Source organism: Paenibacillus sp. sgz302115, from assembly GCF_056120445.1.
In genome coordinates this window covers 115,343-206,707 of record NZ_JBVYOK010000011.1, presented here as the reverse complement: position 1 = coordinate 206,707, position 91,365 = coordinate 115,343, and the positions used below count along the sequence as shown (strand labels likewise).

Sequence of the window (91,365 nt, the reverse complement as noted above, 5' to 3'; positions counted from 1 at the left end):
GTCTCGTTTCGGGTAGACTTCATAGTAAGCGCCTCCTGATGGGTTTTTAGGACTCCGATCCCTTACACCCCCATCATACGAGGCGCCCTTGTTTTTGTCTAAGTCGAAAACTTAGCGAATACAGGAATGTTAAGGAACAGGAGGATGGATACGACGAATCCTTCTCTCCCGAACCACAAAATCACCGTCCTAAGCCACAGATTTAGAATTGATGCTGTATTATTTGTCCCCTTTTCTTAGCAATATGGCATTGTGGTGTTGACTTATCGTAACGATTACTATTATAATTCCAATAGTAAAATTTACGATTTAAGGAGTCGATTCATAAGATGTTAACCAAGAGCCTGCACAGGGGCGTGCTGCTTACGCTGACTTTGCTGGTATTTTTGCTGCTTGCGGCATGTGGCCCGAAGAGCAGCGGGAGTATCGTAGAGGGTAAGGTAAACGTAGTTACTACTTTTTATCCAATATATGAATTTGCCAGTGAGATTGGCGGGGAGGATATCAATGCCATCAATCTGCTGCCGGTCGGTGTGGAGCCGCATGATTGGACGCCGCGCAGCCAGGATATTATCAGCACCTCCAAAGCGCAGTTGTTCCTGTACAACGGGGCGGGCCTTGAAGGCTGGGTGCCGAATTTTCTGAAAAGCCTGGACAGTGACAGTAAAGTCAAATCCGTTGAGGTCAGCAAGGGTGTGGATTTAATTATGACGAATGAAGAAGATGGGCATGATCATGGTGGAGAAGCAAATACAGAACACGCAGATGAACACACGGACAGCCTGCATACTGACCCCCATACTTGGGTAAGCCCGAAGTCGGCGCTAATTATGGCAAAAAATATAAAAGATAGTCTACAGTCTGTAGACCCTGCCCATAAAGACGGTTACGAGGAGCGTTATAACAAGCTTGCCGAGCGTTTAGAGGCGCTGGATAGCAAATTTACGGCAGAGCTTTCCAAGCTGCCAAACCATGAAATTGTTGTTTCTCATCAGGCTTTTGCTTATCTGGCCCGGGACTACGGGCTGAAGCAGCATGCGATTATGGGATTATCGGCCGATGCGGAGCCGCGCAGCCAGGACCTGCTGGAGCTTGCCGATCTGGTGAAGAAGGAGGGCATCCGGTATATCTTTTTCGAGGAGCTGGTGTCCGACAAGCTGGCAAAGACGCTGGCAGGTGAAGCCGGGGTATCGACGATGGTGCTGAATCCGGTAGAAGGGCTTACTGAGGCGCAGGAGAAGAACGGGGACAACTACTTCACGCTGATGGAGAAAAATTTGCAAAATCTGATTCTGGCTTTACAATAAAAAGGAAAGATTAAGTGAAAGGCGGTACTTTACATGCAACCGGTATCCCTGGACTGCCATCAGCATATGATCGAAATACAGGACCTTTCCTTCTCATACGGTGAGCAGAAAGTGATTACGGACCTTAACTATACCGTGAAGGAACGGGATTTCCTTGGGATTATTGGCTCCAACGGCGCAGGAAAAACAACGCTGCTCAAAATGATTGTCGGCCTGCTCCCCGCAACCAGCGGCGAAATTAAGCTATTCGGACAGTCCGTCAAGAGGTTCAAGGATTGGGAGCGGATCGGCTACGTGCCGCAGAAAAATGCGTTCAACCCCCTGTTTCCCGCTACCGTGCGCGAGGTCGTTATGTCGGGTCTGTATAACAATAAGAATCTGATCCGCAGAGTGTCCAAAGCGCAGCAGCAGAAGTGCGAGGATGCGCTAGAGGTTATGCGGATTCAGGATATCGCGGAGAAAAGAGTCGGCCAGCTGTCCGGCGGCCAGCAGCAGCGTGTGTTCCTGGCCCGGGCCCTGATCAATCATCCCGATCTGCTGATTCTGGACGAACCTACCGTCGGCATTGACACCGAAACGCAGGCCGGATTCTTCGAGCTGATTATGCATATGCATGCCCACCATCACATGACATTTCTGATGGTCTCGCATGATATCGACATGATCAAGAACTATCTGGGCGAGGAGCCGGTGCAAAAGAACGGCAAGATCAACTTCTACTGCCGTCATTCCCACGACGCCCAGGATTGCGTAGAAGATAATTTGCAGCATACGCTGTCGTAAGCTGATTGGGTGGAATTGTTCGGAGGCGCCGCAAAAGGAAGCTTAGCTGTACTTTGTGCAATTAAAAACTAACTTTTATGCGCTGCAGCTGGTATAATTGCACTTTGTACACTTATTTTCGCGGAAATAGGCTAACTTGCTGTTTTTCACTTATTTTAATTGTACGGAATACATTTAAAACCGAAATGCAGCCGGAACAGTGGAAAATAGCTGTATGGAATACAGTTACGCAAGGGTGTTGCGAGGTCGTCCATAGAACGACCTGCCCTTGCCTCAAAGGTTTAAGGGTTTTGGTCGTCCATGGTACAACATAGGACGGCCTGCCGTTGTCTTTGCCTTTAGGTTTTGGTTGTCCATAGTACAACATAGAACGACCTGCCGTTGTCTTTGCCTTTAGGTTTTGGTTGTCCATGGTACAACATGGGATGACCTTGCCTTTGTCTTTAAGTTTTAAGGTTTTTGGTCGTCCATAGTACAACATAGGACGACCCTGCCTTTACTTTACGCTTTTACGTCTCATGAAATAGCGTATTTACGCTATTTTTGCGTTACTTCTTTACGTCTTTCATCATTCTTAATTCGTACCTAGATCCCGTAATCGTCAAGCGTGTCCCGCTAGGGACGAAAAGCGCTCTCTACTCATAGCGTGATTAAACACCATCAAACCTCACTCCCACGCTAATTGCCCTTAGCGGGTGTCCAGAGGGCAGAGCCCTTGGGGCCCTCCCTTGGAAGGGAGGGTTTGGGAGGGATCGAAAAATAGAGGAGATAGTAATCTTGGATATTCTATTCAGTGATTTTTTTCAGCGGGCGCTTGCGGGCGGGCTGATGATTGGTATTACCGCGCCGCTGATCGGCGTTTTTCTTGTATTGCGCCGCTTGTCCATGATCGGCGATACGCTGGCGCATGTTACGATTGCCGGGGTGGCGCTCGGTTTCTTAACTGGCTTTTATCCGCTCGGGGTGGGGCTGGTCTTTGCAGTGGTTGCCTCCTTCGCGATTGAGAAGCTGCGCAAGGCCTACAAAAGCTATGCCGAGTTGTCCATCGCGATCATTATGTCGGGCGGGGTGGCGCTGGCTTCACTTTTTTTCACCCTGGGCAAGGGCTATAATGCAGATGTGATGAGCTACTTGTTCGGGAGCATTTATACGCTCGATAATACCGATCTTGTAGTAGTTGGCATAGTGACGCTTGCTGTGGTGATCGTGATTACGCTGTTTTTCAAAGAATTTTTCCTGCTTAGCTTTGAGGAGGATGCTGCGAGCGTAAGCGGTTTGCCGGTGAAAATGCTCAATATGCTGATTACTGTGCTTACGGCGCTTGTGATTAGCACGGCTATCAAAATCGTCGGCTCACTGCTGGTGTCAGCGCTGCTGACCATTCCGGTAGCCATCAGCCTGCTGCTGTCGCGCAGCTTCAAATCTTCGGTGATGCTGTCTGTAATCATTGCTGAAATCGCAGTTGTTGGCGGCCTGGTGATCGCTGGGGTTTGGAATCTGGCCCCAGGTGCGACGATTGTTCTGCTGCTGATCGCTCTGCTGGCTCTGACCTTGATCGGCAAAAAAGGGCTGCCAGCTTAAGTTCCTCAGGCCGATGTGTTCCGTTTTGCGAAGTGACCCCGAACCGGGAAGGAGAGAAGCCACTTTGTCCAATCTGAATGCAGGAATTGCTTTTGCCGCCGGAGTGGCGTCTTTTATTTCGCCTTGCTGTCTGCCGCTGTATCCTTCTTATTTATCGTATATCACCGGCTTGTCCGTCCAGGAGCTGAAGAGCGGCAGGGGCAGGAAAGAGGTCCGGTTCCGCACGCTCACGCATACGTTGGCTTTTATCCTGGGTTTCTCTGCGGTTTTCTATACGCTTGGCTTTGGAGCCGGTCTGTTTGGGCAATTCTTTAACGGGCAGCGTGACCTGATCCGTCAGCTATCGGCGATTCTGATCATTGCGATGGGGCTGTTTCTGCTCGGGATTTTTCAGCCGCAGTTTCTGCTGCGCGAGCGCAAGCTTGACCTCAAATGGAGGCCTGCGGGCTATGTCGGCTCATTTGTATTTGGGATTGGCTTTTCCGCAGGGTGGTCCCCTTGCATCGGGCCGATTTTGACCGCCATTATTGCTCTTTCCGCAAGTGATCCGGGCACCTGGTTTGCGATGATTACGGCTTACAGCGCGGGTTTTGCTATACCGTTCTTCGCTTTGGCTTTTTTCCTTGGCGGAGCCAGACGTATTCTGAAATATTCCAATCTGCTGATGAAGCTGGGCGGCGGACTGATGGTCTTCATGGGCCTGCTGCTGTTCACGGATCAGATGTTCCGCATTACGATATGGCTGCAGGGGATTACGCCGGAGTGGCTGAAGTTTTGACAAATGGCATTGAATTTCGGGCCGCAAATGCCCGAAGCTCCGCTCTGTGATGAACTCCCGCAGGGCATTTTGCTGTTCAAATATAAGGATTTATATGTTTCACGCCATCAATCATCCTTATATTTCTCGCTGAAACGAATGCCGCCTCTTTCAGAGGACGGCAAAGCCATTTCTACATGTCTGGAATAAATTATTTGTAATACTGCTGTTACCGAAAGACTTGCCAAGGAGCGGCAGAAACATGTATCATTGTTAGAGCAAGGCTCGGCCCCCGCGCCACGCTCATTATAGAAAAGAGGTAAAGTTGAATGCCAACACCCAGCATGGAGGATTATTTGGAGCGCATATACAAGCTCATTGACGAGAAAGGTTATGCGCGGGTCTCGGATATTGCCGAGGGACTGGAAGTACACCCCTCCTCTGTGACCAAGATGATCCAAAAACTGGATAAGGACGAATATCTCATCTATGAGAAATATCGTGGGCTTGTCCTAACAAGCAAAGGGAAAAAAGTAGGAAAACGTCTCGTTGACCGCCACCAGTTGCTTGAGGAATTCCTCGGCCTGATCGGAGTGCAGCAGGAGCATATTTATAAGGATGTCGAAGGAATTGAACATCATTTGAGCTGGGACTCCATTACGCGTATTGAGACGCTGGTGGAGTATTTTCGGCGTGACGAAGCCCGGCTACAGACCTTATACGATATTCATCTTGAACTGCTCAGCGACTCATAAATGAAATTGTTTTTGTATGCTTTACCGCAACCTTTCCAGTTTTTTTACGTCAAAACGGATAGCGTTCTTTTTATGTTCAGGACTCCGTTTGAGAAGAGAAACGGCCGTCTCCCTTTAATAAGGACGAGAGGGCTGTTTTTTTTGTAAAAAAATCATGTCTGGGGAGGAACTATGAATTACCGAAAATGGATGTTAGGATTGCTAGTGTTTCTGTTATGCCTGTCAGTAGTATCACCCAGCGTGCGGGCGGCGGCCGCACAAATTACGATTGAGCTGGATGGCGAAAGTCTGAGCAGCGATGTGCCGCCGTACATAACATCTTCAGGTGTAACCATGGTGCCGGTAGGGGTGGTCAGCAAGGGGCTGGGTGCCAAGGTCGAATGGAGTCAGAGCAGTAAGACAGCGACGATCAGCAAAGATGACAACGTGCTTAAGCTGACCAGCGGACGGAACACAGCGCTTGTCAACGAGAATTCAGTGGGGCTGGATACCTCCGTGCAGATCACCCAGGGGCGGGTGATGGTGCCGATTCGCTTTGTGAGCGAGCAGCTTGGGCTGCAGGTGGTGTGGAATCAGGCTACCCGGCATATTGCACTATATTCTAATACGGAGATTACTGGACCCGCAAGTCCGGCGACCCCGTCAGTGCCTACCGTGCCGACAGTACCTGTACCCACACCTAGTGTGCCAAAACCCACCGTACCGGCACCAACTGTGCCATCCGTTCCGGGAGTGAAGGCGTCCAAGGAAATGAGGGGTGCCTGGATCTCCACTGTGTTCAATTTGGATTGGCCATCGACTTCTACATCCGGCAATGCGGATAAACAGAAAAAGGAGTTCGACAACCTGCTGGACAAGCTGCAGGCCACTGGCTTCAATGCTGTATTCGTGCAGGTCAGACCTTCAGGGGACAGCCTGTATCCTTCCACGCTTGTTCCCTGGTCCAAGGTGCTGACCGGAACGCAGGGCAAGAACCCAGGGTATGATCCTTTGGAATATATGGTCAGCGCGGCCCATGCGCGCGGCATGCAGTTCCACGCCTGGTTCAACCCGTTCCGCGCGACTACGGATGCCAGCACGACGAACCTTGCGAGCAATCATGTGGCGAAAGCCCACCCGGAATGGATCGTCAAAGCAGACAATAAGCTATACATCAATCCAGGCATTCCCGAGGCGCGCCAGCATATTATTGATGTAGTCATGGAAGTGGTGAAGGGCTACAATATTGACGGTGTGCATCTGGATGACTACTTTTATCCATCCGGTGTATCTTTTGCCGATGATGAAGCATTTAAAACCTACAACCCCAAGGGGATCAGTTCTATAGGGGATTGGCGACGGGATAACATCAATGATTTTATCAGCAAGCTGGGTCAGACCATTCATGGAGTGAAGTCTAATGTTTCTTTTGGCGTAAGCCCGTTTGGCGTGTGGCGCAATAAGAAGGCCGACAGCACCGGTTCGGATACAACAGCAGGTGTCTCTGCTTATGATGATATGTATGCCGATACGCGGACCTGGATACGCAGCGGCTGGATCGACTATATCGCACCGCAGATTTACTGGAGCCTCTCATTTAATACAGCCCGTTACGACAAGCTGGTTGACTGGTGGGTGAACGAGGTTGCGGGTACCGGCGTGAAGCTATACATCGGGCAAGCAACGTATAAGGTTGGAACTGACAAAAGCGCAGAGTGGCAGAGCGGCGATCAGATTATCAACCAGCTGAAATATAATGAAAAATACGACGCAGTGGCCGGCAGCATCATGTTCAGAGCGAATGATATTGTAAACCGTGACCCGTTCGGGCTCAACAGCTTATTGACCTTTTATTTCAAGTCATGAAAAATCCCCCGTGCTCATAGATAAGCTATAGGATCTATGGAACGGGGGATGGCTGTCTATGGAGATCAATGCCGTATTTGAAGGCGGGGGTGTGAAGGGGATATCGCTTGCTGGAGCGGTGGATGCTACGGAGCAGGCGGGAGTGACGTTTAAAAAAGTTGCCGGAACCTCCTCAGGTTCCATTATCGCCTCGCTGCTGGCAGCGGGGTATGGCGGTGAAGCAATGAGCCGGATCATTAAGACGACTTCTTTTACCTCTTTTCTGAAACGGGGTGCCATTTATAATACTGCCTATATCGGACCAGCTCTGCGTGTATTGATCAAAAAAGGGCTGTACTCGGGAGAGGCGCTGGAGTCGTGGATACGCGGGGTTTTGCGGGAAAAAGGGATTGTCACATTCAGTGATCTGCCGCAAGGCAAGCTGTCGATTATCGCTTCCGATATTACGAACGGGCGGATTGTTGTGCTGCCGGATGGACTGGAACAGTACGGCATCTCCCCGGGAGCGTTTGAAGTTGCCAAGGCGGTGCGGATGAGCTGCAGCATTCCGTATTTTTTTGATCCGGTGATGCTGCGGCTGAACGGCCGGGCTGCCAAAGGAAAGTCATTTTCCGAGCAATTTGTCTATATGGTGGACGGAGGCATGCTCAGCAATTTCCCGCTGTGGCTGTTCGATGAGCAGGAGGGGGGCTTCAAAAGTCCGGGGCTCAGCACCCCTACGGTGGGCTATCAGCTAATCGGCAAAATGGAGCCGCAGCCGAACCGGATTACCGGACCGTTCAGCATGCTGCAGGCGATGGTGAGCACGATGCTGAACGCCCATGACGAGCGTTACATTGAGAAGGAGAAGTTCGTGCGCACCGTCAAGATTCCCACCCTCGGGATCTCGATGACTGAGTTTCATATTTCGCCGGAGCAGAGTGATAAGCTGTATGCAGCGGGATATCAGGCGGGGAAGGAATTCTTTGAGAATTGGCGGCCGCTCCGGAAGCCTAAGATTGTCTGAGTCTGTTCACGTTAAAAAAGGCATCCCCGCGTCAAACTATGCGGAGATGCCTTTTGCTTTGCAGCGTTTGCCGGATGGCAAGCACCGCTAATGATATTTCGGCAGGTGTTCGTCATTTTTGCCCTTGCTGCCTTCGATCACCTGGAACGGATAGGTTTTGCGTTTGCCGGGTGAGGCCTCAGGCTTGCGCAGGGCGGCGACTTTGGACATGGTTTTTTGGGAAGGCTTCACTTTCACCCGCGATCTGCCGGCTCCCCGTGCAGAGCCCAAGGAATTTGCCCTATATGCGTAGAACACAATCCCAAGGAGCAGCAGCGGAATAATTAACGGCGTCAGCGCGCGGAAGCCGATCATCATAAAGTTCGTAACCAAACCCAGTACAGCCAGCGATACGGTTATCCAAAAAATCAAAGCATGCTTGATCATAGATCACTCATCCTTTCGCAGGGTCCAATATTCCGCCTGACACATTTGCTTCAGTATATGTTCCTGCTTCAATTGCGGCATCCAGCTCCCGCATCCGGTTGAAAGAGGCGATGGAGACCTCCACCATTTCGTCTTTCGGTTCCTTGGTTGTGAGCAGCTGCAGCCACAGCCCCGGATAGCCCAGGTATTTGAGCCCGGGAATATCTCTTACGGCATTGGTTCCTTTCAGAACCTCAAACGAGATTCCGATCACGACCGGCAGCAGAACAATCCGCTGCACTACGCGTTCCACCAGGTTATCCCAAGGGAACACCGAATAAATAATGACACCGAGGATAATCGTCAGCATCATAAAGCTGCTTCCGCAGCGGTAATGCAGACGGCTATACTTCTGTACGTTCGCTACAGTAAGCTCTTCTCCGGCTTCAAAGGCGCTGATGACCTTGTGCTCGGCTCCATGATACTGGAACAGCCGCTTGATCACCGGGGTCTGCGAGATTGCCCACAAATAGACGAGCAATAGAACCAGCTTGATGCCGCCCTCTACGAGGTTGTGCAGAATGTAGTTATTGAATGCATTCTTGAACAGAAAATCTTCAACAAAGACAGGGACAAGAGTAAAGATCAGCTTACCGACGAGGAAGGATAAAATACCCATGACTGCTACGCCCAAAATCATCCCCAGGCTCCAGCCCTCTTCTTTCTTCTTGGCTTTCTCCTGCTTCTCAGCCGATTCTTCCGGCCCCGTCTCATCCTCGGCATACGATTCCGCCGAATAATTCAGGTGCTTGGAGCCTTTGGCGCTGGAATCTATAATACTGACAAGGCCGCGAAGAAGCGGAATCTTGCGCAGTTTGACGACCCAGGTCTTATCGCTTCTCGGCACCTCCAAAAATGTGATTTCCTGATTCTTCCTTCTTACGGCTGTTACATTGATATGCTTGCCGCCGAACATAACGCCTTCAATGACGGCTTGGCCGCCGTAACTGGGAGTTTCCTGGGACAACCAATTCACCTTCCCGTGTATTAATGTGATTTATATACTACATTGTAACTAATTTATGACGACATTGCTAGTTGGATTGCCTTTTGCTGTACATACTAGGAACAGGGGAGCAGGGAGGCGGCTTGACAGTCTATTTATTGAAAGCGAGGCAGCAAAATGAGCAATTCCAATAAGCAAAAATCGGAGCATACAAACCCTTGGTTCTTCGCTATGGAGCTGGGCTTTTTCGCCGGACTGATCTGGGGAGGGATACGCTGGCTGATGTATGTGCTGCATTTTACCAAAGTTATACCGGGCTTTTTGGCCGAGCCTTTTTTCAAGCATGAATTTCTGGTGACTGCGGCCGGACAGCTCCTGGGATATTTATTTTTCATCGCCTTCTCGGTGATTGCGTCACTGCTCTATGTGCTGATCTTCCGCAAGCTGAAAGGGCCTTGGCCCGGCATGGTCTACGGAGTCTTATGTTGGTCGGCGGTGTTTCTTGCAGGCTCTTGGTTATTCCTGCAGCAGCGCCCCTTCAGGCTTCCGTGGAATTCGGTAACCAGTGAGTTTTGCCTCTTTTTACTCTGGGGATTGTTCATCGGATATACGGCGGCAAATGAGTACACGGATGAACGAAAACGCGAGCAGCAGACAAACCTTGCCTGAGCGGTCCGAAAAAACTTCTCAAGGGCATGGCCCTATGTTAAAATACAATGTGGCTATTTCGAGAGGAGAATGAAAATGGGCAACAAACGTGTCTCCAAGCTGCGCAAGGTTTTGCAGGAACAGGGATTGGATGCGATGTTAATAACCAGCGGCATTAACCGCCGCTATTTGAGCGGTTTTACCGGGTCTTCCGGCTATGTTCTTATCACCGGCGATGACAGCTATTTGCTGACTGACTTCAGGTATATGACGCAGGCGGCGGAACAGGTAACAGGCATGAAGGTTATTCAGCATGGTCCGAAGTTCATTGATACTGTTCGCGAGCTGCTGAATGGCGCAAATGTCCGCATTGGCTTCGAGCAGGATGATGTGACCTTCAGCGCCTATACGGCTTATGCGGCTGCGCTGCAGCCGGCGGTGCTGGTTCCGGTCTCCAAGGCTGTGGAGAATCTGCGGATGTTCAAGGATGAAGATGAACTGGCAGTAATGCAGCGTGCTGCCGATCTGGCGGATGCCACCTTCAATCACATCGTGAAAGTGATCAAGCCCGGCATGACCGAACGTGATGTAGATCTGGAAATGGAATTCTACATGCGCACCCACGGCGCAACCTCATCTTCGTTCGATACGATCGTCGCTTCCGGCGAACGGTCGGCGATGCCGCATGGTGTGGCAAGCAGCAAGGTCATTCAGAACAATGAATTCGTAACCTTCGATTTCGGCGCACTGCTGGACGGCTACTGCTCGGACGTAACGCGTACGATTGCTCTGGGTACTCCGGACCCTAAGCTGAAGGAAATTTACGATGTTGTGCTTGAAGCGCAGCTACATACGCTGGCGAATATCAAGCCGGGCATGACCGGACGGGAATGTGATGCATTGGCCCGTGATATCATCACCCGTTACGGCTACGGTGAATATTTCGGCCACAGCACAGGACATGGGCTAGGTATGGAGGTTCATGAAAACCCGCGTTTGTCCAAGCTGGCGGATGAAATTATGGAGCCGGGCATGGTCGTGACTGTAGAGCCGGGCATTTACTTGTCAGGTCTTGGCGGTGTGCGGATCGAAGATGATATCGTGATTACCGAAAGCGGTATTATGCTGCTGACTCATTCTTCGAAGGATTATTTGGTACTGTAAGGCTGCTTTAATCAGGTAAATTATTGATTCCAGGAGGGATTTTTAGTGATTTCAGTTAACGATTTCAAAACAGGCTTGACAGTAGAAGTAGAGGGGGATATTTTTACCGTCCTCGATTTCCAGCACGTTAAGCCGGGTAAAGGTGCCGCATTCGTGCGCTCCAAGCTTAAGAACCTGCGCAACGGCAACACCGTTGAGCGTACTTTCCGTGCCGGTGAAACAATTGGCCGTGCAATCATCGAAAACCGCGGTGTACAATACCTGTATGCAAGCGGTTCGGATCATGTATTCATGGACAACGAAACTTATGACCAGTTCGAGCTGTCCGCCAAGCAATTGGAGTGGGAGCTTAACTTCCTGAAAGAAAACATGACAGTGAACATCGTCAGCTACCAAGGTGAAATCCTCGGGATTAACCTGCCTACCAGCGTTGAGCTGAAGGTTACGGAAACTGAGCCAGGCGTAAAAGGCAACACGGCTCAAGGCGCAACCAAAGCGGCTACCGTTGAGACAGGTCTGACGGTTCAGGTTCCGCTGTTCATCAACGAGGGCGACGTTCTGCTGATCGACACCCGCGAAGGCAAATACATCTCCCGCGCGTAGGGAGTGTTTAGTTTTTAAATTTATACCGGCCTCCCCGCATTTTGCGGTGGAGGTTTTTTGTCGTTTGATAATTTTGTAATGAATTCAATATATACATGGATTAATTAAGTTTCCGCCCGGCTGTAAAAAGCGCTATAGAATTTACATCTTCTATAGGACTGATTTTTACAGAGGGGGGAACCAGCTTGCAGACTCAGGCAACCATTACAAAAGAACGATTTTTCGATTGGTCTGGACATGATTTTTGTATTTCAGCAAAGAACTATTTAATTGTCACGGAAAAAGCGTTTGAAATTATGTCAAAGCATACTTTGAGTAATTGTGATGTAACAGAATTATCTGGCATTTAGCTGAAAGGTGTTACCGAGGAGATACTACACTACACTTGGGATGAGAGGCTTACAGAACTTCAATGTATCACCCGGTATCATGTTTTGATGCAGATGCATCAGAATAAAGAGCCGCTGTGCAAAAAAACTATTGAAAAACTCAAAGAAGAATTCCAAGATTATACTATTAATGCTGGGCACAAGAAACTTAAAAGGTGATCAATCACCAAAAAAATAAAAAATAGTGGAGGTATGGATGATTACACCACAAGAGTTTTTAGACAATTGGGATAAGGAAACTTATGGTCTAGTTGAATATGATGATTTAGTCATAGACACATTTTCCTTATCTCAAGAATCAAAGCATTTCTTGATTAAGGCGGGTTTACCGGAATCGGCACCCCCTTTTCTAACTTTTGAATCCTCGGCTAAAGGAGGTGGGGGCAGATTAACTGAGAAATATAATGACGCTGAGCCTCTATATTCGAAATATATATATATTGGATTCACTGGTAGTGGTCACCCCATATGTATCAATGAGGAGAATGATGAGTTCATATATATTGACTATGACAAGGATAATGAAGAAGTAATTATAAATTCTTCAATAGCACAGTTTGCGGAATCCGTATTAGTCTATGTAGATTTTATTAAAAAAATAAAAGCTGAAAATGGTAGAAGAGCATTTATTGAAAGAAAAGCAACTAGAGATTTGCTGCAATGGATCACGAACAGACTTGAGGAGATAGATCCTGATTCCCTTACTCAAGGGAGTTTATGGGAAGAGGAGCTAAATAATTTTCAATACTAAGATTTCGGACTATCATAACGCTTTTCCGTTACATTGAACAGGTCGATTATGGTCAGAAACCCCCATGATTGACTTGTTTTTTGTTATTATCGTTTTAGCCCGCGTTGATCCTAAGGTGCCAAAAGGGTGATCGGGGAAACATAAAGAATCTTTGATGGACTTGGAGGCTTTAAATGTTAAATCTACAATCTTTGTCCGGCTTCAATTTTTATCCTGCAGTTGATGAGGATGAAATCAACAAGGTGGAGATAGAAATGAGTTTGAAATTCCCTAACGTATTTAGGGAACTTTTAAAATTGGCTAACGGCTTTGAAACAGAAGAAGGCGTCTTAATTTTTGGTACTGATATTATTGTTGAAAGAAATCAAACATACGAGGTCTCAGAGTACGCTAAAGGTTATTTAGCTGTAGGGAGTAACGGCGGAGGCAAGTTCTACTTGATGTCAGCAAATGAGGACTCCACTGAAATATTGCAAGTAGATGCAGGAGTTATGAATCCAGAATTTGCTTCCCTAGTCAGTAAGGATTTCATAAATTGGATAAATAATGGGGCAATAAACATTGATTTGTTAGAAGAAGGGGATATTTAATTTAAGCGCAACTAAGTGCGACAGATACAACAAAGCTCCAGCGATACCGCAAAACCGGGTACTGCAGCGATTTCCTGCGGTGAAGTATTCTTTTTTGCTGCCGGAAGACGGGCTGTTTGGAAAATCGGCGGATTTTTTTGTGAAACCATTAACGCATGAGAGGTTTTTCGTATTATACTGATTTAAAGCACGAAACTAAATTAGAGCAACTACATAGACCGAAATAGGGAGTGAATGAGACTTTGTCACTTTATGTCATGAAATTCGGAGGCAGCTCCGTCGGCGACATTGAACGAATGAAACGTGTCGCCAAACGCATCGCAGATAAGCAGGATGAGGGGCACCGCTGCGTTGTGGTTGTATCCGCTATGGGAGATACCACGGATGACTTGATTGATCAGGCCAAGGAGCTGAACGAGCAGCCGCCAGCGCGTGAAATGGATATGCTGATGACTACAGGAGAGCAAATCTCCGTCGCACTTCTCTCCATTGCCCTGCACGGGATTGGGCGTAACGCTGTGTCCTATACTGGCTGGCAGGCCGGGTTCCGGACGGATGAGACGCATGGCCGGGCACGGATTAATGAAATCCTCCCCCAACGTGTTCTGGATTCGCTGGAGCGCGGGCAGATTGTCATTGTTGCCGGTTTTCAAGGGATGACCGTGGATGGCGAGATCACGACTCTGGGCCGTGGCGGCTCGGATACTACAGCGGTAGCACTGGCCGCAGCGATCAATGCGGATGTCTGCGAAATCTATACCGACGTGGACGGCATTTATTCCACAGATCCGCGTATTGTGAAGACCGCGCGCAAGCTGAAGGAAATCTCTTATGATGAGATGCTGGAGCTGGCCAATCTCGGCGCGGCTGTGCTTCATCCGCGTGCCGTAGAATATGCCAAACGATATCAAGTGAAGCTGGTCGTCAGATCAAGCTTTAATCATAATGAAGGTACTGTTGTGAAGGAGGAAGCAAGCATGGAGCAGGGTGTAGTAGTTAGCGGAATTGCTTATGACAAGAATGTGGCACGGATCAGTATTCTGGGAGTACCCGATGAGCCGGGTGTGCTCGCTCAGGTATTCGGCAAGCTGGCCGAAGAAGGTGTGGACGTCGATATTATCGTGCAGAGCGGCGTACAGAACGATAAGGCAGACTTCTCCTTCACAGTGGCGCTGAGCGAGCTGGCTCATGCCAAGGAGGTTATCGAAGGGCTGCACAGCGTGCTGCCTTACCGTGAAGTGACCTCTGAGGATAACCTGGTCAAGGTATCCATTGTCGGAGCGGGCATGGTAAGCCATCCCGGCGTAGCCGCGCAAATGTTCGAGGTGATTTCCAAAGAGGGCGTGAGCATCAAGATGGTTAGCACCTCGGAAATCAAGGTATCCTGTGTGATTGATTCCGGAAACCTGCAGCAGATCATCCAGTCGCTTCACACCGCGTACAATCTGGATACGGAAGAGCAGGCTTTTGTCGGAGGTCCTAAGGACCGCCGCTAGGTACAATAAAAACAGTAAAGTCCCATTCTCCACGCATGTGTGGAAAATGGGACTTTTTCTTTTGGAAAGTGAACTCTAGCCCAGCCGCTTGAACCGCCCCAGAATCTCTACCGTTTCCAGCACGTTGACGAATGATTTCGGATCGGTTTCCAGAATTGTTTTTCTAAGCTCGGCCAGCTCGTAGCGGGTGGTTACCGTCATAAGCATGGTGTTGCCTTCATGGCTGTATCCGCCCTCGGCGTTGACAACGGTGACCCCGTGCGGCAGGCAGTTCAGACGGCTAAGCATCTTGTCCCGCTCCTTCGTCACGATGAAGCAGGTCAGCTTGATGTGGCGGATATGGATCATATCGACCACACGGCTTTTGACGAAGATACAGAGCATGGCGTACAGGGCGGAGTCCCAGCTTTTGAAGAAGCCCAGGCTCAGGATGACCAGGCCATCCAGTACGAACAGCACTGTCCCCATCGGAATATCCCGCTTGCGGGTAATGATGGAGCCCAGAATGTCAAATCCCCCGGAAGACCCTCCCGCGCGAAGCGAGAAGCCGACGCCCCCGGCGATGATGACGCCCCCGAAGATGCTTGCCAGAATCGGGTCCTTGGTCAGCTTGACCAAAGGAATGATGTTCAGAAACCAGGTGGTGGACACGACGGATAGCAGACTATAGAAGATGTATTTTTTCCCTACGGCAACAAAGCCCCAAATCAGGATCGGCAGGTTGATGCCGAAATAATACAGCGAAATGTACTTTGGATTTGTTAAGTAACCAATGACCGATGCTGTTCCCGCCACCCCGCCGCTGAGAAGCTGATGCGGAATGAGGAACAGGCGAAGCCCGCTCGCAAGCAGAAAAGCCGAGATAATAATGATGGCGACTTCCTTAACCTGCTTGGCTACCGTCCCTGAAACGAGCGGCACTACGAAATTACGAACCTGCATGACAAAAATCCCCTCTTCTTCCGATGTCTTTATCTACGTTTTGGATGCTGCTTGAAAATATCAGGTGCGCTTAGTTTGTCCAACAGACGGCCCTTATATTTTCCAGATCCACTTTCATAATAAGTGCAAAATTTATTTTATCATACCGATGATATTTTTTTATAGAGGGAATCACTATGATTTCTTTCACAACTTGGTATAATCGCCCATTTCTTCTTGTCTAAAGTGGTCCTGTCCTGCATATTCATGGATTACAGCCGATAGATTTGTGAAAAAGGAGTGAAGCGGATTGGACAAGTATGTGAGCTGGATGGCGGGGCTGCGGCTGCTCTCGGGCAGTGTGGAAATCATAGCGGCGCTGCTCATGCTGAAGCTGAACCAGGTGGATAAGGCGCTGGCGGTCAATTCCGGGCTGGCTCTGGTTGGACCTACTATTCTGATTCTGACTACAGCGGTAGGGCTGACGGGGATGACGCAGGAGCTGTCGTGGGGCAAGCTGGGCTGGATTGGCTGCGGGGTAGCTTTTCTCTTAATCGGAATTCTAAAAAAATGATAGATGATAGTCATAAAGATCACGTACAAGCATAAGTATGGAATAAAGCTTTTTAAGATGAGGACAACTTGGGGGGACTCTGTATGGCAAATGACTGGCTGCTGTTGTTTCCCGAAAAAGTAAGAGCACTGCTGAGCGGCCTCCCGGCTTCGCTGCTGGACAAGGTGGAGGAAATCCGCGTCCGCGAAGGGCGCCCCCTGGAGATTAATTATTCCGGCGGAAAATACCATTTTCTCAGCACGGACAAAGGCCTGACTCTAAGACCCGAAGAAGCGTACAAGCCGGACCGGGAGGATACACACCGGCTCCTTGACCTGATCAGCAATCATTCGCTCTATACGATGGAAGAAGAGCTGCGCAAAGGGTTCATCACGATCCCCGGCGGACACCGGATCGGCCTCTCCGGCCGAACCGTGCTCAGCGGCGGAGGCGTGGAGCATCTGCGTGACATCACCGGCTTCAATGTCCGGATTGCCCGCGAAATGCCCGGTATTGCCGACGGTGTGCTGCCCTACCTGTTCGACAGGGGGCGGCAGCGGATGCTGCATACGCTGGTCCTCTCGCCGCCGCAGCACGGCAAAACGACGCTGCTGCGCGATCTCGCCCGGCAGATCTCGGCAGGAGGAAGCGGGCGCGAGGGCGTCCGGCCGGGACTTAAGGTCGGCATCGTCGATGAGCGCTCGGAAATTGCGGGCAGCCGCCGCGGAATACCCGCCTTTGATGTCGGCCCGCGGACGGACATTCTCGACGGCTGTCCCAAAGCCGAAGGCATGATGATGATGATCCGCTCGCTCTCACCCGATGTGCTCATCGCGGATGAAATCGGCCGCCCTGAGGATGCCGAAGCTGTGACCGAAGCGCTGCATGCCGGTATCTCGGTTGTCGCTTCGGCCCACGGCAAGGAAGTGTCCGAGCTGGCCCGGCGCCCCGCCCTGGGGGGACTGCTGGAGCACCGGATGTTCGAGCGTTATGTCATTCTCCACCGCACGGAGAAGGGGCTGTCCTTCCGCATTCTGGACGGGCAGAAGCGCGGGCTGCTGCTGGTCTCGCCCGAGGAACGGCTGGGCGGTGACCGCCATGCTTAAGCTGTTCGGAGCCGTGTTAATTGTGCTGGCCGCCACGCTGGCAGGGTTCAAAAGGGCTGCGCAATACGCAGACAGGCCCAGGCACATCAGAGGCCTGATCGCTGCCCTGCAGCGGCTGGAGACCGAAATCCAGTACGGCTTCACCCCGCTGCCGGAGGCACTCCGCCGGATCGGGCAGCAGTCGAAGGAGCCGCTGCAGGCCTTTTTCCTCACAGCGGCCGCTGAGATGAGTCCGCCGCTGGACCGCAGCGCCGAAGAAGCGATTCGCAAGGCGATGGATGCCCATTGGAAGGCGGCCTCCCTGAAAGGAACGGAGAAGGAAATTCTCCGGCAGCTTAGCTGTACGCTGGGCACCAGCGACAGGTCGAATCAGAGCACTCATATTAAGCTGGCTTTGCAGCAGTTGAAGCAGGAGGAGACAGTAGCCAGAGAAGATCAGGGCAAATATGAAAAAATGAGCAAAAGCCTGGGTCTGCTGCTTGGAGCATTGATCGTCATATTGATCTTTTAGCGAGGTGCCAGGAATGAATATTGAAGTCAACGCGATCTTTCAGATTGCCGGCATCGGCATCATCATTGCCATGATTCACACGGTGCTTAAGCAGATGGGAAAAGAGGAAATCGCCCACTGGGTAACGATTGTCGGCTTTATCATCGTGCTTTTTATGGTCATCCGCATGCTGGACGGCCTGCTGCATGAAATCAAATCCATTTTTCTTTTTCAATAGGCCAAGGCTATGGAAATTATTCAAGTGGTGGGAATTGGGCTCTTGTCGACCGTCCTGATCCTTGTGCTGAAGGAACAAAAGCCGATGTTCGCCTTCCTGCTGACCACCGCCGCCGGCATTCTGATCTTCCTCTTCCTGATCGGCAAAATCGGAACGGTTCTGGGGACGCTGGAGCGGGTGGCGGAGTCTTCCGGGATGGAAATGATTTATATCAAAACCGTGTTCAAAATCATCGGGATTTCCTATATCGCAGAGTTCGGGGCGCAGATTGTGCGCGATGCCGGGCAGGAGTCAATTGCCTCCAAGATTGAGCTGGCAGGCAAAGTGCTGATCATGGTGCTGGCCGTACCGATCATCAGCATTATTATCGAAACGGTGATGAAGCTTCTGCCCGCTTGACCCGTGAGACATAAGAAGATAATCAAATTCGGAGGCGGGAGGAAAAGGTATGCAGGCGCGTTTGGTTTTTCGGCCTCCAAAACTTAAAACGATCCTGCTGCTTCTGCCTTTTCTGCTGCTGCTGTGGTGCTCAGGAACTGCGTTTGCTGCCGGAGCAGCCCCGTCTCCGACTCCGCAGCCTTCAAGCCAGGGAGGCACCTCTCCGGTTGACCAGTGGGTAAAAGGCCAGGTGCAGAACCTGCCTACAGGTGAGGTGGAGTCGTACTGGGATCAACTGATGAAGGACTACGGGGGATTTTTTCCGGATGGCAAAACGCCTTCGCTCATGGATATGCTGCTGCCGGGCGAAGACGGCCTGAGCTTCAAAAGTATCCTGTCCGGGCTCACCTCCTTCATGTGGCATGAGGTGCTCTACAACGGCAAGCTGCTGGTCACGATTGTAATGATCAGTGTGCTCAGTATGATTCTGGAGACGCTGCAGACCGCTTTTGAACGTAAATCCGTCAGCAAAATCGCCTACATGCTCTGCTACATGGTGGTGCTGGTCATTGCCGTCAACAGCTTCAATATCGCTATCGGCTATGCCAAGGATGCCATCGACCGGATGATCGACTTTATGATGGCGATGATTCCGCTGCTGTTCGCCTTGCTGGCTTCCATGGGAAATATCGTCACAGTATCCGTCACCCATCCGCTGATTGTCTTCATGATCCACACCGTAGGCTCGCTCATTCATACCATAGTTTTTCCGTTGCTGTTCTTCTCGGCGGTGCTGCATCTGGTGAGTGCGATGTCGGACAAATACAAGCTGACCCAGCTCGCCAATCTGCTGCGCAATGTCGGAGCCGGACTGCTGGGGGTGCTGCTGACCGTGTTCCTCGGCGTGATCTCCGTTAGAGGGATTACCAGCTCGGTGACGGACGGAGTAACCATCCGCGCCGCCAAATATATATCAGGAAATTTCGTGCCGGTCATCGGCAAAATGTTCGCGGACGCTACCGATACCGTCATTTCGGCGTCGCTCCTGGTGAAGAATGCCATCGGGCTGTCCGGCGTCATTATCATTTTGTTCCTGTGCGCTTTTCCGGCCATTAAAATACTGGTGCTCGCCTTGATCTACAACGTGGCGGCCGCCGTGATGCAGCCCTTGGGAGAGACGCCGATTGTGTCCTGCCTTCAGACCATCGGCAAAAGCATGATCTACGTCTTTGCGGCGCTGGCCGCCGTATCGCTGATGTTCTTTCTGGCCGTCACGATAATGCTGACTGCGGGCAATGTCACCGTCATGATGAGGTGAGGAGGATTTTCAAAGCTGAGTCGAGGGCGTATCGCTCAAAACACTTGAAGGAGGTATACGATGACCTGGTTGGGCGGATGGCTGCGGGAGCTTATTCTGGTGGTGCTGATGGCCGCTTTCGTGGAAATGCTGCTGCCGAGCAAATCCATGGAGCGTTACGCCAGGCTGGTGCTCAGCCTGCTGGTGCTGCTGACCATACTGAGCCCAATCGTGTCCATGCTGAAGGGGGACGCCACAGGCGAGCTGAGTCTGGCCATGAAGCAGCAGGAGAAGGATGGCGGATTGCTGTCAGGAGCGGGAAAAGATGCTGGCTCCCTGGAGAAAATTCTGGCGGACGGCAGGCTGCTGGCAGCGGGTGCGCAAGAGCAAAGCCTGAAGCTTGCTGCCGAAGAGGTGGCAGGACAGATGCGGGATCAGATCGCTTCCAGCACCGGCGTGCAGGGAGCCAAGGTTACGGTGACGCTGGGCATGGGGAAATCCCAAAACGGCCTCAGCGGAGAAATGGTTCCCGTGATTGCCTCGGTGACAGTTGCCCTGCCGGCAGCGGTTCCGGCTGCCGGAGCAGGCAGCGGCAACGGGGGAGCTTCGGGCACTGCTACCGGATCAGCGGCTTCAGAGCCGATTGTAATTGCGCCAGTGGCACCGGTACAGGTTAACGTTGGCGCTGACAAGGAAGCGGATGATGCATCCCGGGAAGCTTCCGCAGGTTCGCCGGATAACGGCAGCAGCACTGCGGGGGCCGGTACGGACACAGGCCAAACCGAGTCGATCATCAAGCTGCTGGAGCAGAATTGGAATCTGGACCGGGGAGTGATTGAGGTGAAGAGCAGCCGAACCGGTGCAGCGAAATTATAAGAATTACCTACAGCGTTACCGCAGGAGGGATAAGAGATGGGCAAATGGCTGAAAAAATTGGAGCAATGGGCAGGAGGCGGCGCTTCCGGCAGTTCGAAGCGGAGTAATACATTCCGTTGGCTAATCATTCTCGGGCTGCTCGGTGTAGCGATCATGCTGTTCAACTCCTTCGTGAATGTGAAGAAGCTGGACAGCGAGAATACGGGGCGTGAGCCGCCGCCGGTTGAAAGCTCGCAGTCGGCCCTGCAGCAGGGCGGCGGCACAGCCTCAGATTCCTTTGACAGCATAGAACAGGCGATGGAGGACCGCACAAAGGAAATCCTCGAGAAAATCGTCGGTGTCGGCACAGTGGACATCATGGTCACAGTGGATTCCACAGAGGAGGTCGTTGTGCAGCGGAACATGAACGACTCGCAGCAGCAGAGCGAAGAGACCGATGCCAGCGGCGGCAAGCGGCATACCACCCAGTATACAAGGGATGGTGAAATCGTCACTTACAGCCAGTCAGGCAACGAAACCCCGATCGTTACCAAACGGATCAAACCCCAGGTGCGCGGCGTGCTGGTTGTCGCCAAGGGGGCGGAGAACAAAGTCGTCCGTGGACTCATAGAACAGGCAATCGAAAAAGGCCTGAACGTGCCGGGCTACCGCATTTCCGTAGTTCCGCGCAAGCAGGAGTAGCAAGCCCGCATAAACAGGCAGCAGATAAGCAGGTGCAGTTCGAAACACAAGCGTATGCTTCCGAAGCTAGTTTTGCGAAGTAGGTTCACAGAAGCAGATGCTAACAAAACTTAAGCATATGCTTCCGAAGCCAGTTTTGCGAAGCGGATTCACGAAGTGTATGCTAACAAAACTTTAGGAGGAATAAAAAATGAAGGGCAAAAGACAAACAATTTGGTTGGTTTCTATGCTCAGCTTGATGGTGGTGCTCTCCGCCTACTACTTATTCACGGAAGACACAGGAGCCTCCATTCCAAAAGAAACAGCGGGCAGCGTTCAAGTTGACACGTTGAAGGGCGAGGATGGGGCGCAGTCCCCCGCTCTTGACAGCGGATTGGTTGTTAACGAAGTGACTACACAAGGGGTCAGTGATGATGCAGGCAGTACCGGGGCCGGTACAGATGACAGTAAGCAGACGGCTTCCGCTGATGACAAGGCTGCTGCGGCTGATAAAGACAGCTCCACTGCAGATGCCGGAAAAACCGCTGCTAATACCGTTACAGAGGATGCAGGCAAAACGGCGGATGCCGCTAACACATCCAAAGATGATAAAAAAACCGCCGAAGATAGCTCAAAAGAAGCTAAAGATACCGCCGCAGCCAATACTGAGAAGACCCAAGCAAAGGACGATGCTGCAATTTTGGACGAAGTGGCCTCCCAAAGCGTTTCGGCCAGCAGCATGTTCAACAACTATCTCTATGAACGCGAGCAAAAGAATCAGAAGGACTACAATGATTTGCTTGCCGTGATTAACGACATGGATAAGACCCCGGCTGAAAATGCGGTTGCCAAGGAACAGCTCAGCAAGCTGGAGGAAAAAGAATCCAAAATCACTGGGATCGAAGAGAAGCTGCAGCAAAAATACGGTGAAGCGATTGTTAAGGAGGAATCAGGCAATACGTATACCGTTGTGGTCCAAAGCAATAAGCTTGATGTGAAGCAGGCGGTCGGAATCGTTGATCTTGTAATGAAGGAGCTTAGCATCACTCAGGATAAGATCAGGGTCCAATATGTATCCGAGAAATAATAATGCGATGTACTGCTGGAGAAAATAGAAGAATTTGCCGAAAGGGCTCGGGTTATCCCGGGCTCTTTCCATTTCTAGCGTTTGTGATATAATACATAAAGTTATCTGGGAATGTAAGAAGAATAAGTGTTGTAAGAAGCGGATATCTGAAAGCGATTCAAGTGAAATCGCAAGCTTCGAGAGAAAGCTGAAGGAGTGAACTATTAAATGTTCAAGTTAAGCGAGATTAAGGAATTGATTAAATTACTGGACCAGACCTCCTCCGTACACGAACTGGAGATCGAAAGCGAAGGAATGAAGCTGGCTATCCGCAAACCGGATCGCCCTGAAGCTGATGGAACGGCAATTCAGGCGATTCCTTATGCCCAGCCCTTTACGCCAGCCCCGCAGCCGCAAAGTCCGTTGCATGCAGCACCTCCGGTTGTCACCGAGATTCCGGCAGTACAGCAAGCCCCGGCTTCTTCCGCTGAAGGCGCATTACATAAAATCGTCTCTCCAATGGTGGGGACCTTCTACAGTGCGGCTTCCCCGGAAGCTTCGAACTTCGTGAGCGTAGGCGACCGGGTCAGCGAGAAATCAACGGTCTGCATTATTGAAGCTATGAAGCTGATGAATGAGCTGGAAGCAGAAGTAAGAGGCGAAATCGTGTCTGTACTTGCGGAGAACGGCCAGCTTGTGGAATACGGCCAGCCGCTGTTCCTGGTGAGACCGGAATAACTGCCGAGAGAATCAAGAGGAGCTTGCAAGCTTCGTTAAACTTTGGGAGGAAACGAATGAACATTCAAAAAGTGTTGATTGCCAATCGCGGAGAAATCGCGGTCCGCATTATCCGGGCCTGCCGTGAACTGGGCATTTCCACCGTCGCTGTCTATTCGGAGCCTGACCGGGATTCGCTGCATGTCCGGCTGGCAGATGAAGCGTACTGTATCGGTCCGATGCCGTCCAAGGACAGCTATCTGAACTTTACCAATATTATGAGCGTGGCCACGCTGACGGAATGCGATGCCGTTCATCCGGGTTACGGATTTTTGGCCGAAAATGCGGATTTCGCAGAGATTTGTGAATCCTGCAACATTACCTTTATCGGTCCTTCGCCAGATGCTATTACCCGTATGGGGGACAAGGCGGTCGCCAAGGAAACCATGAAGCTGGCCGGAGTCCCTATTATTCCGGGCTCTGACGGTCTTGTAGGCGATGTTGAAGAGGCCGTAATGCTGGGCCGGGATATCGGCTATCCAATCATCGTAAAGGCAACCGCAGGCGGCGGAGGCAAGGGTATCCGCATTGCCGAGGATGAGGAATCGCTGGTGAAGCAGATTACCGCTGCCCAGCAGGAAGCCCAGAAGGCCTTCGGCAATGCCGGAGTGTACCTGGAGAAATTCCTCACAGGCATGAAGCATGTGGAGATTCAGATTATTGCCGATAAACATGGCAATGTCGTTCATCTGGGAGAGCGCGACTGCTCCGTGCAGCGCCGCCGCCAGAAGCTCATTGAAGAAGCTCCATGCTCCGTTCTGACTCCGGAAATCCGCGAAGCCATGGGCCAGGCGGCTGTGCGCGCCGCACAGGCCGTAAATTACTCGGGCGCGGGCACGCTGGAGTTCCTGCTTGGACCGGACGGGCAGTTCTATTTCATGGAAATGAACACCCGGATTCAAGTGGAGCATCCGGTGACCGAGATGGTCACGGGCGTTGACCTGATCAAAGAAATGATTTCCGTGGCGGAAGGCAATCCTTTGTCATTTACCCAGGAAGATATCGTTATCAATGGCTGGTCCATTGAATGCCGCATCAATGCGGAAGATCCGGAGAAGAATTTCATGCCGTCACCAGGCAAGATCAATTTTTACCTGCCGCCTGGGGGCTTAGGTGTACGGGTGGACAGCGCTGCATATCCTGGATATACGATCTCTCCTTTTTATGACTCGATGATCGCCAAGCTGATTGTCTGGGCTCCGACCCGCGAGGAAGCTGTCGCGAAGATGAAGCGGGCACTTTCGGAATTTGCTGTGGATGGCATACACACCACAATCTCATTCCACCAGAAATTGCTTGAGCATCCGGTGTTTCTGTCAGGGAATTTTGATATTAAATTCCTGGAGGAATATGAAATTTAGGACGGCTTAGGATTGTTTGTCATAAAGTTCGTCAAATGATATAGTATGTTTAATAAGAGACGTGCTTTGCGCTTGAAATATTGAACAACTTTTTCTTCGAAAGGTGTGAAGTCCATAATGAGTACATTGCCGACAGAATTTGAACGTACGGAAATTGGCGAGATCCAGATTGCTCCTGAGGTAATCGAGGTTATCGCAGGTTTGGCAACCGTAGAGGTTAAAGGCGTGGCAGGCATGAGCGGCGGTTTTGCCGGAGGCATCGTAGAGCTTCTCGGCCGCAAGAACATGTCCAAGGGCGTAAAGGTTGAGGTTGGACAGCGTGAGGCTGCCGTGGATGTGTCCGTTATCATTGAGTACGGCAACCGTCTGCCGGAAGTAGCTGGAGAAATTCAGCGCAATGTGAAGCGCTCCATCGAGACCATGACAGGTCTGACCGTTGTTGAAGTGAATGTGCATATCCATGACGTGCAGTTCAAGACCAGCAACGCTTCTGACAAGAACGAAGAAACGGAAGCGGTTCTCCGCGTGAAATAAGACCAGCGTCTTCCATAAACCCCCGACAGCACCGTCGAGGGTTTACTCTAATTTAAGGAGGTTATGAGACTCGTGGCAAAAATTTTGGACAGGCTTCTGCTGTTCCTCTACAGCTTAAGCATCGGAATATTATCTGTAATTGCCATCCTCCTCTTAAGCGGTGCCATTCCTGACTCCCTTGAGATACAGGATGGGCCTGCCGCCTATATTACCGCCATCGCCATTGCAGTCATTCTGTTCCTGCTCAGCCTCCGTTTCTTCTACATTTCCTTGCGCCGTGACCGTGCTTCCCTGCCTTCGGTTGACCAGCGTACAGAATACGGGGATATTCAAATCTCCATGGAAACGATTGAGAATCTGAGCCTGAAGGCAGCCGGCAAAGTCAAAGGAATCAGAGATCTGAAGTCGCGCATCCGCGTCTCCCAGGCCGGTCTTGAGATCATGATCCGCGCGGTGGTGGACGGAGAGAACTCTCTGCCGCTGCTGACTACAGAGGTACAGCGTCAGGTGCATGATTTTGTGCAGGAAACGACCGGGATTCCAGTGGCTGATGTCTCGGTGTACATTGCTAACCTCACGCAGTCTCCAAGCTTCAAAAGTCGAGTGGAATAGAGGTGAGTTTCCCTTATGTTTTGGAAAGCACTATGGGAAAGTCACGGGGGTAGGATTGCCGGGGTCACCTTCGGCGTCGTTCTCGGATTGATTTATTTGATTAGCGGTTTTTGGGATATGCTGTTCTTTGCACTGGTAGTGTTCATCGGATATACGCTTGGCAAAAGAAAGGATACCGCGCAGCCTCCTCTGTTTCAGTGGCAGGAGCTGGTGGAGCGGCTGTCCGGACGCTGGCGTCCCTTCAAGTGAACCGCGATAGCTTTTTCTCCCGGAGCCTGGAACCCGTTCGTCTGAGTTGCCTGATCTTCCGGAAGAAGGGCTGCGCGGTTTTTTTAGTTAGGATTTGCTAGGAAAATGGTGTTCTGTGAATGCCGCTTACTGAGGGAGAAGGGTTTTTCTGGGAGTTTTTGAAGACGAGATAGTACCTCTGAGTTGTAGTTGCAGTTTGTGCAATTAAAACTCCGTAATTATGCCTCATTTCTGTTTTAGCTGTATTTCGTACAATTAAATTCGGCCATTAGCGTAAGAAATGGATTTTTTCTGATTTTTAATTGTACGAAATGCAATTAGGGATAGAATCTGCTCCATTAAGCCGAAAATAGTTGCAGGAAATACAATTATAGATGCTGAGCATACGAATTAGGCAGCCTGAACGTGTGAAATTGATTTTTATAAATATAAGTTTGCGAAAGAAGATTGTAGGAGGATCAGATGAAGAGACGTTTAGCGAGAGAAATTATTATCCAAAGCCTGTATCAGATGGAAATGAATGATGTGGAAAGTGCGGATGCGGTAGAAATGCTGATTGCGGAAGCTTCGGAGGAGAATGAGACCGAGCGTGTCATTACAGATGAAATCGAACTAAAGGCTTATGTGGTGGAGCATGTGAATGGCGTGTGGGAGCATAAGATGGCCATTGACGACATGCTGGAGCATTACCTGAAGGGCTGGCAGATGAGCCGTCTCTCACGGGTGGACCGCCAGATTTTGCGTTTGGCTACTTTTGAAATGGTTTTTGCAAGTGATGTTCCGGCTAAGGTTGCCGTCAATGAGGCGATTGATTTGGCCAAACATTTCGGCACCGAGGATTCCGGAAAATTCGTGAACGGCGTGCTGGGCAAGATGATTCAGGAGCTTGATACACTGAAGACAGAACTGTAGGTTTTGATCGTTCGCCTGCTCACAGGGCGGACTTACGATAGAATATTATAAGCAATATAAGTTGAACTAAAGAAAATATGAAAGGGCAGAAGTGACGGAGGGGAAGTTTGGAACTGGAGGAGCGGTAGCGACCGCCTGAGAGCTTTCCGTAGGAAAGCTGGCATCGTAAGCATAGGCTGTATGCGGATTTCCACCGCGAAGAGCGGTACAAATCCGCAGACAACAGCGGCCGGAAGTCCAAACATTCCCCGCAGTTACGACCAGACCCCAATATGAAAGCTATAGTTCAGCTTGTATAGGCGAAATCTCAAAAGCAGATCAAAGGGGAGAAAATTACATGACAGCAGCAATCATCAGCGGTAAACAGGTATCTGAAGAAATTCGTATTGACATTGCCCGGGAAGTTGCCTTCCTTGCTCAGCGGGGCGTAAAGCCCGGTCTTGCTGTCGTGCTGGTCGGTGAAGATCCGGCTTCTCAGGTCTATGTTCGTAATAAAGAGAAATCGAGCACAGGGCTGGGCTTCCATTCCGAAGTGCACAGACTGGATGCTTCCACTAGCCAGGAAGAGCTGCTGGCACTCGTCGAAGAGTTGAACAGCCGTGATGAAATTGACGGAATCCTGGTTCAGCTTCCGCTTCCTAAGCATATTGACGAGAAGGCAGTAATTAATGCTATCGCGGTAGAAAAGGATGTTGACGGCTTCCATCCGATCAACGTGGGCAATCTGGTCATCGGGGACGACAGCCTGCTTCCTTGCACCCCTGCCGGCGTGATTGAGCTGATTAAGCGGACCGGCACCGGAATGTCCGGCAAGCATGCGGTCGTTATCGGCCGCAGCAACATCGTTGGCAAACCGGTCTCCCTGCTGCTGCAGCGCGAGAATGCTACGGTAACGATGTGCCACTCGCGTACCGCGAACATCGCCGAGCTTAGCCGCCAAGCGGATATTTTGGTCGTGGCTATCGGCCGCGCGAACTTCATCGACGGTTCTTTTGTGAAGCCTGGAGCGATTGTCATTGATGTCGGGATGAACCGTCTGGACAATGGCAAGCTGGCCGGAGATGTCGATTATGAGAGCGCCAAGGAAGTTGCGGGATACATTACACCTGTGCCGGGCGGAGTTGGACCGATGACGATTACGATGCTAATGAACAACACGCTGATTGCAGCGAAACGCCGCCGCGGCCTGGATAAGGAATAGGTCCGGGTTTATGGCGGCAGAGCGGCAGGTCTATTCAATAAAAGAGCTTAACCGTTATATCCGCATGAAGCTGGATTCGGATGTGGTTCTCTCCGATGTGTGGGTTCGCGGAGAAATCTCCAATTTCACGCACCACGGCAGCGGGCATATGTATTTCACGCTTAAGGATGAGAGCAGCCGGATCAAGTCCATTATGTTCGCATCCCATAACCAGCGGCTGCCGTTTGTGCCAAAGGAAGGCGCCAAGGTCATTGCCCGAGGCAATGTGACTGTATATGAGCGGGACGGGCAGTACCAGTTTTATGCAACGCATATGCAGCCCGACGGAATCGGCAGCCTGTACCTGGCCTATGAGCAGCTTAAGAACAAGCTGGAGCTGGAAGGACTGTTCGCAGCGGCGCGCAAGCGGCCGCTGCCGCGGTTTCCGCGCTGTATCGGGGTAGTAACCTCCCCAACGGGCGCGGCTGTGCGGGATATCATCATCACCCTGCAGCGGCGGTTTCCGCAGGTGGCAATTGTGCTTTACCCAGTACTGGTGCAAGGCAAAGGTGCGGGGCCTTCCATTGTGAAGGCTATTCAGAACCTGAACGCCATGGGCGAGGCCGATGTGCTCATCGTCGGCCGCGGCGGCGGCTCCCTGGAGGAGCTGTGGGCCTTCAACGAGGAGGCCGTGGCCCGGGCGATTGCGGCCTCCGGCATTCCGGTCATCTCGGCCGTCGGCCATGAGACCGACTTCACAATCGCCGACTTCGCCGCCGATCTTCGGGCTGCGACCCCTACGGCGGCGGCCGAGCTGGCTGTGCCGCACGCCGCCGAGCTGGCGGCGCAGCTTCGCACAGCGCAGCAGCGCCTGCGGCAAGGGCTGCTGCGCCGCTCGCAGCGCGGCGGCGAGCGCCTGGCCTCGCTGCAGCGCTCGCTGGCGCTGGTCGGCCCGCGCCGCCAGCTGGCCCAGCACGCGCAGCGGCTGGACATGCTGCGCGCGGCCTTGCGCCGCGCAGCAGAGACCCGGCACGGCCGCGCGCGGGAGCGCCAGGCCGTGCTGCATCACAGCCTGCAGCGGTTCCACCCGCTGGGCAGTGTCAATGCGGCCCGGCAGCGCACGGAGAGCATCACCCGCGAGCTTGCGGGTGCGATGCAGGCGCGCCTGCAGGAGAAGCGCTCGCGCTTCGCCGCCGAGCTGCGCCAGCTTGATGCGCTCAGCCCGCTTAAGGTGATGTCGCGGGGCTACAGCCTCGTCTACGACGAGAAGGAAGAGCATTTAATCAAATCGCTGAAGGAAGTAGAGCTTGGCGATGTGGTCAACATAAAGCTGAACGACGGACAGCTAAGCTGTCAGGTATGGGGAATGAAGGAGGATGGCATAACGAATGGCGAATGAAGCTGAACTGGATTTTGAGGGCGCGATGGAACGGCTGGAAGAAATCGTGCGTGAGCTTGAGCATGGCGACGTTCCCCTGGAGAAGGCAATTGATTTGTTCCAGCAGGGCATGAAGCTGTCGCAGCTTTGCGGGAGCAAGCTGGAGCAGGTGGAGCGGAAGATCGAAATGATCACCGAGATGGACGGGGAGCTGCGCAAGAAACCGTTCGGTGCCCGGCTGGAAGGTGACAGCGATGAGCCGCTTTGAGCAGATGCCGGGAGCGGAGAGTGCTGAAAAGCGTCAGCCGCTCGGGGAATATATCTCCGAGATCAGCGCGCTGGTCATGAATGAGCTGGATAGCACCTTCCCTTTGCAGTGGCAGGTTCCAGGCAAGCTGAAGGATGCGATGAATTACTCCCTGCAGGCAGGCGGCAAACGCCTGCGCCCGCTGCTTGTCATTGCCGCCTGCGAAGCGCTCGGAGGCCGCCGCGAGGCGGCGTTGCCGGTAGCTGCGGCAATTGAAATGGTACATACCTACTCGCTGATCCATGATGATCTGCCGGCTATGGATAATGACGATTACCGGCGCGGGAAGCTGACCAACCATAAAGTATTCGGAGAGGCCACCGCTATTCTGGCTGGGGATGCGCTGCTTACCCATGCTTTTTATAGCGTGGTCCAAGCTTCCCGGAGACATGGCGCTTCTGCAGACAGTGTGCTTTCCATCGTTGAGGACCTGGCTGAAATGTCCGGGCCGCGCGGCATGGTCGGAGGCCAGATCGCCGATATGGAAGGCGAGCAGGGGCTTACCGATCTGCAGCAGCTGCAGTATATCCACCGTCACAAGACGGGGGATCTGATCATTTTCTCCCTGATGGCCGGCGGGCGGATCGCAGGTGCGGACAGCAGACAGCTCGAGGCACTGCGTGACTTTGGGACCCACATTGGACTGGCCTTTCAGATTCAGGATGATATTCTTGATCTCGTTGGCGACGAAGGTAAGCTCGGCAAAAAAACAGGCAGCGACATCAAGCAGCACAAGGTCACTTACCCTTATTTCATCGGGCTGGAAGCCTCCCGCGAAGAGGTGAAGCGGCTGACGGAAGCCGCACGAAATGCAGTGCTGGAAGGCGGTTTTCATGACAATACGCGTCTGCTGGATATTGCGGAATACCTTATGGCGCGCGATCATTAATATCAAATTTTGGAGCGGCTGTGTTTCGACGGCCGTTTCATTTGTGTTATAATGGGTTTTATATAATTTACAACATCTAGGAAAGCGGGGAATACTCGTGCTGCTTCCACAAATAAATGATCCGCAGCAACTTAAATCTTTGTCAGTCGAGGAGCTGGCTACCCTTGCGGAGGAGATCCGCCGGTTTCTGATCGAGAAGCTTACGGTAACTGGCGGACACCTCGGATCGAATCTCGGGGTAGTGGAGCTCACGCTGGCCCTGCATTACTGTTATAACAGCCCTCGGGACAAAATGATCTATGACGTTGGCCATCAGGCTTATGTGCATAAGATTCTGACCGGACGCCAGGACCGTTTTGACACGCTGCGCAAAAAGGACGGATTATGCGGCTTCGTGAAACGCTCAGAGAGCGAGCATGATGTATGGGAAGCCGGACACAGCAGCACCTCCCTGTCCGCAGCAATAGGGATGGCGATGGCCCGTGACCTGAAGGGCGAGGACAACAAGGTGATCGCTGTGATCGGGGACGGGGCGCTGACCGGAGGGATGGCGTTTGAAGCGCTGAACCATATCGGCCATGAACAGCGCAAGCTGATGGTTATTCTGAATGACAACGAGATGTCCATTGCTCCGAACGTAGGGGCGATGCACAATTATTTGAGCAAAATCCGTTCGGACCGCCATTATCTGCGGGCCAAGGATGAAGTAGAAGGCTTGCTCAAGAAAATTCCCGCCATCGGCGGAAGGCTTGCCAAGACCGCTCAGAGTGTGAAGGACAGTCTTAAATATATGATGGTTCCAGGCGTACTGTTCGAGGAGCTTGGCTTTACATATCTTGGACCGGTTGACGGCCATGACGTGGAGAAGCTGATTGATGCCTTCCATCAGGCGGATAATGTATCCGGGCCTGTCCTGGTGCATGTTCTGACCACGAAAGGCAAAGGCTACAAACCTGCTGAAACCGATTTCTATAAATCGCATGCGATCTCCCCTTACAAGATTGAATCCGGCCAGTCCCTGAAGGCGGTAGGCACTCCGATGTACACCGAAGTGTTCGGTGAGACGCTGATTGAGCTGGGACGCGAAGACAAGAGGCTCATTGCTGTGACTCCGGCGATGCCGGGCGGCTCCGGTCTGTTCCCGTTCGCCAAGGAGTTTCCGGACCGGATGATTGATGTCGGCATTGCCGAGCAGCATGCGGCTACGCTCTGTGCGGCGCTGGCGATGGAAGGGCTGAAGCCGGTATACGCCGTCTACTCGACCTTTATGCAGCGGGCTTACGATCAGATTGTGCATGATATCTGCCGTCATAACGCTAATGTTATGTTCGCCATTGACCGTGCGGGCTTTGTGGGTGCCGACGGCGAGACGCACCAGGGCGTATACGATATCGCCTTTATGCGCCACATCCCCAACATGGTAATGATGATGCCGAAGGATGAAAATGAGCTGCGTCATATGATGAAGACGGCGCTGGAGTATAACGACGGGCCGATTGCCTACCGTTATCCGCGCATTAACGGAACAGGGGTCGCGCTGGATGCCGAGCTGAAGGTTCTGCCGATTGGCTCCTGGGAGCGCCTGCGACCGGGCGATGATTATGCTGTGCTGGCCTGCGGCCCGATGGTTCAGGTGGCCGAGGAAGCAGCGGAGCAGCTTAAGCGTGAGGGCATTCAGGTGGGCGTTGTCAATGCACGGTTCCTGAAGCCGCTTGACAGCTCCATGCTGCTGGATCTGGCCCAAGCCGGAACCGGAATGATTGTGCTGGAAGAAGCCAGCCAGGCGGGAAGCCTGGGCAGCGCAGTGCTTGAATTTTATGCGGAGCATGAAATTTATGATGCGCGGGTTCATTTGATGGGCGTACCGGATGTTTTTGTCGAACATGGCTCCGTCAAGGAACAGCGCCAGGAGACCGGACTTACCGTTGAAGCCGTGATGGGCCGGATTAAGGCTATGAAGGCATTAAGCGCGTATTCCTACAAGACAACTTCAACCTCCTGAACAGGAACGTCGAAGCGGTAACATGAAGAACAATCAGGAGATGACCATGGAACACCCAAAAGAACGGATAGATGTATTGTTAGTGGAACAAGGCTTTTACGAGAGCCGTGAGAAGGCCAAGGCTGCAATTATGGCTGGTCTTGTGCTTGCGGATGAAGAGCGGATTGAGAAGGCCGGCATGAAGGTGCCGCGCAGCGCTACCTTGAGGGTTAAAGGTGCAGTGCACCCTTATGTCAGCCGGGGCGGACTGAAGCTGGAGAAGGCGCTGCGGCAGTTTGGCATTGATCTGAACGGGCGTACCATGCTGGATATCGGCTCTTCTACAGGCGGCTTCACCGATTGTGCCCTCCAGAATGGAGTGAGCCATGTATACGCTATTGATGTCGGCTATAACCAACTGGACTGGAGCTTGCGCAATGATGAGCGGGTAACTGTGATGGAGCAGACGAATTTCCGTTACATGACACCTCCTGATCTGCAGGGGCCGGTTCCCGACTTTGCCAGTATAGATGTCTCATTCATATCTCTGAAGATTATTCTACCGCCGCTTAAGGCGCTGCTTAATCGTCCGGCAGATATTGCTGCGCTGATCAAGCCGCAATTCGAGGCTGGACGGGAAAAGGTAGGCAAATCCGGCGTAGTCCGTGAACCGGCTGTCCACAAGGAAGTGCTGATGAATGTGCTGGGCATGGCCGCAGAGCTGGGCTACCGTCTGGAAGGCTTAACCTTTTCTCCGATCACCGGCGGGGAAGGGAATATAGAGTTTTTGGCACACTGGAAGCTGCTTCCCGATACTGTGGAGACTGCAGCAGGGGAGCATGATGCAGCCGGGGGCCGTAAGCCGGAGGATTTCGCAGCGCTCGCCGATACAGTGATTGGGGAAGCCACGAACACCTTCAAAGTCAGTAACTCTGGAAACTCATCGAAGAAACGATGAGTTTCTTTTGCTTAATCTTGGCTATATAAGGTGAACTGAAAAAAACATAAAAAAGGTAGGAGTGCGGAGGGGAAGTTTGGATACTTACGGAGCGATAGCTACCGCCTGAGAGCTTTCCGTAGGAAAGCTGGCCGTATGATTAGGCTGTCTGCGGATTTCAACCGCGAACAGCGGTACAATTGAAGAAATCTGCAGACAACAGCGGCCGGAAATCCAAACATTCCCCGCAGTACTACTAGACCCTTGTCCCCCCATCTGCGAATTCTGGGCAAACTAAGCTGTAATAAGCAGGATTTCACCAGCCCTCAAGCGAATTAGTCACCGAGGTGATGAAATTGGCGGGCTCGGATCAGGCCGTGATGGTGTTAATTGGACTGGTGGTCGCAATATTTGTCATTTACCGGATTTACATATGGCTGCAAGGCTCTCCGCGTTCTTTTATGAAGGACCGTGTGCCGCTCAACAAGGATATTCTGCCCTCACCATCCATCGATTTGCTGGAAGCGGCAGGTTATGAGGTGATTGGCGGCAAATTGAAAATCCCCTTGTCCTTCAAGGTGGATGGGGCTTCCATGTACAGCAGGCTGTTCATTGATTACGTGGCCAGCAAGGAAGAAGACAGTTTCTATTTGGTGATACTGTCCCGCCCGCGCAAAGCACTGGAGCTTACCGGCAGCGGACTTCGAGACGCCCTGTTGCCCTATCTGCTGATCTACCCTGAATGCAGCGGAGTGCTGTATGTCAACACCGCCACCTCCGTGATCCATGAGATCAAGCTCGGCAAAGATGATGGAGAATCCAATTAAGGCTCAAACTTTTAAAATATGGGAGGCAACAATGAAGGGACACAGGCACATTAAAATACGTGAAATCATTACGCAACAGGAAATTGAGACACAGGATGATCTGGTTGAGGCGCTGCGCGAGGCCGGCTTCCAGGTAACCCAGGCTACAGTGTCGAGGGATATTAAGGAGCTGCTGCTGATCAAAGTCCCAATGGACGACGGCCGCTACAAATATTCCTTGCCTACAGACCAGCGTTATAACCCGACGCAGAAGCTGAAGCGCGTGCTGGTGGACAATTTTGTGCATATTGATTATTCCGCCAACCTTGTGGTGATGAAATGCCTTCCGGGAACGGCTAACTCTGTTGCAGCGCTGATTGACAATATTGATTGGCCGCAGATTATGGGCACCATTTCCGGCGATGATACCATCCTGATTATTTGCCGCCAGCCGGAGGACAGCAAAAACGTCATTTCACAAATCATGGGATATATATCCTAATCATTCTGCATACATCTTTTCGGAGGTGCTGTATTCGTGTTAGAAACGTTGTCGATCCGCAATCTCGCCGTTGTTGAAGCGGTGGATGTGCATTTTTATCCCGGTTTTCATGTGCTTACAGGGGAGACCGGAGCAGGTAAATCCATAATCATTGATGCGCTGGGGCTCGTGGTCGGTGGCCGGGGCTCTGCGGATTCCATCCGCTACGGGACGGAGAAGGCCGAGATGGAGGCGCTGTTCAGTCTGCCCGTCAGCCATCCCGTATGGGAAACGCTGGAGCGTCTGGGCATCACGGCGCAGCCTGAGGAGCACTTGGTTATCCGCCGTGAGATCACCTCTCTTGGCAAAAGCACCTCGCGCGTCAACGGGCAAATGGTGAATCTCAGCATGCTGCGGGAGATTGGTGAGCAGCTTGTGAATATTCACGGGCAGCATGAGCACCAGAATCTGCTGAAGGCGGAGCGCCATCTGGGTCTGCTGGATACATACGGTGAGGCTGTAATCGGACCGCTTAAAGCGGACTATCAAGAGAAATATACCGCTTTTGCCAAGGTGGAAAAAGAGCTCCGCGAGCTGCAGGAATCAAGCCAAAAGGCTTACCAGATGCTTGATTTATACCGTTTTCAGCTGGAGGAAATTTCTTCCGCCAGACTAAAACCGGGTGAGGATGAATTACTTGCCGAAGAAAGGGTCAAACTATCCCACAGCGAGAAAATGATGGATTCCGTCTCTGGCGCATACGAGCTGCTGTATGACCGGCAGGGTCTGGAGTTGATTGGCAATGTGATTTCCAAGCTGGAGGATGCAGTACGTTATGATGAAAAAGGTCTGCGGGCTGTTTTCGATCAGCTTCAGTCCTCATATTACCAGCTGGAGGATGTCGCTTTTCAGCTTCGCGATTACCGGGAGGATATTGAGTTCAATCCGGCGCGTCTGGAGGATATCGAGAACCGTCTGGATCTGATCTCCGGTCTGCGGCGCAAATATGGGGACAGCGTGGAGCAGATTCTGGCCTATTATGAACAAATTAGCCGGGAGACCGATCTGCTGGAGAACAAGGATGAATATATCGAGAAGCTGACGGTGAAGCGGGATGGACTTCTGAATACGCTAATGGAGGCGGCCGAAGCATTAAGCGGGGCCCGGCGGCAATGCGCAACTGATCTGGCGGCCCAGGTTGAGGGTGAGCTGAAGGATCTGCAGATGGAGCGGACCTCGCTGCAGGTCAAAATGGATACGCTGGAGGACCCGCGGGGCGTTGAATACCAGGACCGCCGTTACCGGCTGACCCGGCAGGGGATCGACAGTGCAGAGTTCATGATCTCCCCGAATCCCGGCGAACCGCTGAGACCTCTGGGCAAGATTGCCTCCGGCGGGGAGCTGTCGCGGATTATGCTGGCGATGAAGAGTATTTTTGCCCGGCATGATGCCATTCCTGTTCTGATTTTTGACGAAGTGGATACCGGGGTCAGCGGACGTGCGGCCCAGTCGATTGCCGATAAGCTGTACAAGCTCTCGTCCACCTGTCAGGTGTTCTCCATTACCCATCTGCCGCAGGTGGCCTGCATGGCCGACCATCAGTATCTGATCCGCAAAAAAGTCGAGGACGGACGCACGATGACCGAAGTCGAGTCGCTATCGGATGAAGGACGTGTGATGGAGCTGGCCCGGATGCTGGGCGGTGTGGAAATTACCGAAAAAACCTTGCATCACGCACAGGAAATGCTCGGTCTGGCCGAGGCCAGCAAAGCGGCTGCAGGGTAAGCGGGACAATGATTGACAGTAATAAAAGCCTGGGGGCAAGGTTATCTTATAGGTACGCAATTGGCGACCACCTTTTTCGTCAAGCGAAAGAAGCAAAAGGGAGCGTGACAGCCATTGAACCCGAACCTCAGGAAGTTAATACCCGGCCTTTTATTAGCCTTCTTTCTCAGCTTATCGGGCATAACGGGACCTCTTCAAAGCTATGCCGCACCGCTGGATATCCCGCCTGACCGAGCCGTTCAGGGGGAGGCCCGGAACCTTAAGGTCATCCCGGGAGGCCAGACCATTGGTGTGAAAGTAAAGTCCGCAGGCGTTTTGGTTGTAGGCCATCATCTGATTGAAGTATCGCATGAATCCAAGCTGTCACCCGGCGAGAACAGCGGTCTGCTGCCCGGAGATCTTATGATCTCCATTGACGGTGTGAAGCTGGACGAGGTATCCAAGGTAGCCAAGCTGGTGGAGCGTGCAGGCAAAGCAAATGAACCGCTCACCATTGTATTCAAGCGTGCCGGGAAAGAGCATACAGCAAAGCTGAAGCCGGCTTATGACCGCAATGACAAAGTGTGGCGGCTCGGTCTGTATATCCGCGATTCTGCAGCAGGTGTCGGCACCTTAACCTTTTATGCTCCAGAACAGGGAGTGTATGGCGCGCTGGGACATGTCATTACGGACATGAATACCGGAACACCGATTGTTGTCGGCAGCGGACACATTGTTCAATCCAGCGTCACCTCCATTTCCAAAAGCCAGGACGGAGATCCCGGGGAGAAGCGGGCCCAATTTCTGAAGGAGAGCCAGGTTCTAGGAAATGTGGAGAGCAACACTGATTTCGGGATTTTCGGTAAAATGACACGCAACCCGGATCATAGTCTGTACCAGGAGCCTATTCCGGTCGCCATGAGCAATGAGGTCAAAGAAGGGCCGGCACAAATTCTTACGGTTGTAGACGGACAGCAGGTTGAACGCTTCAGCGTGGAAATCATCCATGTCGCCCGTCAAGACACACCTGCCACCAAAGGCATGGTGCTGCGCATTACCGATCCCCGGCTGATTGATAAGACCGGCGGTATAGTTCAAGGCATGAGCGGCAGCCCAATTGTGCAGAATGGCCGTCTGGTTGGTGCAGTGACCCATGTCTTCGTCAATGATCCCAAATCGGGTTATGGCTGCTTCATCGAATGGATGCTTAAGGATTCCGGCGTTGCCCAGCAAGGATATAATCTTCCCTATAATCTTAAGGCGGTTTAGCCTTAAGATTTTTTGTCGAAGGGCAACGAGAAAGATCGAACAATGAAACAAAATATTTAATTATAATCTAATGCCGAAAAAAAATAAAGAAAAATAATTTTCGACAGAAGGATATTCAAATGGCATGTCGAAACAGTAAAGGAGCGAAGATAAATGTTATTTTCGAATAGCAGAGATAATTAAGGAGGAAGCAGCCAGTGCAGAATATTGAAGTGTTGTTGGCAGATGATAACAGGGAGTTTACGAATTTGCTTGCCGAGTACATTACGGAACAAGAAGATATGACTGTAACAGGCATCGCCTATAATGGGGAAGAAGTGCTTCAAATGCTGAGCGAAGCCCGCAAAATCCCCGATGTCCTTATCCTTGATATCATCATGCCGCACCTGGACGGATTAGGTGTTCTGGAGCGCTTGCGCGATATGGATTTGAAGCCGGAGCCGAAGATCATCATGCTGACCGCCTTCGGTCAAGAGAACATCACTCAGCGTGCTGTGCAGCTTGGAGCATCTTATTATATTTTGAAACCGTTCGATATGGAGGTTCTGGCCAACCGCGTGCGTCAGCTTGTCGGCACACAGGGCAGCATGAGCACATCATCCGGCGTGACCAGCTATTCCGGCTCCAGAGCAAGTAATGTAGTGCCGCTCTCCAAGGGAAAAAATCTGGATGCGAACATTACCTCGATCATCCATGAAATCGGCGTTCCTGCGCATATCAAAGGCTACCAATACTTACGCGAAGCCATTACAATGGTGTACAACAATATTGAGATCCTTGGTGCCATCACCAAGACCCTGTACCCGGCCATCGCCGAAAAATTCAAAACCACACCGTCACGCGTCGAGCGTGCCATCCGCCACGCCATCGAAGTCGCCTGGACCCGCGGCAACATCGACAGCATCAGCCATCTGTTCGGCTACACCATTAACATCTCCAAATCCAAGCCAACTAACTCGGAGTTTATTGCCATGGTTGCAGACAAGCTGCGGATCGAGCATAAGGTGTCTTGAAAGGGTAAGGATCAGGATACGTAAGGGGAACTTCTATACCATAATGCCAACTATAACGCTTTCTTACCTGATGTGGGCAGTACTTTTGGTTCTGTTGGATCATTTTGTATATGTACCCTAACAAATACCCCGGCTTTATACGAGCCGGGGTATTTGTTGATTTGGACTAGACGTAATATGGATTTGGTTTGAATAAAAGAATGATGAAGTCGACTAAAGTGCCGATTCCCATTAATCCTCCGGTAAAAAAGTACAGGATACCTGTACCGATTTTCCCTTCATAAAATCTATGTACACCGAATATTCCCAAGAAGAAGCAGAGTAAAACGGCAATCCATTTGTCTTTTTTTCTACCGGGGCCTCCGTTGTTATTAATATTAGTGTTCATATTTGAGTTGTTAATCACGATTTGAGGCTGAGAATTGCCCCCGTTCAACTCTTCAACTTGCAGTCCGCACTTATTACAAATGACCGCCTTGAGGTGTATTCTCTCCCCACAGTGTTTACAAAACTTTGTTTGATCCGAAAGATTCGGTTTTGTTGCTCCTAGATTTGAACCGGACATTTTATTCTCCCCCAGCAAACATAATATAGGTAATTTCACCTAGTAATATATTATCATATATTGTTGAAATGAAGGGAAAATTTTAATTTATTGGCCTTTCATAGAATTTAAAATACTCATTTTTATTTGTTGCTCATTAATAATGTAGTGATTTTCATGTTCTTAGACTTTGCACCTACACCCGGATATCAATCGACGGCGAAGCGGGATCTGCTGGCTCTGTTTTTGTGCTGGAGGCTTGAGCCTTATCAGTACCGTCTTTGTCTTTGCTTTTGGAGGATTTGTTTTTAACGTCTTTGTCGTCCTTATCCTCGGTGGGGTGGGGTGAGGCTGGGCCATTTTTTATTGCGGAGGCTTCGTTGTTGTTGTCCTTCAGGTCGGATACTAACTCTCCGATTTTGTTGTTGATGCCGTTTATGCTTGAGTTGATTTCCTGGATATGCTCCCTTTTGGATTGAAGAACAGTTCGTTCCGCATTCTCCAGCATTAGGGGTCTGCCAATATCATTTGTTGGATTATTGGACAGGCGATCCTCTTCCAGCTTAATTTCACCTTGTATCGGCTTAATCGAGCTTTCCATCTGCTTGCTGAGCCCAACGAGCTTGCCCAGACGGTCATAAGTGGTGTGGCTCTTTAGGATAACATCCATCGACTGGGCAACGGCACTTGTTTCAGGACTTGCTTCAGCGGTTGCTTCCGGCTTTTTGGTTTCCTCTTTTTTAGGCTGGGCTTTTTCGATTTTTTCCTGCATTTCCTCGGCTTTGATCTGGGCGATCTGGGCATCAGTTTCCTGTATGGATGTTTTCAAGGCTTGAATACGTTCCTGCTTCAGCTTTTTATCCATCGTTTCATTGGATCTGACCACTTCAATTTGTTCATTTAGCTGGGATTTTCGCTCGATCAGACTTTGAATTTCCTTGTCTCTTGATTTTGGAATGGCTTGAGAGTTAGTGGAGGGGACAGGGGTAGAGTTTTTGGATATGGATGAGATTGATGTCACAAGGATTTCCTCCCAATTTAAAGAATTTATTACCATGTACAAGCTATATCGGCAACTATTCCAAATTGATTAAGGGAATAACTGTTATTATGAAACATGAATTGTTCTGTTGTGTTATGATTAGAAGTGAAGTGACTGTCAGCTTTTGAAAATGAATAATGTTGCCCTTTCTTGTAGCCATCTATTCATCTTGATCCACGCTCAAACAATAAAAATGGTTAAAAGGGGATATTCATAATGAGAATTAACATGAAATTTACCAGTAAAGGCAAAGCGGCGATAGAGAATTTTAACAACGAAGAGCTGCTGGAGATTTTCGCAAGATACATCAGAACATTAACCAAGAAGTATGACATTGAAGTGGATGTGCCGCTTGAAGTGAACCAGAATATCGTGAGTGACGGAATCATCATTGCGATGGCGCGGAATGTGAATTGCGACGCGGACACCTTTTTCAAGGAATTGAGCCGTGACGTTAAGGTTCCGCTGAAAAAAAGATTGGGCGGTAAGCTGGAAAATGTCTTCAAAACGGAGTTCATCGAGTAGTTCTTCATTGTCTTGTTTCAGGGTACAAAAGGAGAAGTTGCATGCGTAAACTCACGGCTTTTATTATTTTTATCTCTGCTGTGCTCCTTGCTTCCCCGGTCTCGGCTTCAGGTGCCACCGTTCTCAAGCTTTCCCATAAGGTCTTGACTACTGACGGAACCAGTATTGTAGCTGCGGGCGGGGGAAATGTAATACTGAATGGTACTCTACTGAATACTAGAACACAACAAACGCTTAATCTAAGCATAGGCGCTGACGAGCCGATCCTCGATGTGAAAACCTTAAGCCATCCGGATAAATTAATTGTCCTGACCCGTTCGAAGGAACGGAAGATTCTGAAATATAGCTTCTCCACAGACGGAAGACTGCTGCAGAAGAGCTTCATCAACATTCCGCTTGGTGAGCAGGGAAGAGCCCAGTGGACTTCCTCAGCAGCAAATACGCCTGAACAGGTGTGGGTGCAAAGGGATAAGCTGTTCTCCGTCTATAAGGCACCTTGGCGCAAGGCTGAAGCGTCATTTGACTCTACCTACAAGGATACCGCTTATGAATATTCCAATGCGATAGACTGGAGAGCTTCTTCTTCGCCTTATCTTGTACTGGAATATGACGGTGCAGTGATTATGGGCAGCCAGCGGTATCTAACTATTGTGAATATGAAAGATAAGTCGCAGCGTACACTTGAGATTGATCAGAACCCCTTTCTGAATCTCCAGATCACGGGCAGCAAGCTTGAGGTGACTACGAACTGGTGGTATCAAGACCCGTTCCCTGCTAACGTTGAGCACCCCGATTCTGGTAAGGAGCAGCCGCTGCTAAGCTTGATTGATCTGCAGACCGCAGCCTCAACTGTGATGCTGAAAGGTACGTTTGAAGAGAAATCTGATGCAGTTTCCGGCTGGGAGAGTGAACTCTTCGGCTCGCAGATGTATGTCAAAAATTTGCTGACCAACACCTGGTCACTGTATGATCTGACTGGTCGTAGCGTACTGTCAAATCAGCCTGCACCAGCGGTTGCCTCAAACAGTACGGCTCACTTCATAGGGTATGATGCTGCAGCGCAAAAGGCTTTTTTTGCGACATTCTCCTCTTCCAAAACTCAGGTATCCATTACATCCGTTCCTGTAAAATAACAAAAAAACAGCCAGTCTACACAATAAAGTGCAGGCTGGCTGTTTTACGCTTGGAAAGGTGTATATGTGGGAGTGCTGAAATAATAACGATTAAGCATCCAAGTGATCGGTACCGTTCAATTTTCTTCCGGTGAGAACGGTTTGGATAATCTCAATAAAATCAGGTGAAGCGTTAGCCTCCACCGCTAATTCGTAGATGTTCAACAATTGTTCGTCAGACAATAGCTCCAGGGATGAGGGGCGCGGAGAAGGATGAAAGTAATAATCCATTAGATTCCTCCATCGGTTATTTTAGTAGATTGTAAAAATACTGCGACCTATCCTAAATGGTACCATTTGGAAGACAATCCGTCCCCTGGCATTCGCCCTGCGAATATTTCTTTACAATTCATGGATGTTATGGGATAATATTTGGTTTATTTTAACTTTTATATGTATAAAAGTACGTTCCTGGTCAAAACAACAAGTCCGACACCTAAGCGGTATCGGACTTGTTGTTTTAAAGGCATCATTTTGATGATTCGGATGAATCTTTTTTTCGAGAAGCTAAAAATCGTTTGAGCCGTGGTTCATTAGGTTCCGATACTGTAGCAAATTGTTCTCCCTGTTGAAACGTAACAATCTTTCGTTCGGAGTCATAACAGTCAATTTGGTTGAGACTTACGACATTGCTTCGGTCAAGACGTTCAAAGCCATTGCCCTTATAAGCATTCAAAAGATCTGAAAGTGTAGTAGGGAGAACAAACTCGCCTTCTTTCGTATGGACGAATATTGCATTCTTATAGCTGGAGAAATACAATATATCTTCTTCCCGGATATCCCGGGAGGCTCCGTCGTTTAGCAAGACCCGCATGTTCTCCCCATCCTTGTATGATTACTTCCGCAGTTCTTTAGGGGCTTCTGGACTGTGCAATCCAATTTTCATAATAGATGCAAATACACGGGCGGAAGCTTGAAGCGCTAAAGAAGCATGTTTGGCCACTGATGCTTTCATGTCAAAACCTCCTTTTCCAAGAGATTACTGTTAAGGATTGGATTATAAAGGCCAATCCAATTACAGACGAATTAATCAGAAAGTTCAAACTAACAAGCCCTACTGAAATTATCTTTAAGGCTGGAAACCAGCGGATTGGAATTTGGGCGTTTTTATCAGGATTTGGCGCGAAAATAAGCATCACTACTAAACTGAAAGCATTGATTATTAAAAGGGGTTTTCCTGTAACACTCAACAATGGAGTAAGGGAACATAGTAAAGTTGTAACAATATTGCAGGCGGCAGCCGTCTTTAAGTGAATTCCGCCAGAGCAGATACGCAAAATAGAAAAACTTAAAAAGAAAATAAAAGTTTCAAACAAATTGTTAAACAACCAGCCTATAGTAAGGGATGCTAGAAAGGTTAAAAGTGTGTTAAGAATGATATTTAACGCATATTGCATAATTTCAATGGAACATGTTTCTTCGGGGTTTGCTCGCTTAATGGCGACAGATAACTTAATAGCCAGGCTGTTCAAAATTCCTCACCGCGGTTCTTTTTTATTGAATAATTAAGGTATCCAAATAGTAGTAAAACGTAAAACAGAGGCACCAAAACAAAAAATTTTGAATAGATTTCAAAGAAATAGATCATGAGAATTACAAGCAGTATAGAGGGGAAACTTAATGCAAATAATATTTTTTCATGCTTGCCGACAAGAATTTTCTCATCAGGCTTGTCAGGAATAAAGTCAAAACCTTTTCTTTTTTTATTAATATAAAAACCAACAACGAATGCTAACAGGGCAGAAATGACCTGTAAAAAGTACATTCCTACAGAAGCTCCAAACAGTCGAATAGTAAAAATATTAGTAGTATTCATTAATAAATAAAGGGTGGATTGAATAAGCATGTATAAGAGATATGACATACCAGTCATAATTGCCGCATAAAAAATATGTATTCGAAATAATAACCACAAAAAGCAAAAAACAAGTGTATATTGGATTAAGACGTCTAACTCTGGTAATCCGTTAGTTACTCGAATGAAATGCGAAAAGAATCCCATAATCAAACCTGCAAAGATGATTTCCTTCGGGTAAAGGTCGATCTTAAAAATTTTGAATCCGAGATAAAACAAAGCGGAGCTTTCCAATACCGAAAACACCATAAATAGCACAAATTCCAGCATGCGTACACTCCCAAAGATCAGAGTAACTATTATTTAATCTTGCAAATATTATACATAATGAAATAAAATACAACAACAGCATTTCTTGCTTTTTCGGCAGGAATTTCATTTAAAATTTTAATAGAGGGGGTAATTCTATGATTCAGCGTCCAGAACGAAGCGAATACAGTGATTATACGGCCCGTTACGTTTCTTTGGTGCCTTCCGAAGGGGATCTAGCAACCATTCTTAGGGTGCAGTCCAATCTGATTTTTGAGCTTTTGGGTGGACTGACCGAGGAGCAGGGAAGCTACCGGTATGCGCCGGACAAATGGAGCATTAAGCAACTGATCGGCCACCTGACGGACAATGACCGCATTATGTCTTATCGTCTACTTGCTATTGCTAGAGGTGAGCAAGCACCGCTTCCTGGCTATGAGGAAAATAGCTATGCGGCGGCAGGGGAGTTTGACCGGTTCACGCTGCAAGAAATGGTACAGCATTACAAGCTGGTACGGCAGTCCACACTTGCTTTGCTGGAGAGCCTGCCTGAAGAAGCCTGGACCCGGATGGGCACAGCCAGCAACGCTCCTATTTCCGTCAGAGCGATTGCCTGTGTCATCATCGGGCATGAGCTGCATCATATGACTGTGCTTAAGGAGCGTTATTTGCAGTAAAGCCCCGTATACAACCCAAAAAAAGCATTCCAGCCCAAAGAGGGCGCAGGAATGCTTTTTGCGTTGCACTATTTTAGAGCGGCGGGTTCTTGTGGCATTTGCGGCATACCGGGTAATAGGCTTCGTTTCCGCCAATCTGGATTTGCTTGCCGCTGTAGACGGGTTTGCCATTCTCGACGCGCAGCGCCATCGTTGCCTTGCGTTCGCAGAACCAGCAGATCGTCTTCATTTCTTCAATTTTGTCGGCGTAGATCAGCATGTACTTGCTGCCTTCGAACAGATTGTTCTGGAAATCATTTTTCAGCCCAAAGGCCATCACTGGAATGTTCAGCTCATCCACAATCCGTACCAGTTGAAGAATGCAGTCTTTGGTCAAAAATTGACATTCATCTATCAATACACAGTGGGGTTTGGGCAGGTTCCTGCTGACAATATTATAAATATCCGTATTCTCGTCGATAGGGATGGCCTGCTTACGCAGCCCGATGCGGGAGGAGATGTACCCGACTTCGTCCCGGTCGTCAATGGATGGAGTAAAAATGAGCACCGATTTGCCCTGCTCCTCGTAATTATGCGCAACCTTGAGTATCTCAATGGATTTGCCGCTGTTCATTGCCCCATATTTGAAAAACAACTGTGCCACGTCCATCTATCCTTTCGTTAATCAGCCTGATGCATCATCATCCGAAAAATGCGACCTTAATAGAGTATCATACTCGCCCTAAAAGTAGCCAGTGAAAACATTTCGGGGAATGGGCAGAGAGTGCTATAATAAACGCTGGTTATGAATTTGGACAGAGAACGTTCACAGAAAGAGGGCTTACAGTTGACAGAGAACTTGGACAGTTATAAAGAAAGAATAGCGGAGTTGCAGGAAAATGGGGAGCTGACTGCGGATGCGTTAAGCCTTGTGACGGAGATGCTGGATGAGCTGGCGGAAATGAACCGCAGCAACAAGGCGCTGCGCCGGGCCATTTTGAAAGGGCAGTCCACATCCATGTCTACACGACTGCGGGATGCGCTCTACGAATAGACAAATGTGAGAGGAAAGTAGAGCGGGTCAAGCTGTTGCATCCGGTGAAGGGGGCTGCTGGGCTTTTTGCTTCTCCTTGAACCGGGGGCCCACATAGTTGCGCTTGCGGTCACGGGTCAGAATCCAGCCGCCGAGGAAGCTCATTCCGGCCAGGAACAGCAGCAGTCCGCCGCCGAAATGCAGCCAGGCAAACACCGGCGTGGCGCTGTCGTCGCCGTGCATGGAGATGTAATTGAAGATATCATCCTTCATCATCAGGAAGCCCTTCATTGCGAGCAGGCCGGGAACAACCAGAATCAGAATAGCAATAAAGCGTGAAATGAGCAGTTTCATTAGCGTCCCCCTCATCTTTTGATGCCTCTGAATTCACCCATATGATAACGCTTTAATAAATAAAAGTCCATGTATATATGACGTTTGTAAGTTTTGTTATGGATGTAAAAGAGAGTACAATGGTATAGGCTGTTTAGACTTGTGAGTAAGAACTGGAGGATACATATCATGACTATTTCATGTGACGTGGCCATACTTGGCGGAGGGACCGGAGGATATGTGGCGGCAATCCGTGCAGCACAGCTCGGGAAATCCGTCGTGGTCATCGAAATGGACAAACTGGGCGGAACCTGTCTGCACCGCGGCTGCATTCCCAGCAAATCGCTGCTGCGCAGTGCCGAGGTATACGCTGAGATACAAGAAAGTGAGAGCTACGGCATAGAAACAACCGGAGTGCAGTTGGTGTTCCCGAAGGTGCAGCTCCGCAAGGAGGCTGTGGTGGAGCAGCTGCATCAAGGCGTACAGTTTCTAATGCGTAAAAATAAAATCCAGGTGGTTAAGGGCAAGGGGCGCATTATCGGGCCTTCGATTTTCTCTCCGCGCAGCGGCGCGGTGGCTGTGGAGCTGGAGGATGGCGAGATGGAGACGGTGGTCTCAACCAATCTCATTGTCGCTACAGGCTCCCGTCCGCGCGTGCTGCCGGGGCTGAAGCCGGACGGTAAGGTGATTCTGAGCAGTGAAGAAGCGCTGACGCTGGAGGAACTGCCGTCTTCGATTATCATTGTGGGCGGCGGAGTCATTGGTGTGGAGTGGGCCTCGATGCTGGCAGATTTCGGGGTGCAGGTCACGGTGGTGGAAGCCGCCGGGCAGCTTTTGCCGCTTGAAGATGAAGAGGTTGCCCGTGAGCTGCAACGTCTGCTGAAGAAACGCGGCGTCAAGGTGCTGACCGGAACAACGGTGGATGCTGAGACCTGCACAATTACGGAATCCGGGATCACCATTGAGGCCCGCAAAGGGGAGCAGAGCCAGAGCTTGTCTGCGGAGAAGCTGCTGGTGTCTGTCGGCAGAGTCGCGAATGTGGAGAACATCGGACTTGAGAATACGGATATTCATTTTGACAAAGGCGTCATTGAAGTTAACGACAACATGCAGACGGCAGAGCCGCATATCTATGCCATCGGTGATTGCATCGGCGGACTGCAGCTGGCCCATGCGGCCAGCCACGAGGGCATCCGTGCGGTAGAGCATCTGGCGGGCGAGACGCTCCATCCGTATCATCCGCATTTGGTACCACGCTGTGTGTATACACGGCCTGAGGTAGCAAGCGTCGGATACACGGAGAAAGAGGCCAAGGCGCTTGGGGCTGATGTGGTTACGGGCAAGTTCCCGTTCTCGGCCATCGGCAAAGCCATTGTCTACGGCATGAAGGACGGCTTCGTCAAGGTGGTTGCCGACCGTGCCAGTGGCGATATTCTCGGCGTACAGATGATCGGCCCGCATGTCACCGATCTGATCGGCGAGGCAGCGCTGGCGCAGCTGCTGGATGCCACACCTTGGGAGGTTGGCGAGGCGATTCATGCCCATCCGACGCTCTCCGAGGTTATCGGCGAAGCGATGCTGGCCGTGGATGGAAGAGCAATCGGATTCTAGCAAACGATCAAGGCCCAAGAAGCGAATGCCGGAGGGAGCTTAAGGCGCGTTATGCGTCTAAATAGCTCCATACCGGCTTTTCTTGGCTTTTCTTTTTGACTGGAAAGGGATTATAATGTACTGGAGCGAGATTTAGTACCTGGTTTTAAGATCAGGGCATATACTTCGTTGTAGTGTTGCTTGCCAGTCGGTTTTGCACAAAGTACAAAATTTTTAGGAGGTACCTCATATGGAATCCCAAGGTACTGTAGAAACCGTTAACAGACATAAGCAGCTTGGACTCAGTGACGGCCAGGTCATCGATATGTACAGATATATGCAGATGGGGCGGAAATACGATGAGCGCAGTCTGCTGCTGCAGCGCGCCGGAAAGATCAACTTCCATGTCTCGGGCATCGGCCAGGAGGCGGCGCAGGTAGCGGCGGCTTTTGCGCTGGACCGGGAGAACGATTATTTTTTACCTTACTACCGTGATTATGCCTTTGTTCTGTCCGTGGGAATGACCACGCGGGAGCTGATGCTGTCCGTATTTGCCAAGGCAGAGGACCCTAACAGCGGCGGGCGGCAGATGCCGGGCCACTTCGGAAGCAAACGTCTGCGGATTGTGACCGGTTCAAGTCCGGTGACAACCCAGGTGCCGCATGCCGTAGGCTTCGCACTGGCTGCCAAAATGCAGAAGAAGAAGTTTGTTTCCTTCGTCACCTTCGGGGAGGGCTCCAGCAACCAGGGGGATTTCCATGAAGCGTGCAATTTCGCCGGGGTGAATAAGCTGCCGGTAATAATCTTTTGCCAGAACAATCAGTATGCGATCTCTGTTCCGGTTCATAAGCAGCTTGGCGGCAAGGTCAGTGACCGTGCGCTGGGCTATGGCTTCCCTGGCATCCGGGTGGATGGCAATGATCCGCTGGAGGTGTACCGCGTGGTGAAGGAAGCGCGTGAGCGCGCCCTTGCGGGAGAAGGCCCGACGCTGATTGAAGCGATGATGTACCGCCTGTCTCCGCATTCCACTTCGGACAACGATCTGGCTTACCGGACCAAGGAGGAAGTGGATGCCAACTGGAAGAAGGACGGCATCGCTGCCTTACGCAACTATCTGACCGGCCTTGGATTATGGAACGACGAGAAGGAACGCGATCTTGTTGCCGAATTCAATCTGGAGCTGAAAGCAGCTATTGAATACGCTGAAAATGCGCCGTTTCCGAAACCGGAAGATACGCTGCTGCATGTGTACAGCGAATCTGACCTCAAAGGAGGAGCGTAACTCATGGCGATGATGGAATATATTGATGCCATCCGGCTGGCAATGAAGGAAGAGATGGAGCGCGATGAATCGGTATTCGTGCTAGGGGAGGATGTCGGCGTCAAGGGCGGCGTGTTCACCACCACCAAAGGGCTGCAGGAGCAGTTCGGAGCGGAGCGCGTGATGGATACGCCGCTGGCGGAATCCGCGATTGCCGGTGTAGCGATCGGTGCGGCGATGTACGGCATGAAGCCGATTGCCGAAATGCAGTATTCCGATTTCATGCTGCCGGCAACCAATCAGATTATCAGCGAAGCGGCCAAAATCCGTTACCGCTCCAATAACGATTGGAACTGTCCGGTGGTTATTCGTGCGCCTATCGGCGGGGGGATTTTTGGAGGGCTGTATCATTCCCAATGTCCGGAGTCGATCTTCTTCGGCACGCCGGGACTGAAGATTGTAGCCCCTTATTCGGCTTACGATGCCAAAGGGCTGCTCAAGGCCGCTGTGCGTGATCCCGATCCGGTAATCTTCTTCGAGAACAAGAAATGCTACAAGCTGATCAAGGAAGATGTGCCGGAAGGCGACTACACCGTTCCAATTGGCGAAGCGAATCTGCTGCGTGAAGGCAGCGATATTACGGTGATCGGATACAGCCTGCCGCTGCATTTTGCGATGCAGGCGGCGGAGGAGCTGGAGCGCGAGGAAGGCATTACCGCGCACATCCTCGATCTGCGCACCCTGCAGCCGCTGGACCGTGACGCAATCATTGCCGCCGCCCGGCAGACCGGCAAGGTCCTGATTGTCCATGAGGACAACAAGACCGGAGGCATCGGCGGCGAAGTGGCGGCGATTATCGCCGAGCACTGCCTGTTCGAGCTGGACGCGCCGATCTTCCGCCTCTGCGGACCTGACGTGCCGGCGATGCCGATCAGCCCGCCGATGGAGAAGTTCTTCATGCTGAGCAAGGATAAGGTCAAGGCCGAAATGCTGCGTCTGGCGCAGTACTGAGCCATCCTGAAATAATGATGTCCGGACAATCATCTGAAGTGCCGCGAAAGAGCGGCATGGGTGTCCATATAGGCAAATGTTTACCAAATTTTAAGGAGTGACAACATGTCTGACAATAGCAAGCTGACCGATGTGATTATGCCGCAGCTCGCGGAGTCGCTGGTGTCGGCAACGATTGGCAAATGGCTGAAGAAGCCGGGCGATGCTATAGAGCAGTATGAACCGCTGTGTGATCTCATTACGGATAAGGTGAATGCAGAGCTTCCTGCCACTGTGGACGGTACTTTAGTGGAGCTGCTGGCCGAAGAAGGCCAGACGGTCAGCGTGGGCGAGGTTATCGCCCGCATCGCCGTAGCCGGTTCTGCCGCGCCAAGCGCACCGGCAGCACCCGCTGCTGAAGCGCCTGCGGTGAGCGCTGCGCCTCAGGGTGGGGCAGCGTCCCGCCCGGCTGCACCAAGCCCCGCTCCGGCAGCGGGCAGACCCGCTGTGCCTGCCGCCGGTTTTGATGCCAGCGCACCGATGCGCTCGCGTTATTCCCCGGCGGTACAGACCCTTGCCGCAGAGCACGGCATTAACCTTGCGGCTGTGCCGGGAACCGGTCTCGGCGGACGCATCACGCGTAAGGATGTGCTGACGTTCCTGGAGAACGGCGGCGTATCTGCCGCAGGTTCTGCTGCTGCACCGGCAGCTTCTGCCGTACAGCAAGCGCCTACGGCTATACAGCAGCCTATTCAGGGAGATGTGCAGGAGGTGCTTGCGCCAGTCCGCCATTCCGGCCTGCATCTCAGCGAAACGCCGCGGATTCCCACAATCGAAGTGGAAGGCGGGCGGGGCAGCAGCTCGGAGTATCTGATTGATGTAACCCCGATCCGCAACTCCATCGCTACCAAGATGCGCCAGAGTGTCTCGGAGATTCCGCATGCCTGGACGATGATCGAAGTCGATGTGACCAATCTTGTCGTGCTGCGCAACAAGCTGAAGGATGAATTCAAGCGCAAGGAAGGCATCAACCTGACTTATCTTGCTTTTCTGATGAAGGCTGTCGTCAGTGCCCTCAAGGACTACCCGATTATGAATTCGGTCTGGGCCGTTGATAAAATTATCGTCAAACGCGATATCAACATCTCGCTTGCCGTCGGCACGGAGGATTCTGTCATGACGCCGGTCATCAAAAAAGCGGATCAGAAAAATGTCGCCGGGCTTGCCCGCGAAATCGAGGAGCTGGCCTTTAAGACCCGTGAAGGCAAGCTGCGGCTGGAGGATATGCAGGGAGGCACCTTTACCGTCAACAACACCGGATCTTTCGGTTCCATCCTGTCTTACCCGATTATCAACTATCCGCAGGCAGCCATTCTGACCTTTGAATCCATTGTGAAGAAGCCTGTTGTGATCAACGATATGCTTGCCATACGCTCTATGGCCAACATTTGCCTGTCCCTGGACCACCGGATTCTGGACGGAGTCATTTGCGGCCGCTTCCTGCAGCGTGTCAAGGATAATGTGGAAGCCTACACACCGGATAGCCAGTTGTATTAATATAAGGTTTGGCCCAGCAACAGGAGACTGGAATACAAAGGGGATTTGAAAAGCATGAGCAGCCCGGACATACGCCTACTGGAAGTTTCATATCTGCCCCTGATGGAATACGGTGCGGCCTGGGAGCTGCAAAAGGAAGCTGTTCAGGCCATTGATGCCGGAGCGGCCAGCGAGCGGCTGATTCTTTTGCAGCACCCGCCTACCTATACCATCGGTTCACAGCATCATCCTGAACATCTGCTCCTCAGCGCTGAACAGCTTAAGGAACAAGGCATTACGCTGTTTGAGATCGACCGGGGGGGAGATATTACATATCACGGCCCCGGCCAGCTTGTCGGCTATCCGCTGCTGAGGCTTGGCGAGAACGGCAAGGTGGATCTTCACGGCTACCTGCGGCGACTGGAGTCCGTTATTATTGACTTTTTGTCCGCCTATGGAATTGTGGGGAGCCGCAAGCCGGAATACACCGGTGTATGGGTCGGCGATGAGAAGATTTGCGCCATCGGGGTCAAGTTCAACAAAAGCAAGCTCCGCAGAGGTTTTATCACCAGCCACGGCTTTGCGTTCAACATCTCGGCAGGGATCGGAAAGCGGGGATTTCAGGGGATTATCCCTTGCGGCATAGCGGAGTACGGAGTGACGTCGCTTGAGGAATGCGCTGGCCGATCTTTTGACCTTGAGAAGGTTGCGGGAGAGCTGGTCCCTTATTTCCTGAAGCATTTTCCATATAGAGAGCTGCTGCGAACGGAATAGCGGAACACTATACATGTATGACAAGTCAAATAGCGTCCGGAGCTTCCGGACGCTATTATTAACGGGCAGCCCGGTCATTAACCGGCCAGGAAAGGTTCTAGGACAACCAGCACAGTAGAGGCGATCATGGCGATCAGCATAACGTAGATAAAGACACGGAACCATTTTTTATGTTGCATGTGTGACTCCTTTGAAATTAGTTTAAGATAAAGCGTACAGATCAATTCAAACATTATTACTATTGTAACGTATCCGGGAAAGAGAGGAAAGTCCGATGATATCACAAGAACGTTTGATTCAGGAATTCATGGAGCTTGTCCGTATTGATAGTGAGACAGGAAACGAACGGCAAATCGCCGATGTTCTAAAGGAGAAATTCAGCGCCCTCGGCCTTACCGCTGCTGAAGATGATTCACAGGAACGCACGGGTCATGGAGCAGGCAATCTGCTCGTTACCTGGCCTGCGGTGGACGGAGCCGCCGCACCGAAGCTTTTGTTCACCTGCCACATGGATACTGTGGTTCCCGGGCAAAATATTCAGCCTTCCCTTGGGGAAGACGGCTGGATTACCAGCGACGGCAGCACGATTCTTGGCTCGGACGACAAGGCCGGGCTTGCTGCGTTGTTCGAAGCTATCCGCGTCATTCAGGAGCAAAAGCTGCCTCATGGTCAGCTTCAATTTGTGATCACCGCAGGTGAAGAATCGGGACTGCTGGGTGCCCGGTCCATGAACCCGGAGCTGCTTGATGCGGATTTCGGCTTTGCCCTGGACTCCAACGGCGAGGTGGGGGCGATTGCTGTTGCCGCACCGGCCCAGGCGAAAGTGAAGATGCAGATTTTCGGCAAATCGGCTCATGCGGGCGTAAATCCCGAAGATGGCATCAGTGCCATTCAGGTTGCCAGCAAGGCGATCTCAGCGATGAAGCTTGGCCGCATTGACAGTGAAACCACGGCCAATATCGGGAAATTTGCAGGCGGCGGTCCGACTAATGTTGTCTGCGACTATGTGCAGCTTGATGCGGAAGCGCGCAGCATTGTGCAGGAGAAGGTGGAGCTGCAGGTCGCTTCCATGCGTGAAGCGCTGGAGACTACGGCCCGTGAATACGGTGCGCAAAGCGAATTTAGCAGTGAGATTATTTATCCGGCGTTCAACTTCACTGAGCATGATCCTGTCGTACAACTGGCCGACCGAGCGATCACCTCTCTTGGCCTGACTACACGCCTGTTCCATTCCGGCGGCGGCAGCGATGCCAATGTGTTCAACGGCCATAAGGTTCCAACGGTGAATTTGGCCATCGGCTATGAGCATATTCACACCACCAAGGAGCGGATCAAGGCCGAAGATATTGTCAAAGTGGCTGAGCTTGTTGTAGCGATTGTAAAAGAAAGCGTAAAGGGCTAATTCCGGCAGCGTTCGCGGCTCTGGAGAGCATGAAGGAGCTGTCTCCGTGGGTTATCCCCGGGAACAGCTCCTTATGTTTGCACGCCTGCTGAATTTGCTGAGACCTGTACCGCAAGCGGAAGATTATCCGGCCTTGTAAGGGTTGCTCCGGGATTCAGAGTGCAGCAGCAGGATGTAGGCCAGCGGCATATCACGCCCATATTGCTTGATCCACCCGGCCAATTTGGCCTTGATTTCTTCCGGTCTGCCGATCATTGTAACGCCGGAGGAGCTTGTACGGACAAGGAGGTCGTTCATCCTGCATTCCTTCTTTCCTCTTAAGTTTGCTATAATACACCCTATGCAGATCGAAGCCAAAGGAGACCATGAATCTATGAAAAAAGCTGAAATCAACCGCAACCCTTTACTCGATGAGGAAACGCTGTCCACACAGCCGATTTTCGAGGGCAAAATCATTACGCTGCAGGTGGATACGGTCAAGCTGCCTGACGGCAATACCGCAACTCGTGAAGTCGTGAAGCATCCGGGGGCCGTGGCAGTGCTCGCGCTGAACCAGGGGAAAATGCTGGTTGTGGAGCAGTACCGCCAGCCGATGCACCGCACTGAGGTGGAAATTCCCGCAGGCAAGCTGGATAAGGGCGAAGACCCGCTGGTAGCGGCAGGACGCGAGCTTCAGGAGGAGACAGGGTTCCACAGCGGCGACCTGAAGCTGCTGAAATCGTTCTACACCTCACCCGGATTCGCCGATGAGATTATCCATTTGTATGTGACGGATAATGCCCAGCCGGGGGAAATGGCGCTGGATGAGGATGAATTTCTGGAGGTATCCGAGCTTTCGCTTGAAGAAGCGTATCAATATATTGCAGACGGGCGTATTGCCGACGCCAAGACGATGATGGCAGTGTACGCCTGGCATTTGTACACGCTGACAGGCCAATGGCACTAGAAGCTAAGCTGTCCAGCTACTACTGCGACCTGCATGTGCACATTGGACGTACCTCGGAAGGGCAAGCGGTCAAAATCAGCGGCAGCCGCGACCTCACCTTCGCAGGCATTGCCAAAGAAGCGGCGGAGCGCAAGGGGATAGAGCTGATCGGCATTATCGACAGCCACTCTCCGGGTGTGCTGCGGGATATCCGCGCGCTTCTTGATTCCGGTGAGATGACCGAAGCGGAGGGCGGCGGAATTGCTTACCGGGGGACGACGATCCTGCTGGGGGCGGAAATCGAAATCCGTGAGCCTGGGCGAAAAGAATGCCATGTCCTCGCCTTTATGCCGGATCTTGCGGCCATGGAGAATTTCAGCGGCTGGATGGCCAAGCATATGCGGAATGTTAATCTCAGCTCCCAGCGCTTGTATGCTCCTGCCCGGGAATTGCAGGATGAGATTTACGGGCGGGGCGGTATTTTGATTCCGGCTCATATTTTTACGCCGCATAAAGGGCTGTACGGCTGTGCTGCGGAGCGGATGGCGGAGCTGTTTGACCTGGAGCGCATCGCTGCGGTCGAGCTGGGGCTAAGCGCCGATTCCGAAATGGCCGGATATATTTCCGAGCTTGACCGCTATACGTTTCTTACCAATTCCGATGCCCATTCTCTGGGTAAAATCGGCCGTGAATACAACGTTATCGAGATGGCCAAGCCTTCGTTCAGTGAGCTGCGGCTGGCACTGGAGCGCCGGGAAGGACGGCGGGTCAGCGCCAATTTCGGGCTGAATCCCCGGCTTGGCAAATACCACCGCACGTATTGTGCAGGCTGCGGCAGCATTATCGACGAGGCTTATGCCACGTCGGAGCGCTGCCCGTATTGCGGCGGACAGAAGCTGGTGCAGGGCGTATTTGACCGGATTCTGGCTATCGCGGACCGGGATCAGCCGTCGATTCCCGCTCACCGGCCAGCCTACCATTACCAGGTGCCGCTTGAGTTCATTCCGGGTCTTGGGAAACGTAAGCTGGAGGCGCTGCTGCAGGCTTTTGGCACGGAGATGAAGATTCTGCACACGGCTAGCGAAGCCGAGCTTGCCGCCGTTATCGGAGCCGAGCTTGCCGGACAGATCGTCCTGGCCCGTTCCGGCACGCTTGAGCTATCCTCAGGCGGCGGCGGAACCTACGGCAAGGTGCTGAAACCCAAAGAGTAGCTACAAGCTGCAATGAGCAATAAAGGATCGTCCCATCAGCAGGGTTACTGCGGGTGGGGCGATTTTTGGTTTTGGGGGCGGGGGTGGAGGCGAGTGGGAGCAAGAGTAACGGCATAATTGCCGTTACTGCGAGCGTGAAAGTCCCCAGGAGTTCCAACAACGGCATAATTGCCGTTACTGCAAGCGTGAAGGCCCGCGAGCGCTCCAATAAGGGCATAATTGCCGTTACTGCGAGCGTGAAAGTCCCCGGGAGTTCTAACAACGGCATAATTGCCGTTACTGCGAGCATGAAGGCCAGCGAGCGCTCCAATAACGGCATAATTGCCGTTACTGCGAGCATGAAAGCCCCCGGGAGTTCCAACAACGGCATAATTGCCGTTACTGCGAGCGTGAAAGTCCCCGGGAGTTCCAACAACGGCATAATTGCCGTTACTGCAAGCGTGAAGGCCCCCGAGCGCCCCAACAACGGCATTTCTGCCGTTACTACGAGCGTGAAAGCCCCCGAGAGCTCCAACAACGGCATAATTGCCGTTACTACAAGCGTGAAAGCCCGCGAACGCCCCAACAACGGCATTTCTGCCGTTACTGCGAGCATGAAAGCCCGGGCGAGCGCCAGCATCGGCAAGCCCCTTCTTGCCGGGGACAAGTCATAGAGCGGGAGGTTTCTTCATATGGTGTAACATATGACCGGAAAGGAGAACGTCCCGATGCGCAGCTTGCGGCTGATGATGAAGGAGCAGACGCCTCTTTATATTTTTGTTGCGGTATTGTTTTTGGTTGGGGTTGTTTTCGGGGCGCTGATTGTCAGTGCGTTGACTCTGGATCAGCAGCAGGAGCTTGGAGATTACTTAGGCAATTTCTTCGTTACTGTCGATCAGCAGGGACTGCCGGCTGCACCGGATTCCTACTGGGAGATTGCCGTTCTAAATTTGAAGTGGATCGGGCTGATCTGGATTCTCGGATTGTCTGTGATCGGGCTGCCGGGAATACTGATCCTTGATTTTCTTAAAGGAGTGCTGATCGGCTTTACAGTCGGTACTCTCGTCAGCGAGTATTCGTGGCACGGCATGCTGTTCGCGCTGGTCTCAGTTGCGCCGCATAATCTCGTGCTGATTCCGGTGCTGCTCGTATGCAGTGCGGCGGCGATTGGCTTTTCTCTGCAGATGATCCGCAGCCGGGTGCTGGGCCAGCGGCGTTCTCTAGTCACCCGTCCATTTGCGATGTATACGATGTTATCTCTCGGGATGGTGGTGCTTGTGCTGGGGGTCTCCAGTTTTGAGGCCTGGGTTACGCCGTCGATGATGCGCTGGGTTACGCCAATGCTTGTTAATAATGCCTGAAAACGGAATTAGACAAACATAATGAAGCATATTGGTTACATAAACACTATAGAGGTGGATAATGAGACCAAATCTTCATAATCAAGAATTCCAAGTCTACGTTGTAACCAAGGGGGATGTCCTGAGGTTTTTTGTGATTGAGATCATCATTAGTTCAATGGCTTATTCTATAGCTATGAAGCTTTTCCATAACATTATTTTGGCAAGTGCAGGCGGATGGGCAGGTACTGAAGGGGTAAAGCGACTATATGCTGTGAGTAAAATTATCGGAAAATAGCCCGAGTGCAACTTTTTTTACAACAGAAATGTAAGGTTCTAAAAGCGTTTGACTTCTCAAAGCGACTCCCTCTATAATGGAAGAAGTGATTTCATGCCGGTGCGGTAATTTTCCAAGGGGGAGGCAGACAATGGAAGCACGGATAGATAAGATTAAACAACAGCTACAATCCCAAGGATACAAGCTTACGCCCCAACGGGAAGCGACGGTAAGAGTTCTGCTCGAGAATGAAGAAGATCATCTGAGTGCAGAAGACGTATTCATGCTGGTGAAGGAAAAAGCTCCGGAGATCGGTCTTGCCACCGTCTACCGTACCCTGGAACTGCTGAGCGAGCTTCATGTCGTAGAGAAGATTAATTTCGGAGACGGCGTTGCCCGTTATGATCTGCGGACAGATACGGCGAAGCATCATCACCATCATCTCATCTGTGTGCAATGCGGCTCAATGGATGAGATTCGTGAGGATTGGCTGGGCCCGCTGGAAGAGCGGCTGGAGCAGGAATTTAATTTTACGGTTCTTGATCATAGACTTGATTTCCACGGAATTTGCCACCGCTGCAAGGATAAGAATAATACGGACGGCAATACTTCCGAATAAGCTTATAGATGATGATCTACCACATAAGCTCTCACCGGTGCAACGTACCGGAGGGGGCTTTTTAAGTGATGTACAAAGGCTTCATACATAACTTCAGTCCCCGGCGCATACATTGAAGGACGAGTCTTGCGAACGCTATTTCAGGCAGGCCTACTGCCGAAAAAGGAGGCATTCATATGATCGTCTCTGTGCCAAAAACGGTGCGCCGGCTGTATTTTATGACACTGCTGGTTGCGCTCAGTTGTTCTGCCTATTATGCCATGAACTGGATCAGCGGCTGGATTAGCCCGATTGAGAATTACGAAATACCGGAAGGATCTGCCGTCAAGGCCTTTCAGGAGGCTCCGCGCAGCGGTGAGGGACTGAACACAGGCGAGAGACTGCGGTTCTATTACTGGTATGGGGAGTGAATACTCCTCCACAAGCAGGAAAAAGCTAAAAGTCTGTCGAATGAAGCTAAGGCGGGGCCAGGCCTGGCTTAATCATACGGAGCCTGCCGCCGGACCCCATGCCTAAATGTTGCAGACCCGTGAAGTGCAGCCTGAGTAAGACAGGAGCGTGGATTGATGAAGTCACATTTGCAGCCGTTTATGCAGTATCTGTCCGAAGATAAGGGCTTGTCGCCAAGCACCTTGGAATCCTACGGGCGGGATATTTCGCAGTTTCTGGATTTTGCCGAGGAGCGGGGGCTGGCGTCGCCGGAAGAGATCAGAAGGTCGCATATCATGCTGTATCTTGCGGCACAACGAGGGGCAGGGCGGGCAGCCGCAACGGTGAACCGGAATACGGTGTCACTCCGTGCCTTTTTTCATTATTTGCTGAAGGAACGTCTGACCATGCAAGACCCGACGATGGATATGGACAAAATAAAACCAAGCAACAAGCCGCCAATGGTGCTGAGTGTCGGGGAGATCGAGCGGCTGCTGGGTGCTCCGGGCGGGGACACTCCCCAGGGTATGCGCGATAAAGCGATGCTGGAGCTGCTCTATGCAACCGGCATCCGTGTGTCGGAGCTGATCTCGCTGAACGTGGACGATGTGCACACCGAAATGAAGTATGTCCGCTGCACCGGAGCTTCCGGCAAGGAGCGGATTGTTCCGATTGGCACTATCGCTGCGGAGTGCGTTGCGGCGTACGCCGCCGGGCTGCGGGACAAGCTGCTGCGGGGCAATGCGGAGGAGCCGGCCCTGTTCCTGAACAGTCTGGGCGGACGGCTGACCCGGCAGGGCTTCTGGAAAATCATAAAGAAATACGCCCGGGAAGCGGGCATAGAGCAGGATATTACACCGCATACGTTAAGGCATTCCTTTGCCGCGCATCTGCTGGAGGGTGGAGCCGACCTGCGTTCAGTGCAGCAGATGCTTGGCCATGCCGACATCTCGACCACCCAGATTTACAGCGGCATTGCCCGCAAGAATATGAAGGAAGTCTATGAGAGCCATCATCCACGGGCGTGATGACCCAAAGTATTCTGGATGCGCACCATAGCGTAGTGAAAGATGCCCGGCACCGGGCTCTAAAAGATGCTTTTTGTGAGTAAGACCGTTATGATGGAAATATATTGAGTGATGCATACAACGAAGGAGTGAGACAGCATGTCCTCATTTAAAAGAGTCGGATTTATTGTGCTGGATAGCGTAGGTATCGGTGAAGCGCCGGATGCCGAAGGTTTTGGAGATAAAGGGTCCCACACGCTGGGACATATTCTGGAGCGGGTTCCGGGGCTGAAGCTTCCTAATCTGCAGCAGCTTGGACTTGCGAATATTGCGCCATTGCCGCCACTTGAGCCCGTAGCTGCCCCAACCGGATACTACGGTAAAATGCAGGAGGTTTCGGTAGGCAAGGATACGATGACCGGCCACTGGGAGCTGATGGGACTGAAGATTGAGATCCCGTTCAACACCTACCCGGACGGCTTCCCGGCCGAGCTGATCGAGAAATTCGAAGCTGCGACCGGCCGCAAGGTGATCGGCAACAAACCAGCCTCCGGTACGGAGATTCTGGTGGAGTACGGCGAAGAGCAAATGAAGACCGGCGCATGGATCGTGTATACGTCCGCAGACAGCGTGTTCCAGCTTGCCGCACATGAAGATATTATTCCGCTGGACGAGCTGTATAACGCCTGCAAAATCGCCCGCGAGCTGACAATGGCTCCTGAATTCTCTGTAGGCCGCGTTATCGCCCGCCCATATGTTGGCGAGCCGGGGCATTTCGTGCGCACACCTAACCGTCATGACTATGCGGTGAAGCCGCCGGAGGCAACGGTAATGAACGCGCTGAAGGATATCGGCAAGGACGTGATTGCCGTCGGCAAGATAAATGATATTTTCACCGGTGAAGGGGTTACGGCAGCCTATCCGACAAAAAGCAACGAGCATGGGATTGAGCTTACTATTGCGGAGCTGCGCAAGCCGTTTGACGGCTTCCTGTTCACCAACCTGGTAGACTTCGACTCCCTGTTCGGCCACCGCCGTGATCCTGAAGGATATGGACGTGCGCTGGAGGTATTTGATCGGGCGCTTCCTGAGCTGCTGTCCACTTTAACCGAAGATGATCTGCTGATCATCTCGGCAGACCACGGGAATGACCCGATCCACAGCGGAACGGATCATACGCGTGAGTATGTGCCGCTGCTAATCTACAGCCCAAGATTCACGGCTCCGGCCAGCCTGGGCATCCGCCAGACCTTCTCGGATGTGGCGGCAACGATTGCCGACAACTTCGGGGCGAAGGCGCCGAAGTATGGGACAAGCTTTTTGGCAGAATTGAAGTAAGACAAAACTTTCAGGAGGCAATGACCATGAGCATAGTGACCCAGAGCAACATTCAAGAAGCAGCAGTTTATATTAAGGATAAATGTACGGTTGCCCCGGAAATCGGCCTTATTCTCGGCTCCGGCCTTGGCGTTCTGGCGGATCTGATCACGGATGAGGTAGTGATTCCGTATAACGAAATTCCACATTTCCCGGTGTCCACGGTGGAAGGACATGAGGGTGAGCTGCTGATCGGCATGATCGAAGGCCGCCGTGTGGTCATGATGAAAGGCCGCTTTCACATGTATGAGGGCTATGGCCCGGAGACGACGGCTTTTCCGGTACGCGTAATGAAGGAGCTTGGTGTAACGAGCCTGCTGGTGACCAATGCTGCCGGCGGCGTCAACACGGATTTCACACCCGGCGATCTAATGCTGATTACCGATCATCTGAACCTGACCGGACGCAATCCGCTGATCGGACCCAACGACAATGCGCTGGGCGTGCGTTTCCCGGATATGTCCACCCCTTACAGCCCGCGCCTGATTGCAGCGGCTAAGGAGGCTGCGGCTGCACAGGGCTTTGAATTCAAGGAGGGCGTGTATGCCGGACTTCTCGGACCTTGCTATGAGACACCTGCCGAAATCGTGATGCTGCGCCGCCAGGGTGCAGATGCAGTGGGCATGTCCACGGTTTCGGAGACGATTGTTGCCCGCCATGCCGGTATTGAGGTGCTGGGCATTTCCTGCATCACCAACATGGCAGCCGGTATTCTGGATCAGCCGCTGAACCATGCGGAGGTTATGGAGACGGCAGAACGGGTGCGCGAGCACTTTTTGAAGCTGGTTCTGGCGTTTATTCCGAAGATGTAGGCCTGGACGCGCGCTGGTTATCTTTTAACATTTCACAATTAATATCCGGGAGGATCAACATATGACACAACAAGCTAACGCCCCTTATGGTGTGCAGGTCAAAGAAGCGGCTGAATATATCAAATCCAAATTGGGAGCCTACTCCCCAACCATCGGGCTTATTCTGGGTTCGGGTCTGGGCGATCTGGGCGACCAAATTGAGGATGCAGTGTACTTGCCGTACGAAGAAATTCCTCATTTTCCTCGCTCGACGGTTGAAGGCCATGCCGGACGGTTCGTGATTGGGAAGCTGGAAGGCAAGGACGTTATTATTATGCAGGGCCGTTTCCACTATTATGAGGGCTACGCTATGCGCAAGGTTGTGCTGCCGGTATATGTGCTGGCGAAGCTGGGCGTTGGCACACTGGTGATTACCAATGCTGGCGGCGGCATGAACCGTGCGTTCAAAGCCGGTGATCTCATGCTGATTACGGACCATCTGAACATGACCGGCGACAACCCGCTGATCGGACCGAATGATCCGGAGCTGGGTGTGCGTTTCCCGGATATGTCCCGTGCGTACGATCCTGAATATATTGCTTTGGCTAAAAAGCTCGCAGGTGAGGTGAAAGGTGTGGACGGCGAAACGCTTGTGCTGCAGGAAGGCGTCTATGCCGGAATCAGCGGTCCAACCTACGAAACCCCTGCGGAGTTGAAAATGCTCGCCTACCTCGGCGGAGATGCCGTCGGCATGTCCACTGTGCCTGAAGTGATTGTTGCCAGCCACAGCAGACTACGCGTACTCGGCATTACCTGTATCACCGATATGGCGATTGGCGATGAGCTTGAGCCGCTGACGCATGAGCAGGTGGTGAAGGTGGCGAACCTGACGAAGCCGAAATTTATCGGCCTGGTGCGCGCTTTTGTCCGTGAGGTGCAGGCATAATGCGGGCTGTTGACCTGATTCAGAAGAAGAAAGACGGCGGCGAGCTGAGCCGCGAGGAAATCGCCTACCTGATCCAAGGCTACAGCAAAGGTGAAATTCCCGATTACCAGATTTCGGCCTGGGCGATGGCGGTGTATTTCCAAGGGATGAACGCGCGCGAAACGGGCGATCTGACCCTGGAAATGGCCATGTCCGGCGATCAGGTTGATCTTAGTCCGATTGCTGGCATCAAGGTGGACAAGCATTCCACCGGCGGTGTGGGCGATAAAACAACGGTTGTGCTTGCACCGCTGGTCGCATCCGCCGGAGTGCCGGTCGCCAAAATGTCCGGCCGCGGGCTGGGACATACCGGGGGCACACTCGACAAGCTGGAATCCATCAGCGGGTTCTCTGTGGAGATGGACCGCGAACGCTTCTTCACTCAGGTTGGCGAGATCGGCGCGGCGGTTATTGGACAGTCCGGCAATATCACGCCAGCGGACAAGAAGCTGTATGCGCTGCGTGATGTGACCGCAACCGTGGAATCCATTCCGCTGATCGCCAGCTCCGTCATGAGCAAGAAGATCGCCGCCGGCGCAGATGCCATCGTGCTCGATGTCAAAACCGGCAGCGGTGCGTTCATGAAGACGCTGGACGATTCCATCGCCCTGGCCCAGGCCATGGTCGATATCGGCACGCATCTTGGCCGCAACACGGTTGCGGTCATCAGCGACATGGACCAGCCGCTCGGATACGGCATCGGCAACGCCCTGGAAATCAAGGAAGGCATCGAAACCTTGAAGGGCCACGGGCCGAAGGATCTGGAGGAGGTCTGCCTGATTCTCGGCAGCCAAATGCTGGTGCTCGGCGGCAAAGCCAAGGACGAGACGGAAGCGCGTTCGATTCTGAAGTCGCATATCGAGGACGGCAGCGCGTTCGCCAAGTTCAAGCAAATCGTTGCAGCGCAGGGCGGAGATGTTACACAGGTCGAATCCCCTGAGACACTGCCGTCTGCACGGACCTTCATCGAAGTGAAGGCAGTGACCGCAGGATGTGTGGAGAGCATCCAGGCCGAGGAGATCGGCATCGCTGCCATGCTGCTTGGAGCAGGACGCGAAACGAAGGAATCGGAGATTGATCTGGCAGTCGGCATCCAGCTATCCAAGAAGGTCGGCGATGCGGTAGCCGCAGGCGAAACGCTTGCCGTGCTGCATGTGAACGACGCCGGAGCGAACAAGGTGCAGGAAGCGGAAGCCAAGGTGCTGGAAGCTTACCTGATCTCCTCCGAACCCGTTCCGCCGCAGCCGCTTGTGTTCGCACTGGTTACCAAGGATGGGGTAACGCGGTACTAGAATTGGCGGGGCTGCAAGGCCCAACATATAAAAGCCGTACAGAGCGATTTTTGTTCTGTACGGCTTTTTGTCGTAGCAATCTTTCGCTGGCTATTACTTAAGGACAATCGCTTGCGGATTTTTTTTGGATCAGTGAGTTAGAGATTCATAAATAAATACTCCCGCTTCAACAACGGCAATTCTGCCGTTAATTCAGAGTGAATCCCCCGAGACCGCTTGAACAACGGCAAATCTGCCGTTATTTCAGATCGAATCCTCCGAGACCGCTTGAACAACGGCAATTCTGCCGTTACTTCAGATCGAATCCCTCGAGACCGCTTCAACAACGGCAAATCTGCCGTTATTTCAGGGTGAATCCCTCGAGACCGCTTGAACAACGGCAAATCTGCCGTTACTTCAGATCGAATCCCCCGAGACTGCTTCAACAACGGCAATTTTGCCGTTAATTCAGAGCGAATTCCCCGAGACTGCTTGAACAACGGCAATTCCGTTACTTCAGATCGAATCCTCCGAGACCGCTTGAACAACGGCAATTCTGCCGTTATTTCAGATCGCCCATCCAAACTCACGGTTCTCCTATTTTTATTTTAATTCGTAGGCGATTGCCCTGTGCTAACCCAAACATTCCTCGACAGTCCTGAGCATCTGGTAGGCTCCCCGGCTCTCGTTGCAGAGCACGGCTGCTGTTGCTCCACTGGCGGGATAGTAGGCGGAGTGGAACGATACCCCGGGATCGTAGCCCATTACATGGTATTTGTACACCCCGCCATTCCGCTTGGTGATCCACACCCCGTATCCATAATACTCATCTTTTTCCTCATGAATATGTGCAGTAAGCATCAGGTCCGTCAATTCTGGAGTCAGCAGCTTATGCTGGAGCAGGCCCTCCCACAGCAGCAGCATATCGGGAGCAGTGACGAAGGCGCTGCCGTCCGCGCCCCCTTTTACGGGAATAGAGTAGATATTGGTTGTCCAGGCTCCGTCGTCCTGCACTATGTATCCAAGGGCGGTATTGCCCGGGAGAGTATCCAGCGAGAAATACCCTGAGTTTGCCATCCCGCAAGGCGTAAAAATATGCCGCTCCACATAATTCGTAAATGCTACCCCGCTAAGCTTCTCGACGAGCAGACCGAGCAGGATATAACCGGCATTATTGTAATGGAATCTGGCTCCCGGGGCAAACTTCATTGGCAATTCGCGGAACATCGGCAGGAAATCCTCAAGCTGCCTAAGCAGATACATCGGGCGGGTTGTCCAGAGTCCGGCGAAATCCTCCATCGTCATCGTCTCTTCATCAAAATAATCCGAAATTCCCGAGCTATGGGTCAGCAGATGATGAACGGTGATGTCAGGGCTGTAGTGGGGGAACTCCGCCTGCTCCAGAATATCCATGATTTTGCTGTCCAGCGCAAGCTTGCCCTGCTCCACCAATTGGCAGACGGCTATCGCTGTAAACAGCTTAGAGCCGGAAGCATTGCCAAAACGCGTATCCGGACGATTCGGCCATTGTTCCGCTTTATTGGCGTACCCGTATGCGCCGGAGGCTATAGTATTGGCGTTTTTTTTAACCAGTAGGGCTCCTGAAAAGCCCGCTCTTTCCGCCTCTGCATCAATTCTGCTGCTCAACTGTTCATGCTGCATGATGTGTCCTCCTCGTATAGGTCAATCTATATAAGATGAACTAAAAAATCATAAAAAAGGTAGGAGTGCGGAGGGGAAGTTTGGAACTGGAGGAGCGGTAGCGTCCGCCTTTAGGTTTGGATTTCTACCGCAGACAGCGGAATAAAATCAAGAAATCCAAACCTAACAGCGGCCGGAAGTCCAAACATTCCCCGCAGTTACGACCAGAACCTAATATGAAGATCTAAAGTTCACTTATATATCATCAGGTCATCTGATTTTTCAAACCTACGATATCATGGGCCCACCTGAAAAGGTAGGCAGACTTCATGTATGTACCGTTTATGGAGCAACAGGCTCCACCCGGGAATCGCGAAATGCAGAGTGTACGCTGCACGTAAGGTTTATCTGCTAAGGACAAGAAAAGCAGTTCAGTTTTGGCAGGGCGGTACATTGTGGACCATTTGGAATTTGAGATAGTATAACTCTAACATTAGAAACTCTTAAATTAGAGACAGTACATCCGGGGAGGAATTATAATGGCACTTCATCAGACAATAACGGTTTTGAATACTTTGGACAGTGCTTATGCTAACGGTGAGCAGGTCAGGCAGTTGTTCGCGGCTTATCCGGGGATTAAGGTCGAGGTTGAAAAGGTGCAAGGCGATAAAGGGAGCACTGAATTTGTAAAAATCACCATTCCGGGCAGCAACGGCAAAGCCGGGGGCGGTTCTGCGCCTACGTTCGGCATTGTGGGCAGACTGGGCGGCATCGGCGCCCGTCCCGGGCGGATCGGGATTGTCTCCGATGCCGACGGTGCGGTAGCAGCCGTTGCTTCAGCACTGAAGCTGGCAGACATGCAGTCTAAGGGAGATGTGCTCAAAGGCGACGTGCTGATCACCACGCATATTTGCCCGGATGCGCCGACGCTGCCGCATGAGCCGGTTGATTTCATGGATTCTCCTGTCGATATTCTGCAAATGAATGAGCATGAGGTGCTTCCTGAGATGGAGGCGATTCTATCCATAGATACCACTAAAGGCAACCGGGTAATTAATCACAAAGGCATCGCGATCTCCCCTACCGTCAAGGAGGGCTACATCCTGCGGGTGAGCGAGGATCTTTTGCGGATTCTGGAAATGACGACAGGCCAGCTTCCGGTTACGTTTCCGGTTACGACTCAGGACATCACTCCATACGGCAACGACCTTTACCATATTAATTCGATTCTGCAGCCGGCAGTAGCGACGGATGCTCCGGTTGTCGGTCTGGCGATTACCGCCCAATCCATGGTGCCAGGCTGCGGAACCGGCGCAAGCCACGAGGTCGATATTGCTTCAGCGGTACGGTTTGCTATTGAGGTGGCAAAGGAATTCAGCCAAGGTCAGTGCTCGTTCTACAACCAAGCCGAATTCGCACGCATTACGGAGCTGTATGGCTCCATGAAGGTGCTGCAGACTCCGGGCAAACCGGTGGTCCCTACGGCCTGAGCGGTTGCCAGAGATAACGCGGGTTAGCTGCGGTATAGATGTAGAGGAGGGAACAGGTTGAAGACTATAGGGCTGATCACCATTGGACAAGCCCCAAGGAACGATGTGGCTCCGATTCTTGAGAAGTACCTGAAGGGCCGTGCATCACTGCTGCAGTCCGGGGTGCTGGATGGCTTCACGCAAGCGCAGGTCAGTGCGAACTATGGACCGGAAGAAGGAGAATATGTGCTGACTTCCCGGATGGCGGACGGATCTGCTGCTGTAGTCTCCAGAGAGCGGATAAAGTCGGTGCTGCAGGGGAAAATTGATGCCATGGAAGCCGCTGGAATCACTACGATTCTGCTGCTGTGCACCGGTGAATTTCCCGGCCTGCGCACAGCACGCGCCCACTTGATCGAGCCGGACCGGATTATACCTCCGGTAGTCCTGGCGCTGGCCGGAAAGCGCCGCCTGGGGCTGATTGGCCCTTTGCCTGAGCAGGAGAAGCATGTGAATGAGAAGTTTGCAGGGGCTGCTGACGGTTGTGGTTCAGTTTCTGGTTCCGGTTCCGGGTTGCCCTTTGCCGCCGTCTCGCCTTATACCGGAAGCGAAGCCGAATTCCGGGCTGCTGCGGAGAAGCTGAAAGGCCGCGCCGATCTGATTGTACTTGACTGTATGGGCTATGTGGAGCAGCATAGAGCATGGGCGTCTTCAGTTGGAATCCCCGTCGTGCTGTCGAGTGCGCTGATGGGGAAGCTGATCGCTGAAATGGTGTAATCAGGAGGAAACAAAGATGAGTGAAGAACGGATTAATATCAGTATGAATGTCCTGAAGGACTGCCTGGGACTTGGCAGCCTTGAGCAATTGGCCGTAGTGGCAGACGATGACAAGCGGGAGCTTGCCGAATCGGTCTATGAGGCCGGCAAACGGCTCGGCGCCGAGACTGTGCTGCTGATTATGAGCAACCGGACCCGGTCCGGTGAAGAACCGCCTGCCGCCATTGCCGAGGCGATGGCTAAGTCGGATGTGGCAGTGTGCATTACAACCCATTCCATGACGCATACTGCGGCCCGCAAGCAGGCTGCTGCGGCGGGAACCCGCGTAGCCACCATGCCTGGCATGACAGACGATATGTTCAGCCAAGGGGCTATTACAGCGGATTACGGACAGGTGAAGGCAATGACCGAGCAGGTTGCCTCGCTGCTGTCCGGCAGCAGCAGCGTCCGGATCGAGAAGGAAGGATTAAGCTTGTCCTTTTCGACCCAAGGGCGGGAGGGCATTCTTAGCACGGGGCTGTATCTGAATCCGGGTGAGTCGGGTAATCTGCCTTCAGGCGAAGCCTACATTGCACCGCTGGAGGGTACTGCCACAGGAAAGATTAAAGTGGACGGCTCCGTTGCCGGAATCGGCGCGCTGAGCAGCCCGATGATCCTTACAGTAGAGCAAGGGCGGCTGACCGCTGCCGAAGGTGAAGGCGGCGACAAGCTGCTGGAGATGCTCGGTACAGGTGATGGCCGACTTCTGGGCGAATTCGGCATCGGGACCAATAACAAGGCGAGAATTACCGGTGTGGTGCTGGAGGACGAAAAAGTCTATGGCACAATTCATGTGGCCTTCGGCAGCAACAATACCTTTGGCGGAGTCGTGGCGGCAGGCGTTCACATTGATGCCGTAGTGATGAAGCCGGACGTTTATTTGGATGACAAGCTCATTATGCGCGCAGGAGAGCTGCTATAGATTATATTGAGGTCTTGCGAAGGCTGACCGACAGGAGGGATACAGTTGCTGGGAATCATACGTGTCATCACACTGGAGGAGGAGGCTTCCATTCATCTGCATGGGAAGCTGATTGAACGCCGCTTCGGCCTGCCTGTCATGAGCCGGTGTATTCAGGACCAGCCACAGGGCGTATTCAATGACGCAACGGAAGCGGAATCCGTTCCCAAGATCATTGCGTTGGCCCGCGAGCTGGAGAACAGCGGCTGCACCGCCATCGGAATCAGTTGCGCGGCTGATCCCGCCCTGCTGGAAGCCAGAGCTGCTGTACGGGTGCCTGTTCTTGGTGCAGGCTCCTGTGCTGCGCATTTGGCGATGGCGTATTCCAGCCGGGTGGGCGTCCTGACGATTCTCACGGAGGTCCCGCCGTTTATACGCAGCATTCTTGGAGCGGCGTATGTGGGCATGGACCGTCCGGACGGAGTCACGACGACCCTTGATCTGAACACGCCGGAGGGACGCGCCGGGGCATTGGCCGCAGCGGCCAGGCTGGTGGAGCGCGGAGCGGAAGCCATTGTGCTCGCATGTACGGGCTTTGCGACCATCGGGCTGGCTGCTGAGCTGGAGGAGAAGCTCGGTGTCCGCGCGCTGGACCCGATTTTGTCGCTGGGAGCCGCAGTGGCGGCGGCAGCCTCGTCGCCGGACAGGTCCGGCGTAAATAAATGATTAATTGCTGAAACGGATACCGTCCTTTTTATAGACGGCGTTGCCGTATCTACTTATAGAATCTCCAGAAACGGGTGACGCCTTATCCAAAGGGCGGTGCCCGTTTCTTTTTATGAGGACGTTTTGTATGTCGGAAAGCAGCAGTTACATGAATTTTGTAAACTTTTCCTTTTGGTTATTCGACAAATTCTGATAAACTATCGAGAAATCAAGATTGGCATAGTTCAGGAAAAAACAAGAAATACTGTAGACAGTAGAAGGGGGAAGGATTGTTGAATACTAGGGGCATTACATTAAGAGAGCTGATGCAGCTCAAGGTTCTGTCCAAAGCGACCGTCATCAGCGGCGTTCAGGGGCTGGACCGGGTGGTACGCTTTGTGGATATTATGGAGGTCCCTGATCTGAAGGGCTGGATCAGCGAAGGCGTGATGCTGCTGACCACAGCCTATTCGATCCGCCACGATCCTTCGCTGCTGACCGAGCTGGTCTACACCCTGGATCAACTGGGTGCAGCCGCGCTGGCAATCAAGCCGGCCCGCTTCCTCAAAGAGATTCCCCAGGGGGCCATCGAGGCCAGCAATATCTGCGGTCTGCCGATTGTGGAGATTCCGCCGGAAATTCCCTATACGGATATTACGCAGCCGGTGATGGAGCTGCTGCTCGGCCGTCAGGCGATGCTGCTGCGCCGTGCGGAGGAGGTATACCGGACCTTGACGATGATGGTGCTGGAGAACAGCGGGATTCAGGCCGTGAGCGACAACGTGGCTGAATTCTTAAAAGCGCCTGTCGCCCTGGTCGATACGGAGCGGAATATTATTGTCTCTTCACCGTCCCAGTTTGACTGGTCGATTCCTGAGGAGCCGCTAAGCTGGAATATCCATGTGGACCGGCGGACGGTTGCCAGGCTGCTGGTGGACAAGAAGAAGCTGGATGATATGGAGGAGGTCGGGATTGAGCAGGCGCGTCTGGTGTTTGCCCTGGAGCTGATGCGGGAAAAGGTGGCCGAGGATACAGAGTTCCGGCTGCGGGGCAATTTTATTGATGAGCTGCTGACGCCTCCCTTGCCATCCAGGCATGAGGTGGAGCGGCGGGCCCGCCAGCTTGGGATGAACCCTGAACACAAGTGGGAGGTTGCCGTAATTGAAGGGGAGACTGCGCCGAATGAAGAGACGGTGAATCGGCTGCTGGACCGGGAAGCCCGGAAACGCGGGGTAACCCCCCATGCGGAATTCCGCTCGAACCGCGCAGTACTGTTCCTGCCGACCCCCGAAGGCCGCAAGTTCACTGCCGGTGATGGAGAGGAGACATGGGCTGTGACGCTTGAAGGCTGGCTTCAGGACAAGACCGAAGGGCTGGGAGGCTACCGCACGGGGGTAGGGACTCAGGAGTACCTCTGGGATATTCAGACCAGCTACAATGAAGCTCGCAAGGCGCTCTCTGTGGCAAGGCGTCTAGGTCAAGGGGCGGGCGGAGTGACCCGCTACGAAGAGATAGAGGTATACCATCTGCTGGAGGGACTTAGCGGAGAAGGCTTCGCCGCCCTGTTCGAGCGCAAGCTGGGCAAGCTGCGGCAATATGACCAGGAGCATGACAGCAACATGCTGCTGACGTTCTATCATTATCTGGAGTGCCGGGGGAGCCTGATCGAGACGGCGAACAGCCTGTACATCCACCGCAATTCCGTCAAATACCGGCTGGAGCGCATTCGTGACATCACAGGCTTTGATCTGAATGATCCGCGCGAGCAGTTCGTGTGCCATTTGTGCCTGATCTACTACTATTTGCAGGGAAAATAAGCGAAATGGAAATTTTACGGAGTTGTGTGTTAGAAAAAGTAACATTAATACGCGGTAATAGTGCACAATCGACAAACGGTTGTGCTTTTTTTTAGCTGAACGGGACGTAGAGTGGAGCTTGAAATCTATGTAGAATTAGCACAACTACTAAAGAGGACCAAGAAACCGCAGGGTACCTGACATGGAACCTTCGGTTGCAGGCTGGGTGTACCGCTGGCATCAGAAGCGTAAGGGGGTTGATTCATTGTTTGCTTACACATTAAAAAGACTGGCGCAGATGATTCCGGCCTTGCTCGGCATTATCGTGATCACGTTCATTCTCTCCAGAGTACTGCCGGGTGACCCCGCGATCATGCTGGCCGGGGAACAGGCCCCGGAGGAGACGGTTAACAAAATCCGTCAGGACATGGGGCTGGACAAGCCGCTGTACATTCAATTCTTCAGTTATTTCGGGCAGTTGTTCCGGGGGAATATCGGCTATGCCTATCATACGGGACATTCGGTAGCGAGCGATCTGGCGACGCGTTTTCCGGCCACTCTGGAGCTGACGATTGCCAGCATCCTGATTGCGATTCTGGTGGCGATTCCCGTAGGGATTATTGCCGCAACCCGCAAGGAGTCGATCCTCGACCACATCTCGCGTGTCTTCTCGCTGATTGGCGCATGTGTACCGATCTTCTGGCTGGGTCTGATTTTCATTTATGTCTTTTATTCAATTCTTGGCTGGGCGCCCGCTCCGATGGGACGGATCAGCGGCGACCTGAATCCTCCGGTTCACATCACCGGGATGTATGTGCTGGACAGCATTTTATCCGGAGATATCCTTGCTTTGAAAAGCAGTATCGCCCACCTGGTGCTCCCGGCGATTTGCCTCAGCACAGGGACGATGGCCATCGTGGCCCGCATGACCCGCTCCAGCATGCTGGAGGTGGTTGATCAGGATTTCGTCAGAACGGCCCGGGCCAAGGGGCTGCGTGAATCGGCCGTGGTCTACAAGCATGCGCTTGTGAACGCACTGATTCCTACGCTTACTGTACTCGGATTGCAGTTCGGCTATCTGATGGGCGGCGCGGTCATTACGGAGACGATCTTCACCTGGCCGGGAATCGGCGGTTATGTTACGGATTCGATTCTGGCTGCGGATTACGCGCCGATTCAAGCTTTTACACTGGTCAGCGCCATCCTCTACTGCGGGATCAACCTGGCAGTCGATCTGATCTACGGTCTGATTGATCCGCGTATCCGTTATGAATAAGAATTTACGTATATTTCGGAAAAGGAGGAGATTACCATTGAGCACGGCAGCACAGTCAGCGCAGGGCAACCCTTCGAAACCCGCTGCTGCACATAAACCCAAAACCTTACTCACCCTGCTCCTGCATAACCGGCTTGCCGCAATCGGTCTTGTCTGTATTCTGATCTGGACCGTGACCGCCCTGATTGCACCGTGGATTGCACCGCATGATCCGTACCTTACGGATATGGCGAATAAGCTCCAGGCGCCGTCGGGTAGCCACTGGTTCGGCACGGACAACTTTGGCCGGGATATCTTCAGCCGTGTGCTGTACGGGGCGAGAATCAGTATTTGGACCGGCCTAATCGCCGTCGCCATTTCATTCCTGATCGGTGTGCCGCTTGGCGGCATTGCCGCCTACTACGGCGGACGGACAGGGAGCATAATTATGCGGCTGATGGACGTTCTGCTGTCCTTCCCGTCGCTGGTGCTGTCAATGGCGATCGCCGCTTCCATCGGAGCGGGCCTGACCACAGCAATGATCGCTGTCGGCATCGTCGGTATTCCGGAATTTGCGCGGCTGATGTTTGGTCAGACGGTCTCGCTCCGTGAAAAAGAGTACGTGGAAGCCAGCCGGGCCATCGGCGTAAAAGATTCGGTTATTCTCTACCGGCATATTCTTCCGAACGCGCTTGCTCCACTGATGGTTCAGGCCACGCTGGGCATGGGCTTCGCCATTCTGACGGCTTCCAGCCTCAGCTTCCTCGGTCTTGGAGTTAAACCTCCGATTGCCGAGTGGGGGGCGATGATCTCCGAAGGCAGAGAGTATATCATCTCCGGGCAGTGGTGGCTGGTAACCTTCCCGGGCCTTGGGATAGCCACAGCCATTCTCGGATTTAACCTGCTCGGGGACGGTTTCCGGGATGTACTTGATCCACGGTTGCGGTCGGGCAAATAGATAAGAGCAGAGACGGACTAATCCCCTCGGCTCTAAAATATTTCCCGGTAAATATAAATCAGCAGCACTATGTTAGGAGCCAGTAGAAAAGGGAGGAATTATTGATGAAAAGAGTAAAACTGCTGTCCACGCTCGTCGCTTTTTCAATCCTGCTGGCCGGCTGCGCAAGCAGCGCCAATCCGCAGACGCCTGCAGCCACTTCGGCGGCTGAAGGAACCGCAGCGCCGACTGCTGCAGCCAAGCCTTTCCTGACTGTCGCTTATTCTGAAGGCGGCACTACGCTCGATCCGGCGGAGGCCAATGATTTGACCTCGGATACCCTGGTGCTTGCGGCGTATGACCAGCTCGTAACCTATGGCATCAAGACGGAGAATGGGGCAAATATCGCGAACACTGAGGATATCAAGCCGATGCTTGCCGAGAGCTGGGAGGTGTCCGGCGACAATACGGTGTACACCTTTAAGCTGAAGTCCGGCGTGAAGTTCCAGAGCGGCAATCCGGTGGATGCGGCGTCGGTCGTGTATTCCTTTGACCGTGTTGCGAAATCCAGCTCCGGCAGCTTCCTCTACGGCATGGCTGCGATCAAGTCGGTTACGGCCAAGGATGATTCCACCGTGGAAATCGCCCTGACGAATGCCAATCATAATTTCCTGCAAATTATGGCGATGTACACCTTCTCCATCGTGGACAAGAAGGCGGTTGAAGCGCAAGGCGCTGACTACCTCAATACGAATGCTGCAGGCTCCGGCCCCTTCAAGCTTGAGAAATGGGACCCCGCCACCGAAGCCGTCTTTACCCCGAACGAAGACTACTGGCAAGGTGCGCCGAAGCTCGGCAAGGTAACCCTGAAGTTCACCAAGGAAGCCTCTAACCGCGTACTGCTGCTGAATAAAGGCGATGTGGACATGGCGATTGAAATTCCGCCGAAGGATGTTGATTCCCTGAAAAGCAACAGCAACCTGACCGTAGCCTCGAATGCGAGCAACCGGATTCTCTATTTTGCCATGAACAACAAAGTGAAGCCTTTTGACAATGAAAAGGTCCGTCAGGCCATCAATTATGCGATTCCTTATGATGAGCTGCTGACTGGAGTAATGTACGGACAGGCCAAGCAGATGAAGAGCTCGGTTGCCAGCAATACCCCGGGCTTCACCGATGCAGGCTACGTCTATGAGCATAATCTGGACAAAGCGAAGGCATTGCTGAAGGAAGCAGGCTATGAGAAGGGATTCACTTTTGACTTCACGCTTGGCTCCGGCTTTGACGACTGGGAAGATGATGCGGTGCTGATCCAGGCAGAGCTGGCCAAAATCGGCGTAACGATGAACATCAACAAACTGGCCCGCGCCCAGTTCCTGGAGCAGCAGAAAACCAAAAAGCTGACATCTTATATCTCCAAATGGACTTCCTTTGTCAACGATCCCGGCTATCATCTTGGCTTCCTGATGTACGGCAAAGGCTCCTCCAACTATCACAACTATCAGAATGCGGAAGTAGACAAGCTGTGGGAGCAGGCCAACACAGAGACGGATGCAGCCAAACGCGCAGAGCTGTACAAGAAGGCACAGGAAATCATTACAACCGAAGCACCTTGGGCGTATCTGTATGAATACAACCGGATTGTCGGCATGAGCAACAAAATCAGCGGTTATGCGTTCTACCCGGATGAGGTCATCCGCTTCTACCCGCTGTCGGTACAGGAATAGAAGATTATTTTGAACAAAGAGCGGACGGGCCAACGCGGCTGCGGTCCCTCTTTTTCCAAATTACAGCGTATGAAAAGGAGACAGGACATGGTGACAGATTGGAAGAGCAAGGTGCTGAGCGCGATAGATGAAGAGCAGGAGCAATTGCTGGAGCTGTGCTCGCAGCTGATCCGTTTTCCTTCCGAGAACCCTCCGGGCGACTCGCGTGATATAAGTGCTTTTATTATGGATTATTTGAAGCAGGCTGGAATTGATACAGAGGTGCACCCAGCGACTGAAACGATGCTGAACCTCGTCTCCACATTGAAAACTGAGGCCAAAGCGCCTTCCGATAAAAAATTGATCTTCTGCGGACACACGGACGTGGTGCCTGCCGGGGATCTGTCCCGTTGGGATTTCGATCCGTTCTGCGGCGATATCGTGGACGGCTACCTGCTGGGAAGAGGCGCTTCCGATATGAAGGCCGGACTTGCCGGACTGATCTTCGCCATGGGGCTGCTGTCGAGACTTGGTGTTCCGCTGCGCGGCGATCTGGCGCTGCTGGTCGTGCCGGATGAAGAGACTGGCGGCCATCTTGGTGTGCCGTGGGTGCTTGAGCGTAACTTAGTTACAGGAACGGCTGCGGTCATTGCCGAGCCGTCCGGTCCGCTGAATCCGACGATTGGGCAGAAGGGAAGCTGCTGGTTTGAGTTCACGGTGGAAGGCACGCCGGGACACGGCAGTCTTGCGCCTGTGGTCGGAGAGAGTGCGATTGTAAAGGCAGCCAAGGGGATTGAAGCGCTGCAGCGGTTATGGGACATCAAGCCGGATATTCCCGAGGAGGTCAAGGAGATCATCCGGATCTCCCAGGATTATGTGAAGGAGCGTGAACAGGACGGCTCCATCGCCTATCAGGTGTTCGATCACGTGACGGTCAACATTGGAACAATCCAGGGCGGAACCAAGGTGAACGTGGTGGCCGACCGCTGTACAGTGCAGGTGGATTCCCGGGTCCCTTTTGGCGTCGATTACCGGGATGTGCTGGACCGGGCGCGTTCGCTGCTGCTTGAAGCAGGGATTGAGTCCGAGGTCAAAGGCTTCGGCTTCCAGGGCAATGCCAACTGGACCTCTACGGAAGAGCCGATTGTCAGCGATCTCGTGGAGAGCATCTGCGAGGTGAGCGGCGAGGAAGCCTACGGTGTGCTGCAGTGGGCCTCCAGCGATGCGCGCCATTTCCGCACCCATCAAATTCCGGTGCTGCAATACGGCCCAGCCGAGCTGTCCACAATCCACAATTTTAATGAAAAAGCGCCGGTCTGGCAGATTATCCAGTGCGCCAAAGTCTATGCGCTGACTGCGCTGAAGTACCTTGGTGTGGAAGAGAGCAGAGAGTAAGGATCACTGACAAATTTTACGTTAAACCGATGAGTAATATTGATGTTACGATTGGTTGAGACGCAAACTATTGCATTTTCTACAGCAGAAGAATGGACTTTCTATAAATAGTTGAACTAAAAAACTGCCAAAAGGCAAAAGTGATGGAGGAGAAGTTTGGAACTGGAGGAGCGTTAGCGTCCGCCTGAGAGCTTTCCGTAGGAAAGCTAGCATCGTAAGCATAGGCTATGTTTGGATTTCTACCATGAACAACGGTATTAAATCAGGAAATCCAAACATAACAGCGGCCGGAAGTCCAAACATTCTCTGCAGTCACGATCAATGCCGATTTGGTAAAAGACAACATACATCTACCGCGGGGAGGGATAAAGATGACAGAACTGCTTGAAGTATCCGGGCTGGCAACCGAATTCGTAACGGCTGCGGGTACGATCCGTGCGGTTGACGGAATCAGCCTGTCCGTGCGCAAGGGGGAGACGCTGGGCATTGTCGGCGAGTCGGGCTGCGGCAAAAGCATTACCTCGCTGTCCATCATGCAGCTCCTGCCGAAGCGGATCAGCCGTATTGCCGCCGGTCAAATCCGCTTCGAGGGCAAGGATATGCTGCGGATGCCGGCAAAGGAAGTGCGGAATATCCGGGGCAACCGGATTGCGATGATCTTTCAGGAGCCGATGACCTCGCTGAATCCGGTATTCAAAATCGGCCGGCAGATTTCGGAATCCGCGCGTTTTCATCTCAAGCTGGGTAAGAAGGAAGCTGACGAACGGGCGGTCGAGATGCTGCGCAAGGTCGGGATTCCCCGTCCGGAAAAAATCGCCCAGCAGTATGCCCATCAATTATCCGGCGGGATGCGCCAGCGCGTGATGATTGCAATGGCGATGGTCTGCAATCCGCAATTATTGATTGCAGATGAGCCGACGACAGCCCTGGACGTGACGATCCAGGCGCAGATTCTGGATCTGATGCGCGAGCTGCAGCAGACAGAGGGCATGTCCATCCTGATGATCACCCATGATCTCGGGGTCGTTGCAGAAATGTGCGATCGGGTCGTCATCATGTACGCTGGCCAGATAGTGGAGGAGGCGGATGTCGCCACTCTGTTTGGCAAACCGCTGCATCCCTATACCCGGGGGCTGCTGGCTTCACTGCCCCAGCTTGCCGGGGATAATGACAGACTGCCCTCGATACCGGGCCAGGTGCCGAATCCGGCCAATCTGCCGTCCGGCTGCCGGTTCGCTCCGCGCTGCCCGGTAGCAATTGAGCGCTGCTGGGCGGAGCGCCCGGAGCTGCTTGAAGTCCAGCCAGGACATAGCTGCCGTTGTCTGCTGCAGGAGGAGGAAGTATCATGAGCGCGATTCTTGAAGTACGCAACCTGAAGAAGCATTATCCGATCCGCAAAGGCTTCTTCGCCAAGCAAGTCGGGGCTGTTAAAGCGGTGGACGGCATCACTCTGTCTGTAGAGAAGGGGGAAACCCTTGCCGTTGTAGGTGAATCCGGCTGCGGCAAGTCTACCACCGGCCGGGCCATCCTGCGCCTGATTGAGCCGACGGACGGCGAAATCCTCTTTGACGGCACGGATGTGCGCAGCCTGAACACCGAGCAGCTGCGGCGTTTCCGCACCGATATGCAGATGGTGTTCCAGGACCCGTATGCTTCGCTGGACCCGCGCTGGACCGTCCAGCGCATTCTGGAGGAGCCGCTGCGGACGCATGAAGCGGCGAAGAACAGCGAGCTGAAGAGCCGGGTCGAGCAACTGATGGAGGTCGTCGGCCTCTCGCCTTACCAGGCGCACCGCTTCCCGCATGAATTCTCGGGCGGCCAGCGGCAGCGCATCGGCATTGCCCGGGCGCTCGCGCTGAACCCGAAGTTCATCGTCTGTGACGAGCCGGTCTCTGCCCTGGACGTTTCCATTCAGGCACAGGTGCTTAATCTGATGCAGGATTTGCAGGAGCAGTACGGTCTGACCTATATGTTCATCTCCCATGACCTGTCTGTCGTGAAATTTATCAGCGACCGGGTAGCAGTCATGTATCTGGGGCGGATCGTTGAGCTTGCTCCCACCAAGGAACTGTTCGCGAAGCCGCTGCATCCGTACACCCAGGCGCTCATGTCTGCAGTGCCGGTACCGAATCCGGGACTGAAAAAGTCACGAATCGTGCTGACCGGAGATGTCCCGAACCCGGAGACGCCGCCATCCGGCTGTGCCTTCCATCCGCGTTGTCCGTTTGCGATGGACAAATGCCGTAAGGACGAGCCGGTGCTGCGCGAGCTGGACTCGGGGCACCAGGTTTCCTGCCATTTATATTAAGGAAGAGTATTGAGGCCACCCGGGATCGGGTGGCCTTTCCTATTATTAGGTCAGCCAGTTATTTCTGGTTGACCTTTTTTTTAGGTGTTTTTTTGTGAGGGCTTCAGCATTATTGGTGGATGTGGAGTCATTGGCTATTCCGGTGATGCAGCGAATATTTTGTTTGTCCTGGTAGTTGTATTTTGTACAATTAAAACAATGATAAATCAGCTTTTTCTAGGAGTAACTGTATTGAGTACATTTAAAAATCGCAGATAGTCCGCTTTTGCTGGAATACTGACTTTTTAGCTGCACGGAGTACAATTAAAACTCGAAATGCGCCAAAATATTAGTTTTAAGTTGTATAAAATACAACTATGGCACACAAATGGAATAATTTTCACCTTTTCTGACCAGACTGGAACACAGTACCTGTGAAATGAAAGGTTAATGTTCAGGAGGGGACCATTGTGAGAAAAATGCGTTATGCACTGCTTGCGCTCTGTGTTGCTGCCTCGGTTCTGGGAACGGCATCCGGCGCGTACGCAGAGGAAAAAGCCAAGCCTAAAGGCACCGGCAATGCTGCCGCTGCTGTAGATCTTGCTCCGGGAGCACGTTCCGCCATTCTAATGGATGCGAACACCGGTACCATCATCTATGAGAAGAACAGCCACGACAAGCTGCCGCCGGCAAGCATTACGAAGATTATGACGATGCTGCTGACCGTCGAAGCGCTGGACGAAGGCAGGCTGCAGTTGACCGACAAGGTGCGGACAAGTGAATATGCCGCTTCGATGGGCGGGTCGCAGATTTTTCTGGAGCCTGGCGAAGAGATGACTGTGGACGAAATGCTCAAGGGCATTGCGATGGCCTCGGGCAACGACGCTTCTGTGGCGATGGCGGAGAAGCTGGCCGGCTCGGAGAGCGCTTTTGTCGATCAGATGAACAAGAAGGCCGAGGAGCTTGGCCTGAAGGACACGCATTTTGCCAACTGCAACGGGCTGCCGGCAGAGAATCACTATTCCTCCGCCCACGACATTGCCATCATCAGCCGGGAGCTGCTGAAGCATGAGCGGATTATTAAGTATACAGGCGCCTACCAGGATTATCTGCGCAAGGATTCGGCGAAGCCGTTCTGGCTGGTGAATACGAACAAATTGGTGCGCTTTTATACGGGGGCCGACGGTCTGAAGACGGGGTATACATCTGAGGCGAAGTTCTGTCTCTCCGCAACTGCGGCCAGAGATGGACTGCGTGCCGTCGCTGTCGTGCTGGGCGAACCTAACACCAAGACGCGCAACAGCGAAGTATCGGGGATGTTCGATTATCTCTTTTCCCAATATAAGGTGCATACCATCCACAAGGCAGGGGATACCATCGGCAAGCTGAAGATTGAAAAGGGTGTGAAGACCGAACTGCCCCTGACCGCCAAAGAAACATACAGTGTGCTCTTGCGCAAAGGAATCACCCAGGAAGGCATTCGTCACGAGGTGGTGCTGCCAAAAAGCATCAAAGCTCCGGTGACCGCAGGCCAGACGGTGGGCAAGCTGGTAGTCTATCAGGGCACTAATGTGCTTAAAGAATATGAACTGAAGGCGGACGCAAATGTCGCCAAGGCGGGCTGGTGGAAGCTGTTCAAACGGTCAACGGGCTCCCTGTTCAAGTTTGATTAATTTCTTGTTTTTTGTAGATTGATCCCTTGCCTTCTGTAGATTCGTAGGGGTTTTCTTCTAGTTTTGTCGTGAGGCAGGATTCCTGAATTGCTGCGTAGAAAACCTTGTCCTTGTAGGGGAAAGAACTGATGTACAGGCGGTTTTTGAAAGCAACGAAGAGGAGAGTGGCAAGCATGAATTCTCATGTGGAGATGGAGCATCACCGGGGTGTGCTGATTGTCCGGCTGTCTGGAGAGCTGGATCATCATGCAGCCGAATATGTACGTATGGATATGGATGAAGCGATTATGCGGGGCCAGGTAGAGCATCTGATTCTCAGCCTGAAGGACCTCCAGTTTATGGACAGCTCCGGGCTTGGCGTGATTCTTGGCAGGTACAAGCTGATCCGCAGCAAAGGCGGCAAAATGGTCGTCTGCGATGCCAACGCACCTGTGAAAAGGCTGCTGGAAATGTCGGGCTTGTTCAAAATCATGCCCCTATATGACGACGAGAGCGCTGCACTCTCGGATTTGGAGGTTGCGTTATGACAAAAAGCGAAGCGGGTAACTTCATGAGCGTCCAGTTTGCCGCACTGTCGGAGAACGAATCGTTCGCGCGCGTGGTGGTGGCGGCTTTTGTCTCCCGGCTCGATCCTACAATGGATGAGCTGAATGACCTGAAGACGGTTGTATCCGAGGCGGTCACCAACTGCATTATCCACGGGTATGACAGTGATCCCGAAGGAATTGTCAGCATCTCCGCCTCCATCGAGGATGAAACCGTGCATCTCGTTATTGAGGATAAAGGCAAGGGCATTGAGGACCTGGAGCTGGCCCAGCAGCCGCTCTATACCTCCAAGCCGGAGCTTGAGCGGTCGGGTATGGGTTTTACGATTATGGAAAATTTCATGGATGAATTCGAAGTCACAAGTGAACCGGGGCGCGGTACCTCCATTTCAATGAAGAAAACCATCGTCTCGAAAAAAGCTTTATACAATTAGGGGTTGGAGCCATGGATGCAGAGTCAAAAAAAGCTCCGCCGACCTATTTGGACGATGCGGAGGTCAAACGTCTGATTGCGCTCAGTCAAGCCGGAGATACTCTGGCCCGCGACACGCTGGTCAACTGCAATATCCGCCTCGTCTGGTCGGTGGTGCAGCGGTTTATGAACCGCGGGTATGAGCCTGACGATTTGTTCCAGATCGGCTGTATCGGACTGCTGAAGTCCGTAGATAAATTCGACCTCAGCTATGAGGTCAAATTCTCCACCTATGCGGTCCCAATGATTATCGGCGAGATCCAGCGTTTCCTGCGCGATGACGGCACACTTAAGGTCAGCCGCTCGCTCAAGGAAATGGCCAACAAGGTCCGCAAGATGAAGGATGAAATGTCCAAAACGCTGGACCGCCTGCCGACCATCGGGGAAGTCGCGGAGGCGTTGGGCGTGACGCCCGAAGAAATCGTTTTCGCCCAGGAGGCCAACAAGCCGCCGACGTCGATCCACGAGACCGTCTTCGAGAACGACGGCGATCCGATCACCTTGATCGACCAGATCGCCGACGAGTCGCAGGAGCGCTGGTTCGACAAGCTCGCGCTGAACGAGGCCATCGGGGCCTTAACCGAACGCGAGCGCCTGATCGTCTACCTGCGCTACTACCGCGACCAGACCCAATCCGAAGTCGCCAGCCGCCTCGGCATCTCACAAGTCCAGGTGTCGAGGCTGGAAAAGAAAATCCTCGCGAGCATCCGCGAGCAGATCGCGCAGTAGGGGAGTTGTTAGAGTAGGGCAAGTCAGAAAGCAGGGCAACGGTCAGGGAGCAAGAGGGAATAAGAGTTAAGTGTAAGGGATGAGTAATGAATGTGACGGGTGAAAGTTGGTCAGGAGGCCGCCTCGGGAGGGGCGGCTTTTTGGCGTGCGAGGTCAAAGAAGGTAAAGGAGGTAAAGGAGGCAATCAAAGAAATATATCTCGCTGTCATATTTTTATTTTTTGTTTGGTTTCTTTTTGAGCCGTATCATTTGTTTTATATCTTCAATGAAACGGTCGTCATAAATATCCAACATAACCCACTTACCATCGTGATAAACGTGCGCACCATCATAAATACGCTGAATTTCATCAGAAAAAAGCACACGATCCTTTTCAAATTTTTCTCGCTCAGCCTTTCCGAATATCACCCAGCAACCAAACTGATTGTCCCTGACATATAGGGTACATAATGTTTTACCTGATTTCTTAAATCGCAACACATATTTTCCATATTTCCCACCATTACTCCAGAGTGAATCCATCTCATAATTTTGATCAATGTAATCAGCAATCGCATCCCATGCTATCATGGCACTGCTTCCTAAATGTTCTTGCAGAGTAGTTTGTGATGGAATTGTTGTTAGCATATGAATTCCCTCCGTTATCTTAGCTTTTCAACCTTACAGGAATAAATACCTCCATCTGCGCCCAACCCTGTACGTCTATAACGGATTTTGGCGTGATGATATGGCCCATGCAATAGTGATTCGGACGGATATCAAGCTCTAGAACTGGAGAGTCATTGATGTAACCAAATGTTTCTTGGTGCAACTTATCGTGAGTCTCGCTATCACCGTCTCGGTAGGAGAAAGTGATATATAGCCCACCCTCGAAATCTATCGTTTCAAAGCCACCGGTTTCTCCACTCTCTGTCAATGCCCAAATCCAGACCATACCCTGCTTCTCTTCATCATAATATAGAAAATCCCTCGGCATAAAGCTTTCATGAGGTTTTGGCGTTATGCTTGAAAAAAATTTGTCAAAGCTTCTCAAAATCCCGTTATCTGCAAAATCGCCAGCCTTGTCCACGCCTGATATTACTGCCTTAAATGACGGCAAAGAAATGATTCTGAAATTCATAATCTCCCTCCCAATATCATCGTTGATCCCGATTCATTGTGTCATTTTTATTTTGTGTTAAACCCTTCAATGACAGCTACCACCTCATCTATGCAATCCGCAAAATCTCTCAGTTTATCGGCAATCTTTTTACGCTTGTTCTTATCCTGCAAAGTTTGTAGCGTAACGTTAAATCCGCCACCTATAGCTTCCAAATCTGAGCCGTTGTAATCATTCCAATAGTGACCTGTTTGTTTATACAATTCAATAATCGTGCTGATAAAAGTCATATCCGGATTCAATTCAAGCGACTTTTCCAAAAAGCCTTTACAGCCGCCGCTATTGGTGGCAAGGCAACATACATAAACCGTATACATATTCCAGTTATCAAATTCCTTCGGCTCAATTTGCTCAAACAAGCCGTTTTCAATATTGTTTGCCCATGTGCGGAACGCCTTTACCCCAAAACAATAGTTGTTGTTGTCATAATCAAGCATTTGTGGCAATGATAAAATTCGCTCCCGATAAATTCCAGCTAAAGCCTTGCTTTCCTGCTTTTCGCCAATAAATAGCCAACCATGGCAGTGCTGACCTTGCTCTACATATCCTTTTGGTAATAAGTCCTCTACAGATATGGAATCCGGTTCTGTTCCATTACCACCCATATAGAGTAGAGTCTTGCCGTAATCCGCATAGCCCACAAGCACTCCCCAGCTAAAACGGTGGTGCGGATTGTTACCGTAATCATTGATGATCACAGGCAAGCCTTTATCAATATAGTCCATCAGCATTTGCACATACATGTTCCGGTCGGATAAAATTTGCTTCAATGGAACAAAAGTGCTTGTATAGCCACATTGTTGAAAAATTTCCTCGATAAAATGGTGGTTACCTTGTTCACTAAGGCGATAATCCACCCCTCCGTTTCCCCTGAAATCACTTTTGGAATAAATTTGCGTAAAATTCTCACCCGTCAGACCAGCAAAAAACCAATAGTCAAAATCCTCTTCACCCAAACATTCCATCACATATCCCGCGCAGCCGTTGAACCAATAATTTTGACCATATTCGGGATGAACGATTTGTCTTACATTCGGCAATATGTTGTTGCTTGGCGTGACATTTATTTTCATTGCTCCTTGTCTACTATGTGTTTTTGGCGAGCATTTTAGCTGTGAAATGTTAATGGAACGGAACCGTTTTTTACCTTGACCATTTGTTCCGATAATAATCGTCTGTGGCTCTTGCAGATGCAAGTTCATTTCCATATAAGGAAATTTCACACCGCAAAAGCGGACTTCGCCGTTTAGAATGACCGCAAAGTGTTTTTCGCCTACAATCCACGTCAGCTTGTTATACTGATCATGAGGAATATACCCGATTTGCGGATAGAAAAATGTGTTTCCCAGCACAGGCTGTTGAAAAGTAACAGCGTGTTTCTTTAGCGCTTTGTCTGCAAAATTTTCAGCGTTCATCGTATAGGTACAGCTTCCGTGGGAAAACCAAATACTGCCTTCAGTTGTTCCCCAAAGGTATTCCTCGCTGCTTTCTTCCGACAAAAATTCAATATCAACTCGAAACGGGAGCTTTACCGCAATATTGGTATCTAGCTTTCTTTCAGAAATCCATGCGATAAATTCTGCTTCGCCATTCTCTAAAATCTGATAATGAGGATAGTAAATCGGCGTAACTTTGTGGAAATCAACCTTATATTTACGCAAGAGAGGGTTTGCTTTTTCAATTTCCTCTGGAAATACATTGTCGGATATTTCAAACTCGGGATAATCCACAACATTAGGCTTTCTCTGTCGTACAGGAAGATAAATATTGACCCTTTCACGATTGCTCTCTGGAGAAAATACAGACTCTATCAGCGTCTCATGACGCAAACTCCCATGATGTAAAAAATCTACCTCAAAGCCTGGATTATCGTCAAAGCCTTGCAGCATTCGATACTGTAAAGCTCCTAAATCCTCATCTGCATAAGCGGACGAAACAGCAAACAAGCCCCCCTCAAATTCCTTGCACACAAACGGACAGTCCTCTGTTCGGGCAGTAAGCTGTTGCATGAAAACAATGTCCCCTCCATACTGATATTCGAACAGCGTTCGGCTGCCGGGCTTGCCAAATGGGATTTGATTTGCGGAAATCCACTCCCAAAACAAATCAATCTCGGACTGTTTGTTGTCAGTTTTTATGGATGTAATCGCAAGCATCGGAGACAATGCCACAATATCCATATCCAGCGGCTTTGCTAGCTTGTCTGAGATCGTGTTCAGCGTTTCCATGGATAAATCATGTTTTGGTCGGGAGAACAGTTCATCTTCTACCTTTTCATAAAGCAAGGGTAGTGCGGATATCTGCGTGATACCGTGAGTGTTCATAGCATCTAAGAAGTCTGTAACATAAGATTTCAGTTGGGAGAGCGTGCTGATTTCGTCGTCAATTTCCTCAATTCGCTTGACAAAGCTTTGTACCAACGTTTCCATATCTTGATTTTCATAAATTCGCAAAATATCCTTTATCGGAATCTGCATTTTCCGAAGCACCAAAATCTGCTGTAGCCGGTTAATATTTATGTTGTCATAAAAACGATACTTTTCAAGTGGTGGACGTTCACTCCGCAGCAAGCCTACTTGCTCGTAATAACGAAGTGTCCTTGAAGATATGCCAAATTTTTCGGTAACTTCGGTAATTTTCATTAACTTCATAACAGCCCTCCGTACTTGTTCTCTTACTGCGATTATACCGATTGACCCAACGTCAAAGTCAATCCTTTTTGACCATCAATCCGATCCCCAATTTCATCCCCCTAAAAAAGGAAAAAATAGAACTTCTTAATTTCACAGGAATAAATTCCGATAATAGAGGAAGTCCTGCACTTCAAAAGTCATACTTACATAAGCATAAAGGGACAGAAAAACCGAGTTTGGAACAAAGGCAAATCCGTACGAAAGTCGGAGACGCAAAGCCACGGGCCTACTTCATCCAGGAGGGATGTTAGGGTAGCCGGGCCGCTCAGGGCACTTGGTTTTTTGGCGTGCCTAAAAATAGCGCTGGGGGAGAGAAATGAATGAGGTTCGGAAGGAAAAGAAAGTTGTCGCAGACGGTTATGGCCGTAGTTGCGGTGGTGAGCATGCTTGGAGGGCTGCTGCCTAGTGCGGGTGGCACGATGCAGGCCTCAGCCGCCGCAGCAGATCCGGGCCGGACGGACTACAGCGTGTCGGGAGAACGGCTGGTATGGCTCGAAGCGGATAGCGGCGGAGTGAAGCAAGTGCACGCGCTGAATCAGACCAGTGGTGCAAGTACGGTTCTGACGTCGGGTTCTTCTGCCAAGGATGCGCCTTATGTGGAGGGTACCGTTGCCGTATGGGCGGACAAAGGAAGCGAATCGGAGTCTTCACTCAATTGGGACATTTATAGTGCCGACCTTGTGACAGGCAAGAAGACTAAGCTCAATAAGCAATCCGGCCAATATGGTAATCCGACGACTGACGGTGTAGGCGTAGTCTGGTATGAGCGCAAAAATTACGGCAGCATGATCTACCACGACCTGGCCTCCGGCGTTGAGGCGGATCTCGGTGAAGGACGGTTTCCGGTGCTGGCGGATGGAAATGTGGTATACAAAAATGCCCGTGACGGAGGGCTTAGTCTGCTGAATTTGAGCAGCGGGGTTACGCGCGCACTTGTTAGTCTGGGCGGAGCCAATTTTGTGGACTGGTTTGTTTTTAATGGCAGCCATGTGCTGTTCAAGCAAAAAAACAGTGCTTCCGAAAGCAAATATGTGCTTCTGAACATCAAAGACCTGACAGCTCAGCCTGTGGACCTCACCGAAATGAAGGCCGGAGGAACACAATATGCCTTTATGTCCATAGCTAAGGGGCACGCGGTGTTTCAGGACGAAGTGGACGGTAAAACAACGCTGCAGCAAGTAAACCTTTCTACATATACAGTACAATCGCTTCCGGCGATAGAGACAGGAGCGAAGCTGATCGGAATTAGCGGGGATAAGCTGCTATACAGCAAGAAGGATGAATACATAGAATCGTTAGACTTGAAAAAAGACACCACTCCAACTCCAAGTCCAGGCACAGTCCCGAATCCAGGTTCAACTTCTGAAGTGTCGGTTCCAGTAGTAACTGGAGCCAAAGACAGTCAGAGCATTGGAAGCGCGGGCGGAACCTTGTCTGTAATGGACGGATGGGCACGACTCGAGATTTCGGCGGGGACATTCCCGGAAAATACCAAAGTGAGCCTGGCCCAAGCTGAGCTGGAAACGGCTGTACTGCTGGACCAGAGCGGCAAAAAGCTGCAGAAAGCAGGCTCCGCCTGGCAGGTTCAAGCAAGTGCGCCTTTCCAGATCCCCGCGAAGCTGGCGGTCAGATACCCGAAGGACGAGCCCTGGACGTCGGGGCGTGAAAAGCTTGGAATCTACTCCTACGATCCGGCAAAATCCGTATGGACCTACATTGGCGGAGTGACTGCGGCGGAAGACGGCTATGTTCAGGCCAAGATTACAGCCTCCGGGCTGTATGCAATCATGCTGCGCCAGGCCGATTTTAAAGACATGTCAGGCCACTGGGCACAGCAGGCAGTAGAGGTATTGGCGGCAAGAGGAATTGTGGACGGGATGAATGGAACTACTTATGCGCCAAAAGGCATCCTGACCCGGGCCGAATTCACCAAGCTGCTGGCGGCAGCTCTTCAATTGAAGCCGATTCAGCCAGAAACGCCTACCTTCCGTGATGTCACGGCTGCGAACTGGTCCTACGCTTATGTGGAAGCAGCGGCGGCGGCCGGAATTGTTACCGGGGAAGCTGGTCTTTTCCGGGGGAATGATCCGTTGACCCGTGAGCAGATGATGGTAATGCTGATGCGGGCGATCCAAAGCACTGCGGGTAACCCGGATTCTGCGAATAATGTTAAGCTTGCAGCCGGACTCTCTGCATTCAAGGATGGCGGCAGCGTCAGCAGTTGGGCACGGGAATCCGTCGCTGCGGCTATTGAGCGGAAGCTGGTGCAGGGTAACGGGCAGCTTTTGAAACCTAAAGATTCATCGACAAGAGCCGAAGCAGCAATGGTCATGTACAAGCTGCTCGCTGAATTGAAATTCCTCTAATTGATAAGAGACAGGAGATGAAACGATGAAATTTCGAGCTTCCTTAAGAAAATGGCGCCGTGGCAGTATGAAGTGGCAAGTCAATCTCGCACTTGTCCTGCTGCTGGTGATTTCTTATATTCCCGTTATTCCAAGTCTGGATAGGTTCACATCTTCAGCTTATGCGGCTACGAACATGCGGATTGAGCCGAGTGAGCTGAACCCGGAATCGGGTGACAAGGTCAAAATTTCGTTCAGCTTCAACGCGGCGGATGACGGCCAGGAGAACCATGATACGAAGATCAACTTATGTATTCCGCAAAAAGACGGATCTGCCCCGCTACTCAAGGAGCTGATCACGAGCGGTGTATATCCAACAAAAGCAAACGGCAGCTATATTGTGCATCAATACGAATGGGACGGTAAAATCGGGGGCGTACCGCTGGATGAAGGGCGGTATAACATTTGCATTTCCCCTGCTGAGTATAACGGGGTAGGCGTGTATTACGGCCAAATTGCCAGCTTTGAAATTCTGGGCGGCGCTGAGACGCCTCCTCCGGCAGCATTGCAGATCCGCCCGGCAGCTTCGGGACAATCTGTGATCAGCGGAACAGCAAAACCGGGAGCAACACTGGAAGTAGAGCTTTATGATCCATCCAGCGGCGAAGAGAAGCTGTACAAGAATATTGCAGTCAACAGCGCTGGACAATGGAGTACGCAGATCGGCATTCCGCTCAGTGAGACCACGCACATCACAGCGAGAGCGGCGATAGACGGCCGGCTGTCCGGGTATTCGGAGCCGCTGGCGGTGCTTCGTGCACCTATGCCTGCTTTTTCCGTGACCTGGGGAGATTTGGCAGCCTATTATTATAAGCTGGATTCTGTGCAGGCCATGAAGGAAAAAGCTCAGGAGCTCGCGGTACTGAATCAGTCGGCGACTTCATCGGGAACAGTTAGCGGCTTGACCTCCATTCTGGTCAGTAATCCCCAGACCAGTGCGAATATCGCCAGCGGGGATCTGGCACAGTTCACGGAGTCTGCACTGAAGGACCGCCTGCGGATTGTGAATCCGTCTGGACAGTCGCAGGTTGATCCGGCCCGGGGGGACTTTGTCTACGCTACCGATTCGATTACCCTACAGGCTTTGATGCCGCTGCAATTCGGGCTGAACTATTTAAGCCGTGATCCCTATAAGGGAGCGAATGGACTGGGCTGGCATCACAGCTATGAATGGAAGCTGACTCCGGTAGCTGACGGCAAGGTAGAGGTGATGAGCCCGAACGGCTCACGTTTTGAATATGTGCCTTTGTCTGGAGGGCGTTATCTGACGCCTCGAGGAACAGACTGGACACTGAATGCGCCATCTGCTGGTGTGTATAACCTTTCGTCACCGCAAGGAGACTTGTACAAGTTCAATGCGGAGGGGCTGCTGCAATCCATCGCGGATCTGAACGGGAATTCGATTGCTTTTTCGTATGAGGGAACCAAACTGAAGTCGGTTAGTACTGCCGGCGCTTCACTAAGCTTAAGCTATGATGGAGCAGGGAAGCTGACCTCTGTAAGTGATCCAGCAAGCCGCACAATGTCGTTCCATTACGACCCGGCGACCGGAGACATGACCTCTTACACTGATGTGAATGGGGCTACAATTTCGCTTACTTACGATGATAGCCATCATGTGCTTAGCGTAACCGATGCCAAAGGGACCGCAAAGATGAGTGTCACCTATGATGAGCATCAGCGTGTGACCGGTTTTACCGATTTTTATGGGGAGACGAGTTCGTCCAGCTATCAAGGCCGCGTTGCTCCTGTTGTCCGGGAGGAGGAGCCTGAGGACGGAGAGACGAAGATAGATCCTGCGAGCGGCCGGGACATTCCGGAAGCGGCTGAAGTGATTTTGTCAGGTACGATGAACAATTTGGCTCACGCTCCAGCTTACCGGAAGGTAGATGGACTGAAGCCGCTGATTGCCGACTATCTTGCTGGCAACATTGGAACCATTGAAGGCAAGCGGGATGCTTGGGTAGCCTCTGCGGTTTCCGTAGGAAGTGGAGATATCCCGGCTATTCAGCAAGCAATTGCAGCCAGCAAATCTTCTCCGGCTGTCATTAGTGCAGGTCATTTGAATGTGGAAGAGAGTGTGACCTTCGGATCGCCAAGCAAGCCGGTTGTCCTGATCGTGGACGGGATGAATACGAACCGCGATATTACCGTACGTGTATACGGGACATTGATTTTGAAGCAAGGTCTGAATGCTAATACCAAGCTGGCGTTGGACGTGCAGAAGGTGCAGGGCTTATACGGCAATCTGTGGTCCGGCGGAACGATTCATCTCAACAATGATTCCTCCGTTACTGTAGCGGATACGCTACAAACTGGCAGTCTGACCTACAACAGCGGCGGACTCACCATTGATGCACAGCGGGTTTTGATCGCTGGAGATTTGTCGATTAACACCCGTGTAGAGATGAACATTGCCCAGGAAATGGTGGTTGGTGGCATTGTCTCCAATAACCAGACAGCGAATCTGACTGTGACAGGCGGAGA

The 91,365-nt window shown here is 51.8% G+C and carries 96 protein-coding genes and 1 riboswitch (1 of these 97 running past the window's edge); of the genes, 79 read left to right on the top strand and 17 right to left on the bottom strand.

The features are described 5' to 3' along the window. Positions 1-329 precede the first annotated feature (329 nt). The 7 genes from AC0LWN_RS20635 (at position 330) to AC0LWN_RS20605 (ending at position 8,034) form a co-directional block, all read left to right on the top strand. On the top strand, positions 330-1,307 hold the full coding sequence (locus tag AC0LWN_RS20635) for a metal ABC transporter solute-binding protein, Zn/Mn family (protein WP_474668588.1): 978 nt from the start codon (positions 330-332) through the stop codon (positions 1,305-1,307). Between the two features lie 33 nt (positions 1,308-1,340). After that, the gene (locus AC0LWN_RS20630) at positions 1,341-2,090 is read left to right on the top strand and encodes a metal ABC transporter ATP-binding protein (RefSeq protein ID WP_474668586.1); all 750 of its coding nucleotides are present in this window, start codon (positions 1,341-1,343) and stop codon (positions 2,088-2,090) included. 777 nt (positions 2,091-2,867) lie between these two features. Further along, on the top strand, positions 2,868-3,671 hold the full coding sequence (locus AC0LWN_RS20625; RefSeq protein WP_474668584.1) for a metal ABC transporter permease: 804 nt from the start codon (positions 2,868-2,870) through the stop codon (positions 3,669-3,671). 64 nt (positions 3,672-3,735) lie between these two features. Then, a complete protein-coding gene (locus AC0LWN_RS20620; protein ID WP_474668582.1) occupies positions 3,736-4,449 on the top strand; it encodes a cytochrome c biogenesis CcdA family protein in 714 nt (237 codons plus the stop codon). 308 nt (positions 4,450-4,757) lie between these two features. Further along, a complete protein-coding gene (mntR, locus tag AC0LWN_RS20615; protein WP_458964068.1) occupies positions 4,758-5,183 on the top strand; it encodes a transcriptional regulator MntR in 426 nt (141 codons plus the stop codon). A gap of 171 nt (positions 5,184-5,354) precedes the next feature. After that, positions 5,355-7,028 (top strand): family 10 glycosylhydrolase, encoded by a 1,674-nt coding sequence (locus AC0LWN_RS20610; protein WP_474668580.1) that lies wholly within the window; start codon positions 5,355-5,357, stop codon positions 7,026-7,028. Positions 7,029-7,086: 58 nt separating this feature from the next. Then, positions 7,087-8,034, top strand: a complete 948-nt coding sequence (locus AC0LWN_RS20605; RefSeq protein ID WP_474668578.1) for a patatin-like phospholipase family protein — start codon at positions 7,087-7,089, stop codon at positions 8,032-8,034. An 87-nt stretch (positions 8,035-8,121) separates the two neighbouring features. Here the strand turns inward: AC0LWN_RS20605 and AC0LWN_RS20600 are convergent, their stop codons facing one another. Together AC0LWN_RS20600 and AC0LWN_RS20595 are read right to left on the bottom strand one after the other, a co-directional pair. Continuing rightward, on the bottom strand, positions 8,122-8,460 hold the full coding sequence (locus tag AC0LWN_RS20600; protein ID WP_474668576.1) for a hypothetical protein: 339 nt from the start codon (positions 8,458-8,460) through the stop codon (positions 8,122-8,124). A 7-nt stretch (positions 8,461-8,467) separates the two neighbouring features. Further along, positions 8,468-9,415, bottom strand: a complete 948-nt coding sequence (locus tag AC0LWN_RS20595) for a DUF1385 domain-containing protein (RefSeq protein ID WP_474668606.1) — start codon at positions 9,413-9,415, stop codon at positions 8,468-8,470. Positions 9,416-9,622: 207 nt separating this feature from the next. Here AC0LWN_RS20595 and AC0LWN_RS20590 point away from each other — a divergent pair, with 207 nt between their 5' ends. The 7 genes from AC0LWN_RS20590 to AC0LWN_RS20560 all read left to right on the top strand — a co-directional run bounded on the left by AC0LWN_RS20590 (position 9,623) and on the right by AC0LWN_RS20560 (position 15,086). Then, positions 9,623-10,114, top strand: a complete 492-nt coding sequence (locus AC0LWN_RS20590; protein ID WP_474668574.1) for a YqhR family membrane protein — start codon at positions 9,623-9,625, stop codon at positions 10,112-10,114. Between the two features lie 75 nt (positions 10,115-10,189). Continuing rightward, positions 10,190-11,257, top strand: a complete 1,068-nt coding sequence (locus AC0LWN_RS20585; RefSeq protein WP_474668572.1) for a M24 family metallopeptidase — start codon at positions 10,190-10,192, stop codon at positions 11,255-11,257. A 45-nt stretch (positions 11,258-11,302) separates the two neighbouring features. Beyond that, entirely contained in the window at positions 11,303-11,860 is a 558-nt protein-coding gene (gene efp / locus AC0LWN_RS20580; RefSeq protein ID WP_458964074.1) for an elongation factor P, read from the top strand. A gap of 185 nt (positions 11,861-12,045) precedes the next feature. Continuing rightward, positions 12,046-12,210 (top strand): hypothetical protein, encoded by a 165-nt coding sequence (locus tag AC0LWN_RS20575; protein WP_474668570.1) that lies wholly within the window; start codon positions 12,046-12,048, stop codon positions 12,208-12,210. A gap of 235 nt (positions 12,211-12,445) precedes the next feature. Further along, positions 12,446-13,000, top strand: a complete 555-nt coding sequence (locus AC0LWN_RS20570; protein ID WP_474668568.1) for an SUKH-4 family immunity protein — start codon at positions 12,446-12,448, stop codon at positions 12,998-13,000. Positions 13,001-13,173: 173 nt separating this feature from the next. Next, positions 13,174-13,590 carry an SMI1/KNR4 family protein gene (locus AC0LWN_RS20565; RefSeq protein WP_474668566.1) on the top strand — a complete coding sequence of 139 codons (417 nt, stop codon included), beginning with the start codon at positions 13,174-13,176 and terminating at the stop codon, positions 13,588-13,590. A gap of 242 nt (positions 13,591-13,832) precedes the next feature. Beyond that, positions 13,833-15,086, top strand: a complete 1,254-nt coding sequence (locus AC0LWN_RS20560; protein WP_474668564.1) for an aspartate kinase — start codon at positions 13,833-13,835, stop codon at positions 15,084-15,086. Between the two features lie 75 nt (positions 15,087-15,161). On the opposite strand, the gene AC0LWN_RS20555 is transcribed toward AC0LWN_RS20560, so the two are convergent. Continuing rightward, entirely contained in the window at positions 15,162-16,028 is an 867-nt protein-coding gene (locus AC0LWN_RS20555) for a YitT family protein (RefSeq protein WP_474668562.1), read from the bottom strand. 289 nt (positions 16,029-16,317) lie between these two features. Here AC0LWN_RS20555 and AC0LWN_RS20550 point away from each other — a divergent pair, with 289 nt between their 5' ends. From AC0LWN_RS20550 to spo0A, 26 genes are all read left to right on the top strand, one after another. After that, positions 16,318-16,581 carry a YqhV family protein gene (locus AC0LWN_RS20550; protein WP_474668560.1) on the top strand — a complete coding sequence of 88 codons (264 nt, stop codon included), beginning with the start codon at positions 16,318-16,320 and terminating at the stop codon, positions 16,579-16,581. Between the two features lie 83 nt (positions 16,582-16,664). Further along, positions 16,665-17,666, top strand: a complete 1,002-nt coding sequence (gene spoIIIAA, locus AC0LWN_RS20545) for a stage III sporulation protein AA (RefSeq protein ID WP_474668558.1) — start codon at positions 16,665-16,667, stop codon at positions 17,664-17,666. Continuing rightward, positions 17,659-18,177, top strand: coding sequence for a stage III sporulation protein SpoIIIAB (gene spoIIIAB, locus AC0LWN_RS20540; RefSeq protein ID WP_458964081.1), 519 nt, complete (start codon positions 17,659-17,661; stop codon positions 18,175-18,177). The genes spoIIIAA and spoIIIAB overlap by 8 nt, the downstream gene beginning before the upstream one ends. A 13-nt stretch (positions 18,178-18,190) precedes the next feature. Next, complete coding sequence (spoIIIAC, locus tag AC0LWN_RS20535; RefSeq protein WP_019909657.1) at positions 18,191-18,394, top strand: stage III sporulation protein AC; 204 nt, start codon at positions 18,191-18,193, stop codon at positions 18,392-18,394. A 9-nt stretch (positions 18,395-18,403) separates the two neighbouring features. Then, entirely contained in the window at positions 18,404-18,793 is a 390-nt protein-coding gene (gene spoIIIAD / locus AC0LWN_RS20530; protein ID WP_028530650.1) for a stage III sporulation protein AD, read from the top strand. 49 nt (positions 18,794-18,842) lie between these two features. Next, positions 18,843-20,090, top strand: a complete 1,248-nt coding sequence (spoIIIAE, locus tag AC0LWN_RS20525) for a stage III sporulation protein AE (protein WP_474668555.1) — start codon at positions 18,843-18,845, stop codon at positions 20,088-20,090. A 60-nt stretch (positions 20,091-20,150) separates the two neighbouring features. Further along, positions 20,151-20,945 (top strand): stage III sporulation protein AF, encoded by a 795-nt coding sequence (locus AC0LWN_RS20520; protein WP_474668553.1) that lies wholly within the window; start codon positions 20,151-20,153, stop codon positions 20,943-20,945. A gap of 36 nt (positions 20,946-20,981) precedes the next feature. Then, entirely contained in the window at positions 20,982-21,626 is a 645-nt protein-coding gene (gene spoIIIAG, locus AC0LWN_RS20515; protein ID WP_458964084.1) for a stage III sporulation protein AG, read from the top strand. Positions 21,627-21,816: 190 nt separating this feature from the next. Further along, entirely contained in the window at positions 21,817-22,692 is an 876-nt protein-coding gene (locus tag AC0LWN_RS20510; RefSeq protein WP_474668551.1) for a SpoIIIAH-like family protein, read from the top strand. Positions 22,693-22,899: 207 nt separating this feature from the next. Further along, complete coding sequence (gene accB, locus AC0LWN_RS20505) at positions 22,900-23,409, top strand: acetyl-CoA carboxylase biotin carboxyl carrier protein (RefSeq protein ID WP_474668549.1); 510 nt, start codon at positions 22,900-22,902, stop codon at positions 23,407-23,409. 56 nt (positions 23,410-23,465) lie between these two features. After that, positions 23,466-24,809 carry an acetyl-CoA carboxylase biotin carboxylase subunit gene (gene accC / locus AC0LWN_RS20500; RefSeq protein WP_474668547.1) on the top strand — a complete coding sequence of 448 codons (1,344 nt, stop codon included), beginning with the start codon at positions 23,466-23,468 and terminating at the stop codon, positions 24,807-24,809. 117 nt (positions 24,810-24,926) lie between these two features. Next, positions 24,927-25,343, top strand: a complete 417-nt coding sequence (locus AC0LWN_RS20495; protein WP_474668545.1) for an Asp23/Gls24 family envelope stress response protein — start codon at positions 24,927-24,929, stop codon at positions 25,341-25,343. A gap of 72 nt (positions 25,344-25,415) precedes the next feature. Beyond that, on the top strand, positions 25,416-25,955 hold the full coding sequence (gene amaP, locus AC0LWN_RS20490; protein ID WP_474668543.1) for an alkaline shock response membrane anchor protein AmaP: 540 nt from the start codon (positions 25,416-25,418) through the stop codon (positions 25,953-25,955). 15 nt (positions 25,956-25,970) lie between these two features. Beyond that, a complete protein-coding gene (locus tag AC0LWN_RS20485; RefSeq protein ID WP_474668541.1) occupies positions 25,971-26,204 on the top strand; it encodes a DUF2273 domain-containing protein in 234 nt (77 codons plus the stop codon). A gap of 462 nt (positions 26,205-26,666) precedes the next feature. After that, entirely contained in the window at positions 26,667-27,116 is a 450-nt protein-coding gene (nusB, locus tag AC0LWN_RS20480) for a transcription antitermination factor NusB (RefSeq protein WP_474668539.1), read from the top strand. Between the two features lie 337 nt (positions 27,117-27,453). Beyond that, entirely contained in the window at positions 27,454-28,317 is an 864-nt protein-coding gene (gene folD / locus AC0LWN_RS20475) for a bifunctional methylenetetrahydrofolate dehydrogenase/methenyltetrahydrofolate cyclohydrolase FolD (RefSeq protein ID WP_474668537.1), read from the top strand. 10 nt (positions 28,318-28,327) lie between these two features. Next, entirely contained in the window at positions 28,328-29,695 is a 1,368-nt protein-coding gene (gene xseA, locus AC0LWN_RS20470) for an exodeoxyribonuclease VII large subunit (RefSeq protein WP_474668535.1), read from the top strand. Then, positions 29,685-29,942, top strand: coding sequence for an exodeoxyribonuclease VII small subunit (gene xseB, locus AC0LWN_RS20465; protein WP_474668533.1), 258 nt, complete (start codon positions 29,685-29,687; stop codon positions 29,940-29,942). The genes xseA and xseB overlap by 11 nt, the downstream gene beginning before the upstream one ends. Beyond that, on the top strand, positions 29,929-30,870 hold the full coding sequence (locus AC0LWN_RS20460; protein ID WP_474668531.1) for a polyprenyl synthetase family protein: 942 nt from the start codon (positions 29,929-29,931) through the stop codon (positions 30,868-30,870). The genes xseB and AC0LWN_RS20460 overlap by 14 nt, the downstream gene beginning before the upstream one ends. A gap of 97 nt (positions 30,871-30,967) precedes the next feature. Next, a complete protein-coding gene (dxs, locus tag AC0LWN_RS20455) occupies positions 30,968-32,872 on the top strand; it encodes a 1-deoxy-D-xylulose-5-phosphate synthase (protein WP_474668529.1) in 1,905 nt (634 codons plus the stop codon). 46 nt (positions 32,873-32,918) lie between these two features. Further along, on the top strand, positions 32,919-33,809 hold the full coding sequence (locus AC0LWN_RS20450) for a TlyA family RNA methyltransferase (RefSeq protein ID WP_474668527.1): 891 nt from the start codon (positions 32,919-32,921) through the stop codon (positions 33,807-33,809). A 335-nt stretch (positions 33,810-34,144) separates the two neighbouring features. Next, positions 34,145-34,615, top strand: coding sequence for a hypothetical protein (locus tag AC0LWN_RS20445; RefSeq protein WP_474668525.1), 471 nt, complete (start codon positions 34,145-34,147; stop codon positions 34,613-34,615). Positions 34,616-34,646: 31 nt separating this feature from the next. Continuing rightward, positions 34,647-35,096: a transcriptional regulator AhrC/ArgR gene (ahrC, locus tag AC0LWN_RS20440; RefSeq protein ID WP_458964099.1), complete on the top strand. Its 450-nt coding sequence runs from the start codon at positions 34,647-34,649 to the stop codon at positions 35,094-35,096. Positions 35,097-35,132: 36 nt separating this feature from the next. Beyond that, a complete protein-coding gene (gene recN, locus AC0LWN_RS20435; protein WP_474668523.1) occupies positions 35,133-36,860 on the top strand; it encodes a DNA repair protein RecN in 1,728 nt (575 codons plus the stop codon). 114 nt (positions 36,861-36,974) lie between these two features. Continuing rightward, a complete protein-coding gene (gene spoIVB, locus AC0LWN_RS20430) occupies positions 36,975-38,108 on the top strand; it encodes a SpoIVB peptidase (protein ID WP_474668521.1) in 1,134 nt (377 codons plus the stop codon). A gap of 197 nt (positions 38,109-38,305) precedes the next feature. Continuing rightward, entirely contained in the window at positions 38,306-39,121 is an 816-nt protein-coding gene (gene spo0A / locus AC0LWN_RS20425; RefSeq protein WP_458964102.1) for a sporulation transcription factor Spo0A, read from the top strand. Positions 39,122-39,287: 166 nt separating this feature from the next. Here spo0A and AC0LWN_RS20420 read toward each other — a convergent pair whose 3' ends face one another. Together AC0LWN_RS20420 and AC0LWN_RS20415 are read right to left on the bottom strand one after the other, a co-directional pair. Continuing rightward, positions 39,288-39,686: a TM2 domain-containing protein gene (locus AC0LWN_RS20420; RefSeq protein ID WP_474668519.1), complete on the bottom strand. Its 399-nt coding sequence runs from the start codon at positions 39,684-39,686 to the stop codon at positions 39,288-39,290. A gap of 175 nt (positions 39,687-39,861) precedes the next feature. Continuing rightward, complete coding sequence (locus AC0LWN_RS20415) at positions 39,862-40,686, bottom strand: FlxA-like family protein (RefSeq protein ID WP_474668517.1); 825 nt, start codon at positions 40,684-40,686, stop codon at positions 39,862-39,864. Positions 40,687-40,923: 237 nt separating this feature from the next. Between AC0LWN_RS20415 and AC0LWN_RS20410 the strand changes: the two genes are divergently transcribed. Together AC0LWN_RS20410 and AC0LWN_RS20405 are read left to right on the top strand one after the other, a co-directional pair. Continuing rightward, complete coding sequence (locus tag AC0LWN_RS20410) at positions 40,924-41,232, top strand: hypothetical protein (RefSeq protein ID WP_474668515.1); 309 nt, start codon at positions 40,924-40,926, stop codon at positions 41,230-41,232. A gap of 41 nt (positions 41,233-41,273) precedes the next feature. Then, positions 41,274-42,365, top strand: a complete 1,092-nt coding sequence (locus AC0LWN_RS20405) for a hypothetical protein (RefSeq protein ID WP_474668513.1) — start codon at positions 41,274-41,276, stop codon at positions 42,363-42,365. A gap of 90 nt (positions 42,366-42,455) precedes the next feature. Here the strand turns inward: AC0LWN_RS20405 and AC0LWN_RS20400 are convergent, their stop codons facing one another. The 4 genes from AC0LWN_RS20400 to AC0LWN_RS20385 form a co-directional block, all read right to left on the bottom strand. Beyond that, complete coding sequence (locus tag AC0LWN_RS20400; RefSeq protein ID WP_019909694.1) at positions 42,456-42,635, bottom strand: sporulation histidine kinase inhibitor Sda; 180 nt, start codon at positions 42,633-42,635, stop codon at positions 42,456-42,458. 238 nt (positions 42,636-42,873) lie between these two features. After that, complete coding sequence (locus tag AC0LWN_RS20395; RefSeq protein WP_474668511.1) at positions 42,874-43,218, bottom strand: LytTR family DNA-binding domain-containing protein; 345 nt, start codon at positions 43,216-43,218, stop codon at positions 42,874-42,876. Between the two features lie 142 nt (positions 43,219-43,360). Continuing rightward, positions 43,361-43,876: an accessory gene regulator ArgB-like protein gene (locus AC0LWN_RS20390; protein ID WP_474668509.1), complete on the bottom strand. Its 516-nt coding sequence runs from the start codon at positions 43,874-43,876 to the stop codon at positions 43,361-43,363. Further along, positions 43,873-44,529, bottom strand: coding sequence for a hypothetical protein (locus AC0LWN_RS20385; protein WP_474668507.1), 657 nt, complete (start codon positions 44,527-44,529; stop codon positions 43,873-43,875). The genes AC0LWN_RS20390 and AC0LWN_RS20385 overlap by 4 nt, the downstream gene beginning before the upstream one ends. Positions 44,530-44,666: 137 nt before the next feature. Between AC0LWN_RS20385 and AC0LWN_RS20380 the strand changes: the two genes are divergently transcribed. After that, positions 44,667-45,185, top strand: a complete 519-nt coding sequence (locus tag AC0LWN_RS20380) for a DinB family protein (protein ID WP_474668505.1) — start codon at positions 44,667-44,669, stop codon at positions 45,183-45,185. 73 nt (positions 45,186-45,258) lie between these two features. Here the strand turns inward: AC0LWN_RS20380 and AC0LWN_RS20375 are convergent, their stop codons facing one another. Next, positions 45,259-45,828, bottom strand: coding sequence for a thymidine kinase (locus AC0LWN_RS20375; protein WP_474668503.1), 570 nt, complete (start codon positions 45,826-45,828; stop codon positions 45,259-45,261). Positions 45,829-46,011: 183 nt separating this feature from the next. On the opposite strand from AC0LWN_RS20375, the gene AC0LWN_RS20370 reads away from it, so the two are divergent. Next, positions 46,012-46,218, top strand: a complete 207-nt coding sequence (locus tag AC0LWN_RS20370; RefSeq protein ID WP_474668501.1) for a hypothetical protein — start codon at positions 46,012-46,014, stop codon at positions 46,216-46,218. Positions 46,219-46,245: 27 nt separating this feature from the next. On the opposite strand, the gene AC0LWN_RS20365 is transcribed toward AC0LWN_RS20370, so the two are convergent. Beyond that, the gene (locus AC0LWN_RS20365; protein WP_474668499.1) at positions 46,246-46,551 is read right to left on the bottom strand and encodes a DUF2627 domain-containing protein; all 306 of its coding nucleotides are present in this window, start codon (positions 46,549-46,551) and stop codon (positions 46,246-46,248) included. A gap of 168 nt (positions 46,552-46,719) precedes the next feature. On the opposite strand from AC0LWN_RS20365, the gene lpdA reads away from it, so the two are divergent. The 5 genes from lpdA (at position 46,720) to lipB (ending at position 52,681) form a co-directional block, all read left to right on the top strand. Next, positions 46,720-48,141, top strand: a complete 1,422-nt coding sequence (gene lpdA, locus AC0LWN_RS20360; RefSeq protein ID WP_458964117.1) for a dihydrolipoyl dehydrogenase — start codon at positions 46,720-46,722, stop codon at positions 48,139-48,141. Positions 48,142-48,370: 229 nt separating this feature from the next. Next, positions 48,371-49,402 carry a thiamine pyrophosphate-dependent dehydrogenase E1 component subunit alpha gene (locus AC0LWN_RS20355; protein WP_474668496.1) on the top strand — a complete coding sequence of 344 codons (1,032 nt, stop codon included), beginning with the start codon at positions 48,371-48,373 and terminating at the stop codon, positions 49,400-49,402. 3 nt (positions 49,403-49,405) lie between these two features. Further along, positions 49,406-50,392 (top strand): alpha-ketoacid dehydrogenase subunit beta, encoded by a 987-nt coding sequence (locus AC0LWN_RS20350; RefSeq protein WP_019909710.1) that lies wholly within the window; start codon positions 49,406-49,408, stop codon positions 50,390-50,392. Positions 50,393-50,497: 105 nt separating this feature from the next. Continuing rightward, positions 50,498-51,928 (top strand): dihydrolipoamide acetyltransferase family protein, encoded by a 1,431-nt coding sequence (locus tag AC0LWN_RS20345; protein WP_474668494.1) that lies wholly within the window; start codon positions 50,498-50,500, stop codon positions 51,926-51,928. Between the two features lie 54 nt (positions 51,929-51,982). Further along, the gene (lipB, locus tag AC0LWN_RS20340) at positions 51,983-52,681 is read left to right on the top strand and encodes a lipoyl(octanoyl) transferase LipB (RefSeq protein WP_474668492.1); all 699 of its coding nucleotides are present in this window, start codon (positions 51,983-51,985) and stop codon (positions 52,679-52,681) included. A 77-nt stretch (positions 52,682-52,758) separates the two neighbouring features. Here the strand turns inward: lipB and prli42 are convergent, their stop codons facing one another. After that, entirely contained in the window at positions 52,759-52,860 is a 102-nt protein-coding gene (gene prli42, locus AC0LWN_RS20335) for a stressosome-associated protein Prli42 (RefSeq protein WP_474668490.1), read from the bottom strand. Between the two features lie 95 nt (positions 52,861-52,955). Here prli42 and AC0LWN_RS20330 point away from each other — a divergent pair, with 95 nt between their 5' ends. After that, positions 52,956-54,083, top strand: coding sequence for a M20/M25/M40 family metallo-hydrolase (locus AC0LWN_RS20330; protein WP_474668488.1), 1,128 nt, complete (start codon positions 52,956-52,958; stop codon positions 54,081-54,083). A gap of 123 nt (positions 54,084-54,206) precedes the next feature. Here AC0LWN_RS20330 and AC0LWN_RS20325 read toward each other — a convergent pair whose 3' ends face one another. Further along, positions 54,207-54,380, bottom strand: a complete 174-nt coding sequence (locus tag AC0LWN_RS20325; protein ID WP_474668486.1) for a hypothetical protein — start codon at positions 54,378-54,380, stop codon at positions 54,207-54,209. Between the two features lie 76 nt (positions 54,381-54,456). Between AC0LWN_RS20325 and AC0LWN_RS20320 the strand changes: the two genes are divergently transcribed. The 12 genes from AC0LWN_RS20320 (at position 54,457) to AC0LWN_RS20265 (ending at position 64,315) form a co-directional block, all read left to right on the top strand. Further along, positions 54,457-55,029, top strand: a complete 573-nt coding sequence (locus AC0LWN_RS20320; protein WP_458964124.1) for an NUDIX domain-containing protein — start codon at positions 54,457-54,459, stop codon at positions 55,027-55,029. Continuing rightward, positions 55,020-56,219, top strand: a complete 1,200-nt coding sequence (locus tag AC0LWN_RS20315; RefSeq protein ID WP_474668483.1) for an endonuclease Q family protein — start codon at positions 55,020-55,022, stop codon at positions 56,217-56,219. The genes AC0LWN_RS20320 and AC0LWN_RS20315 overlap by 10 nt, the downstream gene beginning before the upstream one ends. A 65-nt stretch (positions 56,220-56,284) precedes the next feature. After that, positions 56,285-56,872, top strand: coding sequence for a hypothetical protein (locus AC0LWN_RS20310; RefSeq protein ID WP_474668481.1), 588 nt, complete (start codon positions 56,285-56,287; stop codon positions 56,870-56,872). Positions 56,873-56,926: 54 nt separating this feature from the next. Then, positions 56,927-57,559 (top strand): stage II sporulation protein M, encoded by a 633-nt coding sequence (spoIIM, locus tag AC0LWN_RS20305; protein WP_474668479.1) that lies wholly within the window; start codon positions 56,927-56,929, stop codon positions 57,557-57,559. 61 nt (positions 57,560-57,620) lie between these two features. Then, a complete protein-coding gene (locus tag AC0LWN_RS20300) occupies positions 57,621-57,836 on the top strand; it encodes a hypothetical protein (protein ID WP_474668477.1) in 216 nt (71 codons plus the stop codon). 130 nt (positions 57,837-57,966) lie between these two features. Beyond that, positions 57,967-58,434: a ferric iron uptake transcriptional regulator gene (gene fur / locus AC0LWN_RS20295; RefSeq protein ID WP_458964128.1), complete on the top strand. Its 468-nt coding sequence runs from the start codon at positions 57,967-57,969 to the stop codon at positions 58,432-58,434. Between the two features lie 176 nt (positions 58,435-58,610). Next, positions 58,611-58,844, top strand: a complete 234-nt coding sequence (locus tag AC0LWN_RS20290) for a DUF4227 family protein (RefSeq protein WP_474668474.1) — start codon at positions 58,611-58,613, stop codon at positions 58,842-58,844. Between the two features lie 156 nt (positions 58,845-59,000). Next, complete coding sequence (xerD, locus tag AC0LWN_RS20285) at positions 59,001-59,891, top strand: site-specific tyrosine recombinase XerD (protein WP_474668472.1); 891 nt, start codon at positions 59,001-59,003, stop codon at positions 59,889-59,891. A gap of 138 nt (positions 59,892-60,029) precedes the next feature. Continuing rightward, complete coding sequence (gene deoB, locus AC0LWN_RS20280) at positions 60,030-61,208, top strand: phosphopentomutase (RefSeq protein WP_474668470.1); 1,179 nt, start codon at positions 60,030-60,032, stop codon at positions 61,206-61,208. A 26-nt stretch (positions 61,209-61,234) separates the two neighbouring features. After that, complete coding sequence (locus tag AC0LWN_RS20275) at positions 61,235-62,059, top strand: purine-nucleoside phosphorylase (protein WP_474668468.1); 825 nt, start codon at positions 61,235-61,237, stop codon at positions 62,057-62,059. Between the two features lie 61 nt (positions 62,060-62,120). Next, entirely contained in the window at positions 62,121-62,984 is an 864-nt protein-coding gene (locus AC0LWN_RS20270) for a purine-nucleoside phosphorylase (RefSeq protein ID WP_458964133.1), read from the top strand. Continuing rightward, on the top strand, positions 62,984-64,315 hold the full coding sequence (locus AC0LWN_RS20265; RefSeq protein ID WP_474668465.1) for a pyrimidine-nucleoside phosphorylase: 1,332 nt from the start codon (positions 62,984-62,986) through the stop codon (positions 64,313-64,315). Before AC0LWN_RS20270 ends, AC0LWN_RS20265 begins: the two co-directional genes overlap by 1 nt. 612 nt (positions 64,316-64,927) lie before the next feature. Here AC0LWN_RS20265 and AC0LWN_RS20260 read toward each other — a convergent pair. Beyond that, complete coding sequence (locus AC0LWN_RS20260) at positions 64,928-65,956, bottom strand: serine hydrolase domain-containing protein (protein ID WP_474668463.1); 1,029 nt, start codon at positions 65,954-65,956, stop codon at positions 64,928-64,930. A gap of 518 nt (positions 65,957-66,474) precedes the next feature. Between AC0LWN_RS20260 and AC0LWN_RS20255 the strand changes: the two genes are divergently transcribed. From AC0LWN_RS20255 to sigF, 15 genes are all read left to right on the top strand, one after another. After that, the gene (locus AC0LWN_RS20255) at positions 66,475-67,425 is read left to right on the top strand and encodes a DUF1177 domain-containing protein (protein ID WP_474668461.1); all 951 of its coding nucleotides are present in this window, start codon (positions 66,475-66,477) and stop codon (positions 67,423-67,425) included. Positions 67,426-67,482: 57 nt separating this feature from the next. Then, on the top strand, positions 67,483-68,181 hold the full coding sequence (locus tag AC0LWN_RS20250; RefSeq protein WP_474668459.1) for an AroM family protein: 699 nt from the start codon (positions 67,483-67,485) through the stop codon (positions 68,179-68,181). 16 nt (positions 68,182-68,197) lie between these two features. Continuing rightward, positions 68,198-69,142 carry an aminopeptidase gene (locus tag AC0LWN_RS20245; protein ID WP_474668457.1) on the top strand — a complete coding sequence of 315 codons (945 nt, stop codon included), beginning with the start codon at positions 68,198-68,200 and terminating at the stop codon, positions 69,140-69,142. 45 nt (positions 69,143-69,187) lie between these two features. Next, positions 69,188-69,847 (top strand): aspartate/glutamate racemase family protein, encoded by a 660-nt coding sequence (locus AC0LWN_RS20240; RefSeq protein ID WP_474668455.1) that lies wholly within the window; start codon positions 69,188-69,190, stop codon positions 69,845-69,847. Between the two features lie 272 nt (positions 69,848-70,119). Next, entirely contained in the window at positions 70,120-71,643 is a 1,524-nt protein-coding gene (locus AC0LWN_RS20235; RefSeq protein WP_474668453.1) for a PucR family transcriptional regulator, read from the top strand. Between the two features lie 244 nt (positions 71,644-71,887). Then, complete coding sequence (locus AC0LWN_RS20230; protein WP_474668604.1) at positions 71,888-72,898, top strand: ABC transporter permease; 1,011 nt, start codon at positions 71,888-71,890, stop codon at positions 72,896-72,898. Continuing rightward, complete coding sequence (locus AC0LWN_RS20225; RefSeq protein WP_474668451.1) at positions 72,891-73,835, top strand: ABC transporter permease; 945 nt, start codon at positions 72,891-72,893, stop codon at positions 73,833-73,835. Before AC0LWN_RS20230 ends, AC0LWN_RS20225 begins: the two co-directional genes overlap by 8 nt. Before the next feature lie 104 nt (positions 73,836-73,939). Continuing rightward, positions 73,940-75,541 carry an ABC transporter substrate-binding protein gene (locus AC0LWN_RS20220; protein WP_474668449.1) on the top strand — a complete coding sequence of 534 codons (1,602 nt, stop codon included), beginning with the start codon at positions 73,940-73,942 and terminating at the stop codon, positions 75,539-75,541. Between the two features lie 87 nt (positions 75,542-75,628). Beyond that, positions 75,629-76,915: a M20 family metallopeptidase gene (locus AC0LWN_RS20215; RefSeq protein WP_474668447.1), complete on the top strand. Its 1,287-nt coding sequence runs from the start codon at positions 75,629-75,631 to the stop codon at positions 76,913-76,915. Positions 76,916-77,286: 371 nt separating this feature from the next. Beyond that, positions 77,287-78,264 carry an ABC transporter ATP-binding protein gene (locus AC0LWN_RS20210; protein WP_474668445.1) on the top strand — a complete coding sequence of 326 codons (978 nt, stop codon included), beginning with the start codon at positions 77,287-77,289 and terminating at the stop codon, positions 78,262-78,264. Further along, the gene (locus tag AC0LWN_RS20205) at positions 78,261-79,223 is read left to right on the top strand and encodes an ABC transporter ATP-binding protein (protein WP_458964146.1); all 963 of its coding nucleotides are present in this window, start codon (positions 78,261-78,263) and stop codon (positions 79,221-79,223) included. Before AC0LWN_RS20210 ends, AC0LWN_RS20205 begins: the two co-directional genes overlap by 4 nt. Before the next feature lie 458 nt (positions 79,224-79,681). Then, the gene (locus tag AC0LWN_RS20200; protein WP_474668602.1) at positions 79,682-80,875 is read left to right on the top strand and encodes a D-alanyl-D-alanine carboxypeptidase family protein; all 1,194 of its coding nucleotides are present in this window, start codon (positions 79,682-79,684) and stop codon (positions 80,873-80,875) included. Positions 80,876-81,048: 173 nt separating this feature from the next. Next, positions 81,049-81,402, top strand: a complete 354-nt coding sequence (spoIIAA, locus tag AC0LWN_RS20195) for an anti-sigma F factor antagonist (RefSeq protein WP_474668443.1) — start codon at positions 81,049-81,051, stop codon at positions 81,400-81,402. Beyond that, positions 81,399-81,854, top strand: coding sequence for an anti-sigma F factor (gene spoIIAB / locus AC0LWN_RS20190; RefSeq protein ID WP_474668441.1), 456 nt, complete (start codon positions 81,399-81,401; stop codon positions 81,852-81,854). Before spoIIAA ends, spoIIAB begins: the two co-directional genes overlap by 4 nt. A gap of 11 nt (positions 81,855-81,865) precedes the next feature. After that, positions 81,866-82,621 carry an RNA polymerase sporulation sigma factor SigF gene (gene sigF, locus AC0LWN_RS20185; protein ID WP_019909754.1) on the top strand — a complete coding sequence of 252 codons (756 nt, stop codon included), beginning with the start codon at positions 81,866-81,868 and terminating at the stop codon, positions 82,619-82,621. Positions 82,622-82,834: 213 nt separating this feature from the next. Here the strand turns inward: sigF and AC0LWN_RS20180 are convergent, their stop codons facing one another. Genes AC0LWN_RS20180 through AC0LWN_RS20170 form a run of 3 tightly spaced genes read right to left on the bottom strand, consistent with a single transcriptional unit; the run spans position 82,835 to position 86,431 of the window. Continuing rightward, positions 82,835-83,248, bottom strand: a complete 414-nt coding sequence (locus AC0LWN_RS20180) for a DUF3788 domain-containing protein (protein WP_474668439.1) — start codon at positions 83,246-83,248, stop codon at positions 82,835-82,837. A 19-nt stretch (positions 83,249-83,267) separates the two neighbouring features. Next, on the bottom strand, positions 83,268-83,741 hold the full coding sequence (locus AC0LWN_RS20175; protein WP_474668437.1) for a GyrI-like domain-containing protein: 474 nt from the start codon (positions 83,739-83,741) through the stop codon (positions 83,268-83,270). A gap of 47 nt (positions 83,742-83,788) precedes the next feature. Further along, positions 83,789-86,431 (bottom strand): MerR family transcriptional regulator, encoded by a 2,643-nt coding sequence (locus tag AC0LWN_RS20170; RefSeq protein WP_474668435.1) that lies wholly within the window; start codon positions 86,429-86,431, stop codon positions 83,789-83,791. A 218-nt stretch (positions 86,432-86,649) separates the two neighbouring features. Further along, positions 86,650-86,742: riboswitch (cyclic di-GMP riboswitch) on the top strand. Between the two features lie 51 nt (positions 86,743-86,793). On the opposite strand from AC0LWN_RS20170, the gene AC0LWN_RS20165 reads away from it, so the two are divergent. Both AC0LWN_RS20165 and AC0LWN_RS20160 read left to right on the top strand, forming a co-directional pair. Beyond that, on the top strand, positions 86,794-88,839 hold the full coding sequence (locus AC0LWN_RS20165; protein ID WP_474668433.1) for an S-layer homology domain-containing protein: 2,046 nt from the start codon (positions 86,794-86,796) through the stop codon (positions 88,837-88,839). A gap of 25 nt (positions 88,840-88,864) precedes the next feature. Beyond that, positions 88,865-91,365, top strand: the 5' end (the start) of a protein-coding gene (locus AC0LWN_RS20160; protein ID WP_474668431.1) for an RHS repeat-associated core domain-containing protein. 4,435 nt of this gene lie beyond the right edge of the window; 2,501 of the gene's 6,936 nt are visible here — the first part of the coding sequence; the start codon lies at positions 88,865-88,867; the stop codon falls past the right edge of the window.

What these genes read in the sequence shown, in the direction of transcription:
- AC0LWN_RS20635 (WP_474668588.1), top strand. Translation starts at nt 330, where the DNA reads ATGTTAACCAAGAGCCTGCACAGGGGCGTGCTGCTTACGCTGACTTTG.
- AC0LWN_RS20630 (WP_474668586.1), top strand. Translation starts at nt 1,341, where the DNA reads ATGCAACCGGTATCCCTGGACTGCCATCAGCATATGATCGAAATACAG.
- mntR (WP_458964068.1), top strand. Translation starts at nt 4,758, where the DNA reads ATGCCAACACCCAGCATGGAGGATTATTTGGAGCGCATATACAAGCTC.
- AC0LWN_RS20610 (WP_474668580.1), top strand. Translation starts at nt 5,355, where the DNA reads ATGAATTACCGAAAATGGATGTTAGGATTGCTAGTGTTTCTGTTATGC.
- AC0LWN_RS20605 (WP_474668578.1), top strand. Translation starts at nt 7,087, where the DNA reads ATGGAGATCAATGCCGTATTTGAAGGCGGGGGTGTGAAGGGGATATCG.
- AC0LWN_RS20600 (WP_474668576.1), bottom strand. Translation starts at nt 8,460, where the DNA reads ATGATCAAGCATGCTTTGATTTTTTGGATAACCGTATCGCTGGCTGTA.
- AC0LWN_RS20595 (WP_474668606.1), bottom strand. Translation starts at nt 9,415, where the DNA reads ATGTTCGGCGGCAAGCATATCAATGTAACAGCCGTAAGAAGGAAGAAT.
- AC0LWN_RS20590 (WP_474668574.1), top strand. Translation starts at nt 9,623, where the DNA reads ATGAGCAATTCCAATAAGCAAAAATCGGAGCATACAAACCCTTGGTTC.
- AC0LWN_RS20585 (WP_474668572.1), top strand. Translation starts at nt 10,190, where the DNA reads ATGGGCAACAAACGTGTCTCCAAGCTGCGCAAGGTTTTGCAGGAACAG.
- AC0LWN_RS20570 (WP_474668568.1), top strand. Translation starts at nt 12,446, where the DNA reads ATGATTACACCACAAGAGTTTTTAGACAATTGGGATAAGGAAACTTAT.
- AC0LWN_RS20565 (WP_474668566.1), top strand. Translation starts at nt 13,174, where the DNA reads ATGTTAAATCTACAATCTTTGTCCGGCTTCAATTTTTATCCTGCAGTT.
- AC0LWN_RS20555 (WP_474668562.1), bottom strand. Translation starts at nt 16,028, where the DNA reads ATGCAGGTTCGTAATTTCGTAGTGCCGCTCGTTTCAGGGACGGTAGCC.
- spoIIIAA (WP_474668558.1), top strand. Translation starts at nt 16,665, where the DNA reads ATGGCAAATGACTGGCTGCTGTTGTTTCCCGAAAAAGTAAGAGCACTG.
- spoIIIAB (WP_458964081.1), top strand. Translation starts at nt 17,659, where the DNA reads ATGCTTAAGCTGTTCGGAGCCGTGTTAATTGTGCTGGCCGCCACGCTG.
- spoIIIAC (WP_019909657.1), top strand. Translation starts at nt 18,191, where the DNA reads ATGAATATTGAAGTCAACGCGATCTTTCAGATTGCCGGCATCGGCATC.
- spoIIIAD (WP_028530650.1), top strand. Translation starts at nt 18,404, where the DNA reads ATGGAAATTATTCAAGTGGTGGGAATTGGGCTCTTGTCGACCGTCCTG.
- spoIIIAE (WP_474668555.1), top strand. Translation starts at nt 18,843, where the DNA reads ATGCAGGCGCGTTTGGTTTTTCGGCCTCCAAAACTTAAAACGATCCTG.
- AC0LWN_RS20520 (WP_474668553.1), top strand. Translation starts at nt 20,151, where the DNA reads ATGACCTGGTTGGGCGGATGGCTGCGGGAGCTTATTCTGGTGGTGCTG.
- spoIIIAG (WP_458964084.1), top strand. Translation starts at nt 20,982, where the DNA reads ATGGGCAAATGGCTGAAAAAATTGGAGCAATGGGCAGGAGGCGGCGCT.
- AC0LWN_RS20510 (WP_474668551.1), top strand. Translation starts at nt 21,817, where the DNA reads ATGAAGGGCAAAAGACAAACAATTTGGTTGGTTTCTATGCTCAGCTTG.
- accB (WP_474668549.1), top strand. Translation starts at nt 22,900, where the DNA reads ATGTTCAAGTTAAGCGAGATTAAGGAATTGATTAAATTACTGGACCAG.
- accC (WP_474668547.1), top strand. Translation starts at nt 23,466, where the DNA reads ATGAACATTCAAAAAGTGTTGATTGCCAATCGCGGAGAAATCGCGGTC.
- AC0LWN_RS20495 (WP_474668545.1), top strand. Translation starts at nt 24,927, where the DNA reads ATGAGTACATTGCCGACAGAATTTGAACGTACGGAAATTGGCGAGATC.
- AC0LWN_RS20485 (WP_474668541.1), top strand. Translation starts at nt 25,971, where the DNA reads ATGTTTTGGAAAGCACTATGGGAAAGTCACGGGGGTAGGATTGCCGGG.
- nusB (WP_474668539.1), top strand. Translation starts at nt 26,667, where the DNA reads ATGAAGAGACGTTTAGCGAGAGAAATTATTATCCAAAGCCTGTATCAG.
- folD (WP_474668537.1), top strand. Translation starts at nt 27,454, where the DNA reads ATGACAGCAGCAATCATCAGCGGTAAACAGGTATCTGAAGAAATTCGT.
- xseA (WP_474668535.1), top strand. Translation starts at nt 28,328, where the DNA reads ATGGCGGCAGAGCGGCAGGTCTATTCAATAAAAGAGCTTAACCGTTAT.
- xseB (WP_474668533.1), top strand. Translation starts at nt 29,685, where the DNA reads ATGGCGAATGAAGCTGAACTGGATTTTGAGGGCGCGATGGAACGGCTG.
- AC0LWN_RS20460 (WP_474668531.1), top strand. Translation starts at nt 29,929, where the DNA reads ATGAGCCGCTTTGAGCAGATGCCGGGAGCGGAGAGTGCTGAAAAGCGT.
- AC0LWN_RS20450 (WP_474668527.1), top strand. Translation starts at nt 32,919, where the DNA reads ATGGAACACCCAAAAGAACGGATAGATGTATTGTTAGTGGAACAAGGC.
- ahrC (WP_458964099.1), top strand. Translation starts at nt 34,647, where the DNA reads ATGAAGGGACACAGGCACATTAAAATACGTGAAATCATTACGCAACAG.
- AC0LWN_RS20420 (WP_474668519.1), bottom strand. Translation starts at nt 39,686, where the DNA reads ATGTCCGGTTCAAATCTAGGAGCAACAAAACCGAATCTTTCGGATCAA.
- AC0LWN_RS20410 (WP_474668515.1), top strand. Translation starts at nt 40,924, where the DNA reads ATGAGAATTAACATGAAATTTACCAGTAAAGGCAAAGCGGCGATAGAG.
- AC0LWN_RS20405 (WP_474668513.1), top strand. Translation starts at nt 41,274, where the DNA reads ATGCGTAAACTCACGGCTTTTATTATTTTTATCTCTGCTGTGCTCCTT.
- AC0LWN_RS20400 (WP_019909694.1), bottom strand. Translation starts at nt 42,635, where the DNA reads ATGGATTATTACTTTCATCCTTCTCCGCGCCCCTCATCCCTGGAGCTA.
- AC0LWN_RS20395 (WP_474668511.1), bottom strand. Translation starts at nt 43,218, where the DNA reads ATGCGGGTCTTGCTAAACGACGGAGCCTCCCGGGATATCCGGGAAGAA.
- AC0LWN_RS20385 (WP_474668507.1), bottom strand. Translation starts at nt 44,529, where the DNA reads ATGCTGGAATTTGTGCTATTTATGGTGTTTTCGGTATTGGAAAGCTCC.
- AC0LWN_RS20380 (WP_474668505.1), top strand. Translation starts at nt 44,667, where the DNA reads ATGATTCAGCGTCCAGAACGAAGCGAATACAGTGATTATACGGCCCGT.
- AC0LWN_RS20365 (WP_474668499.1), bottom strand. Translation starts at nt 46,551, where the DNA reads ATGAAACTGCTCATTTCACGCTTTATTGCTATTCTGATTCTGGTTGTT.
- lpdA (WP_458964117.1), top strand. Translation starts at nt 46,720, where the DNA reads ATGACTATTTCATGTGACGTGGCCATACTTGGCGGAGGGACCGGAGGA.
- AC0LWN_RS20355 (WP_474668496.1), top strand. Translation starts at nt 48,371, where the DNA reads ATGGAATCCCAAGGTACTGTAGAAACCGTTAACAGACATAAGCAGCTT.
- AC0LWN_RS20350 (WP_019909710.1), top strand. Translation starts at nt 49,406, where the DNA reads ATGGCGATGATGGAATATATTGATGCCATCCGGCTGGCAATGAAGGAA.
- AC0LWN_RS20345 (WP_474668494.1), top strand. Translation starts at nt 50,498, where the DNA reads ATGTCTGACAATAGCAAGCTGACCGATGTGATTATGCCGCAGCTCGCG.
- lipB (WP_474668492.1), top strand. Translation starts at nt 51,983, where the DNA reads ATGAGCAGCCCGGACATACGCCTACTGGAAGTTTCATATCTGCCCCTG.
- prli42 (WP_474668490.1), bottom strand. Translation starts at nt 52,860, where the DNA reads ATGCAACATAAAAAATGGTTCCGTGTCTTTATCTACGTTATGCTGATC.
- AC0LWN_RS20330 (WP_474668488.1), top strand. Translation starts at nt 52,956, where the DNA reads ATGATATCACAAGAACGTTTGATTCAGGAATTCATGGAGCTTGTCCGT.
- AC0LWN_RS20325 (WP_474668486.1), bottom strand. Translation starts at nt 54,380, where the DNA reads ATGAACGACCTCCTTGTCCGTACAAGCTCCTCCGGCGTTACAATGATC.
- AC0LWN_RS20320 (WP_458964124.1), top strand. Translation starts at nt 54,457, where the DNA reads ATGAAAAAAGCTGAAATCAACCGCAACCCTTTACTCGATGAGGAAACG.
- AC0LWN_RS20315 (WP_474668483.1), top strand. Translation starts at nt 55,020, where the DNA reads ATGGCACTAGAAGCTAAGCTGTCCAGCTACTACTGCGACCTGCATGTG.
- spoIIM (WP_474668479.1), top strand. Translation starts at nt 56,927, where the DNA reads ATGCGCAGCTTGCGGCTGATGATGAAGGAGCAGACGCCTCTTTATATT.
- AC0LWN_RS20300 (WP_474668477.1), top strand. Translation starts at nt 57,621, where the DNA reads ATGAGACCAAATCTTCATAATCAAGAATTCCAAGTCTACGTTGTAACC.
- fur (WP_458964128.1), top strand. Translation starts at nt 57,967, where the DNA reads ATGGAAGCACGGATAGATAAGATTAAACAACAGCTACAATCCCAAGGA.
- AC0LWN_RS20290 (WP_474668474.1), top strand. Translation starts at nt 58,611, where the DNA reads ATGATCGTCTCTGTGCCAAAAACGGTGCGCCGGCTGTATTTTATGACA.
- xerD (WP_474668472.1), top strand. Translation starts at nt 59,001, where the DNA reads ATGAAGTCACATTTGCAGCCGTTTATGCAGTATCTGTCCGAAGATAAG.
- deoB (WP_474668470.1), top strand. Translation starts at nt 60,030, where the DNA reads ATGTCCTCATTTAAAAGAGTCGGATTTATTGTGCTGGATAGCGTAGGT.
- AC0LWN_RS20275 (WP_474668468.1), top strand. Translation starts at nt 61,235, where the DNA reads ATGAGCATAGTGACCCAGAGCAACATTCAAGAAGCAGCAGTTTATATT.
- AC0LWN_RS20270 (WP_458964133.1), top strand. Translation starts at nt 62,121, where the DNA reads ATGACACAACAAGCTAACGCCCCTTATGGTGTGCAGGTCAAAGAAGCG.
- AC0LWN_RS20265 (WP_474668465.1), top strand. Translation starts at nt 62,984, where the DNA reads ATGCGGGCTGTTGACCTGATTCAGAAGAAGAAAGACGGCGGCGAGCTG.
- AC0LWN_RS20260 (WP_474668463.1), bottom strand. Translation starts at nt 65,956, where the DNA reads ATGCAGCATGAACAGTTGAGCAGCAGAATTGATGCAGAGGCGGAAAGA.
- AC0LWN_RS20255 (WP_474668461.1), top strand. Translation starts at nt 66,475, where the DNA reads ATGGCACTTCATCAGACAATAACGGTTTTGAATACTTTGGACAGTGCT.
- AC0LWN_RS20245 (WP_474668457.1), top strand. Translation starts at nt 68,198, where the DNA reads ATGAGTGAAGAACGGATTAATATCAGTATGAATGTCCTGAAGGACTGC.
- AC0LWN_RS20225 (WP_474668451.1), top strand. Translation starts at nt 72,891, where the DNA reads ATGAATAAGAATTTACGTATATTTCGGAAAAGGAGGAGATTACCATTG.
- AC0LWN_RS20220 (WP_474668449.1), top strand. Translation starts at nt 73,940, where the DNA reads ATGAAAAGAGTAAAACTGCTGTCCACGCTCGTCGCTTTTTCAATCCTG.
- AC0LWN_RS20215 (WP_474668447.1), top strand. Translation starts at nt 75,629, where the DNA reads ATGGTGACAGATTGGAAGAGCAAGGTGCTGAGCGCGATAGATGAAGAG.
- AC0LWN_RS20210 (WP_474668445.1), top strand. Translation starts at nt 77,287, where the DNA reads ATGACAGAACTGCTTGAAGTATCCGGGCTGGCAACCGAATTCGTAACG.
- AC0LWN_RS20205 (WP_458964146.1), top strand. Translation starts at nt 78,261, where the DNA reads ATGAGCGCGATTCTTGAAGTACGCAACCTGAAGAAGCATTATCCGATC.
- AC0LWN_RS20200 (WP_474668602.1), top strand. Translation starts at nt 79,682, where the DNA reads ATGCGTTATGCACTGCTTGCGCTCTGTGTTGCTGCCTCGGTTCTGGGA.
- spoIIAA (WP_474668443.1), top strand. Translation starts at nt 81,049, where the DNA reads ATGAATTCTCATGTGGAGATGGAGCATCACCGGGGTGTGCTGATTGTC.
- spoIIAB (WP_474668441.1), top strand. Translation starts at nt 81,399, where the DNA reads ATGACAAAAAGCGAAGCGGGTAACTTCATGAGCGTCCAGTTTGCCGCA.
- sigF (WP_019909754.1), top strand. Translation starts at nt 81,866, where the DNA reads ATGGATGCAGAGTCAAAAAAAGCTCCGCCGACCTATTTGGACGATGCG.
- AC0LWN_RS20180 (WP_474668439.1), bottom strand. Translation starts at nt 83,248, where the DNA reads ATGCTAACAACAATTCCATCACAAACTACTCTGCAAGAACATTTAGGA.
- AC0LWN_RS20175 (WP_474668437.1), bottom strand. Translation starts at nt 83,741, where the DNA reads ATGAATTTCAGAATCATTTCTTTGCCGTCATTTAAGGCAGTAATATCA.
- AC0LWN_RS20170 (WP_474668435.1), bottom strand. Translation starts at nt 86,431, where the DNA reads ATGAAGTTAATGAAAATTACCGAAGTTACCGAAAAATTTGGCATATCT.
- AC0LWN_RS20165 (WP_474668433.1), top strand. Translation starts at nt 86,794, where the DNA reads ATGAGGTTCGGAAGGAAAAGAAAGTTGTCGCAGACGGTTATGGCCGTA.